At 72.1% G+C, this 115343-nt stretch carries 94 protein-coding genes (2 of these 94 cut by a window edge); 17 read left to right on the top strand and 77 right to left on the bottom strand.

The genetic code is table 11. From position 1 onward, the window contains the following. Positions 1 to 368, bottom strand: the 5' portion of a protein-coding gene (locus tag FHX71_RS26805) for a TetR/AcrR family transcriptional regulator (RefSeq protein WP_182620528.1). It extends 256 nt beyond the left edge of the window; the window shows 368 of its 624 coding nt (coding positions 1-368); the start codon lies at positions 366 to 368; its stop codon lies beyond the left edge, outside the window. A 98-nt stretch (positions 369 to 466) separates the two neighbouring features. Here FHX71_RS26805 and FHX71_RS26800 point away from each other — a divergent pair, with 98 nt between their 5' ends. Beyond that, positions 467 to 2008 (top strand): MFS transporter, encoded by a 1542-nt coding sequence (locus FHX71_RS26800; protein ID WP_246403563.1) that lies wholly within the window; start codon positions 467 to 469, stop codon positions 2006 to 2008. Between the two features lie 16 nt (positions 2009 to 2024). On the opposite strand, the gene FHX71_RS26795 is transcribed toward FHX71_RS26800, so the two are convergent. Beyond that, on the bottom strand, positions 2025 to 2870 hold the full coding sequence (locus FHX71_RS26795) for a YwqG family protein (RefSeq protein WP_182620527.1): 846 nt from the start codon (positions 2868 to 2870) through the stop codon (positions 2025 to 2027). 150 nt (positions 2871 to 3020) lie between these two features. Between FHX71_RS26795 and FHX71_RS26790 the strand changes: the two genes are divergently transcribed. Both FHX71_RS26790 and FHX71_RS26785 read left to right on the top strand, forming a co-directional pair. Beyond that, entirely contained in the window at positions 3021 to 3857 is an 837-nt protein-coding gene (locus tag FHX71_RS26790; RefSeq protein ID WP_182620526.1) for a class II glutamine amidotransferase, read from the top strand. 108 nt (positions 3858 to 3965) lie between these two features. Next, positions 3966 to 4847: a MerR family transcriptional regulator gene (locus FHX71_RS26785; RefSeq protein ID WP_182620525.1), complete on the top strand. Its 882-nt coding sequence runs from the start codon at positions 3966 to 3968 to the stop codon at positions 4845 to 4847. A gap of 119 nt (positions 4848 to 4966) precedes the next feature. Here FHX71_RS26785 and FHX71_RS26780 read toward each other — a convergent pair whose 3' ends face one another. The 35 genes from FHX71_RS26780 to FHX71_RS26610 form a co-directional block, all read right to left on the bottom strand. Next, positions 4967 to 5461: a YajQ family cyclic di-GMP-binding protein gene (locus FHX71_RS26780; protein WP_182620524.1), complete on the bottom strand. Its 495-nt coding sequence runs from the start codon at positions 5459 to 5461 to the stop codon at positions 4967 to 4969. A gap of 165 nt (positions 5462 to 5626) precedes the next feature. Further along, entirely contained in the window at positions 5627 to 6550 is a 924-nt protein-coding gene (gene htpX / locus FHX71_RS26775) for a zinc metalloprotease HtpX (RefSeq protein WP_182620523.1), read from the bottom strand. A 133-nt stretch (positions 6551 to 6683) separates the two neighbouring features. After that, positions 6684 to 8081 carry an FAD-dependent oxidoreductase gene (locus FHX71_RS26770; protein ID WP_182620522.1) on the bottom strand — a complete coding sequence of 466 codons (1398 nt, stop codon included), beginning with the start codon at positions 8079 to 8081 and terminating at the stop codon, positions 6684 to 6686. A 137-nt stretch (positions 8082 to 8218) separates the two neighbouring features. After that, positions 8219 to 8443, bottom strand: coding sequence for a hypothetical protein (locus tag FHX71_RS26765; protein WP_182620521.1), 225 nt, complete (start codon positions 8441 to 8443; stop codon positions 8219 to 8221). Further along, positions 8440 to 9252, bottom strand: a complete 813-nt coding sequence (locus FHX71_RS26760) for a hypothetical protein (protein ID WP_182620520.1) — start codon at positions 9250 to 9252, stop codon at positions 8440 to 8442. The genes FHX71_RS26765 and FHX71_RS26760 overlap by 4 nt, the downstream gene beginning before the upstream one ends. Then, positions 9249 to 10199 carry a WXG100 family type VII secretion target gene (locus FHX71_RS26755; protein ID WP_182620519.1) on the bottom strand — a complete coding sequence of 317 codons (951 nt, stop codon included), beginning with the start codon at positions 10197 to 10199 and terminating at the stop codon, positions 9249 to 9251. The genes FHX71_RS26760 and FHX71_RS26755 overlap by 4 nt, the downstream gene beginning before the upstream one ends. A 167-nt stretch (positions 10200 to 10366) precedes the next feature. Beyond that, on the bottom strand, positions 10367 to 10651 hold the full coding sequence (locus FHX71_RS26750) for a WXG100 family type VII secretion target (protein ID WP_182620518.1): 285 nt from the start codon (positions 10649 to 10651) through the stop codon (positions 10367 to 10369). Positions 10652 to 10763: 112 nt separating this feature from the next. Beyond that, on the bottom strand, positions 10764 to 15239 hold the full coding sequence (locus FHX71_RS26745) for a type VII secretion EssC family protein (protein WP_182620517.1): 4476 nt from the start codon (positions 15237 to 15239) through the stop codon (positions 10764 to 10766). Between the two features lies 1 nt (position 15240). Continuing rightward, a complete protein-coding gene (locus FHX71_RS26740) occupies positions 15241 to 15939 on the bottom strand; it encodes a hypothetical protein (RefSeq protein ID WP_182620516.1) in 699 nt (232 codons plus the stop codon). A 47-nt stretch (positions 15940 to 15986) separates the two neighbouring features. Continuing rightward, a complete protein-coding gene (locus tag FHX71_RS26735) occupies positions 15987 to 17615 on the bottom strand; it encodes a serine/threonine-protein kinase (RefSeq protein WP_182620515.1) in 1629 nt (542 codons plus the stop codon). Between the two features lie 55 nt (positions 17616 to 17670). Then, a complete protein-coding gene (locus tag FHX71_RS26730) occupies positions 17671 to 19356 on the bottom strand; it encodes an FHA domain-containing protein (RefSeq protein WP_182620514.1) in 1686 nt (561 codons plus the stop codon). A gap of 1 nt (position 19357) precedes the next feature. After that, positions 19358 to 20197 carry a PP2C family protein-serine/threonine phosphatase gene (locus FHX71_RS26725; RefSeq protein ID WP_182620513.1) on the bottom strand — a complete coding sequence of 280 codons (840 nt, stop codon included), beginning with the start codon at positions 20195 to 20197 and terminating at the stop codon, positions 19358 to 19360. Next, a complete protein-coding gene (locus tag FHX71_RS26720) occupies positions 20194 to 21993 on the bottom strand; it encodes an RDD family protein (protein WP_182620512.1) in 1800 nt (599 codons plus the stop codon). Before FHX71_RS26720 ends, FHX71_RS26725 begins: the two co-directional genes overlap by 4 nt. Further along, positions 21990 to 24452: a transglutaminase TgpA family protein gene (locus FHX71_RS26715; RefSeq protein ID WP_182620511.1), complete on the bottom strand. Its 2463-nt coding sequence runs from the start codon at positions 24450 to 24452 to the stop codon at positions 21990 to 21992. Before FHX71_RS26715 ends, FHX71_RS26720 begins: the two co-directional genes overlap by 4 nt. After that, positions 24449 to 25789: a DUF58 domain-containing protein gene (locus FHX71_RS26710; protein WP_182620510.1), complete on the bottom strand. Its 1341-nt coding sequence runs from the start codon at positions 25787 to 25789 to the stop codon at positions 24449 to 24451. The genes FHX71_RS26715 and FHX71_RS26710 overlap by 4 nt, the downstream gene beginning before the upstream one ends. Next, positions 25786 to 26760 carry an AAA family ATPase gene (locus FHX71_RS26705; RefSeq protein WP_182620509.1) on the bottom strand — a complete coding sequence of 325 codons (975 nt, stop codon included), beginning with the start codon at positions 26758 to 26760 and terminating at the stop codon, positions 25786 to 25788. Before FHX71_RS26705 ends, FHX71_RS26710 begins: the two co-directional genes overlap by 4 nt. Positions 26761 to 26864: 104 nt before the next feature. Then, positions 26865 to 32834, bottom strand: coding sequence for an Ig-like domain-containing protein (locus FHX71_RS26700; protein ID WP_312877235.1), 5970 nt, complete (start codon positions 32832 to 32834; stop codon positions 26865 to 26867). 260 nt (positions 32835 to 33094) lie between these two features. Then, positions 33095 to 39196, bottom strand: a complete 6102-nt coding sequence (locus FHX71_RS26695; RefSeq protein ID WP_312877234.1) for an Ig-like domain-containing protein — start codon at positions 39194 to 39196, stop codon at positions 33095 to 33097. A gap of 160 nt (positions 39197 to 39356) precedes the next feature. After that, positions 39357 to 40445 (bottom strand): polyprenyl synthetase family protein, encoded by a 1089-nt coding sequence (locus tag FHX71_RS26690; protein ID WP_312877233.1) that lies wholly within the window; start codon positions 40443 to 40445, stop codon positions 39357 to 39359. Beyond that, positions 40442 to 42211 (bottom strand): NADH-quinone oxidoreductase subunit NuoN, encoded by a 1770-nt coding sequence (gene nuoN, locus FHX71_RS26685; protein WP_182620507.1) that lies wholly within the window; start codon positions 42209 to 42211, stop codon positions 40442 to 40444. Before nuoN ends, FHX71_RS26690 begins: the two co-directional genes overlap by 4 nt. After that, positions 42208 to 43791, bottom strand: a complete 1584-nt coding sequence (locus FHX71_RS26680; protein WP_182620506.1) for an NADH-quinone oxidoreductase subunit M — start codon at positions 43789 to 43791, stop codon at positions 42208 to 42210. Before FHX71_RS26680 ends, nuoN begins: the two co-directional genes overlap by 4 nt. Positions 43792 to 43802: 11 nt before the next feature. After that, positions 43803 to 45728: an NADH-quinone oxidoreductase subunit L gene (nuoL, locus tag FHX71_RS26675; RefSeq protein WP_182620850.1), complete on the bottom strand. Its 1926-nt coding sequence runs from the start codon at positions 45726 to 45728 to the stop codon at positions 43803 to 43805. Between the two features lie 19 nt (positions 45729 to 45747). Beyond that, entirely contained in the window at positions 45748 to 46047 is a 300-nt protein-coding gene (gene nuoK, locus FHX71_RS26670; protein WP_129786640.1) for an NADH-quinone oxidoreductase subunit NuoK, read from the bottom strand. Continuing rightward, entirely contained in the window at positions 46047 to 46871 is an 825-nt protein-coding gene (locus FHX71_RS26665; RefSeq protein ID WP_182620505.1) for an NADH-quinone oxidoreductase subunit J, read from the bottom strand. The genes nuoK and FHX71_RS26665 overlap by 1 nt, the downstream gene beginning before the upstream one ends. Beyond that, entirely contained in the window at positions 46868 to 47707 is an 840-nt protein-coding gene (gene nuoI, locus FHX71_RS26660; protein WP_182620504.1) for an NADH-quinone oxidoreductase subunit NuoI, read from the bottom strand. The genes FHX71_RS26665 and nuoI overlap by 4 nt, the downstream gene beginning before the upstream one ends. After that, a complete protein-coding gene (nuoH, locus tag FHX71_RS26655; protein ID WP_182620503.1) occupies positions 47700 to 48998 on the bottom strand; it encodes an NADH-quinone oxidoreductase subunit NuoH in 1299 nt (432 codons plus the stop codon). Before nuoH ends, nuoI begins: the two co-directional genes overlap by 8 nt. After that, positions 48995 to 51580 carry an NADH-quinone oxidoreductase subunit G gene (locus FHX71_RS26650; RefSeq protein WP_182620502.1) on the bottom strand — a complete coding sequence of 862 codons (2586 nt, stop codon included), beginning with the start codon at positions 51578 to 51580 and terminating at the stop codon, positions 48995 to 48997. Before FHX71_RS26650 ends, nuoH begins: the two co-directional genes overlap by 4 nt. After that, complete coding sequence (nuoF, locus tag FHX71_RS26645) at positions 51577 to 52923, bottom strand: NADH-quinone oxidoreductase subunit NuoF (RefSeq protein ID WP_182620501.1); 1347 nt, start codon at positions 52921 to 52923, stop codon at positions 51577 to 51579. Before nuoF ends, FHX71_RS26650 begins: the two co-directional genes overlap by 4 nt. Then, a complete protein-coding gene (nuoE, locus tag FHX71_RS26640; protein ID WP_182620500.1) occupies positions 52920 to 53798 on the bottom strand; it encodes an NADH-quinone oxidoreductase subunit NuoE in 879 nt (292 codons plus the stop codon). The genes nuoF and nuoE overlap by 4 nt, the downstream gene beginning before the upstream one ends. Then, positions 53795 to 55150, bottom strand: coding sequence for an NADH-quinone oxidoreductase subunit D (locus FHX71_RS26635; RefSeq protein WP_182620499.1), 1356 nt, complete (start codon positions 55148 to 55150; stop codon positions 53795 to 53797). The genes nuoE and FHX71_RS26635 overlap by 4 nt, the downstream gene beginning before the upstream one ends. Continuing rightward, a complete protein-coding gene (locus FHX71_RS26630) occupies positions 55147 to 55914 on the bottom strand; it encodes an NADH-quinone oxidoreductase subunit C (protein WP_182620498.1) in 768 nt (255 codons plus the stop codon). Before FHX71_RS26630 ends, FHX71_RS26635 begins: the two co-directional genes overlap by 4 nt. Continuing rightward, on the bottom strand, positions 55911 to 56462 hold the full coding sequence (locus FHX71_RS26625; protein WP_036971201.1) for a NuoB/complex I 20 kDa subunit family protein: 552 nt from the start codon (positions 56460 to 56462) through the stop codon (positions 55911 to 55913). Before FHX71_RS26625 ends, FHX71_RS26630 begins: the two co-directional genes overlap by 4 nt. A 73-nt stretch (positions 56463 to 56535) precedes the next feature. After that, positions 56536 to 56895, bottom strand: a complete 360-nt coding sequence (locus tag FHX71_RS26620; protein WP_182620497.1) for an NADH-quinone oxidoreductase subunit A — start codon at positions 56893 to 56895, stop codon at positions 56536 to 56538. Positions 56896 to 56938: 43 nt separating this feature from the next. Continuing rightward, positions 56939 to 58243, bottom strand: coding sequence for a geranylgeranyl reductase family protein (locus FHX71_RS26615; RefSeq protein WP_182620496.1), 1305 nt, complete (start codon positions 58241 to 58243; stop codon positions 56939 to 56941). Between the two features lie 280 nt (positions 58244 to 58523). After that, positions 58524 to 59219 (bottom strand): demethylmenaquinone methyltransferase, encoded by a 696-nt coding sequence (locus tag FHX71_RS26610; protein ID WP_182620495.1) that lies wholly within the window; start codon positions 59217 to 59219, stop codon positions 58524 to 58526. A 96-nt stretch (positions 59220 to 59315) separates the two neighbouring features. On the opposite strand from FHX71_RS26610, the gene FHX71_RS26605 reads away from it, so the two are divergent. After that, positions 59316 to 60854, top strand: coding sequence for an isochorismate synthase (locus FHX71_RS26605; RefSeq protein ID WP_182620494.1), 1539 nt, complete (start codon positions 59316 to 59318; stop codon positions 60852 to 60854). A gap of 104 nt (positions 60855 to 60958) precedes the next feature. On the opposite strand, the gene FHX71_RS26600 is transcribed toward FHX71_RS26605, so the two are convergent. Together FHX71_RS26600 and FHX71_RS26595 are read right to left on the bottom strand one after the other, a co-directional pair. Further along, on the bottom strand, positions 60959 to 62710 hold the full coding sequence (locus FHX71_RS26600) for a DUF6114 domain-containing protein (RefSeq protein ID WP_182620493.1): 1752 nt from the start codon (positions 62708 to 62710) through the stop codon (positions 60959 to 60961). Further along, complete coding sequence (locus FHX71_RS26595; RefSeq protein WP_182620492.1) at positions 62701 to 63294, bottom strand: DUF6230 family protein; 594 nt, start codon at positions 63292 to 63294, stop codon at positions 62701 to 62703. The genes FHX71_RS26600 and FHX71_RS26595 overlap by 10 nt, the downstream gene beginning before the upstream one ends. A gap of 128 nt (positions 63295 to 63422) precedes the next feature. Here FHX71_RS26595 and FHX71_RS26590 point away from each other — a divergent pair, with 128 nt between their 5' ends. Continuing rightward, entirely contained in the window at positions 63423 to 64061 is a 639-nt protein-coding gene (locus tag FHX71_RS26590) for a TetR/AcrR family transcriptional regulator (RefSeq protein WP_182620491.1), read from the top strand. 7 nt (positions 64062 to 64068) lie between these two features. Here the strand turns inward: FHX71_RS26590 and FHX71_RS26585 are convergent, their stop codons facing one another. From FHX71_RS26585 to FHX71_RS26570, 4 genes are all read right to left on the bottom strand, one after another. Continuing rightward, entirely contained in the window at positions 64069 to 64563 is a 495-nt protein-coding gene (locus FHX71_RS26585) for a GNAT family N-acetyltransferase (RefSeq protein WP_182620490.1), read from the bottom strand. Positions 64564 to 64711: 148 nt separating this feature from the next. Beyond that, positions 64712 to 66481: a S1C family serine protease gene (locus tag FHX71_RS26580; RefSeq protein WP_182620489.1), complete on the bottom strand. Its 1770-nt coding sequence runs from the start codon at positions 66479 to 66481 to the stop codon at positions 64712 to 64714. A gap of 142 nt (positions 66482 to 66623) precedes the next feature. Beyond that, positions 66624 to 68390 (bottom strand): 2-succinyl-5-enolpyruvyl-6-hydroxy-3-cyclohexene-1-carboxylic-acid synthase, encoded by a 1767-nt coding sequence (gene menD, locus FHX71_RS26575; RefSeq protein ID WP_182620488.1) that lies wholly within the window; start codon positions 68388 to 68390, stop codon positions 66624 to 66626. Then, on the bottom strand, positions 68387 to 69367 hold the full coding sequence (locus tag FHX71_RS26570; RefSeq protein WP_182620487.1) for an o-succinylbenzoate synthase: 981 nt from the start codon (positions 69365 to 69367) through the stop codon (positions 68387 to 68389). The genes menD and FHX71_RS26570 overlap by 4 nt, the downstream gene beginning before the upstream one ends. Before the next feature lie 230 nt (positions 69368 to 69597). Here FHX71_RS26570 and FHX71_RS26565 point away from each other — a divergent pair, with 230 nt between their 5' ends. The 3 genes from FHX71_RS26565 to FHX71_RS26555 are packed head-to-tail and all read left to right on the top strand — an operon-like array spanning position 69598 to position 71684. Beyond that, entirely contained in the window at positions 69598 to 70230 is a 633-nt protein-coding gene (locus FHX71_RS26565; RefSeq protein WP_182620486.1) for a MarR family transcriptional regulator, read from the top strand. Beyond that, positions 70187 to 70678, top strand: a complete 492-nt coding sequence (locus FHX71_RS26560; RefSeq protein WP_182620485.1) for a HEPN domain-containing protein — start codon at positions 70187 to 70189, stop codon at positions 70676 to 70678. Before FHX71_RS26565 ends, FHX71_RS26560 begins: the two co-directional genes overlap by 44 nt. A 37-nt stretch (positions 70679 to 70715) precedes the next feature. Continuing rightward, complete coding sequence (locus tag FHX71_RS26555) at positions 70716 to 71684, top strand: 1,4-dihydroxy-2-naphthoyl-CoA synthase (protein WP_182620484.1); 969 nt, start codon at positions 70716 to 70718, stop codon at positions 71682 to 71684. A 145-nt stretch (positions 71685 to 71829) separates the two neighbouring features. Here FHX71_RS26555 and FHX71_RS26550 read toward each other — a convergent pair whose 3' ends face one another. From FHX71_RS26550 to FHX71_RS26540, 3 genes are all read right to left on the bottom strand, one after another. Continuing rightward, the gene (locus FHX71_RS26550; RefSeq protein WP_182620483.1) at positions 71830 to 73605 is read right to left on the bottom strand and encodes an ABC transporter ATP-binding protein; all 1776 of its coding nucleotides are present in this window, start codon (positions 73603 to 73605) and stop codon (positions 71830 to 71832) included. Beyond that, positions 73592 to 74803: a DUF1611 domain-containing protein gene (locus FHX71_RS26545; protein WP_220490490.1), complete on the bottom strand. Its 1212-nt coding sequence runs from the start codon at positions 74801 to 74803 to the stop codon at positions 73592 to 73594. Before FHX71_RS26545 ends, FHX71_RS26550 begins: the two co-directional genes overlap by 14 nt. A 164-nt stretch (positions 74804 to 74967) precedes the next feature. After that, the gene (locus FHX71_RS26540) at positions 74968 to 76047 is read right to left on the bottom strand and encodes a DUF3048 domain-containing protein (RefSeq protein WP_246403562.1); all 1080 of its coding nucleotides are present in this window, start codon (positions 76045 to 76047) and stop codon (positions 74968 to 74970) included. Positions 76048 to 76156: 109 nt separating this feature from the next. Between FHX71_RS26540 and FHX71_RS26535 the strand changes: the two genes are divergently transcribed. Both FHX71_RS26535 and FHX71_RS26530 read left to right on the top strand, forming a co-directional pair. Then, the gene (locus tag FHX71_RS26535) at positions 76157 to 77482 is read left to right on the top strand and encodes an AMP-binding protein (protein ID WP_182620482.1); all 1326 of its coding nucleotides are present in this window, start codon (positions 76157 to 76159) and stop codon (positions 77480 to 77482) included. An 85-nt stretch (positions 77483 to 77567) separates the two neighbouring features. Further along, on the top strand, positions 77568 to 78437 hold the full coding sequence (locus FHX71_RS26530; RefSeq protein WP_182620481.1) for a 1,4-dihydroxy-2-naphthoate polyprenyltransferase: 870 nt from the start codon (positions 77568 to 77570) through the stop codon (positions 78435 to 78437). A 78-nt stretch (positions 78438 to 78515) separates the two neighbouring features. Here FHX71_RS26530 and FHX71_RS26525 read toward each other — a convergent pair whose 3' ends face one another. After that, positions 78516 to 78797 (bottom strand): DUF4229 domain-containing protein, encoded by a 282-nt coding sequence (locus FHX71_RS26525; protein ID WP_182620480.1) that lies wholly within the window; start codon positions 78795 to 78797, stop codon positions 78516 to 78518. 121 nt (positions 78798 to 78918) lie between these two features. Here FHX71_RS26525 and FHX71_RS26520 point away from each other — a divergent pair, with 121 nt between their 5' ends. Beyond that, complete coding sequence (locus FHX71_RS26520) at positions 78919 to 79308, top strand: PLDc N-terminal domain-containing protein (protein WP_246403561.1); 390 nt, start codon at positions 78919 to 78921, stop codon at positions 79306 to 79308. A gap of 120 nt (positions 79309 to 79428) precedes the next feature. Here FHX71_RS26520 and ccsB read toward each other — a convergent pair whose 3' ends face one another. From ccsB to FHX71_RS26495, 5 genes are read right to left on the bottom strand one after another with little or no spacing between them, the layout of a single operon-like run. Continuing rightward, on the bottom strand, positions 79429 to 80415 hold the full coding sequence (gene ccsB, locus FHX71_RS26515; RefSeq protein ID WP_182620479.1) for a c-type cytochrome biogenesis protein CcsB: 987 nt from the start codon (positions 80413 to 80415) through the stop codon (positions 79429 to 79431). A gap of 2 nt (positions 80416 to 80417) precedes the next feature. Further along, on the bottom strand, positions 80418 to 82211 hold the full coding sequence (gene resB, locus FHX71_RS26510; RefSeq protein WP_182620478.1) for a cytochrome c biogenesis protein ResB: 1794 nt from the start codon (positions 82209 to 82211) through the stop codon (positions 80418 to 80420). Then, complete coding sequence (locus FHX71_RS26505; protein WP_182620477.1) at positions 82211 to 83014, bottom strand: cytochrome c biogenesis CcdA family protein; 804 nt, start codon at positions 83012 to 83014, stop codon at positions 82211 to 82213. Before FHX71_RS26505 ends, resB begins: the two co-directional genes overlap by 1 nt. Continuing rightward, a complete protein-coding gene (locus tag FHX71_RS26500; RefSeq protein ID WP_182620476.1) occupies positions 83014 to 83610 on the bottom strand; it encodes a TlpA family protein disulfide reductase in 597 nt (198 codons plus the stop codon). The genes FHX71_RS26505 and FHX71_RS26500 overlap by 1 nt, the downstream gene beginning before the upstream one ends. Further along, positions 83610 to 84257, bottom strand: a complete 648-nt coding sequence (locus FHX71_RS26495) for a histidine phosphatase family protein (RefSeq protein WP_182620475.1) — start codon at positions 84255 to 84257, stop codon at positions 83610 to 83612. The genes FHX71_RS26500 and FHX71_RS26495 overlap by 1 nt, the downstream gene beginning before the upstream one ends. A 147-nt stretch (positions 84258 to 84404) precedes the next feature. Here FHX71_RS26495 and aqpZ point away from each other — a divergent pair, with 147 nt between their 5' ends. Continuing rightward, on the top strand, positions 84405 to 85154 hold the full coding sequence (gene aqpZ, locus FHX71_RS26490) for an aquaporin Z (protein ID WP_246403560.1): 750 nt from the start codon (positions 84405 to 84407) through the stop codon (positions 85152 to 85154). 109 nt (positions 85155 to 85263) lie between these two features. On the opposite strand, the gene FHX71_RS26485 is transcribed toward aqpZ, so the two are convergent. Further along, entirely contained in the window at positions 85264 to 85785 is a 522-nt protein-coding gene (locus FHX71_RS26485; protein ID WP_312877232.1) for a MarR family winged helix-turn-helix transcriptional regulator, read from the bottom strand. 200 nt (positions 85786 to 85985) lie between these two features. Between FHX71_RS26485 and FHX71_RS26480 the strand changes: the two genes are divergently transcribed. Beyond that, positions 85986 to 86537, top strand: a complete 552-nt coding sequence (locus FHX71_RS26480; protein WP_182620474.1) for a YceI family protein — start codon at positions 85986 to 85988, stop codon at positions 86535 to 86537. Positions 86538 to 86627: 90 nt separating this feature from the next. Here the strand turns inward: FHX71_RS26480 and FHX71_RS26475 are convergent, their stop codons facing one another. Genes FHX71_RS26475 through FHX71_RS26460 form a run of 4 tightly spaced genes read right to left on the bottom strand, consistent with a single transcriptional unit; the run spans position 86628 to position 89271 of the window. Continuing rightward, positions 86628 to 87602 carry a hypothetical protein gene (locus tag FHX71_RS26475; RefSeq protein ID WP_182620473.1) on the bottom strand — a complete coding sequence of 325 codons (975 nt, stop codon included), beginning with the start codon at positions 87600 to 87602 and terminating at the stop codon, positions 86628 to 86630. A gap of 26 nt (positions 87603 to 87628) precedes the next feature. Next, entirely contained in the window at positions 87629 to 88276 is a 648-nt protein-coding gene (locus FHX71_RS26470; RefSeq protein ID WP_182620472.1) for a redox-sensing transcriptional repressor Rex, read from the bottom strand. A gap of 60 nt (positions 88277 to 88336) precedes the next feature. Then, positions 88337 to 88585: a glutaredoxin family protein gene (locus tag FHX71_RS26465; RefSeq protein ID WP_182620471.1), complete on the bottom strand. Its 249-nt coding sequence runs from the start codon at positions 88583 to 88585 to the stop codon at positions 88337 to 88339. A 14-nt stretch (positions 88586 to 88599) separates the two neighbouring features. After that, complete coding sequence (locus FHX71_RS26460; protein ID WP_182620470.1) at positions 88600 to 89271, bottom strand: Pr6Pr family membrane protein; 672 nt, start codon at positions 89269 to 89271, stop codon at positions 88600 to 88602. Positions 89272 to 89349: 78 nt separating this feature from the next. Here FHX71_RS26460 and FHX71_RS26455 point away from each other — a divergent pair, with 78 nt between their 5' ends. Continuing rightward, positions 89350 to 90144 (top strand): HAD family hydrolase, encoded by a 795-nt coding sequence (locus tag FHX71_RS26455; RefSeq protein ID WP_182620469.1) that lies wholly within the window; start codon positions 89350 to 89352, stop codon positions 90142 to 90144. Here the strand turns inward: FHX71_RS26455 and FHX71_RS26450 are convergent. The 5 genes from FHX71_RS26450 to FHX71_RS26430 form a co-directional block, all read right to left on the bottom strand. Beyond that, positions 90141 to 90659: an SRPBCC domain-containing protein gene (locus tag FHX71_RS26450; protein ID WP_182620468.1), complete on the bottom strand. Its 519-nt coding sequence runs from the start codon at positions 90657 to 90659 to the stop codon at positions 90141 to 90143. The genes FHX71_RS26455 and FHX71_RS26450 overlap by 4 nt on opposite strands. Continuing rightward, on the bottom strand, positions 90656 to 90982 hold the full coding sequence (locus tag FHX71_RS26445) for an ArsR/SmtB family transcription factor (protein WP_182620467.1): 327 nt from the start codon (positions 90980 to 90982) through the stop codon (positions 90656 to 90658). Before FHX71_RS26445 ends, FHX71_RS26450 begins: the two co-directional genes overlap by 4 nt. Positions 90983 to 91093: 111 nt before the next feature. Then, a complete protein-coding gene (locus tag FHX71_RS26440) occupies positions 91094 to 91192 on the bottom strand; it encodes a 30S ribosomal protein bS22 (protein WP_003792170.1) in 99 nt (32 codons plus the stop codon). A gap of 222 nt (positions 91193 to 91414) precedes the next feature. After that, positions 91415 to 92083: a potassium channel family protein gene (locus FHX71_RS26435; RefSeq protein WP_020016003.1), complete on the bottom strand. Its 669-nt coding sequence runs from the start codon at positions 92081 to 92083 to the stop codon at positions 91415 to 91417. 161 nt (positions 92084 to 92244) lie between these two features. Beyond that, a complete protein-coding gene (locus FHX71_RS26430) occupies positions 92245 to 93645 on the bottom strand; it encodes a TrkH family potassium uptake protein (protein ID WP_182620466.1) in 1401 nt (466 codons plus the stop codon). 175 nt (positions 93646 to 93820) lie between these two features. Between FHX71_RS26430 and FHX71_RS26425 the strand changes: the two genes are divergently transcribed. Both FHX71_RS26425 and FHX71_RS26420 read left to right on the top strand, forming a co-directional pair. Further along, positions 93821 to 94426, top strand: coding sequence for a hypothetical protein (locus FHX71_RS26425; RefSeq protein WP_182620465.1), 606 nt, complete (start codon positions 93821 to 93823; stop codon positions 94424 to 94426). A gap of 183 nt (positions 94427 to 94609) precedes the next feature. Further along, positions 94610 to 95785, top strand: a complete 1176-nt coding sequence (locus FHX71_RS26420; RefSeq protein WP_182620464.1) for an acetoin utilization protein AcuC — start codon at positions 94610 to 94612, stop codon at positions 95783 to 95785. A gap of 72 nt (positions 95786 to 95857) precedes the next feature. On the opposite strand, the gene FHX71_RS26415 is transcribed toward FHX71_RS26420, so the two are convergent. The 11 genes from FHX71_RS26415 to FHX71_RS26365 form a co-directional block, all read right to left on the bottom strand. After that, a complete protein-coding gene (locus FHX71_RS26415) occupies positions 95858 to 96583 on the bottom strand; it encodes an ABC transporter permease (RefSeq protein WP_182620463.1) in 726 nt (241 codons plus the stop codon). After that, entirely contained in the window at positions 96580 to 97371 is a 792-nt protein-coding gene (locus tag FHX71_RS26410; RefSeq protein WP_182620462.1) for an ABC transporter ATP-binding protein, read from the bottom strand. The genes FHX71_RS26415 and FHX71_RS26410 overlap by 4 nt, the downstream gene beginning before the upstream one ends. 25 nt (positions 97372 to 97396) lie before the next feature. Further along, on the bottom strand, positions 97397 to 98023 hold the full coding sequence (locus FHX71_RS26405; protein ID WP_182620461.1) for a TetR/AcrR family transcriptional regulator: 627 nt from the start codon (positions 98021 to 98023) through the stop codon (positions 97397 to 97399). Positions 98024 to 98165: 142 nt separating this feature from the next. Beyond that, positions 98166 to 99347, bottom strand: a complete 1182-nt coding sequence (gene mmsB, locus FHX71_RS26400) for a multiple monosaccharide ABC transporter permease (RefSeq protein ID WP_182620460.1) — start codon at positions 99345 to 99347, stop codon at positions 98166 to 98168. Beyond that, complete coding sequence (gene mmsA / locus FHX71_RS26395; protein ID WP_182620459.1) at positions 99344 to 100924, bottom strand: multiple monosaccharide ABC transporter ATP-binding protein; 1581 nt, start codon at positions 100922 to 100924, stop codon at positions 99344 to 99346. Before mmsA ends, mmsB begins: the two co-directional genes overlap by 4 nt. 190 nt (positions 100925 to 101114) lie before the next feature. Then, a complete protein-coding gene (gene chvE / locus FHX71_RS26390) occupies positions 101115 to 102284 on the bottom strand; it encodes a multiple monosaccharide ABC transporter substrate-binding protein (protein ID WP_246403559.1) in 1170 nt (389 codons plus the stop codon). Positions 102285 to 102564: 280 nt separating this feature from the next. Beyond that, positions 102565 to 103476, bottom strand: a complete 912-nt coding sequence (locus FHX71_RS26385) for a carbohydrate ABC transporter permease (RefSeq protein WP_182620458.1) — start codon at positions 103474 to 103476, stop codon at positions 102565 to 102567. Continuing rightward, positions 103476 to 104423: a carbohydrate ABC transporter permease gene (locus FHX71_RS26380; protein WP_182620457.1), complete on the bottom strand. Its 948-nt coding sequence runs from the start codon at positions 104421 to 104423 to the stop codon at positions 103476 to 103478. The genes FHX71_RS26385 and FHX71_RS26380 overlap by 1 nt, the downstream gene beginning before the upstream one ends. Then, positions 104420 to 105778 carry an ABC transporter substrate-binding protein gene (locus FHX71_RS26375; protein ID WP_182620456.1) on the bottom strand — a complete coding sequence of 453 codons (1359 nt, stop codon included), beginning with the start codon at positions 105776 to 105778 and terminating at the stop codon, positions 104420 to 104422. The genes FHX71_RS26380 and FHX71_RS26375 overlap by 4 nt, the downstream gene beginning before the upstream one ends. 246 nt (positions 105779 to 106024) lie before the next feature. Continuing rightward, the gene (locus tag FHX71_RS26370; protein ID WP_182620455.1) at positions 106025 to 106369 is read right to left on the bottom strand and encodes a hypothetical protein; all 345 of its coding nucleotides are present in this window, start codon (positions 106367 to 106369) and stop codon (positions 106025 to 106027) included. Between the two features lie 13 nt (positions 106370 to 106382). Beyond that, entirely contained in the window at positions 106383 to 107459 is a 1077-nt protein-coding gene (locus tag FHX71_RS26365; protein WP_312877231.1) for a LacI family DNA-binding transcriptional regulator, read from the bottom strand. Positions 107460 to 107575: 116 nt separating this feature from the next. Between FHX71_RS26365 and arfA the strand changes: the two genes are divergently transcribed. Then, a complete protein-coding gene (gene arfA / locus FHX71_RS26360; RefSeq protein WP_182620454.1) occupies positions 107576 to 109111 on the top strand; it encodes an arabinosylfuranosidase ArfA in 1536 nt (511 codons plus the stop codon). Between the two features lie 135 nt (positions 109112 to 109246). Here the strand turns inward: arfA and FHX71_RS26355 are convergent, their stop codons facing one another. From FHX71_RS26355 to FHX71_RS26340, 4 genes are all read right to left on the bottom strand, one after another. Next, positions 109247 to 110026, bottom strand: coding sequence for a GTP pyrophosphokinase (locus FHX71_RS26355; RefSeq protein WP_312877230.1), 780 nt, complete (start codon positions 110024 to 110026; stop codon positions 109247 to 109249). 46 nt (positions 110027 to 110072) lie between these two features. Further along, positions 110073 to 113630: an alpha-L-arabinofuranosidase family protein gene (locus FHX71_RS29570; protein WP_220490489.1), complete on the bottom strand. Its 3558-nt coding sequence runs from the start codon at positions 113628 to 113630 to the stop codon at positions 110073 to 110075. 132 nt (positions 113631 to 113762) lie between these two features. Beyond that, positions 113763 to 114770 (bottom strand): galactofuranose ABC transporter, permease protein YjfF, encoded by a 1008-nt coding sequence (yjfF, locus tag FHX71_RS26345; protein WP_182620453.1) that lies wholly within the window; start codon positions 114768 to 114770, stop codon positions 113763 to 113765. After that, positions 114770 to 115343: the 3' portion of an ABC transporter permease gene (locus tag FHX71_RS26340; RefSeq protein WP_246403558.1), read on the bottom strand. It continues 521 nt past the right edge of the window; 574 of the gene's 1095 nt are visible here — the last part of the coding sequence; its start codon lies beyond the right edge, outside the window; its stop codon occupies positions 114770 to 114772. The genes yjfF and FHX71_RS26340 overlap by 1 nt, the downstream gene beginning before the upstream one ends.

Below are 115343 nucleotides of genomic sequence, written 5' to 3'. Positions count from 1 at the left end.
CGGGCGATCATCGACACGATCCCGGCCATGACCTTGAGCTTGCGCTCACCGTCCCGGATGCTCGGGGTCCGGATCATCGCCACGAGGTCTCCCCGCAGCGTGCCGGTGTCGGGCAGGTCGTCGAGGTCGATCTCGCCCTGCTTCATGCAGGCGACGGCGTCGAGCACGAGCTCGGCCTTGGACGACCACCGCCGGTAGACGGTCGCCTTCCCGGCCTTGGCGCGGGTGGCCACCATGTCGATGGTCATGCCGTCGTACCCGGACTCGGACAGCACGTCGAGCGCGGCGTCCAGGATCTCGGGGTCGCGGGTGTGGTCCCTCTTGCGGCCCAGGCGGGGCTTCACCTCGGCCTGATCGACTTGCGTCATCGCCGTCGGTCTCCTCTCTGCACTGTCCGACCTTACCCGCGGGTTAATACTGAACTAACTGTATCCGGAACTGATCAGTTCCGTATATGCTGGGAGACATGTCCCAGACTTCAACCCCTGCGACGGACAGTCGTCGCTGGATCACGCTCGTCGTGGTCGGGCTCGCACAGCTGATGGTCGTGCTCGACGCGACCGTCGTGAACATCGCCCTCCCCTCCGCACAGGCCGACCTCGGCTTCTCCGACGGTCAGCGCCAGTGGGTCATCACCGCTTACTCCCTCTCCTTCGCGAGCCTCCTGCTGCTCGGCGGGCGCCTCTCCGACCTCATCGGCCGCAAGCGCACGTTCGTCGTCGGGCTCATCGGGTTCGCCCTCGCCTCCGCCCTGGGCGGCGCCGCCGGCTCGTTCGAGCTGCTCGTGGCCGCCCGCGCGCTCCAGGGCGCGTTCGGCGCCCTGCTGGCCCCCACGGCCCTCGCCGTGCTGACCACGACCTTCACCGTCCCGCGTGAGCGTGCCCGCGCGTTCGGCGTCTTCGGCGCGATCGCCGGTGCCGGCGGCGCCGTCGGGCTGCTGCTGGGCGGTGTGCTCACCGATTCGCTCGACTGGCGCTGGAACCTCTACATCAACGTGTTCATCGCCGCGGTCGCCCTGGTGGGCGCGGCCCGGTACATCCCGCGCATCGCCCGCAGCGGCCCGCGGCCGCGCCTGGACGTGCCCGGCACGCTCCTGGTCTCCGGCGCGCTGTTCGGCCTCGTCTACGGCTTCTCCAACGCCGAGACGGGCGGCTGGGGCGCACCCCTGACCTGGGGCATGCTCACCGCCTCGGGCGTCCTGCTGGTGGCGTTCGTCGTCTGGCAGACGCGCGCGGCACACCCGCTCCTGCCGCTCTCGATCGTCCTCGACCGGAACCGGGGCGCGGCGTACCTCTCGGTGCTGATCGCGGGCGCGGGGATGTTCGGCATCTTCCTGTTCGTCACCTACTATCTGCAGCTCACGCTCGGGTACACACCGATCCAGACCGGCCTGGCGTTCCTGCCCATGATCGCGATGCTGGTGCTCGCCGCGCAGCTCGGCACCAACCTGCTCGTGCCGCGGTTCGGCCCCAAGCTGCTGGTGCCGATCGGCATGACGCTGGGCGTGGTCGGCATGATCGACCTCACGTTCCTGGACGCGTCGAGCACGTACGCCGCGCACGTCCTGCCGGGCCTGATGGTGCTCGGCTTCGCGATGGGCACGATCATGCCCGCCTCGATGCAGACCGCCACGCTGGGCGTGGACCGGCAGTTCGCCGGCGTCGCCTCGGCCATGGTGAACACCAGCCAGCAGGTGGGCGGCTCGATCGGCACCGCGCTGCTCAACACCCTGGCCGCCACCGCCGCGGCGGACTACCTCGTGGCCCACGCGCCCGTGACCGAGGCCGTCGGCGCGCAGGCGGCCATCGCCAGCTACTCCACCGCGTACTGGTGGGGCGCCGGGTTCTTCGCCGTCGGCGCGGTGCTCTCCGCGCTGCTGTTCCGCCGGCGCGGTCAGGGCCTGTCGCTCTCGCACACCGAGCCGGCCGCGGGCTCGGCCTCCGGTTCGAGCGCCGGCTCCGGCTCCGGCGACGCCGACCGCGTCGCGGAGCCGGTGCACGTCGGCTGACCGGCCCGGGTCACCGTCACGGGTTGGAGTACATCGTGACGGTGACCCGGTCGAACCGGAGCGCCTCCAGGTCCTGCCGGGTCATCGTCCAGTAGACGGTGGCCATCGGGAGCCCCTCCCACTGGGCCAGCAGCACCCGGTCCTGCCCGGCGGCGGGATCGCCCCAGTCCTCGTGGTCCCAGGCGTGACCACCGATCTGGAGCGTGCGGACGTGCCACGGCCGGTCGTCCCGCGTGTCCTCCCACACCTCCCGCAGGTCCCCCGCGCGCGGGTGCCGGGCGAGCAGCCCGGCGTCGAAGGCGTGCTGGGGCAGTGTCACGTCGTGCGCCAGGCGCAGCTCGCCCCGACGGCGCAGGTCGGCGTCCAGCTCCTCGGGCGACTCGTACTCGTACGGCTCGTAGTCGGGCGCGGTCGCGCGCTCCTCGACGGCGACGCCGGCCGGTACGTACAGGGCGCCGCCGGCGAGGCCGATCTCCAGGTCCGGGTTGGCGAACAGCAGGAGCTGACCGTCCGGCGGGAGCGGCAGGTCCGTGGCCCCCTCCGGGATCGCGGCCAGGTCCAGGGTCGCGATGAGCTGGTGGTCGGCGTGCCGGACGCCGCCGTCGGGCCCGCCGAGCTCGTACGGGTCGGACGGCGTCGCGACGTCGGGCGGCAGCAGCAGCGGACCGCCGAGCCGCGCCACGACCGGCCCGTCGGCCTCCCGCGTGAGGAGGACGCACGGCCGGGCCAGGTTGAGCCACCGCTCCGTCTCCACCGCGGGGATCCCGCTCCCCGTCGCCGCGTCCTGGAATCGCTCCAGCCGGTCGAGGGCGCCGGCCGCGCCGGGCGCCTCTCGTCGTACCGCTCGCACAGCCTCGTGCATCTCGCCTGACCCCCAGTTAGACATATCGGTATATACCGGGCAAGGGTCGTGCACTCGGGCCCGCCGCGGCAAGTCCGCTCGACCTCACCCGATTCGGATGACGCGCGGGGCCCGTCCCCGACGCATCCTGGCGGCGAGAGTGAGGTCGAGATGTGTCGTTGGCTCGCGTACTCAGGTTCGCCGGTGCTCCTGGAGGACCTGCTCTTCAAGCCGGAGAACTCGCTGGTGGTGCAGAGCAGGCACTCACGGCTGGGCGCGGAGACCATCAACGGTGACGGTTTCGGCGTCGGCTGGTACGGCGCCCTGGACGAACCCGGCGTCTACCACAGCACCGAGCCGGCCTGGAACGACCGCAACCTGCGAGAGATCTCGGCCCACGCGGCCGCCGGGCGGGTCTTCGCCCACATCCGCGCGTCGACCGGGACGGACGTGCAGCAGACCAACTGTCACCCGTTCCGGCACGGCCGCCGGCTCTGGATGCACAACGGGGCCATCACGGACTTCGCGGCGGTGAAGCGCGACCTGGCCATGGCCGTCGATCCTGCCCTCTACCCCGGGATCGAGGGTTCGACGGACTCCGAGGTGTTCTTCTACCTGGCCCTGACGTTCGGGCTCGAGGAGGACCCGCCCGCGGCAGTGGCCCGGGCAGTCGGCCTCATCGAGGAGACCGGGCGACGCCACGGCGTCGAGCACCCGATCCAGATGACGGTGGCCACCACCGACGGGGACACCACGTGGGCGTTCCGCTACTCCAGCGTGGGCAGTTCGCGGTCGCTGTTCCACAGCACCGACATCTCGACGCTCCGCCTCCAGTACCCCGACAACCCCGTGCTGCACGAGATCTCCGACGACGCCCGCCTCGTGGTGTCCGAGCCGCTCGGGGACCTGCGCGGGGCGTGGCGAGAGGTGCCGGAGTCGAGCTGCCTCGTCGTCCGCGGCGGCCACGAGGAGCTGCGCGGGTTCTTGCCCACGCCGGCCCGGGGATGACGGCCGGCGGGCACCCGCGGGCGCCCGGGGCGCGCCTGGAGTTGCACCTCACGTAGCGGGATGTGGTCCGGTTGACCCACGTCCCGCCCCGTCGAGGAAGGCTCCACCATGCACCCGTCCTTCGTCCCGCCCCGCCGCGTCAAGATCGGTGACGCGGCGGCCTTCGCCGGCACGACGCCGCGGGCGATCCGGCACTACCACGAGATCGGCCTGCTCCCGGAGCCCGAGCGAGGTGGCGACGACCGCCGGCGCTACGGGTACGAGGACATGGTCCGGCTGCTGTGGGTCCGCAGGATGGCGGACACCGGGATCGCCCTGGACGACATCCGGGACGCCTTTGCCGGGTCGGCTCCGGGCAGCTCGGCGCCGGCCGGCTCGGTTCCTCGAAATTCCGACGACGACGACATCGCGGCCGTCCTGGAACGGCTGGACGAGGCCCTCGTCGCCCAGGAAGCGGAGCTGCGCCGACAGCGGGCCGCAGTCCAGCGGATGCGCACGCAGGGCAGCCGGGCGGGCCTGCTCTCCGACGTCGTCACGGAACGCCTCGCGAACGTGCCGGAGGGCTCCCTGCGCCAGGCGGACCTGGACACCCTGCTGGTCACGGAGCGGATCTTCGGCCCCCTCGGCGCGGCGATCCAGGCCACCCGGTTCATCGCCCTGGCCGGCAGCCCGGACCTGCGGGCGGAGTCCGACCGGGTCGACGCCGCCGAGGAGGCGCTGGACGACACGGTCGCCGTCGACGACCCCCGGGTGTCCCAGGTGGCCGCCGAACGCCATGCCTTCGAACAGAAGCTGGAGGCCGCCATGGAGGAGGCCGGGCTCGACGAGGGGGACGAGGCGCTCCTCGACTCCTGGGACGCCGGCGAGATCTCGGACACCGGGCAGACGTCCATGAGCGTTCTCGAAGCGGTCGGCAAGATGCCCTACGACTTCTCCCCGGCCCGTCTGCGCTGCATGGAGCTGGCCGTGGAGCTCGGGGCCCGTGGCTGAGGCCGCGTGGCAGGACTCGTGACAAGCGGGACGGGCGGCCACCGGAGTTCCGGTGACCGCCCGTCCGGGTCAGTCGTCCGCTCGTCGGTCAGGCGGTCTCGACAGGCTCGACCAGCGGGTCAGCGGTAGTTCGTGAACTGGAGCGCGAAGTCCAGGTCCGAGCCCTTGAGCAGGCCCATGACCTCCTGGAGCTGGTCGCGGGACTTGCTGGTGACCCGCACCTCGTCGCCCGTGATCTGCGTCTTGACGCCCTTGGGGCCCTCCTCGCGGATGATCTTGGTGACCTTCTTCGCGTTCTCCCCGGCCAGGCCCTCCTTGAGGGTGGCCGCGAGGCGGTACTCCTTGCCGGACGGCTTCGGCTCACGCTCGCCGACGTCGATCGACTTGAGCGAGATACCGCGCTTGACCAGCTTGGTCTCGAAGACGTCGAGGGCGGCGAGCACACGCTCCGACGAGTTGGCGACGAGGACGATGCTCTCGCCGCTCCAGGTGATCGATGCGCCGACGTTCTTGAAGTCGTACCGCTGCGAGATCTCCTTCGCGGCCTGGTTCAGCGCGTTGTCGACCTCCTGGCGGTCGACCTTGCTGACGATGTCGAACGACGAGTCGGCCATGGTGTGGTGCTCCTTCTGCGTAACAACCCGGGCGCCCCTGCAGGCCCGGTCGGAATCTGCTCACCGTATCCGCCCCCGCCGACCGCGACGAACGCTTTGCGCGGGTGAGGTCGGGGGCGGCTCCGCGGACGACGGAGGACGGGCGGGGTGGTCGTCAGGACGGTCTCAGAGCATCCCGGGCGGGGTGCCCCAGTCCGGGCCCGACGTCGGGCCACCGGGGTTGTAGCCCCCGGCTGGGCCGCCCGCCATGGCCTCGAGCCGGCGGATACGGTCCGGCATCGGCGGGTGCGTGGCGAACAGCTTGCCGATGCCCGCGCCGCGGAACGGGTTGGCGATCATCAGGTGCGAGACGTTGGTGAGGTCCCGGTCCTGCGGCAGCGGCGCGCGCTGCGTGCCCTGCTCCAGCTTCCGCAGCGCGGAGGCCAGGGCCAGCGGGTCGCCCGTGAGCCGGGCGCCGTCCTCGTCGGCGTCGTACTCGCGCGTGCGGGAGATCGCCATCTGGATCAGCATCGCCGCGATCGGGGCGAGCAGGGCCATGGCGAGCGCCGCGAGCGGGTTGCCGCCCTCCCGGCGGTCGCCGCCGCCGAAGAAGAGCAGGAACTGCGCCAGCGCGGTGATGACACCCGCCAGGGCGGATGCCACGGACGAGGTCAGGATGTCGCGGTTGTAGACGTGCATCAGCTCGTGGCCCAGCACCCCGCGCAGCTCACGCTCGTTGAGCAGCTCCAGGATGCCCTCCGTGCAGCACACGGCGGCGTTCTGCGGGTTGCGGCCGGTGGCGAACGCGTTGGGCGCCTTGGTCGGCGAGATGTAGAGCCGCGGCATCGGCTGGCGTGCCGCCGTCGACAGCTCGCGCACGATCCGGTGCATCTCCGGCGCCTGCAGCTCCGTCACCGGGTACGCGTGCATCGCGCGGATCGCGAGCTTGTCGGAGTTCCAGTACCCGTAGGCCGTGGTCCCCAGCCCGATGAGGACGAAGATCCACAGCAAGCCCGACTTGGCCCCGAAGAGCGCCCAGAGCCCGAGGATCACGGCCCACATGCCACCGAACAGCGCGGCGGTCTTCAGCCCGTTGTAGTGCCTGTGCATCGCACTCCTTTCCTCCCACCCGAACGCGCCAGCCCGGCCCCGGGTTCCCCGGCGGGTCGGCGCCCACCAGACAACAGTGCCCGGAAGACCTGAGTCTTCCGGGCACGGTCGCTGAACGGCAACGGGGAGTGCGCTACGGGCGACGGCTGATGGTGACCATCTCGTCGCGCGGGACGACCTTGATCCGCTCCCGGCCGACGGCCTCGCCGAGGGCCCGCTCGTGCGCGTCGAGGAGCTCCCAGCCGGACCACTCGATGTACGGGACACCCTTGCCGGTGAGGAACTCGGTGACGGCCTCCGGCGTGCCCTGCGGCGCGGTACGGCCGCCGTCCAGGTCGCCGGGGGCCTCGCCGTCGGCCACGCCCGTGACGTCCTCGACGAGGTGGCGGATGGTCTCCGACGCGTCGGACTTGGTGTGGCCGATGAGGCCCACCGGGCCGCGCTTGATCCAGCCGGTCGCGTACACGCCGGGGACCTGGTTGCCGTCGATGTCGACGACGCGGCCCTCGCGGTTGGTGATGACGCCCTTGACGTCGTCGTACGGGATCTCCGGCAGGGAGGAGCCGAAGTAGCCGACGGCGCGGTAGACGGCCTGGACAGGCCAGTCGGTGAACTCGCCGGTGCCCTTGACGGTGCCGTCGCCCTGCAGCGCGGTGCGCTCGGTGCGGAACCCGACGACCTTGCCGTCCTCGCCGAGCACCTCGGCCGGGGCGTGCAGGAAGTGCAGGTGCAGGCGGCGCGACGCCGTGTTCTGCGCCGGGTCCTTCAGCGTCCAGTCCACCAGGGTCTTGACGACCTGCTTGGTCTGGTTCGACGAGTTGATCGCCGCCTCGGAGCCCTCGTCGAAGTCGAAGTCCTCCGGGTACACCACGATGTCGACGTCGGGCACGTGGCCCAGCTCGCGCAGCTCCAGCGGCGAGAACTTGACCTGCGCCGGACCGCGGCGCGCGAACACGTGCACGTCGGTGACCGGGGAGGTCTTCAGGATCTCGTGCACGTTGGCCGGGATCTCGGTGGACAGCAGGTCGTCCGCGTGCTTGGCGAGGACGCGGGCCACGTCGAGCGCGACGTTGCCGGCGCCGATCACGGCCACCTGCTCCGCCTCCAGCGGCCAGGTGCGCGGCACGTCGGGGTGACCGTCGTACCAGGACACGAAGTCCGCGGCGCCGTAGGAGCCGTCGAGGTCGATGCCGGGGACGTCCAGCTCGGCGTCCTTGATGGACCCGGTGGAGAAGATCACCGCGTCGTAGAACTGGCGCAGGTCCTCGAGCTTCAGGTCCACGCCGTAGTCCACGTTGGCGAGCAGGCGGATGTCCCCGCGGCTCAGCACCTTGTGGAGCGCGACGATGATCTGCTTGATGCGCGGGTGGTCCGGCGCCACGCCGTACCGCACCAGGCCGAACGGCGCCGGGAGGCGCTCGAACAGGTCGATGCTGACGTCGAGGGCGGACTTGGACAGGATGTCGCTCGCGTAGATGCCGGCGGGGCCGGCGCCGACGACGGCGACGCGCAAGGGGCGGGTGGTGCTCACGGAGGGGCGCCTTCCGGTCGAGGACAAGACAAGGGAAGCGAAGGCCGCTACCGATTCTACCGACCGGGTAAGGCGCACCTCACCCCAGGTTCAGGGGGTGGACGTGGGGTTCCTGTGAGAATCCTCGCGTTCCGGGCTCAACGGCCCTGTTCGCGCTCCCGCTGGACCTTGGCGGCACGACGACGGAGCTCCGCGCGGCCGAGCGCATTGTAGATCGCGTCGACGGCGGCCATGACGAGCGCGATACCACCGAAGATGCCGGCGAACACGGCCACCGGGATGAGGCTCAGGACGCTGCAGAGCACCGCCACGACCACGAGGCCCAGGCCGATCCACAGGCTCCACCGACCGAGGCCGCTCATGCCGGCACCAGCTCGGACGGCAGGGCACGCAGCCCGCGCGAGCCCGTCTCCTGGAGAGTGAGGGTCACCGGCGCTCCCTGCGCGTCGTGCTCGGTGCCCCGCACCACGTGCACGCCGTGCGGTCCCGCGTACACGGACGCGTTGACCAGCTTGTCGCTGCCCCGAGCCACACCGGACACGATGCTCACGGCCACGGCCTCCCTGAGCTGGGGCAGGGTGGGGACGGCGGCCTCGAACTCGGCCGCCGAGTAGGTCCGCGGGGCGGTGCCCAGCAGCGCCGTGCCGGTCGGGTCGATGAACCTCTCGAACCGCTCGCCCAGCAGGGCCTGGGGATACACCGAGAAGGCGTGGTGCCCCTCGCCGGTGATCTCCTCCTCCAGCACGGTGGACCGGCCGTCCTCGTGGTGCACGTAGGCGAACAGCCAGTCCTTGCCGTTCGCGCTGGTGCGCTCGGCCGACAGGATCTCCTGGGCCGAGCGGCGCAGCACGAGCGGACCGGTGATCCCCGGGTGCGCCTTGATCCCGGTGACCCGGCCCTCGGCGTCGGTACCCGCCGGCAGGACCATCTCGCGGGACACGAGCGACCGGAGCGCGACCCGCCCCATGAGGGACCGGTCGGCCGTCGGCCCCTGCGCGTCGATCCACGGGGTGGGCACGAGCTGCTCGTGCTCCAGCCCGTCGAGGATCGTGACCTCCTCGTCCGTGAGGATCACCACGCTGACGACCTCGCCGTCGCGGGCCTGCGCGAGCGTCGCCCGCGCGGCCGTCACGTCGTCCGGCCCGAACTCCATCGCCCTGTTCTCGCTCATCCGAACAAGCCTCCCACAAAGTCACCGACGGCCCCGGCAGCATCGCCGACCGCGTTACCGACGTCGCTCGCGAACTCGCCGACCTCCTTGACGCCGTCCGCAAGGTACGGCAGCGGGTCGGAGGCGAACGCGGAGATCGTGTCCCAGTTGTCGTACACGAGGTTGCCCAGCGCCCAGGCGCCGGTGACCAGGCCCGCCCCGACGGCGATACCGATGCCGACGGGGTTGGCGAACGCCGCGACACCCAGGAACATGCCGACCGTGGCGACGCCGCCGGCGACGCCGATGCCACCCATCACCCGGTCGACGCCACCGCGCCAGCCGTCGTACTGGGTGTTGAACATCTGGTCGATGCCGCCGACGATGCCGAGGACACCACCGGCGGCGCCCATGAACTTGCCGGCGGTGCCGAGCCGGCCGACGATGCCCATGCCGTCGGCGAGCATGCCCTGCCGGATGAAGGTCGTCGCGGAGGCCGCGGCGTCGCCGGCGGTGTCCAGCGCACGGGACAGGTTGAGCAGGTTGCGGCCGTACTTGAAGTTGGCCCAGCCGGCCAGCCCGAAGTCGACCAGGCCCTTGCCGGTCTCGAAGACGTCCCAGACGCTGCCCGGCCGGTTGGACGCACCAGCGACGTCGGTGCCGCCGGGACCGCCGCCGCCCGGGACGCCGGTGTAGTCGTTCGACGTCTCCTCCTGCGCGTCGGCGTTGGAGCGCACCTTGCCGGCCACCTCGCTCAGCGCGACGGCCGTCTCCCGGAGCCGCACGAGGTGGCTGCCGGACCACTCCTGGCGGAAGCCCTCGGCGTCCGGGCCGCTCCAGCCGTCCGCCTGCGGCACGGCCGACTCGACGGTGGTGACGATGGTCTCCAGCTTGTCGCTGCCCTCGTCGAACTTGTCCGCAAGCAGACGCAGCGCCTCGATGTCGGCGCCGACCATTCCCCCGCTCACTTGGTTCTCCTCACGTCCCGCCGGTGACGGCGCAGTGGTTTCGCATGGGTACCGCTGGAACTGCTTACGTCGTTACGAAGTCAAGGGGTGCGGGCCGTAGTCGGTCCCGCACCCCTTGATACCGGCCCCGGTCCGGGGCCTGGCCTCCGGAAGAGGCTCGAGCTCGATCAGTACGCGCTCGAGGTCTCGTCCTGCATGTTGGCGTTGTTGTCCGCCGTGGTGCCGTAGGTCTCGAGCGCCGCGGCGATCTCGTTGAGCTTGGCGGCGTGGGTGCCGTCCCACTCCTCCTGGAACTGCACGGCGTCCTGACCGTTCCACTGGGTCTGGGACATCTGGCTCGTGATCGTCGTCACGACCTGACGGACGCCCTCGGCCTGGGTACGGAGCGTGTTGGCGAGGCTCCGGACTGCCTCGACATCAAGACCGAAAACGTTGCCACCCTCTGCGACCATGTCAAGCTCCTTTTCCTGTGGCTGCCCTCGCGGACAACCTCCGTTTCTGCGACGTCACGAACTATTCCATGGCCCGTGACGCGGTGGAATGGGGAGGACTCCCCATCCCCCGTCACCCCGGCAGGGCGACGTGGATCTTGGTGGCCCGGCCGGCCGTCACGAGGAACCCGCGGCCCGGCGGGAAGTCCTTGCGGCGGATGCGGCCGAGCGGGGTGTTCATGAGCGTGTCGCCGTCGGTGTCGCCCGGCGTCAGGAGCAGGCCGTTGCGGCCCGACTTGAACGGGCCTGCGAGCGTGAACGCCTTGCTCCAGGTGGAGGACTCCGACTCGCCGATGACGAGCTGGTCCTTGCGGGACGCGAGCTTGACGAAGGCCTCCAGCGGCTTCTCGGCGGGCGTGCCCGTCATCTCGGTGTAGTTCTCGATCATCACGGTGAGCGTGCCCGGGGTGGCCCGGTCGCTCTCGAGGACCGTGGTGAGCTCCTTGAGCAGCTCCACGACGTCCTCGGGGCTCGACGCCGTCATGTCCCAGAGGTCCAGCGCCGACAGGCTGGACCGCCGCGAGGAGAGGTACACCAGCCGGGTGCCGCCGGCCCGGCGCAGGGCGGTCGCCAGCGTCACGAACGCCGTCGTCCGACCCGAGCCGGGCGGGCCCGCGAGCATGAGCGGGCCACGCATGGGCAGGCCGATCGGCGCGATGTCCAGGTCCCGCAGACCGATCGTCGCCAGGTCCGTCGTCCGCTGGGGCAGCTGCTCCAGCGTGAACGTGTCCGGCAGGCGGTCGACGCCGGGGGCCTGGGGCACCCCGCCGACCGAGCGCATGGTCTGCTCCAGGCGGGCGAGCTCGCGCGACTGCACGGCACCGTTGGAGTCGCCGCCGAGCACGGCGATCTGCGCCTCCTGGCCGTACATGATGGCCCGGCCCGGCGCGGACGCCGGGGTCAGGACGTCCTTCGGCACGTTCAGCATCACGTAGTCGTCCTCCTTCGCCATCCGGTGCACGATGCGCTTCTGCACCGTGGAGGCCAGCGACGGGGGCACGGAGACGGCGCGGTCGCCGCTCATGACCAGGTGGATGCCGACGGGGCGGCCGTCGGTCGCGAGCTGCGTGAAGGTGCCGAAGATCGAGAACCCGCGGGCGGTGATGTTCTCGTAGGCCTCGCGGAACGCGCCGATGCCGTCGACGAGCACGATGATGCGCGGCTCGTCGGGCTTGTTCGCCAGGCGGCGGTACTCCTCGATGGTCGAGGCGCGGACGGCGGCGTAGCGGTCGGCCCGCTGGTCCAGCGTGTCGCGCAGACGGCGCAGGAGGCGGCCCACGCGCTCCTCGTCGTCGCCGGCGATGACGGCGCCCACGTGGGGCAGGTTCTCCAGCATCGACAGACCGCCGGAGCCGCAGTCGATGCCGTAGACCTGCACGGGGCCGCCGCGGTGCGTCAGGCCCGCGGACACCGCGATGGTGCGCAGCGTGGTGCTCTTGCCCGTACCACCGGTGCCGTAGATCGCGAGGTTGCCGTCGCTGTCGGGCTCGTAGTGCACGGTCGGCTGGGTCTGCTGCGGCGGGTTGTCCAGCACGCCGAGCACGAGCTGGGAGTCCGTGCGCCGGTTGGGCAGCAGGGCCAGGTCGTACGTGGGCGCGAGCTCGGGCAGCCACGGCTTGCGGGGCGTGGGCACGCCCGCCTCGCCGGCCGCGCGGCGGATCGTGCTGACCACGCGCGCGATGTCGTTGGGGCCCGGGTCGTGCTCCTCGATCACCTCGGGGGCCGGGAGCTCCCAGCGCCGTCCGGTGCCGAAGTCCATCTCCTCGATGTCGAGCGAGGAACGTTCGGGCTCGTCCGTGGTCCAGCCACCGGCGTAGCCGGTCTGGAACGTGGTGAGCCGGCCGGGGCCGGTCTTCGCGGCGCCACGGCCCGGGATCGACGGCGAGAAGTGTGCCGCCATCTCGTCGCCGAGCACGTCCTTGGAGTCGTGCTCGTCGGCCATGCGCAGGGCGATGCGCAGGTTCGTGTTGGCGCGGAGGTTGTCCTTGATGACGCCGGCGGGGCGCTGCGTCGCGAGGATGAGGTGCAGGCCGAGCGACCGGCCACGCTGGGCGACGTCGACGACGCCGTCCACGAACTCCGGGACCTCGCCGACCAGGGCCGCGAACTCGTCGACCACGATGATCAGGCTCGGCGGCGCCTCGGGGTCACCCGTGCGCTCCAGGGACGCCAGGTCCTTGGCCTTCTTCCGGTTCAGCAGGTGCTCGCGGTAGTGCAGCTCCGCGCGCAGCGAGGACAGCGCGCGCCGCACCAGGTGCGGCGACAGGTCCGTCACCAGGCCGACGGTGTGCGGCAGGTTGACGCAGTCGGCGAACGCCGCGCCACCCTTGTAGTCCACGAACAGGAAGGTCACGCGGTCGGGGCTGTGCGCGGCCGCCATGCCGAGCACCCAGGACTGCAGGAACTCCGACTTTCCGGCACCGGTGGTCCCGCCCACGAGGGCGTGCGGGCCCTGGGTGCGCAGGTCCAGGTGGAACGGCTCCACGCCGTCGTGCCCGATCAGCGCCCGCAGGTTGGTGGGCGTCTTGCGCCGCACCGGCGGCGAGCCGTCGCGCGGCGTGAGGGAGAGGTTCTCCCGCCACCGCTCGATCACGCCGCTGGAGTCCTTGCCGAGCTCGGTGCCGGCCAGGGCCAGGTAGGAGACCGCGCGCGGCAGGTCGGACTCGTCGTCGGTGGGCGCGCCGATGTCGATCACCGGCGACAGGATGCGGGCCACCTCGCGCGCGGTGTTGAGGTCCGCGACGTCGCAGCGCACCGGGTAGGCGAGCTGCCCGTAGTGCACCTCGCCCGTCATCGCGCCGTTGTCGCTGGAGTTCGGGTCCAGCAGCACGAAGGTGCGGCAGGCGGCGGGGAGCTGCTCGACGGTCGGGGCGATCCAGACCACGTGGACGCCTGCGGCGGCCCCGTGCTCGACCAGGCGGACGAGACGCGCCCGCTCGACCGGGGCGTCGTCCTCGATCAGCACGACGACGGACGGCAGCACCGGCTTGGGCGGCGCGTCCTTGCGGTCCTTCTCGGAGTCGAGCTCGCCCACCAGCGGCGCGGGGCCGTCGAGGCTGACGCCGCGGGCCTCGACGAGCTCCTCGAGCCGGGTCAGCAGGGAGGCGCCGGACGCCGGGTCGTCGGCCAGGTGGTCCGACGCGCCGAGCGGGCTGTGCGGGGAGCCGGTGTGGGGCAGCCACTCGAGCCACTCCCAGTCCGCCCGCGAGCGCGCGGACGTGAGGGCCGTGACGACGAGCTCCGCGGGCGAGTGAAGCGTGACGAGCTGCAGCAGGACGGACCGGCCGACCGGCTCGACCACGCCGCTCGGCCCGGCGATGCCGGCGTTGCCGCCGTAGCGGAACCCCGCGCCCATCGGGACGTCGTGGATGGTGAGGCACTGCTCCTGGAGGTCCAGCACGCGCTGCCAGTGCTCGGGGATGGCGTCGTTCTCGCGCGGCTCGTCGAAGATCGTGCGGGCGGGACCCGAGCCGAGCCCGAACCGCACCGTGAGGAAGCCGCGGTGCTCGGGGCGGTGGGTCCACATGAGGCCGCCCAGGCGGCGCACCGCGTCGAGCGACTCGGCGAGCGACGGCAGCTCCGCGAGCCGCACGGCCCGCTCGACGGCGTGCGTGCGGTCGATGCGCTCCGACGTGGCGACGACGGCCTGCTCGAACTGCTCGGAGGCCTCCTTGAACTGCTTCTTGCCGTAGATCTTCCGGTCCATCCACATCCCGAGCATCATCACCGGGCTCATGAACATGAACAGCAGCGAGATCGGGTTGCGCGTGAACGAGTACATCACCGCGCCCATCGCCATCGGCGCGAGCATCATGAGCCAGGGCAGGCGCTGCGGCTGCGGCGGCCGGGGCGGCTTGGGCGCCTTGATCTTGATCTCGCCGAAGCGCGTGACGACCCGCGGGGACCGGTTGAACTCGACGACCGGGCTGGTCGGCGCCAGGCTCGTGGACCGGTGCAGGGCCACCACGGACAGGGTGGTCTCACCGAGCGTCACGGTGTCCGACGACGTCAGCACGGCGCGCGTCATCCGCTTGCCGCCCATGACCAGGCCGTTCGCGGAGGCCAGGTCGTGCACCTCGATGGACTCGCCCACGACCACGCGGGCGTGCCGCTTGGACACCTGGCCGTCCTGGAGGCGGATGTCCATGCCCCGGTCACGGCCGATGTAGGACGTGCCGACCGGCAGCGGGAAGTCGCGCCCGGCGTCGGGCCCGTCCAGGACGCGGAGCTGCGCGACGGCGGTGCCGCGGTCCTGCCCCGGGTTCACGAACTGCTCGGAGACGCGCACGATGGAGACCACCGAGCCGGACCGCAGGCCCGCCTGGACCAGGTCGTTCGTCGGGGTCAGCACCCGGCCGCCGGTGAAGCTCGTCGACCCGTCGGCGAGCACCTGCAGGGTGAGGTTCTCGGGGGCGGCCGCACCGTTGCGGGTCGGGTCGCCCGAGAAGAGGGCCTCGGCCACGTCGCGCACCGTCGCGGTGGCGTCGGCGGTGACCGCGACGTTCACGCCGGACTCGTCGGGTCTGTTCAGCGTCAGCTTGATACGCACGTCAGGCGTCGTCCTTCAGGTCGAGAAGTGGGAGGTCCGCGGGGGTCACCAGCCGGGAGGCGACGGCGTACTCGACGAGCCGCGCGCGCCGGTTGGTGGCGAGCAGCCCGGGGCCGCCGCGGAGGCCCTTCACGCCGATCCGGTCGAGCTTCTCGCAGACGTTGTCGAGCTTGCGGTTGAACCGGGTGGTGGCCCAGCCCAGGCGGCGTGCCGCGTCCGCGGAGGACGGGATCTCGCTCAGGCCGGTGCCCTCGCGGCGCAGCATGGGCTCGGCGAGCACCACGATGAGCTGCTTCTGGCTGGTGGTGAAGCTGATGGCGCCGATGGTGGTGGCGCCGGTGTCGGGGTCCTCGGAGCGCACCTCGTGGTACGGGGCGTCCGTGAGCTGGGCCGTGAGCTCATAGGTGGTGGGACCGGCCGTGAAGACGATGGAGGTGGTGGGGAAGACGATGGGCAGGCGGTGGCCGGGCGGAAGCCACGACTGCACGCCGCCGCCCGCGTCGCACACCGTCGCGGAGATCAGGGAGCCCACGTTCGCGAGCCACCAGATCCCGTCCTCCTGCGTCAGCCGCAGGAAGCGTCGGTGCAGGTAGGGGTTGTCGTCGATCGCGAGGTCACCCTCGCGGCCCACGTCGAACCCGTCCTCCGCCTGCGCAGGATCGAACCACTCGCCACAGAACTCCAGCGCGAGATCGCCCACGTCGTCCCCTCTTCCCCCCAGTCGGCCGGCCGGTCGGCCGGAGTCGGTCAGCCCAGCTCGACGCACGCCTGCTGCGGCTGCTGCGAAGCCTTCCCGGAGCGCACCACGACGACCTCGAGGCACGTCCGCTCGCCCTCGAGCCGGTCCACCGTCACGGAGGTTCCCACAGCGGCCTCGTAACGGCTCTCCTCGGTGGCCGACAGGACACGGTACCCGTACTCGTCGCCCTCCACCTGGGTTTTTGGGGGCTTCCAGGAGAAGACCGCCTCGTCGCCCTGCGCCTTGCCCGCCAGGTCCTGGACCGGGGGCACGTAGCCCGCGCCCGGCGCGGGCGGCGGGTCGCCCGCGACCGTCTGCGTCTGGCCCGGCTCCTCGGGGTCCTCCGCGCCGGGCCGCAGCGCGAACCAGCCCACGACGATCACGGCCACCAGGACCACCGCGCCGGCGATCAGCGCGACCGTGGCCCAAGGCGACGACTTCTCCGGCTCGGCCTCGACCGGCGACTCCTCGGGCGCCTCGGGGGCACGCGTCCGGTGGACCGTCTCCTCGACGGCCGGCGCGTTCCACCCGAGCGAGGCCACCGGCAGGTCGACGGCGGGCACGGTGGTTCGCGCCCCGGTCGCGGTGCCGCCCTGGGGCGCCCAGCCGGACGTGCCCTGCGGGGGCGGCCCGAAGCCGCCCGACGAGGTGCCCGCGCCGCCGCCCGGCGCCGTCCCGGGGGCAGGGAGCTGCCCCGGGTCGATCGCCGTGACGTTCTTCAGCCGCGTGCCGTCGTCGTCCTCTTCCTCCTCCGCGACCGCACCGGTCTCGTCGAGGAGGTCGATGGGGGTCATGTCGCGCGCCAGGCCCACCTGGACCTGCTGCAGCGCGCGGGCGAACGCCAGCACCGACGGGTACCGCGACGACGGGTGCTTGGCCATCGCGATGCGGAGCACCTGCTCCAGCGACGGCGGCACGTCGTTGCGCCCGATGGGGGGCAGCGGTGCCTGCTCGATCCGCGCCACCAGGTCGGCCGACGTGTTGGAGCCGCCCGGCACCTCGAACGGCGTGCGCCCGGCGAGCAGCGTGTAGCAGGTGGCGGCCAGCGCCCAGACGTCCGTCGTCTTGCCCGCGACCGGCGGGTCGCCGAACGACTCGGGCGGCGACCACGGGATCGACATGCCCTCGGCGGCCGAGGCCTGGTCGACCGTCGACGAGATGCCGAAGTCGGTCAGCGCCGGGTGCCCGAACTGCGTCACCAGGATGTTGGCGGGCTTCAGGTCGCGGTGCAGGATGCCGAGCCGATGGGCGGTCTCGACCGCGCCGGCGATCTGGATCGTCGTGCGCAGGGCCTCGGCCAGCGAGAAGCGCTCCGACCGGTACCGCGCGCCCAGGTTGGGGCGCGAGCAGTACTCCATGGCCAGGAAGGGGCGGCCGTCGGCGGCGACGCTCGCCTCGTACATCGTCACGATCGAGGGGTGGTTGCCCAGGATCGCCATCAGGTCGGCCTCGGAGTCGAACGCCACGCGCTGCGCGTCGCTCGCGTGCTCCTTGAGGAGCACCTTGACGGCGACCAGACGCTTGGGGCGCTGCTGCTCGTACAGGAAGACGTCGGAGAAGCCGCCCGAACCGATCAGCTTCTTGTACTCGAACCCTGCGATCTGGGGCGGCGCGGACGGCGCACGCTTGCTGCTCACAACTCTCCTTCGTCGATGCTGGAGCCGTAGCCGGCGGTCGGGCGGGTCGCGGCCCTCACCAGATGCCCTCGAACGTGAGGGTCGCGCCGTCGCCCAGGTCCACGACGTCGCCGTCGACCACGATCACCTTCTCGTTCGGGTGCAGGCGCCGGGGCTGCTGCCCCGGCCGCAGGAGCGTGGTCCCGTTGGTGGTCGCGAGGTCGGCGACCAGGACGTGCCACTCCTCGAGCGTGATCTCCACGTGGGAGCGCGAGATGTCCTGGTCGGGGCTCGCCACCGTGACCAGGCGCGGCGTGCGGTCCGCCGAGGCGTTGTTGGTGCGCGGACGCCGGCCGACGATCACCGGGCGGTCCAGCTCGACCACCTGCGGCCCGCCGATCCCCGGCTGCACGCCGCCCGTGACGAGCATCTGCCCGAGCGACGGGCGCGACACCAGCTCGGCGTCGCCGCTGAGCTCCGCGCCGCAGGTGCGGCAGCGGTCGTTGGTCGGCGGGTTGGGGTGCCCGTCCGGGCACGGCAGGCCGAGGATCTGCAGGGCGCCCGGCAGGATGCCCACCGAGAACTTGGGCACGACGGCGCCGGCGGCCTTGCGGAGCGCGGCGATGTCCGACGACATCATGGTCTGCCCGTCGTGGTCCTCCGGCTCCACCGGAGCGGCCTCGGACGACGGGGCGTCGCCCACCGAGGCGGCGCGCTGCGCGGCGCCCGGGGTCACGCCCGGCGCGGGCGCGGGCGCCCCGGACAGGCCGGACCAGCCGCCCGGCACGCCGGAGATCAGGGCGTCCGGGGCCGGCTCCGGCTCACGCGGCGGGTCCGGCACCGGCGGGGGCGACGGCACGGGCGGCGGGGCCGGCGCGGCCTCGACCTGCTCCTCCTCGGCCTCGTCGTCGTCCTCGCCCTGCCGCACCGCGGCGTCCTCGACCCGGCGCATCACCGTGTCGCCGAAGAGGTGGCCGTAGTCGTCGTCGGAGCCGAACTGGGTGGCCTCGTCGACCTCGGTGCCCTTCCCGGCGGCGGGCACCGTGCCCAGGCCGAGCAGCGGCGCGGGCTCGGGGGCGGCGTCCGGGACGGGCTCGGCGTCCGGGGCGGGCTTCGCGGCGGGCTCCGGCTTCGCGCCGGCTCCCGCACCCGGCGTGGGCGCGTCGAGCGCGCCGGGCACGATCGTCTCGCCGGACGGCTGCCCGCCGAACCCGAAGACCGGCACGCCCCGCACGGGCGCGGGGCCGGCGGCGGTGGCCGCCGCCGGGGCCTCGACCGGGGCCACCGGGACGTCCGGCACCTCCGGCACGTCGACCAGGGTGCGGCGCAGCGCGCTCGCCCGGACGACGGCGGACTGCACCGGGAACTCCTCGTCGGCGGGCGCCTCGTCGGTGGTGACCGCGAACGACGTCGGGCCGTCCACGACCCGCTCCGACCACGTGACGACGCCGGCCCCGGTCACCTCGACCGGGCCGCCCGCGCCCTCCGCGCTCACCACGACCTTGACGCCGGTCCCGCGCACGGCGACGTGCGCGGCCGTGGCCGGCTCACCGCCGGACAGGGACACGACGGCGAACGGCGGCGTCTCCGCCAGGCCGCCCGCGGCCAGGACCGCGAGCGTCGCGGCGACCCCGCCGTCCGGCCCGTCGAGCGCGGTCCAGAGCGCGTCGACGACGCCCGCGGGGGCGTGGCCCGGCAGCACGACGACCGTGCCGTTCCGGACCACCGCCCGCGCGGAACCCTCGCTGTAGTGCACCGTCATGTCAGACCCCCTGGCTTCTTGCTGCGTGCTCTTCTCGCGGCAGGGTGTCCTCGTCAGGCTCCGCCCCCGCCCGTGGTGCTGTCGACGACCCTATGGTCTCGTCCTCGACGCCGGTCACGTCGACCACGACGACGGTGATGTTGTCCCGGCCCCCGGCCTGAATCGCCGCGTTGACCAGGTGGCCGGCGGCGCGCTCCGGGTCGGGCTGCTCCAGCAGGATCGACTTGATCTGGTCGTCGGTCAGCTCCCCCGTGAGGCCGTCCGAGCAGATCAGCACGCGGTCGTGCAGCGTGACCGGGATGTACCGGAAGTCGGCCCGGACGTCGTCCTGGGCGCCCAGCGCCCGGGTGATGACGTTCCGCCGCGGGTGGCTGCGGGCCTGGTCCATCGTGATCGCGCCCGCGTCCACGAGCTCCTGCACCTCGGAGTGGTCCACGCTCACCTGCGCGAGCACCCCGCCCGAGAGCAGGTAGGTACGCGAGTCCCCGACGTTCACGAAGAGCCAGTACGGCACGTCCTCGCGCTCGTCCACCAGCACGCCCGTGAGCGTGGTGCCGGGCGCGTTGCCCGAGTCCGTCTCGATGGCGCGGACCCGCTGCTGGGCGATCTCGAGGAACGCCTCGACCAGGGCCGGCTCCACCTGCTCGACGTCGGCGAGCCCGCTGAGCGCGGCCAGCGCCTCCGCGCTGGCCACCTCGCCCGCCTCGTGCCCGCCCATGCCGTCGGCCACGAAGAACACCCGGCCGGTCGCCAGGTATCCGTCCTCGTTGAGCGACCGACGACGACCCTGGTGCGATGCCGCACCCCAGATCGTCGTCAGCCCCTGCTCCTGGTGGGTCATGCCCGGGGCTCGGCGGCGTGCACGACCAGACGGCGGTCCCCGACGTGGATGGTCGCGCCCACCGGCACCCGGACCCGGGCGCCCGGCTCCGCGACCTGCGGCGAGCGGCCCGGCGCCGAGACGACGGTGCCGTTCGTGGACCCGCGGTCGGTCAGCCACAGCCCGGCGGAGTCGACGCCCAGCTCGGCGTGGTTCTTGGACACCGACCGGGTCGGGTCCTCCACCCGCACGAGGATGTACGACGAACCGTCGGCGGCCTGCGGGTTGCGGCCCACCAGGGCGGGCCCGTCGATGACCCGGCGCTCCCCCGACTCCAGCTCGACGGTCACGGTGACGACGGCGGCGGGCTCCAGGACCGGGGCCTGCATCCGTGTGGCGTCCGAGACCTCGTCCCGCTGCGGCGGCAGGGCCGCCTGCGCGGGCGGCGCGGCCGGGGCGGGCTGCGCCGGGGCACCGTTCTGCGGGTGGCCGACGCCGCGCGTCGGGCGGGACTCCGGGTGCTGCTGCGGCGGCAGGGCGGCCGGAGCCTGCTGCTGCGCGGGCTGCTCCTGCTGCGGGGCCTGCTCCTGCTGCACCGGCCAGGTCCGGGCCGGCCAGGCCGACTCGGGCTGCTGCGGCGCGGGCTGCTGGACCGACGGCTGCTGGGGCGCGGGCTGCTGCTGGTAGGGCTGCTGCTGGACCGGCTGCTGCGGCTGCTGCGCCGCCGGCTGCTGGTACGGCTGCTGCTGCACCGGCTGCGAAGGCGGCTGCTGCTGGACCGGTGCCTGCTGCGCGGGCGGCGCGCTCGGCGCGCTGCCCGGGATACCGGTGATGAGGCCGTCGCCGCCCGCCGCGGGAGCCCCCTGGGCGGGTGCCTGCGGGAACGCCCACGGGTCCGGCGCCGCCACGGCGGGCTGCGCCGGGGCCTGCGGGGCCGCGGGCGACAGCGGCGGCACCTGGCCGTACGGGCTCGATGCGGGGGCCGCGGGCGTCGTCGGCCGCACCGCGGGCTTGCCCGGGGCGCGCGGACCGGCCGCCACCGGGGTCAGCCCGGTGCCCGCGACCTGCGGGGCGCGGACGTCGACCACGACGGACCGGGCCGCCTTGTCGTGCCAGCCCTGGACCTTGCCGCCCTTGTCCCACAGGGGGCTGAGCAGCACCACGATCTGGCCGACGCCGAGCACGAGGGAGCCGGCCGCGAGCACGAGCACGCGGAGGATCTCGCGGACGAACCCGATCGGGGCCCGGTCCTCGGCCGACAGCGTGCGCAGGCCCATCGCGGAGTTGCCGATGGTGCGGCCGGTCCGGGACTCCCAGATCCACATGGAGAGCTGGAAGGCGAACCCGACCAGGCCCCCGAGCAGGTAGACCCGCATCATCTGGGCGGCGATCTCTGCCGCCTGCTCCTGGGACACGACCACGAGGCCCGAGGGGACGTCGATGAACGAGATGCCGATGCCCGCCACGATGCCGATCAGCACGCCGGCGATGGCGCCGTCGATCAGCCACGCCACGAACCGCTTGCCGACACCCGCGTAGGGCGCGACCAGCGGCGGCGGCACTGACCCCGCCGCGGGAATCTGCGTCGCCGTGTAGACCTCCACCTCGGTGGTGATCGGCGGCCGGCTCTCCACCATCGGCACCGAGCCCGAGCCGCCCCGCGCGGCGGCGGCCGCCTGCTGCACCTGTCCCTGCGGCACCTGGGCCGGCTCCGCGACGGGCCGTCCCGTACGCGGGAACTCCCGTCCGCAGGCCGCGCAGAAGGGCGCACCCGCTCGCTGGGTCGACCCGCAACCCGCGCAGACCACGTCCGTCATCGACTCTCCTTCTTCCGCCGGGACCCGAGTCCCCCGAGTGCCGCGAGGATTCCGCGACGACCGCCCACACGCGCCCAGACGGACCGCAGCGACAACGCCGCGCGCACCCTCCGTCGCTTGCTGAGGTTGGAGCGTAGCCCGCCCACCAGCGCGTCCACCTCGGCCCAGAACGAGTCGACCTCGGCCTGGGTGGGCTCACCCCGGCCGAAGACCGAGGCGTCCGCGCGGTGCGCGAGCGTGAGGGTGGCGGGGACCTGGTGCGCTCCGACGATCACGCCGGCGCTCTCGCGCCGGGTCGCGCCGGGCGGCACGGTCGTCCCGATGTCGGTCACGACGTCGACCACCTCGTGCCAGCCACCGCTGATCTGGTCGGCGGGCTGGTCGGCGGTGCGCCGGGCCGTCCGTCGCCGGGCCTTGTACGCGAGGATCGCGACGATCGGGCCGACGATCAGCAGCAGCGGGATGCCGACGGCGAGCAGGATGAGCCCGAGCAGACCCCAGTCGAACAGGTCGTTGTCGGCGTCGTCCTTCTCGTCGTCCTCCACGCTGCCGGCCTTCGCCTTGTCCGGCTCCTCCGGGGGCTCCGGGTCCTGCAGCACGGGCGGCTTGGGTACCTGCTCGCTCTTGGGCTCGGGCTGGATCTGCGGCTTCTCGTCCGGGACGGCGTCGACCGGGACCCAGCCGTACCCCTTGTAGGGCACCTCGATCCAGGCGTGCACGTCGCTGCCGAGCACCGTCCAGGGCTCGCCCTCCTCGTACTCGCTGTCCTTGTCCGGGTAGAAGCCCATGACCACGCGGGCCGGGATGCCGGCCTGGCGTGCCATGAGGGCGAGCGCGACGGCGAACTGCTCGTCGTCACCCACCATCTTCTCCTCCTCGACGAGCGTGTCGACACGCTCGGCCGAGTGGCCCGGGCGCGACGGCACCTCGCCGTCGAGCCCGCTCGAGAGCACGCCCGACGCCTGGAGGCCATCGCGGATCAGGAAGAGCTTGGTCGCGGGGTCGGTCTCCTCGCCCGTGAACTGCAGCGCCTTGGCGGGCAGGCCCGCCGGCATCGCGGTCGTCTCGGTCTCCGGCAGGTCGGCGTCGAGGATCGTGCCCTTCTTCAGGGTGTCCTCGTCCGGCGTCTCCGGCATCAGCACGTTCAGGCGGTACGTGTCGCCCGGCTTGATGCCCGCGGTGGTGATCGCGGTGCTGGTGGTCGAGTTGTAGTAGGTGCCGTCCGTCTGGGCCTCGGCGTTGCCGCCGAGCCACTCCACGCCGGTCAGGTTGCCGATCTCGGGCACCCAGACGCCGCTGTAGCCCGTGACCTCGACGTCGATCGGCGTCGGCGTGCCCTCGGAGGCCGTGGCGATCTCCTCGCCGACCCGCGTGTAGACGCCGGTGTCGCCGCCGTCGCCGGACGCGTCGTAGACCACGCCGTCGTACCGGTCGAGGGTGGCGAGCCGGATGCGGCCGTCCTCCGGCAGGTCGCTGACGGTGAACAGCTCGTCCTCGCGGGCGTCCTTGGCGTAGTGCCGGAACGCCACGAGCGGGCTGGTGAACTGGTGGACGTCCAGCGGCGGGACGATCGTCTCGCGGAGCACCGTACGGGGCTGCTCGGGCATGATGACCGGCGCGACGAAGCCGGCGACCAGCGCCGCGGCGCCCAGGATGACGGCGCCCGTGCGGACGCGGTGCCAGCGCAGCCGGCGCGTGGCCTCGCGGCTGGCCTCCGTGGTGATCGAGTGCGTGCCGACGCGCGCCTCCATCACCCGCACCGCACCCCACAGGAGCGCGGCGATGGCGATCACGAGGCCCTGCACGACGGGCATCGCGGCGTCGAGCGTGCCCAGCAGGATCACACCGACCAGGCCGACGACGACCGGCACCACGGCCCAGACCGCGTGCTTCGCGCGCCAGGCGATGGTGCCCGCCACGAGCGCGACGACGAGCATCAGCAGGAACGGGACCACCCCGAGGTCGGGGAACGACCGCATGGGGGGCACGGTGGTGATGAACTGCTTCCAGCCCTGCACCGAGCCGAGCAGCAGCTCGCGCAGCGTGTCCAGGGTCGGCACGACGCCCGCGATCGACGTGTGCGGCAGGGCCAGCGCGCCGCCGAACAGCACGTAGGCCAGCACGGCCAGCGCCGTCACGACGACGGCGGGGAAGCGCCGCCAGGCGCCCACCCAGGCCACGGCCAGGCCGACGACGATGCCGCCGACGGTGGGCAGCAGGTAGCCGAGGGAGCCCCAGACGGGGCCGAAGCCGACGGCCACCGCGCCGAGCATCACGACCAGCGCGGCGGCGTCGACCAGGGCGAACCTGGTCAGCGCGCGCGGCTGCTCGCGCTCCTTGCGGCGGGTGGTGCCCCGGCCCGTGCCGGTCCGGTACCCGGTACCGGTGCCGTAGGGCGGCTGGTTGCCCTGCGCCGGCGCGCCCGCCGGGAGGTTGCCGCGGGTGTTCTCGTCACTCATGCGTCGCTCATCTTCTTCAGCGCAAGGGGCAGGTCGCCGAGGCGGCCCAGGGTGAGCACGCCCAGCTCCGCGATGGAGTGCCGGCCGAGGGAGGCCCCCGGCACGCACTGGATGGCCATGACCTGGACGCCCACGGGCACGCGGGCGGACGCCGCGCGCAGCTCGGTGGGCGTGACCCGGCTGCCGACGATGAAGGCGATCACCGAGAAGTCGGCGGCGGCCATGCTCGCGGCGCGGGCGAGGTCGACCAGCTTGGACTTGCGGGACTCCATCTCGATCCGGGAGAGGTCGTCCATCAGGCGGGTGCGGTGGTCACCGTGCAGCGTGGCCTCGTTGACCAGCACCGTCACGCCGCGGTCCTCCTTGATGGCCTGCAGGCCCAGGGAGCCGCAGACGCTCACGGCGAGCTCGAACTCCTCCTCGTTCGCGTAGTCCTCGGCGCGCGTGGACAGCAGCACCGCGAGGTGCGAGCGCCGGGTCTCCTCGAACTGGCGCACCATGATCTGGCCGGTGCGGGCCGTCGTCTTCCAGTGGATGTGCCGGCGGTCGTCGCCCGGCACGTAGTCCCGCAGGGCGTGGAAGTTGACGTCGGCGTTCGTGATGTCGTTGGTGACGCGGCCCTCGAGGTCCTTGAGGAAGCCGGTCGACGAGCCCGTGAGGTTCTTGACGCGCGGGTGCACGAAGACCTCCTGCTCACCGGTCCAGGTCATCTCGCGGCGCAGCAGGCCCAGGGGGTCGGCGCGGACGGACTTGACCGGGCCCACCGTGATCACGCTGCGGCGCCGGGTCGGGATCGTGAAGATCTCCTCGTGCGTGCCGCCGCCCTTCAGGCGGGGCACGGGGAACGCCGCCGTGCCGCTGCCGACCGGGAGCTCCATCACCGACGGCAGCAGCGGGCGGCTCGACGCGTTGCGCACGTCGAGACGGCCGACGGCGCGGTCACCGACGGTCACGCGGGCCTGCGCCAGGTCGAGCACGACGTCGTACTTGAACCGCCCGAGCACGAACACGATGGCGCACAGCAGCGTGACCGTCAGCACGATCGCGGCCACGAGCAGCTCGAGCCAGCCGAGCACCAGCCCGGCGACCCAGGCCCCGGCGGCCATCAGCGTCACCGCGATGCCGAACGTGCTGAACGTCCGGCGGACCGGGGCGAGCGCACGGCCGGCCGCCCCCGCCCGCGTGCGGGCGGCGGCAGAGAGGGTCACCCAGCCGCGGCGGCCCTCCTGCGCCCGCTCGCGGCCTGCCGCGACGACGCCGGCGAGGCCGGTCGGCTTGTCCTGGCGCTTGCCGTACGCCGGCCCGGGCGCTCCGCCCGCCGAGATGCCCGTCGTCATGCCGAGGCCCGCTCCTGCGGCGCGGCGACGTCGGCCATGATCCGGGCCAGCACGACGTCGGGGCGGGCGCCCGCGAACTCGGCCTCCGGGTCCAGCACGAAGCGGTGGCCCCAGACGGGCTGGGCCAGCTCCTTGATGTCGTCGGGCAGCACGTAGTTGCGGCCGTGGGCGGCGGCCCACACCTTGGCGCAGCGCACCAGGGCCAGCGCGCCACGGACGGAGACGCCGACGCGCACCTCGTGCGCGTTGCGGGTCTCCTCGGCGAGGCGGGACACGTACTCCAGCACGGCGGTGTCGGTGTGCACGGTGGCGCCGAGGTCGGCCATCTCGGTCACGGCCTTGGTCGTGATGATGGGCTGCAGCGCGGAGCTGCGGTCCTTGACCGCGGCGCCCGACAGGATCTCCACCGTCGAGGCGTGGTCGGGGTAGCCGACCGACGTCTTCATGAGGAAGCGGTCGAGCTGGGCCTCGGGCAGGCGGTAGGTACCGGCCTGCTCGATCGGGTTCTGGGTCGCGAGCACCATGAAGGGGCGGCCGGTCTCGTGCGCGACGCCGTCGACGGTGACCCGGCCCTCCTCCATGACCTCCAGCAGCGCCGACTGCGTCTTCGGCGAGGCACGGTTGATCTCGTCCGCCAGCACGATCGAGGCGAAGATCGGGCCCGGGTGGAAGTCGAACTTGCCGGACTTCTGGTCGTAGATCGTCACACCGGTGACGTCCGACGGGAGCAGGTCCGGCGTGAACTGGATGCGGTTGTGCGAACCCTGCACCGACGCCGCGATGGAGCGGGCGAGCATGGTCTTGCCCGTGCCGGGGGCGTCCTCCAGCAACAGGTGGCCCTCGGCGAGCATGCACGTGAGCGCCAGCCGTACCACCGGCGCCTTGCCCAGGACCGCCTGGCCGACGTTGCCGACGAGCCGGTCGAAGGTCTGGGCGAACCAGGCCGCCTGCTCGGGGGTCATCGTGGTCATCTCGTGTTTCCCTACTGCTCGTTACTGCTCGTCCGTCGGGTGAAAGTTGTGTCGATCATGGCGTGCCCGGCCGCCGCGTGCGCGGCGGCCGGGCACGGTCGGTCCTACCAGGTCCTCGCCTCGTACAGGGTGCCGTCGATCCGGACGGCCACCTGCGTGTTCGGGTACCCGTAGAAGCAGCTGAGCTGGCGGCTGCCGTTGCCCGAGAAGCTCATGCTGTAGGCACGGTCGGGCGTCAGGATGTTGTGCCAGCCGGACTCGTCCGGGTTGGTGCCCGAGTAGCACTCGACGCTGTGGTTGCCGCCGGGGAAGTCCTGCCAGTTGATGACGAAGTAGGCGCACGAGGAGTGCGTGCAGTCGCCGTTGTTGACGCTGGAGCCCTTGGTCACCCAGGCCTTCGGGTCCGGCGCCTTGTCCGAGGTGCCGGTGTCGCAGGTCTGCTGCGACTGCCCCTCGGTGTCGGTCACCGTGACGCAGGCGGTCCGGTTCTGGCTGTACCCCGCGGAGGCCGACTGGCTGCCCGACCGGGCGTTGCTGGTGATGTCGCCGGTGACCCGGACGGTCGTGCTGCGGCCGTTGGTGGCGTCGCCGTTCCAGGTGAACGTGACCTTCTGGTCGCCGCCGACCGCGCTGATGGTCGGCTTGGGCGGCATGCCGTACGGCACCACGGCGTTCGACGCCGCGGACCAGCCCGAGCAGGTGTAGCCGTTGCAGGCCCGCACCTGGAAGGTGTACGACGTGCCGTTGTTCAGGTTCGGGTACGTGTACGACGTCACGTTCCCGACCGACCGGCCGCCCGCGCCGTTGGCCTGGACCTCGTACCGCGGGCTGGTGCCCCGGAAGTCGCCGATGGCGCCCCAGCTCACGTTCGCCTGGCCGCTCGTGTTGGACCCGAGCGCGGCGTTCGGCTTGCCCGGGGTGTCCGGCGTGCCGTACGGCTCCACCGCGTTGGACTGGCCGCTGACCGGCGACTTGCCGGCCTTGTTCTCGGCCTGGACCGTGAACGTGTAGCTCGAGCTGGTGCTGAGGTCCTGCACGGTCTGCGAGGTGCCCGAGGTGGTGATGGTGTTCACCTTCGAGCCGTCGCGGTACACGTCCAGGAAGTACGTCTTGACCGGGTCACCGTTGTTGGCGGGAGCCGTCCACGAGACGTTGATCTGGCCGCCGACGGCGGTGTCCACCCGGCTGGCGTTCGGCGCGGCCGGCTGGGCCGGGGGCGCGGCCGGGGTCTCCGGCGCGGACGGCTCGGACCAGTCGGACGGGTCCGGGGCCGCGTTCTTGGCCTGCACCCGCACCGTGTACGCCGTGCCGTTGCTCAGCCCGTTCCACGTGGTGTTGCTGCCCTGGACGCAGGTCTTCTGCGTCACGCCGTCGTTCGGGGCCGGGCTGATCTCCAGGTTGACGCACTCGATCGGGGACCGGTCCGAGTACGCCTGGTTCTTCCAGGACACCTCGACGCTCTGGTCGCCGAACTCGAGCGTCGGCGGGGCGGGCTGGTCCGGCTTCTCGTCGGGGCGCGCCTCCTGCGAGGCCGGCGACGGGTCGGACTCGCCCACGTCGTTGGTCGCGGTGACCGTGAACGTGTACTTCACGTTGTTCTTGAGCCCGTCGAACGTGCAGGTGGTCGTGGCACAGGCGTGCTCCTGACCGTTCTGCGTCCGCACGGTGTAGCCCGTGATGTCCGCGCCGTTGTTGTTCGGCTGGTCCCAGCTCAGCACGACCGTCTCCGAGCGCACCTCCTCGACCCGCGGGGCGCGCGGCGCCTCGGGCTTGCCCAGCACGGTCAGCTTCGCGATGCCGTCGACCTCGCGGTCGGGGTCACCCGTGGCGTCCTGCACGCGGTAGCGCACCATCATGGCGCCCGTGAAGTCCGCGTTCGGGGTCACGACGAGCTGGTCGCCGCGGTACTCGGCGGTACCCGAGCCGGTCTCGACCACCGGCACGCCCGTCAGCTTCAGCGCCTCGTTCGGGAACGGGTTGCTGTCGTTCGCCAGGACCGGGATGGTGGTCGGCTCGCCCTGGTGGGCGTCCAGCACCACGTCCTGCGCCGTCTTCACGAGCTGCCGGGTCGAGGCCACGACCTCGACGGTCAGCACGGCGTCGACCGCCGGGTTGGTGCCGTCGGAGACCGTCATCGCCAGCTCCTGCGCGGTCCCCTTCGAGACCGAGGGCTCGACCTGGGCCGAGACCGAGCTGTCGGCGACGGTCGGCGAGATGCCCTCCGCGCCCTTGACCGTGAAGGTCAGCGGGTCCTTGTCCGGGTCCTTCACGTACCGCGACAGGTCGACCGAGCTCTCCTCGCCGGCCGCGACCTGCAGCACGGGACGGCCGGTGACCTTGGGCGGCATGTTCTTGGACGGCGTCACGTCGATCGGCAGCGTCAGCACCGCCGTCAGGCCCTCGGCGTCGTCCGGCCCGTCGCCGTCGGTCACCTCGAAGCTGACCGACGCCGCACCGGCGTAGTCCTTCTCCGACGTGTACACGATCGTGTCGGGGTCGGTGACCTCGGCCGTGCCCTCCAGGGCCTTGACCGTCTTCTCCTCGGTGATCCGCGGCTCGGTGCCCTCGCGGACCACCACGTAGTCCGCCAGGTCGATCGTCAGCGGCTCGCCGCTGGTCGCCTTCAGCGGCTCGAGGCCGGGCTTGACGTGCGGCCGCGCCTGGTCGCCCGGCACGCGGACGAACGCCTTGGCCTCCAGGCCGTCCATGTCGGTGACCGTGTAGGTGATGACCTGGGCGCTCTGGGTGAGCTGCACCTCGAGCATGCCGTCCTCGGTGATCCGGACGCCCTCGAGGTCCGGGTCGATCGTCAGCTCGAGGTCAGCGGCCACGCCGTCCGGGTCCACGTCGTTGGCCTTGACGTCCACGGTCACGGTCGAGGAGCCCTCGACGTCGTCCGAGGTGACCACGTCGTCGTGGGCGATCGGCCGCAGCAGCGGCGCGTTCTGGTCCACGTTCACGGTGATGGCACCGCTGGCCTTGGCCTTGTAGGTGTCCTGGATGCCGTAGTAGAAGGAGTAGGAGCCCTCGTCGTCCGGCGCGGTGACCACCACGTCGTCCTTGACGACCTTGGGGTCCATCTCCTCGGTGCCCTCGAACCCGCTCTCCACGAGGCCGATCTCGTCGCCGTCGGGGTCGGTGTCGTTCTCCAGGGCGCGGACGGCAACCGTCCGGCCGGGCCGCACCGTCGTCTCGTCGTCGGTGGCCTGCGGCGGCTGGTTGGTGGCGGGCTTGGGCGTGACGCCCACCCGCACCAGGCCCTCGCCCACGGCGCCACGGGTGTCCGTGACCTGGTAGGTGAAGGTGTCCAGGCCGCTGCTCTCGTCGGCAGCCTTGTAGTCGATGAACCCGTCCACGATCGTGGCGGTGCCCTGCGACGGGGCGCCGGAGATGGCGCTCAGCGTCACGTAGTCGCCGTCGGGGTCCGTCCCGTCGAGGTTCAGCGGGATGCGGGTGGTCCCGCCGGCCAGCACGCGGGCCGTGATGTCGGGGAGCTGCGGCGCCGCGTTCTCCGGGTCGTCCTTGACGACGATGGTGACCTGGGCGGAGTCCTTCTGCCCGTTCGAGTCCTTGACCTCGTAGACCGCGTGGTACGTCCCGGCCTCCTGGCCGGCGCGGAACCGCACGGTGTCCTGCGAGACGAAGGCCTCGCCCGCCTCGGCCGGCGGCGCCTCCTGCAGCTCGTCGGTGAGGGTCAGCTCCAGGCCGTCGGGGTGGTTGTCGTTCTTCAGCACCGGGATGGTCACGACGTCGCCCACGTGCACGGTCGCCTCGTCCGGGCCCGCCTCCGGCGGCCGCAGCTGGGCCGGCGCCGGGATCGGCACCACGCGCACCTGGCCCGTGGTGGTCCCCGCACCGTTCGCCACGGTGTAGGTGAGGGTCACGGGCTCGTCGAGCCGCTTGACCTCGGAGACCTTCAGGATCTGGTGGTTCAGCACGGCGACCTTGACGGGCGCGTCGTCCGGGACGTCCACGCCCTGCACCACGAGCACGCCGCCCGCGGGGTCGGTGTCGTTGGCGAGCACGTCCACCAGCGCGGACCCGCCGGTCGGCAGCAGCACCTGGTCGGACACCGCGACGGGCGGCCCGGACTCCTCCGGCGGCTCGACGACGTCGACGCGCACCAGGCCCATGGTCGGCTCGGGGCCGTCGGTGATCTGGTAGGTCACGTCGAACGAGCCCGGCGAGTCGCCCACGACGCGGAAGGTGCCCGCGCCGTAGTTGGGCGTGATCTCCAGCCCGGCCTTGTCGTCGACGTTCGTCAGGCGCAGCTTGTCGCCGTTCGGGTCGAAGTCGTTCTGCATGGGCCGCACCGTCGCGGGCTCGCCGGCCAGCACGGTCACGTGGTCCTGCACCGCGACCGGCGGCACGTTGGTCGCGACGACGTCGACGAGCAGCTTGCCCTGGAACGGCAGACCCAGCGCGTCCGAGACCGTGACGTCCACGATCTTGCGGCCGGTGGTCGTGCCGCCGTCGCGGAACTCGACCGTGCCGTCGGGCCGGAAGCGCACCTCGTCGAGCGGGTCGGCGGTGCTGGCGTTCGACAGGAACATGTCGTCGCCGTCGGGGTCCTTGAAGTACGGCAGCACCTTGATGGTGCCCAGGCCGTCCTGGCCCACGCGCAGCACCGGCTCACCGGACTGCGCGGGCGGGTTGTTCTCCTCCAGCGGGACCACCCGGACGTCGACGGACGCCTGGTCGGTACCGCCGCGGCCGTCGTTCACCTCGTAGGTGAAGGTGGTGGTGCCGGTCGCGTCCGGCGGCACGTCGGCCTGGAGGGCCGCGCCGTCGAGCACCCGGTCGACGCCGATCGGGCCGTCGACCTCGCCCTTGACCTCCGCGACCATGACGTCGCCGTCCTTGTCCACGTCGTTGCCCAGCACGTTGAGCACGGTGGTGCGGCCCGGCCGCACGCCGTACGCGTCGTCCTTGGCGACCGGCGGACGGTTGGCCTTGTTGCGCTGCGCCACGAACTGGTCGACCTGCTCGGGCGTGGTCTGCTCCGACTCGGTCTTCTCGCCCTCGGCGTCCTCGGGCATCTTCAGGTCCCAGTCGTCGACCTTCTCGAACTGGTCGGCGGCCATCCACAGCGAGCCGTTCGCGACGTCGTTCAGGACGATGATGTTGCGGTTCACGCGGTAGGCGAGGCTGATGCTCGCGTCGACGCCCTCGAGCTTCTCGTCGACGTCGTTGTCCGTGCCCTCGCAGTCGCGGATGACCTGGCCCGAGTTCCAGGCGCCGTAGACGCAGCCGCTGAGCTGCACCGGGGCCGACGGCGTGCCCTCCGCCGTGCGGGTGGTCGCGTCGCCCCCGCCCAGCGGCTGGGACACGAGGCCCTGGGTGGTGGCCAGCACCACGTCGTCCTCGGCGTCGGACGGCTGCTGCAGCATGCCCTGCGCGCCGTCCTCGATCTCCACGGAGTCGCCGCCCGGCAGGATCAGGTTGCCGGTCGACTGGTTCAGGATCACGGGCTTGTCGCCCACGGCCGTGACCTGGATCTTGGCGTCCCCGCTCAGGGCGACCGACGACTCCTCGACGTCCTCGGCGACGCCGTTCTTGCTGGTGGGGACGGTGTAGAGCTTGCCGTCGCCCGGGACCGCCAGGTGCACGGTGCCGTCCTTGCCCACCGCGAGCGTGCCGCCGGGGCCGGCCTTGACCGTGGGCTTGAGCTTCTTCTCGTCGAACGCGACCGCGCCGTCGAAGGGGAGCACCCAGGCCTTGCCGGACTCCTCGTCGTACACCGCGGTGGTGGCGCCGCCCGCGGCGACCTGCGCGCCCGCGGGGAACTTCATGGTGCCGCGCAGCGTGAGCTGGGCCGGCTCGACGGGGCTGGCGGACGAGTCGCTCGCGCTGTCGAGGAGCACCCGCTGGGCGTCCTGCTCGACGTCGAAGTTCGCCGAGCTGGCGAGCAGGGTGCCGTCCAGCGCCTTGGCCTCGTAGTTGAAGCGGCCGAGCTTGCCGGACGCCGTCTGCGTCACCCACACGCCCGAGTCGTTCAGCTGGACGTCGGCCGTCGCCTCGCCGTCGTAGAGGAGCGCGAAGCCCAGGAGGCCCGCACCGAAGAGGGTCACCACACCGACCGATGCTGCCGATCTGCGGTTCTCGTATACGCGCGAGACAAAGCTCATGCGTCCTCCTCATTCATCACGCCACCGAAAATTGTTCGCCCGGACGGCACACACGGGCGCAACGGCAGCACACTACCGGGGGGAAGGGTGAATCGTCGTGGAATTTCGGTGGGCAGGACTACCCATGCGGCCTGTCCATCTTGTAGGAGTGTGTCTGGTAAGTGACGGGCCTGTCGAGGACGAAACAAGAGGTATTCCGGGGCCTTTCACCAGCGCAGCCGGTTCGACGAACCGAGCTGCTGGGTCTCCACCCAGGTGTCCGCGCCCGTGTACCCGTGCATGCAGTCCGACTGCCCGGACCAGTTGCCGTTGCCGTCGGTGCGCAGCGGGACACCCCACGCCTGGCCCCACCAGTTGCCCTGCTCGGCCCGGGGGAAGTACACCTGGCCGGCCGGCTGGCGGATCGTGGTCAGGCACCGCATCGTGAACGCCGTGTTGGGCTCCCAGCCGGTGATGCTCATGTTGATCCAGCGGCACGCGGCGCCCTGCCGGCAGCCGGACGACGTCGAGCCGTCGGCGCCCTTCGAGATGGTGAAGGAGCGGTTGGCCGGGTTCGAGTTGGTCTGCCCGCTGCCCGACGCCGTCGTGCCGCACCCGGCGGCGTTGCAGGCCTGCGCCTCGAGGCTGTAGCTCGTGCTGTACGCGGGCCCGACGTCGACGTTGCCGCCCGACGCGCCCATGCTCTGCCAGCCGCCGCCGTTGACGCGGTAGCGGATCGACTCCACGGCCCGGCCGCCGTTGCTGCCCGGGCCCGACACGGTGAAGCGGCCCTCCGAGGAGGAGCGCAGCGTCCAGCTCACGCCCGGGGCTCCCGGCGTCGTGTACGGGGTGACGGCGTTGGAGCTCGCGGTCCACGCCGAGCAGGTGTACTGGTTGCAGGCGCGCACCTGGAACTGGTAAGCCGTGCCGTTGCTCAGGCCCCCGAACGTGTAGGACGTCGACGTCCCGGCGTTCCCGGGGGTGCCCCCGCCGTTGGCCAGCACCTCGTACCGGTGCCCCGGCCCGCGGAAGTCGCCCGACGAGATGCCGCTCCAGCGCACGTCGGCCTGGCCGCTCGTGGTGGAGCCGAGCGCCGCCGTCGGCGTGCCCGGGACCCGCGGCTGCCCGTACGGAACCTGCGCGGCCGACCGGTCGCTGGCCGGCGAGTTCCCGGCCTTGTTCTCGGCGGTGACCGCGAACGTGTACGAGGCCTCCGCCGACAGCCCGGAGACGACGCGCGACGTGCCCGTCACGACCTGGGTCTCCACCTGGGACCCGTCCCGGAAGACGTCCAGGTGGTACCGCTCGACCGCGGCGCCGTTGTTCGCCGGCTCGGTCCACGCGACGGTGATCTGCCCGCCGAGCGCGTTGTCCACCCGCTGCGCGGTCGGCGCCGCGGGCTTGGCCGGCGGCGCGGCCGGGGTCTCGGGGGCGGAGGCGTCGCTCCAGTCCGAGGGGTCCGGCGCGGCGTTCACGGCCTGCACCGTCACCGTGTACGCGGTGCCGTTGGCCAGGCCGTCCCAGACGATCCGGGTGCCGGTGACGCAGGACTTCTGGATCACGCCGTCGGCCGGGGCCGGGCTGATCTCCAGGTTCACGCACTCGATGGGCGACCGGTCGGTGTACGTCCGGTTCTTCCACGAGACCGCGAGGGACGAGTCGCCGAACGTCAGCGACGGCGGCTCCGGCTTGTCGGGCTTCTCGTCCGGCCGGGCGTCCTCGGACGGCCCGGACGGCTCGGACTCCCCCACCTCGTTGGTCGCCGTGACCGTGAAGTTGTAGACCACGTCGTTCTTGAGGCCGGTGACCGTGCAGGTCGTGGACCGGCACTCGGTGCTGTCGCCCTTGCCGGACCGGGCGGTGTACCCGGTGATCTCCGCGCCGTTGTCCGACGGCGGGTCCCACGTCAGCACCACCGTCTCGGAGCGCACCTCCTCGACCTGCGGGGCGCGGGGCGCCTCCGGCCGGCCCAGCACCGTGACCTGGACGGTGCCCTCGACCTCGCGGCTGACGTCGGCCGTCGCGTCGGCCACCCGGTAGCGCACCACCATCGCGCCCACGAAGTCGTCCGCCGGCGTCACGACCACCTGGGAGCCGTTCGACTCCGCGTCGCCCCGTCCCGTCTCGACGACGGCGCCGACCACCTGGAGCGGCTCCTCCGGGAACGGGTTGGCGTCGTTCGCCAGCACGTCCACCGTGGCGGGCTCGCCCTGGTGGGCGTCGCGCACCTCGTCCGGGTTGGCCCGCGCCAGCGGGCGCGTCGAGGCCACGACCGTGACCGCGAGCTCTCCGGCGACGGGCGGGTGCCCGCCGTCCGACACCGTGAACGGGACGGTGACCCGCGTGCCCTTCGGGACGGAGGCCTGCGCCTGCGCGAGCACCGTGGAGCCCTCGGTGCCGAAGGTGATGCCCTCGGCCCCGCCGGTGACCTCGACGGTCAGCGGGTCGCCCTCGGGGTCCACCGCGACGCGCGACAGGTCCAGCGCCGCCTCCTCGCCGGCGGCGACCTCGAGCAGCGCCGTCCCACGGATCTCGGGCGGCTGGTTGCGGCTGGCCCGCACGTCGACCGGGAGGGTGAGCACCGCGGTCCGGCCCTCGGGGTCGTCGGGGCCGTCGCCGTCCGTCACCTCGAAGGTGACCGACGCCGGGCCCACGTAGTCCTCGTCCGACGTGAACGTCAGCGTCGTCGGGCCCGTGACCTCGCGGGTGCCCTCGATCGCGGTGACCTTCTCCTCGACGGTGAACCGCGGCTCGTGGCCGTCGGCCACCTCCACGTGGTCCGCGACGTCGATCTCCAGCGTCTCGCCGGAGAACGTCTTGAGCGCCTTGACCGGCTGCTTCAGGTGCGGCAGCGAGCCGTCGCGCGGCAGCCGCAGGAACGCCTTGGCCTCCAGGCCGTCCATGTCGGTCACGGTGTAGGTGAGCACCTGCGGGTCCTCGGTGAGCGCCACCGTGACCTCGCCGCTCTCGCCGAGCGTGACGCCGGCGGGCTGCTCGCCGTCGTCGCCGAGCACGGCGACCGTCAGGTCCGTCGCGACGCCGTCGGGGTCGCTGTCATTGCGCAGCACGTCCACGGTGACGGAGTCGGAGGTGACGTCCGACGGCGGCACCACGTCGTCGCGGGCGATCGGGCGCAGCAGGGGCGCGTCCCGGGCGACCTGGACGGTGATCGCGCCGGTGGCGCGGGCCGCGTACGTGTCCTCGATGCCGTAGTAGAAGGTCTGGGTGCCCTCGTCGCGGGGCGTCGTCACCACGACCATGTCCTCCACGACCCGGGGGTCCAGGCCCTCGGCACCCTCGAACGACCTCGGCACCAGGCCCACCTGGTCGCCGTCCGGGTCGGAGTCGTTGGCCAGGGCGTCCACGGCCACGTCGCGGCCGGGGCGCACCAGGGTCTCGTCGTCGCCCGCGGTGGGCGGCTGGTTGACGCCCGGCGGCTGCGCGACGCCGACGGCGACCGTGCCCTCGGCGGTCGCGCCGCGCGTGTCGGTGACGGAGTAGCGGAACTCGTCCGCGCCCGCGGCGTCGCGCGACGCCTCGTACTCGAGGAACCCCTCGACCACGCGGGCCGTGCCCTGGGACGGCGGCGCGGAGAGGCCGTCGAGCGTGACGTGGTCGCCGTCCGGGTCGCTGCCGTCGAGCGGCAGCGGGATGCGCGTGACGGCGCCCGCGAGCACGCGCGCCGTGGTGTCCGGCGGCTGCGGCGCCGCGTTCTCCAGGGTGTCCGTGACGTTGATGGTGACCTGCGCGGAGTCCTTCTGGCCGTTGCTGTCGCGCACCTCGTAGACCAGGTGCGCGGTGCCGGCCTCGGACCCGGCCCGGAACCGCACCGTGTCCTCGGAGACGAAGGCCTCGCCGAGCTCCGGCGTCTCCACCAGGTCGGGCGTGAGCTCCAGCTCCAGGCCGTCCGGGTGGGAGTCGTTCTTCAGCACGGGGACGGTGACGATGTCGCCCGTGTGCACGGTCGCCTCGTCCGGCGCGGCCTCGGGCGGGCGCAGCTTGGTGGGCGCGGCGATCGGCACCACCCGCACCTGCCCGACGGCGGTCTCCGTCCCGTTGGAGACCGTGTACCGCAGGGTCACGGGGCGGTCCAGGCGCTCGGTCTCCGCGACCCGCAGCACGTGGTGGTCCAGCACGACAGCGGTGACGCCCGGCGACGCGTCCACCGAGGAGACCACGAGCACCCCGCCCGCGGGGTCGGAGTCGTTCGCCAGCACGTCGACGAGCGCGGAGCCGCCCGCCGGGAGCAGCACCGTGTCGGCCACGACCACGGGCGGGCCGGCGGCGTCGGGCGGCGGGAGCACGTCGACCCGCACCAGGCCCATCGTCGAGCCGGGCCCGTCGCTGACCTGGTAGGTGATGTCGTAGCTGCCCGGCTTCTTGCTCACGAACCGGAAGGTGCCCGCGGCGTAGTTCTCCGTGATGGTGGCCGGGGCCTGCTCGGAGACGCTGACCAGCCGGAGCCGGTCGCCGTTGGGGTCGGAGTCGTTGCGCAGCGGCGCGACGGTGACGGGGTCGCCCGCCAGCACGGTCATGTGGTCGGCCACGGCGACCGGCGGCTCCTGCGTGGCGATCACGTCGACGAGCAGCCGGCCCTCGCCCACCTGGTCCAGCCCGTCCGAGACGGTGAGGTCCACGATCTTGCGGCCGGTCGCGGTGCCACCGTCGCGGAACTCGACGGTGCCGTCGGGGCGGAACCGCACCTCGTCCATCGGGTCGGCGGTGTCGGCGCTGGACAGCACCAGGTCGTCGCCGTCGGGGTCGCGCCAGAACGGCAGCACCTTGATCTTCGCGTCCCCGCCCTGCGCCACGCGCAGCACCGGCTCGCCCTTCGGGGCGGGCGGCTCGTTCTCGCTCAGCGGCACCACGCGGACCTGCACCTTCGCGTCGGCGCTGCCGCCGCGCCCGTCGTCCACGGTGTAGGTGAAGGTGGTGCTGCCCGACGCCGTCTCCGGCACGTTCGCCTGGAGCGCCGCGCCGTCGAGCACACGGTCCACGGAGATGTCCGAGGCCTTGGCGCCGGACACCTTGCCCGCCGGCTCCTTGATCGCGGCGGTCAGCACGTCGCCGTCGGGGTCGAGGTCGTTGCCCAGCACGTCCAGCACGGTGGTGCGGCCCGGCCGCACGCCGATGGAGTCGTCCTCGGGCTCCGGCGGGCGGTTGGGCTTGTCGCGCTGCGCGACGAACTGGTCCACCATCTCGGGCGTGGTGGTCTCGGACTCCGTCTTCTCGCCCTCGGCGTCCTCGGGCATCTTCAGGTCCCAGTCGTCGACCTTCTCGAAGTCGTCCGCCGCCATCCAGAGGGTGCCCGCCGAGACGTCGTTCAGTACGATGACCTGGCGGTTGACCCGGTAGGCGAGCTCGCCCTCGGCGCCCTCCAGCAGCTCGTCGACGTCACGGTCGGTGCCGGGGCAGTCCCGGACCACGCGGCCGGTCCCCGACCACGCGGCGAACGTGCAGCCGCCGAGCTGGACGGGTGCGGCCGGGGTGCCCTCGCCCACGCGCGTCGTGGGGTCCCCGCCGCGCAGCGGCTGCGTGACCAGGCCCTTGGGCGTGGCGACGACCACGGCGTCCGCCTCGGCCGACGGCTGCTGCACCCGCGCCTCCGCGCCGCCCGGCAGGTTCACGACGTCGCCCCCGGGCAGCACCAGCGTGGCCGCCGTGCGGTCCAGCACCACGGGCCGGTCGCCGACGGCGGTCACCTCGACCTCGGCGCCCTTCGCGACGGGCAGCTCCACGTCCGTGACGTCCTCGACCGCGCCGGAGCCGGAGGTCGTCACGGTGGCGAGCCGGCCCTTGGCGGGGGCGGCGCCGAAGACCGTGCCGTCCGTGGCGACGGCGACCCGGGCGCCGGGGCCGAGCTCCGCCGTCGGCTCCAGGTCCTCCGCGCTGAACTGGACCGCGGCCTCGAACGGGAGCACCCACAGGCGGCCGTCCTCCGGGTCCAGCACCGCGGTGGTGTGCCCGCCGGAGGTGATGACCGCCCCGGCGGGCGCCGTCATGGTGCCGCCCAGCGCGAGCTGCGCCGGGTCGACGGGGCTCGCGGTGGCGGTGCCCGGGTCCGTCATCAGCACCCGGTACTCGGCCTGCTGCACGTCGAACGTCGAGGAGCCGGACAGCAGCGTGCCGTCCATGGCCTGCGCCTCGTTGTTGAACCGGCCCAGCAGCCCCGCCGACGTCTTGGTGACCCACACCCCGGAGTCGTCGAGGTCGACCTCGGCCGTGGACTCCCCGCGATGCAGCAGGGACATGAGGATCAGGGTCCCGGCAAAGACGGCGACCACGCCGCCGGAGACCGCCGACCGGGTCGACACCTTCAATCCGGGCACAGGTTTTCCTCAAGTCTCGATCAGCGGCGGTGGCGGCAGCCTAGCCGTTGCCTCCGACAATCGGAACGAATGCAAAACAATGCACCGGGGTGAATTGCCGCGCAATTTGCGTTTTACCAGGTCAGGCGCAATAAAACCCGTAGGACGCCGGAATGGTTGCTCAGACCGCCCGGTCCGCCAGGGCCTGGGCGAACTGCTCCAGCGAGTCCTTGACCGGGCCGTCCGGCAGCGGAGCCAGCTCGGCGGCCGCCTCGCGCGCCCAGCGCACCGCGAGCTCGCGGGTGTCCGCGAGCACGGGGTGTGCCCGCAGGCGCTCCAGGGCGGCCGTCAGCACCTCGTCGGACGACAGGTCGCCGTCGAGGGTCTCCAGCAGGTCCCGGTCGTCGTCCGTGGCGGAGCCCGACGCGACGTGCCGGCGCAGCAGCAGCACCGGCATCGTCGGGACGTGCTCGCGCAGGTCGGTGCCCGGCGTCTTGCCCGAGGTCTCGCCCTCCGAGGCGACGTCGAGCACGTCGTCGGCGAGCTGGAAGGCGACGCCGACCTTCTCGCCGAACGCGCCCACGGCCTCGACCTGCTCCTTCGGCGCACCCGAGAGCATCGCCCCCAGGCGGGCCGACGCCGACAGCAGCGACGCCGTCTTGTCCGACAGGACCTGCAGGTAGTGGGCCACGGCGTCCTCGCCGTCGTCCGGGCCCATGGTCTCGTGGAGCTGCCCCAGGCACATCCGCTCGAACGTCCGGGACTGCAGGATCACGGCCTCGGGACCGAGCTCCGCCACCCGGGCCGAGGCCCGGGCGAAGAGCATGTCGCCCACCAGGATCGCCACCGAGTTGCCCCACACCATGTGCACGGCGGGCGCGCCCCGGCGCATGGGCGCGGAGTCCATGACGTCGTCGTGGTACAGCGAGGCGACCTGCGTCAGCTCGACCACCACCGCCGCGTCGACGACGCCGGGGGCGGCGCCGTCCCCGAGCTCGCCCGTCAGCAGGGTCAGCAGCGGCCGGAACCGCTTGCCGCCCGCGTCGACGAGGTGCCGGGAGGCGCCGTCCGCCAGCTTGTCGGCGCTGGTGACGGCCTCCGACAGCGCGTCGTCGACCACCGTCAGCCGGTCCGCGAGCCGGGATGCCAGCTCCGGGTCCGTGATCGGCAGGCCGAGCGCGGTCGGGTCGGGCAGGTCAGTCGGAGCGGCCGGCGGTGCGGACGCCGACGTACCCGTCGTCGTCTGGGGCGGCAGCGGTACGGAGGTCACGGCACGAACTTACTTGCCTCTGCCGCCAGATTAAGAACCAGGGACGGGAAAACGCCCAGAATCACTGTGGCGATCGCGCAGACCGCGATGGCCACGGCCGCCGGACCGCGCGACCGCACCACCGTCACGACCACGCGCTGCGGGGCCGTGACCTGCACCTTGGTCGCTGTGGCGACGCCGCCGGCGCCCTCGGTTTCGTCGCTGGTCGAGCTCGTCGAGACCCCGGTTTCGGCAGGCTCAACCTGCGACGGCTCGACCTGCGACGGCTCGATCGTCCCGGGCTGGAACACCATGACCACCAGCAGCCGCAGGTAGAACGCGACGGCGACCACCGACGCGATCACGCCGAGCACCGCGAGCCACCACAGCCCGCCCGACGTCGCGCCCGTGAACGCGCCGAACTTGGCGATGAACCCCGCGGTGAGCGGGATGCCCGCCATGGAGAGCAGGAACAGGGCGAACGCCGCGGTGAGCCACGGGGCCTTGCGCCCCAGGCCGGCCCACTGCGCGATCTCCGTGGCCTCGCCGAGCACCACCCCGTCGTCCTCGACCGGGCCGTTGTCCTCCGCTCCGCCGGGCGTGACCCGGCGCTCCCGGACCAGCGTGACCACCGCGAACGCGCCGATCGTGGCCAGGCCGTAGGCCAGCAGGTAGAAGAGCGTGGAGGACTGGACCTGGGCGTTGAAGCCCGCGATGCCCACCAGCAGGAAGCCGGCGTGCGCGATCGACGAGTAGGCGAGCAGGCGCTTGACGTCGGTCTGCACCGACCCGATGACCGTGCCGACGGCCATCGTCAGGACGGCGACCACCACGATGACCACCTGGAGCTGCTCCATGGTCTCCGGGCTGAGGCCGCCCACCCCGATGGTGATGCGGTACAGCACCTCGACGAGCGCCGCGACGGCCGCCGCCTTGGTGCACGCGGCCATGAACCCGGTGATGGGCGTGGGCGCCCCGGTGTAGACGTCGGGCGTCCAGGCGTGGAACGGCACCGCGCCGACCTTGAACAGCAGGCCGACCGTCACCAGCAGCACGCCCGCGACGAGCAGCCCGGTCATGCCCTCCAGGGGCAGACCGCCCTGCTGCACCCGCTGGGCGATCTCCAGGAGCCGCACCGTGCCGGCGAACCCGTAGATCAGCGCGACGCCGAAGATGAACAGCGCCGAGGCGAACGCCCCGAGCAGAAAGTACTTGGCCGCTGCCTCCTGCGACAGGAGCCGGCGCCGGCGCGCCGTGGCGCACAGCACGTACAGCGGGAGCGACAGCACCTCCAGCGCGATGAACATGACGATCAGGTCGTCGGTGGAGGCGAAGAGCATCATGCCGCCCGCGGCGAACAGCAGCAGCGGGTAGATCTCGGTCTGCTCCAGGCCGGACCGCCGGGCCAGGTCCTCGTAGGAGGTTCCGGGCACCGCCGACGCCGTGGGCGCGAACGCGTCCTGGCCGGTGCTGGTGCGGTCTGCCACCACGAGCACGCCCAGGAACGCGAGCACCGCGATGATGCCCTGCGTGCCGAGCGCGAACGGCGTGAGCGTCACGCTGCCGCCGACCACCTGGACGGGCTGCGCCACGATCTGCGGCCAGAGCACCACGACGAAGGCGAGGGCCCCGGCCAGGGCCGCCAGGGTGAGCACGACCTGCGTCACGCGGCGCGCCCGTGCCGGGACGAACGCCTCGAGGAGCACGCCGACCACGCCCGCGCCCAGCACCACGATCAGCGGTGCGAGGGCGAGCCAGTCGATCTCGGGTGCCACGAACTCGTTCACTTGTCGCTCCCCATCTGCGCGGCGTCGGCCGCCGGGTCGTCGACCGCGATGGTCGTCGCCGACTGCTGCGCCGGCGCGTCCACGTAGGTCAGGGCCAGGCCCGGCACGAGGCCGAGCACCAGGAGTCCGGCCACCAGCGGCGCCGCGACGATGCGCTCGCGCGCCCGGAGGTCGGGCAGGGCCTCCAGGCCCTTGGCCGGCGCCCCGGTGAAGATCTTCTGGTAGGTCAGCAGCACGTACACCGCGGCGAGCACGACGCCCGGGATCGCGGCCACGGTCCAGGCGGCGGAGCCGGCGGGCGAGCCGCCGAACGCGCCGACCAGCACCATGATCTCGCTGACGAACGTGGCCAGGCCGGGCAGCGACAGCGTCGCCAGGCCCGCCACGAGGAACGTGCCGGCGAGCACCGGCGTGACCGACCGCAGGCCGCGGTAGTCCGTGATCCGCTGCGACCGCTCCGGGTGCCGGGCCACGAGGAAGCCGGCCACCAGGAACAGCGCGCCGGTGGCGAGACCGTGGTTGAGCATCATGAAGCTCGACCCGGCGGTGCCCAGCGGCGTGAAGGTGAAGATGCCCAGGATGATGAAGCCGAAGTGGCTCACCGACGTCCAGCCGACCAGCCGCAGCAGGTCGGTCTGCATGATCGCCATGACCGCCCCGTACAGCACCGAGATCACGGCGAGCGCGATCACGAACGGCGCCGCCCAGCGGGACGCCTCCGGGAACAGCGGCAGGCAGAGGGTCAGCATCCCGAAGGTGCCGACCTTGTCCAGCACGCAGATCAGGAGGGTGGACGTGCCGGGGGTGGCGTTCCCCGCGACGTCGGGCAGCCAGCTGTGCACCGGGACCATCGGGGCCTTGATCGCGAAGGCGATGAAGAACCCGGCGAACATGAGGCGCTCGGCGACGGTGCCGAGGTTCACGCCGACCAGCTCGTCCACGAGGAACGCCTGGCGGGGGTCCACGCCCGCGCCCACCGCGAGGAAGTACAGCGCGATCACCGCGGCGAGCATGATGAGCCCGCCGCCCAGGCTGAACATCAGGAACTTCACGGCCGCCTGCCGCCGTCCGGCGCCGTGCCCGAACCCGCCGATCAGGAAGTACGCGGGGATCAGCATGGCCTCGAACAGCACGTAGAACAGGAAGACGTCACGGGCCGAGAACACGGCCACCATGAACGCCTGGAGCAGCAGCACGAGGCCCACGAACCGGCGCAGGCGCACCTCGTCGCGCCCCTGCTCGTTCCAGGCGGCGAGCAGCACCAGAGGCACCAGCACCACGGACAGCGCCACCAGCAGCAGGCCGACGCCGTCGACGGCCACCGCGTACGAGGTGCCGATCTGCGGGATCCACGCGTGGGTCTCGGCGAGCTGGTGCTCGGCGGCGGCGCTCGTGTCGAAGGCGAGGAACGCCCCGACGAGCAGGGCCACCTCGACCAGCGAGAACCCGAGCGCCACCGGGCGGGCCAGGCCCGTCCCCGCGTTCGCGGAGCCGGTGCGGGAGCGACCGAGCGCGCCCAGCCCCACCACGGCCGCGCCGACCAGCGGCCAGGCGATGAGGGCGGTCAGCCAGGGAAACATCTCTCCTCCGATCACTGGGCACCACCGAGTCCCACGACGAGCCAGGCGACGACGGCGATCACGAGGACGCCACCCGCCATGCCCGCGGCGTACGAGCGCACGTACCCGGTCTGCGCCTTGCGGAACACCCCGCCGAACCACGACACCGCCTGCGGCAGCACACCCCACCCGCGGTCGACGACGTCACGGTCGCCGACCTGGACCACGCGGGCCAGCCCGACGGCGGGCGCCAGCACGAGCGTCTCGTTGGCGGCGTCCTGGTACAGGTCCTTGCGGGCCGCCCGGGTCAGGACGGAGCCGCGCGGCGCCTCCTCGGGGACGACCTGGACCGCGTACATCCGGAACGCGAGCAGCGCCCCGAGGACGACGACCACGAGGGTCGCCGTGATGATCAGCCAGACCGGCAGCACGGGCTCGTGGTGCTCGGCGTGGCCGACCACGGGCTCCAGCCAGGTGGTAAAGGTGCCGCCGATACCCAGCACGAGGCCGAGCGCGGCCGAGCCGACGCCGAGGAACACGAGCGGCCACCACATCAGCGGGGAGCCCTCGTGCGGGTGCTGGCCCTCGGTCCAGCGCGGACGACGTCCGCCGAACGTCATGAAGAACAGGCGCGTCATGTAGAAGGCGGTGATCGCGGCGCCGAGCACGGCGACCGTGCCGAACACCCAGGCGCGCCACGGCTGCCCCTCGACGGGGAGGAACGCGGCCTCGATGATCCCGTCCTTGCTCCAGAAGCCGGAGAACGGCGGGATGCCGAGGATGGCCAGCCAGCCCAGGCCCATGGTGATCCAGGTGATGGGCAGGAACCGCGACAGCCCGCCGAAGCGCCGCATGTCGGTCTGGTCGTCCATCGCGTGCATCACGGAGCCCGCGCCGAGGAACAGGCCCGCCTTGAAGAACCCGTGCGTGAGCAGGTGGAAGATCGCGTACGCGTACCCGGCCGGGCCGAGGCCCGCGGCGAGCATCATGTACCCGATCTGCGACATGGTGGAGGCGGCCAGCGCCTTCTTGATGTCGTCCTTGGCGCAGCCGACGATCGCCCCGAAGATCAGGGTCACCGCGCCGACCAGCACCACGACGAGCTGCGCCGTCGGGGCCGCCTCGAGGATCGCGCCGGAGCGCACCATGAGGTAGACGCCCGCGGTGACCATCGTGGCCGCGTGGATGAGCGCCGAGACCGGCGTCGGGCCGGCCATCGCGTCGCCCAGCCAGGCCTGGAGCGGGAACTGCGCCGACTTGCCGCAGGCGGCCAGCAGCAGGCAGAGCCCGATCGCGGTGGCCGTGGCCTGCGACATCGTGCCGACGGACTCGTCCGACAGGGTGGTGCCGAAGTCCAGGGCGCCCGCGTGGGCGAACAGCAGCGCCATCGCCGCGATCAGCCCCATGTCCCCGATGCGGTTCATGACGAACGCCTTCTTGGCCGCCACCGCGTTCTCGCGGGCCGACGGCCGCCCCGTGTCCCAGAACCCGATGAGCAGGTAGGACGCGAGACCCACGCCCTCCCAGCCCACGAAGAGCAGCAGGTAGGAGTCGGCCAGGACGAGCGTCAGCATCGCCGCGACGAACAGGTTCAGGTACGCGAAGAAGCGGCGACGGTCCGGGTCGTGGTCCATGTAGGCCACGGAGTACACGTGGATGAGCGTGCCCACGAAGGTCACGAGCATCACGAAGGTCATGGACAGGGGGTCCAGGCGCAGGCCGAGGTCCACGTCCAGGCCGCCCGCGGACAACCATGTCCACAGGTGGTGGTCCACGGACCGGCCCTCGGCCGGGGTACCGATCATGCGGAACAGCAAGATGATGGCGAGGACCCCGGAGGCGGCCGAGGCCGTCACCCCGATCCAGTGTCCCCAGCGGTCGGTGGCCTTGCCACCCAGCAGCAGGATCGCCGCTCCGATCAGCGGGAAGCCGATCAGCCAGGGGGCAAGCCCGATCACGTCGTTCACTGTGTCCCCCTCAGCCCTTCAGCAGGTTGACGTCGTCGACCGAGGCCGAGCGGCGGGTTCGGAAGATCGTCACGATGATGGCGAGCCCGACGACGACCTCGGCGGCGGCGACGACCATGACGAAGAAGGCGAGCACCTGGCCCGTCACGTCGCCGTGCATCCTGGCGAAGGTGACGAAGGCGAGGTTGGTCGCGTTGAGCATGAGCTCGACGCCCATGAAGACGACGATCGCGTTGCGGCGCAGCAGTACGGTCGTGGCTCCGATCGCGAAGAGCACCGCGGCCAGGACCACGTAGTTGGTGATGTCCATCAGGCGTCTCCCTCGGGCGTCCGGGCCTCGCGCGAACGAGTCTCGGGCGTACGGACGTCGACCAGCTCGGTGCCCGGCGCGTGCGGCGCGGCCTTCTCCTGGCCACGGATGCGCAGCACGCGCGAGACCGACTGCGGCACCTGCTCGCCGTCGGGCCCGAGCGCGGGCGTGTCCATGGCGTTGGAGGTGGCGTAGACGCCGGGCGACGGCAGCGGCGTGAGCACGACGCCGTCGGGCAGCGCCTTGATCCGCGCGTCCGCGACGGCCCGCTGGTCCTGCTTGGGCGTGAGCCGGCGGCGGTGCGTGAGCACGAGCGCGCCCACCGCGGCCGTCACGAGCAGCACGCCCACGGCCTCCATGGCCAGCACGTAGTCGCCGAACAGCACGCGGGCCAGGGCCTGCGGGTTGGCGACGCCGCCCGGGTCTCCCCCGGACAGCCCGACGGCGGGCGGGAACGCCGCGCGCGCCACGACGCCGCCCAGGACGATCGCGAGGCCGAGCCCGATGAGCAGGCCGATCCAGCGCTGGCCCCGGATGGTCTCCGTGAGCGAGTCGGACGCGTCGACACCGACGAGCATCAGCACGAACAGGAACAGCATCATCACGGCGCCCGTGTACACGACCACCTGCACGACGCCGAGGAACGGCGCCTCCTGGGCGATGTAGAGGATGGCCATGCTGACCATGACGAACACGAGGCACATCGCGGCGTGCACGGCCCGCTTGACGAACAGCAGGCCCAGCGCGGCGAGCACCATCAGCGGCGCGACCACCCAGAACAGGACCGTCTCCCCGGTCGAGATCACGAGCCCGTCGGGGGTCATGCCGTCACCCCCGGACGGTTCGAGCCCGCCGCGTCGCTCGCCAGCACGCGCACCGAGCCCACCGAGGCGGCTCCGGCGGACCGCTCGGCGGCCCCCGGCCCCTCGTCGGGCCGCAGCTCGTGCTGCCGCTGCTCCGGCGCGGGTGCCCGGCCGGACGCGACGGCGTCCGCGGCGTCCAGCGTCTCGTCGTCGGGCCGGTGCTCCCGGACCCAGTCGACCTGCGCCGCCGTCGGGCCGAGCACGTCACCGCTGTAGTAGTTGGTGTCCGTGCTGCCCTCCACCATGGGGTGGGGCGCCGCGAGCATGCCCTCGGACAGCGGGGCCAGCAGGTCCTGCTTCTCGTAGATCATGCCGGCGCGCGTCTTGCCGGCCAGCTCGAAGTCGTTGGTCATCGTCAGCGCCCGCGTGGGGCACGCCTCGATGCACAGCCCGCAGAAGATGCAGCGCAGGTAGTTGATCTGGTAGACGCCGCCGTACCGCTCGCCGGGGCTCATGTGCGCGCCCTGCGAGTCGTCCGCGTTGACCTGGAGGCCGGCGTTCTCCGGCAGGGCCGCGTTGGACGCGCCCTCCACGTAGATCGCGTCCGCCGGGCACGCCCAGGCGCACAGCTCGCAGCCGATGCACTTCTCCAGCCCGTCGGCGTACCGGTTGAGCTGGTGGCGGCCGTGGAACCGGCGCTGGGTCGGCACCTTCTCGCGGGGGTACTGCTCCGTGACCGTGGGCCTGAACATCGACGACAGCGTCACGCCGAAGCCCGCGACGGGAGCGAACAGCTCACCGATGGGTCCCGGCTGGGGCCGCAGGGACTGGTACTCGCCCGACTCTGACTTACTCACCGGAGACCTCCTTTCCGAACCGCTTGGACGGGGGCAGCTTCTCGCCGGGCAGCGGCGGCACCGGGAACCCGCCGGCGAACGCGTCGACGGGCTCCTTGTCCTCGCCGGCGCCCGGTGGCGCCTCCTTCTTGTCGGGCCAGAACCACATGACCGCGATGAAGACGACGGCGACCCCGATGATCACCGGGACGAACTGCTGGAAGGACATACCCTGCACGCGCTGCAGCCACTGCACGACCGAGAGGACGACGACCCAGCCCAGCGCGACCGGGATGAGCACCTTCCAGCCGAAGACCATGAACTGGTCGTAGCGCAGGCGCAGCAGCGTGCCGCGCACCCACACGAAGAAGAACATGACGGCCCAGAGCTTCACGAGGAACCAGATGATGGGCAGCCAGCCCTGGTTCAGCGCGTCGCCGAGGAACCCGTCGGGCACCGGGGCCCGCCAGCCGCCGAGGAAGAGGGTCACGCAGACGGCCGAGACGTTGAGCATGTTGATGTACTCCGCCAGGAAGAACCAGGCGAACTTCATCGACGAGTACTCGGTCATGTAGCCGGAGACCAGCTCGCCCTCGGCCTCGGGGAGGTCGAACGGCAGGCGGTTGGTCTCGCCGACCATCGAGATCACGTAGATCACGAAGGCCGGCGCCAGCGGGATGAACCACCAGATCTGCGACTGGCTGGACACGATCTGCGAGGTCGACATCGACCCCGCCATGATGAACACGCTGACCAGCGACAGGCCCATCGCGAGCTCGTAGCTGATCACCTGGGCCGTGGACCGCACCGACCCGAGCAGCGGGTAGGTGGAGCCGGAGGCCCAGCCGCCGAGCACGATGCCGTAGACGCCGAGCGACGCCGCGGCCAGCACGTACAGCACCGCGACCGGGAAGTCGGTGAGCTGCGCCGGGGTGGTCCAGTCGGTCCAGGGGAACGGCAGGCTCGGCCCGAACGGGATGACGGCGAACACCAGCAGCGAGCAGAACACCGAGATCATCGGCGCCAGCAGGTACACGAACCGGTCGGCCCGCGTGACCGTCATGTCCTCCTTGAGCAGGAGCTTCATGGCGTCCGCGAGCGACTGGAGCAGGCCGAACGGCCCGTGCCAGTTGGGGCCGGGGCGCACCTGCATGCGCGCCACGACCTTGCGCTCGAACCAGATCGCGAAGAGCACGCTGGTCAGCAGGAAGACCACGATCAGCACGGCCTTCACGATCGAGGCCCAGATGGTCTCCTGCGAGAAGTCGGCGGCGACGCCGGGCGCGGCCTCGGCCAGCAGCACCGGGTTCATCGGGCATCTCCTTCCGGGGTGACGGTGACGAGGTCGCCCGCGGACGCGCCGAGCGCGTCGTGCACGCGGCAGCCGGCGGAGGCCAGGGGCAGCCAGACGACGCCGTCGACCATGCTCTCGGTGACCGCCGCGGGGACCGTGACGGAGCCGTGCGGCGTGCTGACGGTGACCACGGCGCCGTCGGACACCCCGAAGCCGGCCGCCGTGGCGGTGGACATCCGGGCCAGCGGCCGCTTGGCCGTGCCGGCGAGGAACTGCTCGCCGTCCTGGCCGCTGCCCGCGTCGAGCTGGAGCCGCCAGGTGGCGAGCACCGCCTGGCCCGGGCCCACGGTGGGCGGGGCGGCGAGGACGTCGCTCTGCACCGTCACCTGCTCGCCCTCCCACGCGCCCCGGACCAGGGCGATCGCGAGGTGGGCCTCGGCGGGCGACGCCGCCTGCAGGTCCACGCCGAGCTGCTGCGCGAGCACGTGCAGCACGCGGTGGTCGGGCAGGGCGCTCGACTCCAGAGCGGCGCCGAAGGACCGCACGCGGCCCTCCCAGTTCCAGTACGAGCCGGCGCGCTCCACGGGCGGCGCGACCGGGAGCACGACGTCGGCCCGCTCGGTCACCTCCGTGGCCCGCACCTCCAGACTCACCACGAACCCGCCCCGCTCCTTCGTCGCGTCGAGCGCGGAGCGCGCGGCGGCCGGGTCGGGCAGGTCGGCGAGCTCGACGCCGCCGAGCACCGCGCCGCCCAGGGCGCCCGAGGCGAGCGCCGCGAGGATGCCCGCGGTGTCGCGGCCGGGTGTCGCCGGGAGCTCGGCGCCCCAGGCCTGGCCCACCTGGGACCGGGCCGCGGCGTCGGCGACCGGGCGGCCGCCCGGCAGCAGGTCCGGCAGCAGGCCGGCCTCGACGCCGCCGCGCTCGCCCGCACGGCGCGGGACCCACGCGAGCCGCGCGCCCGTGGCGTCGGCGAGCCCGAGGGCCGCCGTGTACGCGCCGGGCGAGCCCGCGAGGCGCTCGCCCACGAGGATGACGGCGCCCGGCTGGGCCAGGGCGCTGGTGTCGATGTCCGACGACGGGGCGTCGGCCGGGAGCAGGCCGCCGGCCAGGCTGGTGCTCAGGCTGGTCAGCCACTCCGCCTCGGTGCCGGGTGCCGCGGGAAGCAGCGTGCCGTCGAGACGGGTCAGGCCGCGGGTGGCATAGGGGGCGATCGAGAAGACCTTGGTGCGGGCCTTGCCGCGGGCACCCTTGCGCAGCCGCAGGTACGTGATGCCCGCCTCCTCCTCGGCCTCCAGGCCGACGAGCAGCACCGCGGGCGCCTTCTCCAGGTCGCCGAACGTGACGCCGACGCCGGAGCCGGCCACGGCGCGGGCCAGGAACGCGGCCTCCTCGGCGGAGTGCACGCGCACGCGCTGGTCCACGTCGTTGGTGCCGAGCGCCGTGCGGGCGAACCGCGACCACGCGTACGCGTCCTCGACGGTGAGCCGGCCGCCCGGCAGCACGCCGACGCCGCCGTGCTCGCGCGCCGCGGCCAGGCCGGCCGCCGCGATCTCCAGGGCCTCGACCCAGGAGGCGGGGCGCAGCTCGCCGTCCTCGCGCACCAGCGGCGTGGTGACGCGGTCCGGCGCGGTCTGCCAGGTGAACGCGAAGCGGTCCTTGTCGGTGATCCACTCCTCGTTGACCACCGGGTCCTCGCCCGACAGCCGGCGCAGCACCTGGCCGCGGCGGTGGTCGATGCGGATCGCGGAGCCGCAGGAGTCGTGCTCGGCGATGCTCTCGCTGCTGACCAGGTCGAACGGGCGGGACCGGAACCGGTAGCCCGCGCCGGTCAGCGCGCCCACCGGGCAGATCTGCACGGTGTTGCCCGAGTAGTAGGACGAGAACGGCCGACCGGACGTGTCCGTAGTGGCCTCCCCGACGGGGCGGTCCACGGGTCCGGTGCTCGACTCGGCCCCGGCGAACCCGAGCACGTCCTCGTCGTAGCGGCCGATCTGCTGGTGCGCGCCACGGTCCTGCAGCGCGATGAACGCGTCGCCCGCGATCTCCTCGCTGAACCGGGTGCAGCGCTGGCACAGCACGCAGCGCTCGCGGTCCAGCAGGATCTGCGTGGACAGCGCGATCGGCTTGGGGAAGGTGCGCTTGACGTCGACGAACCGCGTCTCGGGCCGGCCGTTGGACATCGCCTGGTTCTGCAGGGGGCACTCGCCGCCCTTGTCGCAGACCGGGCAGTCCAGCGGGTGGTTCATCAGCAGCAGCTCCATGACCCCCTGCTGCGCCTTGTCGGCGGCGGCGGAGGTGTGCTGCGTCTTGACGACCATCCCGGGCGCGACCGTCATGGTGCACGACGCCTGCGGCTTCGGCATGGGCCGCACGTTGCCCTCGCGGTCCGGCATCGCGACCTCGACGAGGCACTGCCGGCACGCGCCGGCGGGTGCCAGGAGCGGGTGGTCGCAGAACCGCGGGATCTGGATGCCGGCCTGCTCGGCGGCCCGGATGATGAGCGTGCCCTTGGGGACGCTCACCTCGGTGCCGTCGATGGTGAAGGTGACCAGCTCGACCGGGGCGGCCTCGGTCGAGGAGGTGTTCGTGGTGACGGTCATCGGTGACCTCCCGCGCCGGCGCCCGTGAGGGCCCCCGGGGTCCGTGTCTTGGGGGTGTACGGGAACAGTGCCGAGGCGCTCGGGTCGAACGGGCAGCCGTGCCCGTCGATGTGCGCCTGGTACTCGTCCCGGAAGAGCTGGATGCTGGACGTGATCGGCGAGACGGCGCCGTCGCCCAGGGCGCAGAACGCCTTGCCGAGGATGTTGTCGCACAGGTCGAGCAGGAGCTCGAGGTCGCCGTCCTGGCCCTCGCCCGACTCGATGCGGTGCAGCACCTGCTTGAGCCAGTAGGTGCCCTCGCGGCAGGGCGTGCACTTGCCGCACGACTCGTGCGCGTAGAAGTCGGTCCACCGGCTGGTCGCGCGGACCACGCACACCGTCTCGTCGAAGATCTGCAGCGCGCGCGTGCCGAGCATCGAGCCGGCGGCGCCGACGGACTCGTAGTCGAGCGGGGTGTCCAGGTGGTCCTGCGTGAAGATCGGCGTGGACGACCCGCCCGGGGTCCAGAACTTCAGCTCGTGCCCCGCCCGGACGCCGCCCGCCATGTCCAGCAGCTCGCGCAGCGTGATGCCCAGCGGCGCCTCGTACTGGCCGGGCCGCGTGACGTGCCCCGACAGGGAGAACAGGCCGTGGCCCTTGGACTTCTCGGTGCCCATCGAGGAGAACCAGTCGGCACCCTGGGCGACGATCCCGGGGACCGAGGCGATCGACTCCACGTTGTTGACCACGGTCGGCCGGGCGTACAGGCCGGCGACGGCGGGGAACGGCGGCTTGAGCCGCGGCTGGCCGCGCAGGCCCTCCAGCGAGTCGAGCAGCGCCGTCTCCTCGCCGCAGATGTAGGCGCCCGCGCCGGCGTGCACCGTGACGTCAAGGTTGAAGCCCGAGCCCTGGATGTTCTTGCCCAGGTAGCCGGCCTTGTACGCCTCCTCGACGGCGTTCAGCAGCCGCCGGTAGACGTGCAGCACCTCGCCGCGCACATAGATGAACGCGTGGTCGCAGCCGATCGCGAAGCTCGTGATCGCCACGCCCTCGATGAGGTGCTGCGGGCTGGCGAGCATCAGCGGGATGTCCTTGCAGGTACCCGGTTCCGACTCGTCGGCGTTGACGACCAGGTACCGCGGGCCGCCGTCGGGCGGGGGCAGGAAGCCCCACTTCATGCCCGTGGGGAAGCCCGCGCCGCCGCGGCCGCGCAGGCCGGAGTCCTTGACAGCCTGGACCAGGGCGGCGGGCTCCATGGTGAGGGCCTTCTTCAGGCCCGCGTAGCCGCCGTTGCGCTCGTACGTGGCGAGCCGCCAGGAACGGTCCTTGTCCCACGTGTCCGTGAGTACCGGTGTGAGGTTCACTTCGCGTCCTCCCCGGGCTTCTTGTCCTTGCCGGTCTGGGTGTCCGACGACGTCGCCGGCTTGCGCTCGGCCGACGAGCCGGGCGTGCCGACGGGCGGGCTGGTCTGGCCGGCGGCGGTCCCAGTGCTCTTGCTGGTCGAGCCCTCGCTGGTCGAGCCTGTCGAGACCCCGGTTTCGGCAGGCTCAACCTGCGCTTCCGGCGCCGTCCAGCCGCGCTCGCGGGCGATCTTCAGCCCCGCCAGCGTCGGCTCGCCCGCGCCCGTGCCCTCGTCGGCACGGCCGTCGGGGAACCCGGCCAGGACCCGGCTCATCTGCTTGAACGAGCACACGGACGCGGCACCACGGGTCGGGACGACGTCGTCCCCGAGCCGGAGCTGGTCCGCGAGCGCCGTCGCCGTCTCGGGCGTCTGGTTGTCGAAGAACTCCCAGTTGACCATCACGACGGGGGCGTAGTCGCAGGCGGCGTTGCACTCGATGCGTTCGAGGGTGATGGCGCCGTCGTCGGTGGTCTCGTCGTGGCCGACGCCGAGGTGGTCGCTGAGCTCGTCGAAGATGGCGTCGCCACCCATGACGGCGCAGAGCGTGTTGGTGCACACGCCCACGGTGTAGGTGCCGTTGGGGTGGCGCTTGTACTGGGTGTAGAAGGTGGCGACGGCGGAGACCTCGGCGGCGGTGATGCCGAGCATCTCGGCGCAGAAGAGGATGCCGTCGCGGCTCACGTACCCGTCGACGGACTGCACGAGGTGCAGCATGGGCAGCAGCCCGGACCGGGGGTCCGGGTAGCGGGCCATGATCGCCGTGGCGTCGGCGGTCAGGGACGCGAGCGTCTCGCCGTCGTAGCCGGTCTTGGTGGCCGCCTGCGGATCTGCGGTCATCGGTCCACACCTCCCAGCACGGGGTCCAGGGACGCGACGGCGACGACGACGTCGGCCACCTGGCCGCCCTCGCACATCACCGACGTGGCCTGGAGGTTGTTGAACGAGGGGTCGCGGAAGTGCGCGCGGTAGGGGCGGGTGCCGCCGTCGGACACGACGTGCACGCCGAGCTCGCCGCGCGGGTGCTCCACGGTCTGCCATGCCTGGCCGACGGGGACGCGGAAGCCCTCGGTGACCAGCTTGAAGTGGTGGATCAGGGCCTCCATGGAGGTGCCCATGATCTTCTTGATGTGCTCCAGCGAGTTGCCCTGCCCGTCGCCGCCGACGGCGAGCTGGGCGGGCCAGGCGATCTTCTTGTCGGCGACCATGACGGGCTCGCCCTCGGTGCGGTCGAGCCGCTCCAGGGCCTGCTCGACGATCTTCAGCGACTGGTAGCACTCCTCGACGCGGAGCACGACGCGGTCGTAGCAGTCGGCGCCCTTCGAGGTGGGGACGTCGAAGTCGTACGTCTCGTAGCCGCAGTACGGGTTGTCCTTGCGGACGTCGTACGGCAGGCCCGTGGAGCGCAGCACCGGTCCGGTGACGGCGAGCGCCATGCAGCCGGACAGGTTCAGCACGCCGACGTTCGTCAGCCGGGCCTTGAAGATGGGGTTGGCGAGCATGAGGTCGCCGAGCTGCTTGAGGTAGCCGCGCACGTTCTTCAGGGCGGCGCGGGCCTGGGCGGTGAAGCCCTCGGGCACGTCGACGGCGACGCCGCCGGGCCGGATGTACGCGTGGTTCATGCGCAGGCCGGTCACGGCCTCGAAGAGGCGCAGGATCTCCTCGCGGGCGGTGAACCCGATGGTCATGACGGTGGTGGCGCCCATCTCGTTGCCGCCGGTGCCGAGGCAGACCAGGTGCGAGGCGATGCGGTTGAGCTCCATCATCAGCACGCGGATCACGTTGGCGCGCTCGGGCACGTCGTCGGTGATGCCGAGCAGCTTCTCGACGGCGAGGCAGTACGCGGCCTCCTGGAACAGGGGCGCGACGTAGTCCATGCGGGTGCAGAACGTGGTGCCCTGCGTCCACGTCCGGAACTCCATGTTCTTCTCGATGCCCGTGTGCAGGTAGCCGATGCCGGCGCGGGCCTCGGTGACGGTCTCGCCGTCGATCTCGAGCATGAGCCGCAGCACGCCGTGCGTGGACGGGTGCTGGGGGCCCATGTTGACGACGATCCGCTCCTCGCCGATCGCCTCGCGCGCGATGTCGTCCCAGTCGCCGTCGCCGTACGCCTCGAAGGCGCGCACGGTGGAGGACATGTCCTCGTCGCCCGCGGGCCGGGTGGCGTGGGGGGCCGCAGTGGGAGCGCTCATGAGTAGCTCCTCCTCGTGTCCGGCGGGGGCACGGTGGCCCCCTTGTACTCGACGGGGATGCCGCCGAGCGGGTAGTCCTTGCGCTGCGGGTGGCCCACCCAGTCGTCCGGCATCTCGATGCGGGTCAGGGCGGGGTGGCCGTCGAAGACGATCCCGAAGAAGTCGTAGGTCTCGCGCTCGTGCCAGTCGTTGGACGGGTACACCGACGTGGTCGACCGGATGTGCGGGTCGTCGTCGGGCGCGGCGACCTCCAGGCGCAGCCGGCGCGAGTGCGTCACGGAGGCCAGGTGGTAGACGGCGTGCAGCTCGCGGCCCGTGTCGTGCGGGTAGTGCACGCCGCTGACGCCGAGCGACAGCTCGAACCGGAGGTCCTGGTCGTCGCGCAGCGCCTGGCAGACGGCCGCGACGTGCTCGCGGGCGACGTGGATCGTCAGCTCCGCCCGCTGGGAGTCGGCGCTCGCGGCGCCGTGCAGGTCCACGACCACCTTCTCGACCGCCTGGTCGAAGGTGGGCCCGCCGGTCCGTGCGGCGTCCTCCAGCACCTCGGCCAGGACGTCGACCACCTGGTCGAACCAGCTCCCGTACGGGCGGGGCGACGCCGCGGGCATCGCGATCGGCGTGACCAGCCCGCCGTAGCCCGACGTGTCGCCCGAGCCCTGGGCGCCGAACATGCCCTTCTTGACCTCGACCACCTCGAAGGTGGCCGCACCCTCGGGCGGCGTCAGGGCCGAGCCCTGGTCGCCGCCCGGCGTGACGTCGCTCATCGCAGCAGGCCCTTCATCTCGAAGGTCGGCGTGGCCTCCATCGCGGCCGCCTCGGCGGCGCGCGCGGCCTCGATCCGGTTCACGCCGAGCGGCGCGTTCTGGATGTGGTCGTGCAGCCCGAGGATCGCGTTGATCAGCATCTCCGGGCGCGGCGGGCAGCCGGGCAGGTAGATGTCGACCGGGACCACGTGGTCCACGCCCTGCACGATCGCGTAGTTGTTGAACATCCCGCCCGACGACGCGCACACACCCATGGAGAGCACCCACTTGGGCTCGCTCATCTGGTCGTACACCTGGCGCACCACCGGGGCCATCTTCTGGCTCACCCGGCCCGCGACGATCATCAGGTCGGCCTGGCGCGGCGACGCACGGAACACCTCCATGCCGAACCGCGACAGGTCGAACCGCGACGCGCCCGCGGCCATCATCTCGATGGCGCAACAGGCCAGGCCGAACGTCACCGGCCACACCGAGGCCTTGCGCAGGTACCCCGCGAGGTCCTCGATCGTCGTCAGCAGGAACCCTGACGGCGCTTCCTCGACACCCATGTCCCCTCCTTGCTGCCGGGCCCCGCCCGGCGTCGCTGCCCGGCGCCGTCGGGCGCCGTGCGTGAAGTCGCTGTCAGACCCAGTCGAAGCCGCCGCGGCGCCACTCGTAGACGAACGGGACGGTGATCAGCGCCAGGAACGCCAGCATCGACACCAGCCCGAACGTCGCGAGCGTCGTGAAGTCCACGGCCCACGGGTAGAGAAAGACGACCTCGATGTCGAAGACGATGAATGTCATCGCCACCAGGTAGTACTTGATCGGCAGCCGCCCACCGCCCACCGCGTGCGGCGTCGGCTCGATGCCGCACTCGTACGAGTCGAGCTTGGCGCGGTTGTAGCGCTTCGGGCCGATGATCGCGCTCGCGGCCACACCGCCGAGCGCCAGGACCGCCCCGATCCCCATGAGGATCAGGATGGGTACGTAGGGATTCATGCTGTGCCCTTCGTGGACGGCTTGCCCTTCATGGACGTGCTGCTCATGAGCTCGGGACCACCCTGGTCAGGCCCGCGATGACGCGGTCGACCCAGTCGCCGCCGTGGGGCTCGTAGCAGTCGGACAGGAGCTTGAGCGTGAACTGCATGACGACCTTGCGCGGCAGGCCGTACCGCACGCAGACGCGCATGATCTCGGGGTGCTCGATGAGCCGCACGAACCAGCGGCCCAGGGTGTAGTAGCCGCCCAGGTCGTCCCGCATGCGCTCCGCGTAGGTGGCGAGCGTGGCCTCGCGGGCCGGGTCGGTGGCGCGGTGGCGGGCCTGGCTGATCGCCTCGGCGGCGACCCGGCCGGCCTGCAGGCCGTAGGCGATGCCCTCGCCGTTGAACGGGCTCACCATGCCGGCGGAGTCGCCGGCCAGGAGCACGCCGTCCGCGTACAGCGGGCCGCGGTTGAAGCCCATCGGCAGGGCCGCGCCGCGGATCGGCCCGCGCTCCGGCTCGTGCACCAGGTCCCAGCCCTCGGGCGCGCTCTTCTCGAGCCACGTCTCCATGAGCCGCCGGTAGTCGATGCCCGCCGCCGACTGCTTCGCCGGCGTCGAGGACACGCTGCCCAGGCCCACGTTCACCGTGCCGTCGCCGAGCGGGAAGATCCAGCCGTAGCCCGGCAGCAGGTCGCTCTTGCCCGGCTCGCCGTCCCACAGCTCGAGGTGCGACTCCATGAACGGGTCGTCGTGGCGCGGGGTGCGGTAGTAGGCGCGCACCGCGGTGCCCATGGGGCGGTCGTCGCGGCGCTCCCGGCCGATGCCGAGCGAGAACCGCGAGCTGACGCCGTCGGCCGCGACCACCACGGGGGCGCGGAACTCCTTGACGGGGCCCTCGGCGCGGCCGCGGGCGTCGAGCGGCTGCGCGGTGACGCCGACCACGCGGCCGTCGTCGTCGCGGACCGCGCCGGTGACCTTGGTGCGCTCCAGCAGCTTGGCGCCGCTCGCCTGGGCGTGCTGCGCGAGGGTGTGGTCCAGGCCCATCCGGGTCCGGGCCATGCCGTAGCCCGGGTAGGTCGTGAGGTCGGGCCAGTCCAGCTCGTAGGAGCGGCCGCCGCCGTGCACGCGCAGGCCGCGGTTGCGGATCCAGCCGTCCTCCACGCGGGTCGGCACGCCCATCCGGACGAGCTCGGCCACGGCGCGCGGCGTCAGGCCGTCGCCGCAGATCTTGTCGCGGGGAAACTCGCCCTTTTCCAGCAGCAGCACGTCGAGCCCCGCGGCCGCGCACCAGTGCGCGGTGGACGAGCCGGCCGGACCGGCGCCCACCACGATGACATCCGCGTCGTCACGTATCGCTCTTCGCACGTTCACCCCCGTTGGGAACCCGCTGCCTGGTCGTTGCTGACCTGCTGTGCGGGGTTCGTCAAGGGCTTCATGACAAGCCCTTGTGAACCCTGTCACAACACCGACACCCTAGCCACACTTAGGGGGGATTGTGTAGGAAGGTTCCCCTTACTTGAGGGTAGGCCGGAAGCCCCCATGGGGCGCACGAACGACGAGGTCGTGACTTTGCTTCGAGATCGGTCCGGCGCTGGACCGATCTCGACGCGAAGTCACGACCTCGCGGGCTAACTGCCGATGTAGGTCAGGCCGGACGGACCGCCCGGTGCAGGGCCACGATGCCGCCGGTCACGTTGCGGTAGGCGGCGTGCTCCCAGCCCGCCTCCAGCATGAGCTTGGCAAGGTCCACCTGGGTGTGCCAGCCGCGGATCGACTCGGCCAGGTAGTCGTAGGAGCCCTTGTCCCGGGTCACGGCGCCGGCCACGACGGGCAGCGCGCGCATCAGGTACTCCTGGTAGACGGTCCGGAACGGGCCCCACGTCGGCGTCGAGAACTCGCAGATCACGATGCGCCCGCCGGGTCGCACGACGCGGTGCATCTCGCGCAGCGCCGTGAGCGTGTCCACCACGTTGCGCAGGCCGAAGCTGATCGTCACGGCGTCGAACGACTCGTCGGCGAAGGGCAGCCGCGTGGCGTCGCCCGCGACGAACGGCAGGTCCGGACGGCGCTCCTTGCCGACCTGGAGCATGCCGATCGAGAAGTCGGACGGCACCACGAACGCGCCGTCGGCGGCGAAGGGCTCGCTGCTGGTCCCGGTGCCCGCGGCGAGGTCGAGCACGCGCTCACCCGGCATGGCGGCGACCGCCTCCACGGTCAGACGGCGCCAGCGCCGGTCCTGGCCCAGGGAGATGAGGTCGTTCGTCAGGTCGTACCGGGCGGCGATCCCGTCGAACATCGACGCGACCTCGGCCGGCTTCTTCTCGAGACTCGCACGTGACATGCCGCCATGGTTTCACGCCGGGCGGGCCGCGGGCGCGTCTGTGACCTCCCTTACCGCGGGCGGGCGGGCGCCGCGGACGCGCTTATCCTGAAAGCGATGATCGCTTCACCTTCCGGCGGCACTCCCGGCACACCCACCGGCTCCCCCTCCGGCATCAGCGTGTACGACTCCTGGGCGGCCGAGGCGCCGACCGCGTCCGACGACGCACCGCCCGGCGCTCCCCACGGCCCGCAGCTCGTGGTGCGGACCGTCGCGACCGACGACCTGCCGGACACCGCGACCGCGCTCGTCGACCAGCTCCCCGACACCCACGCGCTCGCCTGGGTGCGGCACGGCGACGGGCTCGTGGGCTGGGGCGAGGCGCTCCGGTTCGAGACGTTCGGCCCGGGCCGGTTCGCCGACGCCGACGAGGCCTGGCGCCAGGTGCTCGGGAACGCGGTGGTGCACGACGACGTGAACCTGCCCGGCAGCGGGCTGGTCGCGTTCGGCAGCTTCGCGTTCGACGACGTCTCCCCCGGCGACGAGTCCGAGGACCCCGCGCGGGCGAGCGGCGTGCTGATCGTGCCGCGCGTCGTCGTCGGACGGCGGGGCGAGACGGCCTGGATGACCACGATCTCCCTGGTGGGCGACCGGTCCGCCCCCGTGGGCGAGGACCTGCTGTCCGCCTACCCGCACCAGCCCGTGACGGAGCCGGGCCGGGTGGTCCTGGCCGACGGCGCCGTGGCCGCGGCCGACTGGCCCGCCGTGGTGGCCGAGGGCATCGCGCGCATCCAGACCGGCGAGCTGGAGAAGGTGGTGCTCGCGCGCGACGTCGTCGCGACCGCGGAGCACCCGCTGGACACGCGGCACCTGCTGGGCCGCCTGGCGTCCGCGTACGACGCCTGCTGGGCGTTCAGCGTGGACGGCATGGTCGGAGCCACGCCGGAGCTGCTGGTGCGCAGCGAGAAGGGCCTGGTGGCCTCGCGCGTGCTGGCGGGCACCATCCGCCGCGAGCACAGCGCCACGGACCCCGCACCGGGCGCCCACGACGGCGGTCCGGGCGAGGAGGCCGCACGGTCCGGCGACGACGCCGACCTGCTGCGCGCCGCCCAGCTCGCCCGCTCCTCGAAGGACCTGGAGGAGCACGAGTTCGCGGTGCGCTCCGTGGCCGCCGCCCTCGAGCCGTTCTGCTCGTCGATGAACGTGCCCGAGGCGCCCTTCGTGCTGCACCTGCCGAACGTCATGCACCTCGCGACGGACGTGACCGGCGTGCTGACCGACCAGCACCCGGGTTCGGGCGCCGGGTCGGGCGCCGGGTCGGGCCGGCCGGCGCCGTCGTCCCTCTCGCTGGCCGCCGCGCTGCACCCGAGCGCCGCCGTGTGCGGTACGCCGACGACCGCGGCGCGCAGCCTGATCCGCGAGATCGAGGGCCTGGACCGTGCGCGGTACGCGGGCCCGGTGGGCTGGGTCGGGGCCGGGGGCGACGGTGAGTGGGGCATCGCCCTGCGGTCGGCCGAGATCTCCCCGGCCGACCCGCACCACATCCGGCTGTTCGCGGGCTGCGGCATCGTCGCGGCGTCGGACCCGCAGGCGGAGCTGGCGGAGTCCGAGGCCAAGCTGGAGCCGATGCGCTACGCCCTGGGCGCCACCCCCTGACCCACCCCCACATGCGTTGAGTGCTGCACGCTGGTCGAGCTTGTCGAGACCTGGGTCTCGACAAGCTCGACCAGCGAGTCACGCACTCAACGAGGACGGAGGGTTTAGGCGTCGCCTGCTCGCGGGCCCGTGCCGATCGGGTGCTCCGGGTCGCCCCAGACCTGCTCGCGGAACGTGTCCCAGACCTGCAGGTCCGACGTCGCGCCGAGGAAGCCCATCCGCGCGTCCGTGGCGGTCAGCAGGATCTCGATCAGCGAGGCGCCCTCCAGCACCTTGGTGGCCACCTCCAGGAGGTCCTGGCCGTCCGGCAGGTTCGCGTGGATCGACGACACGTACATGTGCACGTCGCCCTCCAGCGACACGAAGTTCGCCCGCGTGTCCGTGCCCGCGACGGTGCCCTTGTCGTACGCGTACGACTTGAGCCAGAACCCGTCGACGACGACCTTGTCGGCCGAGATCTTGATGGCGTCCCGGCGCGAGCCGTCGTTCTTGACCGGCACGTTCGCCAGGCCGATCCCGTTGATGCCGTCGAGCGGGATCGTCAGGTCGTGGCTCTCCAGGTCGGCGGGGAGCGAGAAGACGGAGCCGTCCTCCGTGCTGCCGCACTGGCCGGGCAGGTCGACGTTGAGGTCGAACTTGCCGCCGAACGTCACCTTCACGCAGGTGCCGAGCTCGGTGTGCAGCGCCTCCTCGATCGTCGCCTGCGGGTCGATCTCGCCGCACGGGTCGGTCTTCGCGTCGGGCCCGGCGTCCGGGGGCGTCTCGCCGTCCTGGGTGGGCTCCTGGCACTCGGACTTGTCGTCCTTGTCCTTGCCGCCCGCGGCGTCGTCGCCGGAGCCCGCGTCGCCGCCGGAGCCGCCGCTGGACGGGTCGGTCGCGCCGCCCGTGAGGTCGTCGACGGCGTCCCCGACCGGGTCCTCGGCCTCGTCGCCCTGGTCTTCCGTGGAGCCCAGCGACGGTGTCGGCGAGGCGGACGGCTCCGCGTCGCCGTCGTCGCACGCGCCGAACACCACGCACCATAACGAGTCGTCCTGCGCGGTCTGCACGGTCTGCATGCTCGACGCCGGCAGGCTCATGCCGCCGACCGCCATCGCGCCGGCCACCACGACCGCCGCGGACTTCTGCGAGAGGGCGCGGAGCGCGCTGCTGAGCGTCTCGGCCTGGGGGACGGCCTGGGTGTCCGCGGCGGGCTCGGCGTCGGGAGCGGGTCCGGCGTCGGGCGCGGGTTCGCGCGGGGCGTCGTCCGCCTCCGGGCCGACGGCGGCCTGCGGGGCACCGGTCTTCCCGGCGTCGGTCTTCCCGCCGTCGGTCTTCCCTGCGTCACCCTCCGGGCCGTCGGGCCCGGGCGCAACGGCGGCCTCGGACGCCGAGACCCCAGCCTCGTCGCCCGGCTCCTCCGTGCCGCTCTCCTCGGCCGTACCGGCGTCGGCCTCCTCGGGACCCCAGGACACGACGATGACGCCGCCGACCACGCCGAGCAGGAACCCGACGACCCAGCCGCCCAGGTTCACGCCCGCGATCGAGTAGACCGAGATGGCGAGCGCGAGCACGCCGTAGAAGATGCGGTGCACGGGCTGGGCGATCACCAGGACCCCGAGCAGGATCAGGGTGAGCGGCAGGATCGTCGCCTGCGCGCCCTCCACCCCGAACTTGAGCACCACGTTGACGCCGAGCTGGTCGAGCCCGATCGGGCCGCGCAGGAAGAGCATCTCCAGGCCCGCGAGAACGACCAGCACACCCCCGACGAACGGCCGCTGCCGGCGCCAGGGGCGGAAGTCCCTGCGCCAGTCGGCGAACCTCGCGCGAAGTCCGGGGCGGCCGGCGTCCGCCGGGCCGTCACCCGGACTCAGAAGCACTCGGTGCCGTCCGTGATCTTGAGGCTGAGGTCCGTCAGCTGGAAGACGGCGGCCTGCGTGCTCCACGACACCTGCTGGAGGCCGTCGATGTCGATGGAGTCGGAGTCCATGGCGAAGTCGCCGGCGTCGCCCTTGTCGGTCGTGTTGACGGTCGAGGCGTCGACGCCGATCCGGATGTTCTTGAAGATCGCGGTGCCCGACAGGTCGCTCATGCCGATCTGCAGGTCGGTGGCCTTGGCCGGCTCCTCGCCGGTGCCGGCGGTGATCAGCAGGCCCACCTTGCCCAGCGGCGTGTCCTGCACGACCGACTGGCAGAGGTTGTAGAGCTGCGCGTCCTTGATGTTCGCGATGGCGGCGGGGTGCTCCGTGCCGTCGGTGGCGGTCGCGACGCCCGCGTACTGCGAGAAGCCGGTGCCCGCGAGCTTGTCGGCGCCGATCTTGAACTGGCTGCCGGAGATGGCGAACGAGACGGGTACCGCACCCTGCGCAACCCCACCGAGCAGGACGCTGGCGGCGATCGTGACCGGGATGACGGCGAGAGCCACGCGGCCCCTCCGCGTCCCCGTGAGCTTGCTGAGCTTCATTGGATTTCCCCTCATGCCAATGTGGGGACGACGACGTCGTCGTCCCGCCGCGACGTTAGCGCTATTACTGACTCACCGTCAATTGACCCCCTGACGGCGGCGCAAAGCATGCCGGATATGCTCGACACATGGCAACAGCCCGACGCACACGGCTCCGCCCGGAGGAACGCCGCAACCAGCTCGTGGCCCTCGGAGTCGCGACCCTCGCGGACCGCCCGCTGGCCGAGGTGACCGTCGAGGAGATCGCCGCCGAAGCCGGTGTCTCGACGGGTCTCGTCTACTACTACTTCGGCTCGAAGAACGGCCTGCACCACGAGATCGTGCGGCGTGCGCGCGACTCCATGCTGCACGCCTCGGAACCGCAACCCGAGCTGCCGCCCGCCGAGCGACTGTCCAACACGCTGTCGCAGCTCGTCACGTACGTGCGCGAGCACGGGCCCACCTTCTACTCGCTCGTACGCGGCGCGGCCAGCGGCGACGAGGAGGTGCGCGCCGTCATCGAGGACGCGCGGCGCCAGCAGACCGAGCGCGCCCTCGCCGTGCTCCTGGAGCTGGGCGTGCCCGACACCGAGCTGCTGCGCATCGCGGTGCGCTCGTGGGTGGCGCTCGCCGAGCAGGCCCTGGTCGACGGCGGCATCAACTCCGACCTCGCCGCCGACGAGCTGGTCGGCTACCTCGAGCGCAGCCTGGGCGGCGTCGTCGCCGCGGTCGTGCCGGGAGCCGCCGAGGCGCTGCTCGGGGCCTCGGCCCACTCGGCCAAGGCCTGAGCGGACCTCAGATCGCCTTGACCATCAGCAGGCACGGGTCGTCGGCCCAGAGGTCGGGGAACTCCTCCACGGGGTGGAAGCCGCAGGCGCTGTAGAAGGCACGGGTCTGGTCGTACCCCGGTTCGGACACCGACGAGCCGAACGTCTTGACGCTCAGCAGCCGCACGCCCTGGGCCCGCAGGTCGTCCTCGACGCGTGCCATCAGGGTGCGCCCCACGCCGGCACGGTGGTGCTTGCGCCGCACCGCGAGCAGGTGCACCTCGGCCGACGTCGGGTAGCGCTGGTCCAGGAGCAGCACCCCGAGCACGTCGTCGGCCGGGATGGTGCTGCCGTCAGGCCCGGCGTCGTCCGCGAGCGCGACGTAGTTGGGGAACTTCGCCGCCGCCTCGACGTACTCGTGCGTGAACCTGTCGATGCCGAACCATTCCGGCAGCTCCTCCAGGATCTCGTGCGCGGCATCCGCCCGCCCCAAGGTCCTGACCACGGTGTACGTCCCAGACACGCGGCTTAACCTAGACCGGCCGGGCCAAGTTCACCCGCTGAAGGTGAATATGCGAAAGATCCCCAGGTCAGCGATGTGACCTGGGGATCTTTCGGGTAGGGCCGAGGGGACGAGTCGGCCCTGTCGGAGGGTCAGCCCCGGTTGCGGGTCAGCCCTGGTTGAGCAGGTCCTGCAGCCAGCCCGGCAGGTTGTTCGGGTTGGTCTGGTCCGAGCCCGAGCCGTCCTGCTGGCTCTGGCCCGGCTGCTGGTCCTGCTGGTTCTGGGAACCGGAGTCCTGGGTGGCGGTCTCGGCCTTGGCCGCGAGCGTCACGGTGATCTCCTGCGTGCTGCCGTCACGGACCACGGTGAGCACCGCCTTGTCGCCGGCCTCCTTCTCCCGCACGAACGCGGTGAGGGACTCCGGGCTGTTGACCGCCGACCCGTCGAAGGCCACGATCACGTCTCCCTTCTGGATCCCGGCCTTGCCGGCCGGGGAGTCGGCGACGACGTCCTCGACGCCTGCGCCGCGGCGGGTGACGCCGTCCGCCGTGGCGGTGGCGTCCGACATCGAGACACCCAGGAAGGCGTGCTTGGCGGTGCCGGTCTCCTTGAGCTGGTCACCGATCTGCGACGCCAGGTTGCCCGGGATGGCGAAGCCCAGGCCGATCGAGCCGGAGCTGCTGGACGTGCCGCCCCCACCGCTCGACAGCGTGGCGATCGAGGACGTGATGCCGATGACCTCGCCCGACGCGTTGAACAGCGGTCCACCCGAGTTGCCCGGGTTCACGGCGGCGTCGATCTGGATGGCGTTGGTGACCACCTGGTCCGACCCGTTCTCGGCGCTGGCCACGACGGGGCGGTTCAGGGCGGACACGATGCCGGTCGTGGCGGTGTTCGCCAGGCCCAGCGGGTTGCCGAGCGCCATCACGGGCTCGCCCACCACCACGTTGTCCGAGTCGGCGAACGTGGCCGGCTTCAGGTCCGACGGCGGGTCGTTCAGCTGCACGACGGCGAGGTCGGTGGTCGGGTCGGTGCCGACGATCTTGGCCTCGTACACGCTGCCGTCGCTCAGCGTCACCTGGACGGTCTGCGCGCCGGCGACCACGTGGTTGTTGGTCAGCACGCGGCCCTGGGTGTCCAGCACGACGCCGGAACCCTCCGCGCCGCCCGCCTGGGTCTGCACCTGGATGGACACCACGGACTGCTCGACGGCAGAGGTGACCGCCGTCCAGTCCGGGTTCTCCACGGTGGAGCTCTTCACGGGGACGGTCTGGCTGTTGGACTGGCCGACGTCGGCCAGGGACGTGGCGGTGCCCGGTCCGCCGGTGAGCGTGAGGAGGCCGGCCGTGCCCGCGCTGGCCAGCACCGCGGCGGCCGCGGCGGCGGCGACCACGGGGACCCAGGTGCGGTTGCGCGCCTTCGGCTCGGCGGTAGCCGTCGCCGGGACCGCGTACGGGTTGACGTAGGTCGGCGACGGGCCGGTGCCGTGGGCCGCCGGGCCGGTGCCGTGGGCCGCGCCCGCGGCGGGGGCCACGGTCTGCACGGGCATGGTGTGCTGCTGGGCGGGCGTCGGCTGGTGAGCCGGGGGCTGGTGGGCCGGGGGCTGGTGCTGGGCCGGGCCCTGGTGCTCGGCGGCGGCCTGCTGCGGGGCGGGCACCGCCTGGTGCTGGGCGCGCTCGTGCTGGGCGGGCGTCATGCCTTCCGGCGTCGCGCCCTGGGGTGCCGCGCCGTGCGGCGTCGGGACCTGGGGCGCCGGGGCCTGAGGCGTCGCGCCCGTGGGCGGCGCGGGGACCGGCGCCGGGGACTGCGCAGGGGTCGGGGACTGCTCGGCGCCCGTGCTCGGGACGGGTGCCGGGCCGGCGACCGGAAGCTGCTGGGTCGGCTGCGCTCCGGACGGCTGCTCTTCCGGCTGCGGAGTGTTGCTGTTCTGGTCGGTCATCGTGACCCTCCTTGAAGTCAGAACCAGTTGACACCCCGTTCCTTGTCCCACCCTTAAACGAGTCTGTGAGTTCCCTGCGAACCCGATCGCACGTGTCAGACGTACAGGTCCCCCGGGGGACCTGTACGTCTGACACGTGGGGTCAGGGGGCAGGGGTCGCGGCGGCCACCACGTCGGCCGCCAGCGCGCGGCTCTCCGTCAGGCGGTCGGCGCGCGGCACGCGCACCTCGATCACCTGGACGCCGTGGCTCGGCGCCTGCAGCGCGTGCCGCAGGGTCGGCACGTCCTTGACGAGCTGGTGGTCGACGCCGTAGCCCGCGCACAGCTGCGCCAGGTTCGCCCCGTGCGGCGTGCCGAACACCCGCTCGAAGGTCGCGCTCGCGCCGTCCCCGGTCGCGGCGAGCGCGCCGTGCTCCAGCGTCGCGAAGATCGACCCGCCGTCGTCGTTGACCACGACGATCTCCAGGTCGACCGGGGGCTCGTCGGGGCCCCGGAGCAGGCCGCCGATGTCGTGCAGGAAGGTGAGGTCGCCCAGGAGGGCACGCGTGCGCAGGCCGCGGCGGGCGGCGGCCAGCGCCACCCCGACCGACGTCGAGACGGTGCCGTCGATGCCGGCGAGGCCCCGGTTCGCGAGGACCTCCGGGCCGGACCCATCGAGGCCGAGCACCAGCTCGAGGTCGCGCACCGGGTTGGACGAGCCGACGACGAGCAGGTCGGCGGGGCCGAGCACGCGGGCCACGGCACGCGCCACGGAGAGCGCCGTCGGGCCGCCCAGCACGGCGTCGTCGCAGGTCGCCTGGTCCAGCACGCCTGCGGCCGCGGCGCCGGCGGCCCGCCAGCGCTCCAGGAACGACGTCGGCGGCTCCCCGCTCGGCTCGAACCACGGGGCAGCCAGGCCGGGCAGGACGACGGCGGCGTTGCGCGCGGCGTCGGGCCAGGGAGCGGCGCCGGGCGCGACGACGGTGACCGTCACGGCGGGGCGGCCCAGCAGCCGCTGCACGGGCCGCGACAGGGTGGGCCGGCCGAGCACGACGACCTGCTCGATGCCGTCGGCGAGCTCCTCGGAGCCGAGCAGCAGGCGGTACCCCGCCACCGCGTTGGGCCCGCCCGTCGAGCCCGACGACGGCTCCGCGAACAGCGGCCAGCCCTGCGCCTCGGCGAGGCGACGCGCGTCGGGCCCGGCGCCGTCGCCCGCGACGACGACGGTACGCGCCGAGTCGCCGGGCAGCGCCGGGGAGGTGAGGTGCTGCGGCACGACCGGCACGACGAGCGGCGGGTCGGGCTTCGGGTACCCCTCCTGGGCGGGCGCCGCGGGCCCGGGCAGCGGGGCCGACGGCGTCAGCGGGTCGCGGAACGCGAGGTTGAGGTGCACCGGGCCCGGGTGCCCCGAGCGGAACCCGAGGGCGGCGTCGGCCGCGCGGGCGGTGACGCTCCGCAGGTCGCGGAGGCCCTGCGCGCCCTCGTCGTAGTCGGCGGCGGCGGACGGCGCGGGGACGTCCACCGCGAACCGCACCGCCGAGCCGAAGATGCCAACCTGGTCGGTGGTCTGCGACGCGCCCGTGCCGCGCAGCTCGTGCGGCCGGTCGGCGGTGAGCAGGATCAGCGGCAGGCCCGTGTGGCTCGCCTCCAGCACGGCGGGGTGCAGGTTCGCGACGGCGGTGCCCGACGTCGTGACGACGGCGACCGGCGCCCCGTCGCCGCCCTTGGCCAGGCCCAGGGCGAGAAATCCCGCGTCCCGCTCGTCGACCCGGACGTGCAGCGTGAGGCGGCCGGCGTCGGCGGACTCGGCGAGCGCGTACGCGAGGGGGGCGCTGCGCGAGCCGGGCGCGAGCACGACGTCGCGCACGCCCCGCGTGATCAGGTCGGCGATCAGGGCACGGGCGGCGGCCACGGCGGGCGGGATGGTCATGCGTCCTCCAGGATCCGGGTCAGGCGGTGGTACCGGGCGAGCCAGCGCTCCGTCGTCGCGTCGTCGGCCCGCGCTGCCGCGAGCGCCTCGGGCGACGGTTCCGGGCGGCGGACGGGGAGCGCGCCGTCGACGGGCAGCAGGGGCTGCGCGACGACGTCGTGCGTCAGGAGCTGGGACGTCGCGAGGCCGCACGCATAGGGCAGCTCGGGAAGGGCGGCGGCGAGCGCGACGCCGGCGGCGAGCCCCACGGAGCTCTCCAGCGCGGAGGAGACGACGACGGGCAGGCCGACCTGCTCGGCGAGGTCGAGGCAGGCGCGGACGCCGCCCAGCGGCTGGACCTTGAGGACCACGATGTCGGCGGCCTCCTGGCGCACGACCCGCATGGGGTCGGAGGCGCGGCGGATCGACTCGTCGGCGGCGACGGGCACGTCCTGCTTGCGGCGCACCAGGGCGAGCTCGTCGACGTCGGCGCAGGGCTGCTCGACGTACTCCAGCCCGCCGGCGGCGCGGTCGATCTCGGCGAGGTGGGCGAGGGCCTCGTCGGGGGTCCAGGCGGCGTTGGCGTCGACCCGGATGGCGCCGTCGGGCCCGAGGGCCTCGCGGACGGCGGCGACCCGCTCGACCTCGGCGGACACGGGTTCGAGCGTCCCGTCGGGGCCGCGCTGGGCGACCTTGACCTTGGCGGTGCGGCACCCGCCGGACGCCAGCACGATCGCGCGGGCGCGCTCCGGCCCGACGGCGGGGACGGTCACGTTGACCGGCACGCTCTGCCGCACGGGTTCGGGCCAGCCGGTGGTCGCGGCCTCGTGCGCGGCGCGCAGCCAGGTGGCGGACTCGGCGTCGTCATAGTCCCAGAACGGGGACAGCTCGCCCCAGCCGGCCTCCCCGCGCAGGAGCACGCCGTCGCGCACGTCGATCCCACGGAAGCGGGTTCGCAGGGGCGTGGACCAGACAAGAGGTTCACCGATCAGCAGCACGCCCCCAGGCTATCGACCCGGCCTGCCCGTAGGGGTGCCCCAGGTTGCTGAGCTGGCGTCAGCAGGCTGCGGAGTGCCGTCAAGGCAGTCCCGATGGTCGGATCTGGCCTGCTGAACGAGAGTCAGTCCGACGCCTCCATAGGGCTGTCGTCGCGGTGGGTGGCGTAGGAAGCCGATAGAGGGCGGGCCCACGAAGCTCTTTTCATAAAACGAACGGTATGCTCTGTTTTATGAAAAGAGCCGCACCGCTGCTCCTGCCGCTGCTGCGCACGCGCGCGCAGGGCGACATCCTGGCCGCGGTACTCCTGAACCCCCAAGAGGAACAGAGCCTCTCCGACCTCGGCAGGCTCGTGGGCGTATCCCCCGCGACCGTCCTGCGTGAGGTCGACCGGCTCGAGGAGGCCGGTCTCGTCAGCACCCGCCGCCTCGGCAACACCCGGCTTGCCCGCGCGCGGACGGACAACCCGGTCTACGCTCCTCTAGCAGAACTTCTGGCGGTGACCCTTGGTCCCCTCGCGGTGCTTCGCGACCTCCTCGCTGATGTCGACGGCATCACGCGTGCCTTCATCTATGGATCCTGGGCGGCGCGCTACCACGAGCAGCCAGGTTCCGTCCCCGGTGATATCGACGTACTCGTGATCGGCGATCCCGACCGTGATCGGCTCGACGACGTCATCGACGAGGCCGAGAAAGGGCTGCGCAGGGAGGTCAATATCCGTCGCGTCCCGGCCTCGTCCTGGGAGAGCGACGACGGCCCGTTCAAACGAACCATCATGAGCTCGCCGGTCGTCGAGCTCGTCACGAACGAAGGAGACGCGGGTGGCGGGAACGACACCGGAGAAGGGACGCTGGCCGGTCGGTGAGCCCGAGGTCCAGAACCTCATCGACGAGGGCGAGCTGCAGCAGGTCGCGCCCTCCGAAGAACACGCGGAGTTCCTGCTGGGCCAGGCGGACGTACACCTCGCCTCGGCGGCAAAGGTGATCGACGACGATCCATCGGGTGCTCTGGCGATGCTCTACGACGCCGCCCGGAAGGCCATGACGGCGCCCCTTGCCAGACAAGGTCTGCGACCGACCAACAAGAACGGCCATCGGGCGGTCCAGGAGGGTGTCGAAGCCCAGCTCGGCCCCAATGCCCGCAAGGTCGTGAGGACTTTTCGCTCTCTCCGCCTTCGCCGCCACGACTCCGAATATCCCGGTGTGGAGACGCCGACGATCACCACGGAAGAAGTGACTCTCGCGCTGGCCGACTCACACGAGATCGTCTCCGCCATGAAGAAGTTCGTCCCGAACGTAGGGCCCTGGCACTGAGCATCGGCCGCCGTTCGGCCGAACTAGGCTGGTCCGTGTGAGCACGAGCACCGAACTGCCCAAGCAGGTCTCCGAGACGTTCGACCCGCGGCGCTGGCGCACGGTCGCCGGTTTCGAGGACCTGACCGACCTCACCTACCACCGCGGCGTCGACCGCAGCGGCACCGGCCCCGATGGCACGGCGCCGCGCGACCTGCCGGTGGTGCGCATCGCCTTCGACCGGCCCGAGGTGCGCAACGCGTTCCGCCCGCACACCGTGGACGAGCTGTACCGGGTGATGGACCACGCCCGCATGACGTCCGACGTCGGCACCGTGCTGCTGACCGGCAACGGCCCCTCCCCCAAGGACGGCGGCTGGGCGTTCTGCAGCGGCGGCGACCAGCGCATCCGCGGGCGCGACGGCTACCGCTACGCCGAGGGCGAGCACGCCGACTCGATCGACCCGGCGAAGGCCGGCCGCCTGCACATCCTGGAGGTGCAGCGCCTCATGCGGACCATGCCCAAGGTAGTGGTCGCGGTCGTGGACGGCTGGGCCGCGGGCGGCGGGCACTCGCTGCACGTCGTCGCCGACCTCACGGTCGCCTGCCGCGAGCACGGCAAGTTCAAGCAGACCGACGCCGACGTCGGCTCGTTCGACGCCGGCTACGGCTCCGCCTACTTCGCCCGCCAGCTCGGGCAGAAGCGGGCGCGGGAGGTCTTTTTCCTCGCCCGCGAGTACTCCGCCGACGACGCCGAGCGCTGGGGCTCCGTCAACGAGGTCGCCGCCCACGAGGACCTGGAGGGGTTGGCGCTGGAGTACGCGCGGATCATCGCGGGCAAGTCGCCGCAGGCCATCCGGATGCTGAAGTTCGCGTTCAACGCCGCCGACGACGGCATCGCCGGCCAGCAGGTGTTCGCCGGCGAGGCCACGCGGCTGGCGTACATGACGGACGAGGCGGTCGAGGGCAAGGAGGCGTTCCTGGAGCGCCGCGACCCGGACTGGTCGTCGTACCCCTACTACTACTGACGCCGGTCGTGCCGCCTTCCGCCGGTCGAGCCAGCCTCCGCCGGTCGAGCTTGTCGAGACCTCACCAGGTCTCGACAAGCTCGACCGGCGGGGGTGGGTCGACCGGCGAGGGCACGACCAGCGGGAGTCGGTCAGCCAGCGGAAGTCAATCGTCGGCGTCCGGGGTGCGGCCGTCTGGGGTGACCGGGACCGGGGCGGACGCCAGGCGGAGCTCCTCCGCGTCCAGCACCCGTGCCAGCTCGTCGGACCCGGTGAACGCGACCGCCCCCGGGTACGCCGCCAGCAGGGCCGCGAGCCGGTCGCGCCCCTCCTCGTCCAGGTCGCGGTCCAGGTCGGCGACCAGCAGCAGCGGCGGCTCCCCGTAGACCGCGCGGGCGAGCGCGAGCCGGGCCCGCTCGTCGACGGTCAGGGGCTCCCCGCCGGCGCGCAGCACGGTGCGGGGCCCGTCCGGGAACCGGCCGACGTCGAGACCCACGGCCTCGAACACCGCGTCGGCCGTGGCGTCGTCCAGGTCGGGGCGGCGGTACCGGAGCGCGCGCCGCAGGGTCCCGCGCTCGAACACGGTGCCCCGGGTCGCGAGCCCCACGAGGGCACGGCCGTCCGACGGCGCGACCGCGCGCAGGTTCTGCCCGGCCACCCAGATCTCGTCGGTCGTGCCGGCCGGCGCGAGGTCGAGGCCCACGACGCGGCGCATCAGGCGCAGCGGCGCCCCCGCGCCGTCGCCGGTGTCGTCGCCGACGAGGCGGATGCGCGCGCCAGGGCCCGCGCTCAGCGGCGCGCCGTCCGGGACCAGCCCGGGAAGCACGAGGTGCACGCGGCCGGGAACGTCGGCGCCGTCGGGCAGGTCGGCCGACGCCGCCGCGCTGCTCGCGCGGTCGTGCTCGGCCCGCCGCCGGGCGGCGTCGGCGAGCGCGGGGACGAGCACCGCGCGGGCCGCCAGGAAGGTCTGCCGGTAATCGACGATGCGCCCCAGGTCGACGATGGGCGTCGAGGCCAGCCCGGCCATGGCCATCGCGGCCACGGTGACGGTCGGGTCGAGGCCCCGCACCACGCCGACGGCGGCGACGGCGAGCGTCGCCAGCAGCGCCGCGACCGTGCCTCCGGCGCGCAGCGCGCCGACCGTCACCGAGCGGTCGACGGCACGGTCCACGACGTCGGCGGACGCGGAGTCGATGTGGTCGAGCTCGCGGCCGGCGCCGCGCGCCGCGATGATCCCCTCCGAGGCCCCGACGGTGTCAGCGATCCGCGTGGCCATGCGCCCGCGGGCGCGGCGCAGCCGCCGCGACTTCAGGTACGCGGTGCGCGCCCACGGCACCATGACGGCGGCGAGCACGGCGAGCGGCAGCAGGAACCCGATGCCGAGGAACGGGTCGAGCACCGTGAGCCCGACGGCGGACCCGGCGATCAGCGGGATGCCCGCCGCCAGCGGGCCGATCCCCTGCGACACCCAGTTGCGGACGCTCGCGAGGTCGTTGGTGGTCCGGGCCACCGTGATGCCGAGATGGGTGCTGCCGCCCGGCGTCAGCTCGGACTCGACCAGCTCCCGGCGCAGGTCGCGCACGTAGTCCTGGCCGAGCCGCTCCGCGACGATCCGCTCCTCGACGCGCAGCCCGCCGACGGCCACCGCCGTCGCCACGATGCTCAGCACCGCTACGACGAGCGGCCACAGCTCCGGACGGAGCTGCGTCAGTGCCCAGGCGCCCACCGCGCCGAGCGCACCCTGGCCGAGGCCGAGCGCGGCGAGCCCGACGACCCAGCGACGCCGCGTGCCGACGACGATCCGCGGCAGCCCGCCCGCTGCGTCCGGTTCGGACGACGCCTCGGACGACGCCTCGGCCGGCTCGGGAGCAACGGCCGGCCCGCCCGGCTCAGCGGGCCCGACCAGCCCGGCCGAGGCCCCGCCCGACTCAGGCAACCGCATGGCCCGTGGCCTGGAGTCCCGCGGCGGCCCACGCGACGTCCGGCTGGCACAGGTCGTAGGTGGGCACGACGTCGACGTCGAGCGCCCGGCGGGCCTCGGCCGTCGCGAGCGGCGAGGCCGTGAGCACGCCCGACACGAGCGATGGGTCGCAGCCGAGGGCGCGCAGGGCCGCGACGCCGCCGCTCGCCCCGAGGGCGTCGCCGGCGGCGAACACGACGCGGTCGACCACGGAACGGAACGCGTCGTCGACCAGGAGGCGGCCGGTCTCGCCCTGGTAGACGCCGTCGGCGATCTCGATCAGCACGACGTCGGGCACCGGGCCGCCCGGCCGGGCCGGGGAGGCGAGCACGTCGGCCATCGTGGCGAACACGTCGCGGACGTCCTCGAACGGCAGGCCGAAGGTGCTCGGCAGGCCGAAGTCGGTGAAGTCGACGACGTGCTCGGCGCCCGCGTCGACGAAGTGGAGCGCGTCGTTGCCCGCGCCCGTGCCGGTCGCCTTGCCCGCGTGGACCGTGAGCCCCGCGGCGGTGAGGCCGTGGGCGAGGCACGCGAGGGTGGTCGACTTGCCGGAGTTCATCGAGGTGCCGATCACCGCGACCACCGGGACGCGCGTGGCGTTCCCGGCCAGGTTCTCCGCCGCGCGCAGCGGGTAGGGCGCGTGGTCGGCGAGGTTCACGACCGAGCCGCCCGACGAGAGCAGCCCGAGCGGCTCGATGACCGTGGCGTCCTTGATCGCGGCGTGCTGATCGACGACCCGCGACGCGAGCCCGCCGGCGGCGGCGAGGTGGCACGGGCCGAGGTCCTCGGGGAGCAGGGCGAGGAACTGGTCGGCGGCGTACCGCGACCCGTAGGCGACGACGATCTCGTCGCCCTCGAACAGGGTCTGCCGGCGGGAGGCCGGCGACTCGAGCCGGCGGTGCTGGCCGATCGTGACGACCCGCGCCAGCACGACGTCACCGGGGCGCGGCGCCCCGGCCAGGTCGGTGACCAGGCCGAAGGCGGCGGGGTCCCGCTCGATCGCCGCGGCGACGAACCGGGTGGAGTAGGCCTTCTTGGCGCGCAGCACGCGACGGGCCGCCGCGTCCGGCAGCCGCACCGTCGCGGGCCCGGCGTCGAGCCGCAGCGGGGTCGCGACGGGACGCGCGACGGGACGCGCGTCGAGCCCGTGCAGCTCCGGGGACGTGTCAAGGATGCTCATGGCGGCCACGCTTTCTTGTCGAGGGACGCGATGGTGCGACGTCGTTATTCGACAAGCCCGCCATGAACTCGTGATGAGACCCGGATGAAGGCTTTCTCATCAGCCACGACGGCCGTACGCCGTCGCCGTGCGGGAAGAATACCCGGGCCGGGGACGGCTCCGGATCAGCCCACCTGCCAGCTCCCCTTGCCCCTCGGCACGAGCTCGATCCAGGTGTTGCCGGGCTCGAGCTCCACGCTCTTGCCGCCGGGGGTCGTGAGCACGATCGGCGCCTTGAGGCTCTTCTTCGACCAGCGCACCGACACGCTGTGCCCCATCGAGAGCAGGGTGCCCTTGCCGCCGCTGCGGGCGAGCCGGTGCTCCGGCACGGGGGCACCCGTCGGGTCCACCCACTTGGTGTTGAACACCTCGGTGGACAGCACGAGGACGTTCCGCGCGGCGTGCCGCATGCCGTTGGCGGCCATCGACGGCGACGCGCCCTCGCTCCGCAGGTACCGCTTGCTGTCCCGGTCCCACGTCCAGCCGGTGCGCTGCACCGCCGACAGCTTCACGTCGGCCGAGCGCGCGGGCTTGCCGGACTGCCGCGCCGTGCCCTGGCCGAGCTTGCTCGCGTAGTCGAACTGGGCGGGCGGCGGGCTCGTCCGCTCCGCGTCGGCCTGCTTGACGAACGTCGACATGGTGCCGATCACGTTGTGCGGCGCGGTCCGGCCGGGATCACGCCGGAAGCCGGGGTCGCCGTCGTCCATGATGATCGTCTGGGTGCCCAGCCGCTGGACCGCCGAGATGAACGGCCCCTGCCCTCCGGAGAACACCAGGATGCCGTCGAGCGGGGCGACGATCGCGGCGTCCATCGGCCGCACGGAGCGCACCGGCTCGACGACGTCCGGGATGTTCGAGTGGTACGTCGCGACGAACCGGGTGATCCCGCCCTCGACGACCTCCTCCCACACGATGTCCGCCTGGTTCAGCCCGCGCTGCGGCCGGGCCGCCGTCGCGTTCTCGATCTTCACCGACACCGCGGGACGCGCCTTGACCACCTTGGCCGGCACGCCGGTCAGCGGCCACACCAGGGGCACGTCGGGGTCCGGGGGCCCGGTCCGGTCGCCCTCGACCTGCGCCGCGACCGTCGCGGTGGGCGTCACGAGGGCTTCCGCGGGGCTGCCGGCGCTGCAGCCGGTCAGCGCGAGTGCTGTCACCAGGGCCGTACCTGTGGCACGAACCGCCGTCGTCCAACGCGTGGTCATCGGTACTCCTCCGCGAGCGTTCGGTGCCGAGCCCCAAGGGGTCCGTGTGGCGCACACCTTACAGATCCGCCGGAGGCCCGGCCCCCCCGGGCGCGCTTACGCTCAGGAGGTGACCTCGACCGACCCCGCGGGCGCCGTGGTGCGCTCCGTCCGGAATGCCCTGTCCGGCGGCCCGGCCTACGCCCCGCAGCCCCGCCTGTCCGACGCCGCCGTCCCGCCCGGGACCGCGCTCGTGCTGCGGACCTCCGGTTCCACAGGAGACCCCCGCGAGGTCGCCCTCGGCGCGGCGGCCCTGCGGGCCTCCGCCGAGGCCACCCACGAGCGACTCGGCGGGCCCGGCCGCTGGCTGCTGGTGCTGCCGCCCACGCACGTCGCGGGGGTCCAGGTCATCAACCGGACGGTCGTCGCGGGCACCGAGGTCCGCGTGGGCGACCTGGCCCCGTTCACGCCGGAGGCGTTCGCCGCCCTGGCCCGGGACTTCCTCGACGCCCCGGGCGGCGGAGGCCCGGGCGGCCGCGCCTATGTGTCGATCGTGCCCACCCAGCTGCACCGGCTGGTCGCCGCGGCCGACGGCGGGGCAGCCGACGGCGGAGCGGGCAGCGACCCGTCCGACGACGGCCTCGCGCAGCTCGCGCGGTTCGACGCCGTGCTGGTCGGCGGCGCCGCGACGCCCGCACCCCTGCTGGCCCGCGCGCGGGCCGCGGGGGTCCGCGTCGTCACCACGTACGGCATGTCCGAGACCAGCGGCGGCTGCGTGTACGACGGCGTCCCGCTGGCCGGTGTCCGGGTCCGGCTGGCCGACGCCGGGGGCAGCACCCCGGCCGACGCCGAGAACGGCGCCCCGGACGGCCCCGCCCGCACCGGCGTCGTCGAGCTCTCCGGGCCCGTGCTCGCCGAGGGCTACGTGGGCGACCCCGACGCGACGGCCGCCGCGTTCCGCACCGACCCCGACGGCACCCGCTGGTTCCGCACCTCCGACCTGGGCCGTCTCGACGACGGCAGGCTCACGATCCTGGGCCGCGCCGACGACGTCGTCCTCACCGGGGGCGTCAACGTCGCCCCGGCCGCCGTCGAGGACGCGATCGCCGAGCACCTGGCGGGGCTGGGCACGCCGGGCGAGGCGTGCGTCGTCGGGGTGCCGGACGACGAGTGGGGCCAGGCCGTGGTCGCCGTCGTCGTCCTGCCGGACCAAGCAGACGTGAAGGAGCAGGGAGAGCCGCACGACCCCCTCCCCCTGGCCGACGCCGAGGGCGAGCTACTCGCCGGCCTGCGCGCCGCCGTCGGGCAGCGGCTGGGGGCGCCCGCGGCGCCGCGCCGGGTGTACGTCACAGCGTCTCTGCCGACCCGCGGACCGGGCAAGACGGACCGCCGGGCGGTGCGGGACGCCGTCGTCCAGGCCGAACGAAAACTTGACCGGGAACCCGTGCGACCATGACTTCGTTCCTCCGCCAGGACCGGGCTCCGGCCCGGTGCCCGGCTTGCGAGAACCCAGGCACACCCCACGAACGAAGGACGCACTGATGGCCACTGCCGCCGAGTGGATCTCCGGGGCGCGGCCCCGCACGCTGCCGGCGGCGGCGGCCCCCGTCATGGTGGGCACCGGCGCGGCCGCGCAGGTGGACTCCTCCGCGTGGCTGCCGGCGCTGCTCGCGCTGGGCGTCGCGCTCGCGCTGCAGGTGGGCGTCAACTTCGCCAACGACTACTCCGACGGCGTGCGCGGTACCGACCTCGACCGCGTCGGCCCGATGCGGCTGACCGCGTCGGGGGCCGCGCCGCCCGCCGCGGTCAAGCGCGCGGCCTTCGCCGCGTTCGGCGTCGCGGCGGTCCTGGGCCTGGTGCTGTGCGCGGTCTCGGGGCACTGGTGGCTGCTCGCGGTCGGCGCGGTGAGCGTCGCCGCGGCCTGGTACTACACGGGCGGCAAGACGCCGTACGGGTACCGGGGCCTGGGCGAGATCGCCGTGTTCGTGTTCTTCGGCCTGGTCGCGGTGCTCGGCACCACGTACACGCAGGCCGACCGCATCACCTGGCCCTCGGTGCTGGGCGCCGTCGGCGTGGGCCTGATCGCGTGCGCGCTGCTCATGGTGAACAACCTGCGCGACATCCCCACGGACGTCCTGGCCGGCAAGCGCACCCTCGCCGTGCGGCTGGGCGACTACCGCGCGCGCCGCGCGTACATCGCGATGATCTGGACGCCGGTGATGCTGGGCGCGCTGTGCGTGTTCTGGGCGCCGTGGTCGCTCATCGTGCTGCTGCTGCTCGGCCCGGCGGCGCTGCTGTCGATCCCCATTCTCGCCGGGGCACGCGGCAAGCTGCTGATCCCGGTCCTGGCCGGCACGGGCCTGTACGAGCTGGGCTACGGCCTGCTGCTCTGGTTCGGCCTGTCCCTCTAGCTCCCCACCCACCCCGACGTGTCAGACGCTCAGGTCCCCCGGGGGACCTGAGCGTCTGACACGTACGGGAGGTGGGGGTCAGTCCGCGCGCAGCTTCTCGTCGACCTGCGCGTCCTCGTGGGCGGCGTCGGCGTCGATCTTCGGCGTGGCCGCCCGCCGGGCGGCGCGCTGCTCGGCGCGGCCCGCCATCCACTGCGTCGCGGCGTCGCGCGGCCTGCCCAGGGTCAGGTACGACACGGCCAGGGCGACCACCACGGCGACGACCGGCAGCAGCCAGCCGCGCAGGCCGACCAGGTACAGCACGCCGAGTGCCGCGCCGACGAGCGCGATACGGAGCAGGGTGTAGATCACGAGGGGCACCCACCCATGGTAGGCCGGGGCCCGGTCGCCGCCGGCACCACGGCGGCCGGTGGGGCGAGAACGGGGCGAACGTCACGTCAGGGGCTGCCCCGCCCACGCCAACCGCCCGTAGGCTGGGGGTATGTCGCGCGTACTCCTGATCTTGGTGATCGTCGGACTGATGGCCTACGCCCTGGCCGATGTCTGGGGCGCGGACGAGGACGAACGCGCAGGTCTGCCCCGGTGGCTCTGGGTGCTTCTGATCGTCCTCCTGCCCCTGCTCGGTCCGATCTCGTGGATCGTGGTGCGGGTCAGCCGCCGCTCCGGCGCCGGCCCCGCCTCGGGCCCCGGCTCCGGCGGCAGCCGCCCGAAGCCGCCCACGCGGCCCGGCCCGCGCCGCCCCTCCGGCCCGGTGGCCCCGGACGACGACCCGGAGTTCCTCTGGCTGCTGGAGCAGGAGAAGCGCAAGCGGGAGCGCGAGGCCCGCGGCCGCCAAGAGGCCAAGGACGACGACAGCACCGAGAGCAGCTGACGCCGACCGCACCGGTCAGAGCAACGACGTCGGGCACCGAATCCAGTGGATTCGGTGCCCGACGTCGTTGTGTGCGGCGGACCCGGTCAGGTAGCCGCGCCCCCGGTCACAGGCCCCAGGTCACAGCCCCGAGTAGGAGTGCTTCCCGTTGAAGATCAGGTTCACGCCGGTGAAGTTGAACAGCACACAGGCGTAGCCCGCCACGACGAACCAGGCCGCGCGGGACCCGGACCAGCCGCGCGTGGTGCGCGCGTGCAGGTAGGCCGCGTAGACCACCCAGACGATGAAGCTCCAGACCTCCTTGGGGTCCCAGCCCCAGTAGCGGCCCCAGGCGTCCTCGGCCCAGATGGCGCCGCCGATGAGCGTGAAGGTCCACAGCACGAACGCCACGGAGTTGAGGCGGAACGACAGCGACTCCAGGGACGACGGCGTCGGGGTGTGGTCCAGCCAGCCCCAGTGCCTGCTGCCGAGCACGGCCGAGCCGTTGTCCCGGGAGTCCCGCAGGAGCTGCAGCACCGACGTCACGAACGCGACGGTGAAGATGCCGGTCGCCACGATCGCGACGCCGACGTGGAGCACGAGCCAGTACTTCTGCAGCGCGGGCTGCACGCCCATGGCCTCGACGAAGAACTTCTCCTGCGCCAGCACCAGGAACAGCACGCTCAGCCCGGACACGAACGCGCCGAGGAACCGGACGTCGCGGCGCGTGTTGACGCCCACGAACACCGCGACGGCCACGAACGTGCCCACCAGGGCGAACTCGTACATGTTGGCCCACGGCGTGCGGCCTGCGGCGATACCGCGCAGCACGATCGCGACCAGCAGCAGCGCGGCCGCCAGCCAGCTCAGCGACATGCCGATCCCGGCGAGCTTGCGGCTCACGGGCCCGGGGACGGCGGCGGGCGCGTCGGCACCGTCGACCAGGCCGGGCACGTCGCCCGGCCCGCCCGCGGCGACGCCCACGCGTTCCTTGGTCCGGGCGGCGTCCCGCGCGTCGACCTTCGCGCCGGACAGGCGCGACAGGTCCACGGCGAACGCGATGAGCGCGATGGCGAGGGCCGTCGCCGCGCCCCAGACGAGCAGCACGCTCAGGTTTGCCAGCTCCATGTTCAGTCCTTTTCCGATCCGGTCTCGATGCGCGGTTCCTGAGCTTCTCGGCGGGCGGCCCCCGGTGCGGGCCCCGCCTCGGGCACGTCGGCCGCCCCCGGCACGGCGGCCAGCGCGCGGTCGACCTCGGCCTGGAGGCCGGCGTCGTCACCCCGGGCGAGTCCCGCCACCTCGACCACCGTAGCGTCGTCCGGCCCGGTGTACGCCCGGGCCCAGACGCGGCGCCGGGGCGTGAAGAGCGAGACGGTGAGCCCGGCGAGCGCGAGCAGCGAGAAGACGAGCACGAACGCCAGCGACGGGTCGTGCCGCAGGTCGAGCGCGACGTAGCGCGGAAGGTCCTCGCCGAGGGTCAGCGTGCCGAGCCCGTCCGGCAGGTCCACGGTCTCGCCGGGACGGGCCAGCACCTTGACGCGCTCGCCCGTGTCCTGCAGGGCCGGGGTGAGCGACGCGGTGTCCAGCTCGTACACGTTCTGCGGCGAGCCGTCGTCGAGGCCCAGGTCGCCCGTGTAGACCTCCAGCACGAGCAGGGGGTCGACGGGCTGCGGGAACGCGGAGCGGGCCGACCCGTCCTCGTTCACCTCCGCGGTGGGCAGGAAGTAGCCGACGAGCCCGATCTGGTCCAGCCCGGGCGACACGTCCGGCACCTTCACCACGCCGCGGGACGTGTACATCGTGTCCTCGGGGATGAACGTGACGCGTCCGGAGAAGGCGACCTCGCCCTCGGCGTCGTGCACGGTGATCTCGGGGGCGAAGCCGTTGCCCTGCAGGTAGATCTTGGCGCCGTCGACGACGATCGGGTGGTTCACCTTGATCTGCTCGGGCCGCTCGTCGCCGGACGGCTCGGCCACCGTCACGTGCGCCGTGAAGTCGCGGGCCTGGGCGAAGGCCACGGTGTCGCTCGCGAACTCCGACTCGAACCGGTCGAGCGTCATCGAGAACGGGACCAGGGACTCGGGGCGGAACCACGAGCCCTTCTCGAAGGTGTCGTAGTCGACGACGGCGTTGGCGAAGCCGCGGCCCTCGGTGACGATCGCCTGGCCGCGGTAGTGCAGCATCTGGCCCGTCGCCACGGAGACGAGCAGGCCCACGAGGGCCAGGTGGAACACGAGGTTGCCGCTCTCGCGCAGGTAGCCGCGCTCTGCGCTCACGGTGGCCGACGCCGGGCGGACGCCGCGGGCGGCCTCCGCACCCCGGTCCACCCGGAACGTGGGCAGCCAGGAGAACCGGCCGCGCAGGCGGGCGGCGACGGCGTCGGCCGCCTCCTCGGGCGAGGCGGTGCTGGTCGCGGTGGCCTTGGCCGGGAACCTGTTGAACCGGGACGGCACGCGCGGCGGGCGGCCGCGCAGCGCGCGGTAGTGCGCCGCAGACCGCGGCAGGATGCAGCCCACGAGCGAGACGAACAGCAGGATGTAGATCGCGGAGAACCAGACCGACGAGTAGACGTCGAAGAAGCCGGCCTTGTCGAGCCAGTCCCCCGCCGTCGGGTGGTCGGCGAGGTACTCGATGACGCCCGCCGCGTCCTGGTTGCGCTGCGGGAGCACCGACCCGGGCACGGCGGCGACGGCGAGCAGCATCAGCAGCATGAGCGCGACGCGCATGGAGGTGAGCTGGCGCCACATCCAGCGCAGCGTCCCGACCAGGCCGAGCGCGGGCGCGTTGGGGCGCTGCCCCTTGTTGTCCGACGACGGCGCGCCGGACGCCTGCTCGTTCGGCTCACCCTGGGTGAACTCGTCCGCGATGCCCTCGGGGACGTAGGTGCCTTCCCTGCTGTCGCTGCTGCGCGTGCGGCCGGCCATCAGATCACCGTCTCGAATCCACCGATCCAGAGCTGCATGGCCCCGGTGATCTTGGTCCACAGCCCGGTGACCAGCAGGAGCCCGACCAGCACGAGCATGCCGCCGCCGATGCGCAGCGCCGCGAGGCGGTGCTTGCGCAGGAAGTCCAGCATGCGCTCCGAGCTCTGCAGCCCGAGGGCGACGAGCAGGAAGGGCACGCCCAGGCCGATGCAGTAGGCGACGCCGAGCAGCGCGCCACGGCCCGCAGAGGCCTCGTCGATCGCGAGCGCCTGCACGGCGGCGAGGGTCGGGCCGATGCAGGGCGTCCAGCCCAGCCCGAAGACGATGCCGAGCAGCGGCGCGCCCCACAGTCCGGCGCGCGGCGTCAGGTGGAACCGGGCCTCGCGCTGCAGGAACGGGACGGCCCCGAGGAACCCGAGGCCGAGCAGGATCACCACGGCGCCGAGCACGCGGATGATCACGTCCTCCCAGCGCACCAGGTAGGCGCCCAGGCCGCCGAACGCGGCGCCGAACGAGACGAACACGGCGGTGAAGCCGAGCACGAACAGGGCGACCCCGCCGACCACGCGGCCGCGGGCGGGCTTGGTGCGGGTGCTCACGATCCCGGGGGTGGTGCCGGCCGAGGCGGCGGCCATGCTGCTCACGTACCCGACGTACCCGGGCACGAGCGGCAGCACGCAGGGCGAGGCGAAGGAGACGAAGCCGGCGAGCAGCGCGACGGGCACCGCCAGCAGCAGGGACCCGCTGAACGCGGTGCTCGCGAAGCCGCCGCCGACGGCGGTCGCGATCGAGCCGGCGAGCATCAGGCGGCCTCCGCCAGGACCTCGTCGATGAGGGCCTCCAGGGTGGACCCCTCGACCTGGCCGATGACGCGCGCGGCCACGTTGCCCTCCTGGTCCAGCACCACGGTGGACGGCACGGCCTGCAGCGGCACGACGCCGGACAGGCCCGCGATCACCTTGCCGGTGCGGTCCTCGATGCTGGGGTACGGCACCTCGAAGGTGCGCTCGAACGCCTGGGCGGCGCCGGCGTCGTCCTCGGTGTTGATGCCGAGGAACTGCACGCCGTCCTTCGACTCGGCGAGGCCCACCAGGTCGGGCGCCTCGGCGCGGCAGGGCGCGCAGGAGGCGTACCAGGTGTTCACGACCACGACGTCGCCGGCCCAGCCGGCGGTGTCGACGTCGTTGCCCTCGAAGTCGGTGCCCGTGATCGCGACGGGGCCCTTGCGCTCCCCGACGTCGTACGTCTGGACGGAACCGTCACCGGAGACGTACCCCTGCCCGACGACGTCGCCCGCGCCCGAGTCCTCGGGACTGCACGCGGCGAGCGAGGCGACCAGGCCGAGCACGATGCCGACGACCACTACCCACTGGACCGCCTTGACGGTCTTGCCCCGCATCACGCGCCGGCGACCTTGCTCGCGCCGTCGTAGAGCTCCGCGGCGGGCTCCGTGTAGTGCAGACCGACGAAGCGGTCGTCCTCGAAGTGCAGGGACGTCAGGGACGCGAGGTTGCACTGCCGGTTGCGCGGGTCGTGCCAGAGCGTCCCGCCCTCCAGGGCGCGGCGCGTGAGCCAGATCGGGAGCTGGTGGCTGACCAGCACGATCTCGTGGCCCTCGGCGGCGCGGCGCGCATCCTCGACGGCCAGGCGCATGCGCTCGACCTGCTCCGTGTAGGGCTCGCCCCACGACGGGCGAAACGGGTTCCACATGTGGGGCCAGTTGCGCGGGCTCTTCAGCGAACCGCTGCCCGAACCCGCGACCACGAGGCCCTCGAACCGGTTGGCGGCCTCGATGATGCGGTCGTCGGTGGTGAGCTCCAGGCCGAAGCCCTGGGCCACGGGGGCCGCCGTCTCCTGTGCGCGCTGCAGCGGGGAGGCGACCACGCGGGTCACGTCCCGGCCGGTGCTCGTGAGGTGGTCGGCGACGATCTTGGCCATCGCCTGGCCACGGTCGGACAGCCCGTATCCGGGCAGGCGCCCGTACAACAGGCCGTCGGGGTTGTACACCTCGCCGTGACGCAGCAGGTGAACCGTCGTGGAAACCATGACCCACAGTCTCCCATCCGACCCTGGGTGCCCGTGACCTCCAGCCAGTGTGCATTACGTCATCTCGCGCCGATCCGGTTTCGCGGATCTACATTCAGCGGAAAGGTTTCTTCACGAGACCTTCTCGCATCAGTAAGGGGGCTTCAGATGAGTGAGACTGCATCGCCGGCCATGTATGCCCGTCTGGCCGCGGAGGCGCTCGGCACGTTCGTGCTCGTGCTGGGCGGCTGCGGCACCGCGGTGTTCGCGGCCAACTTCCCCGACGCCGAGACCAACACCGTGGGTGTGGGGTTCCTCGGGGTCGCACTGGCCTTCGGCCTCACGGTCGTGGTCGGCGCGTTCGCGCTGGGCCCGATCTCCGGCGGGCACTTCAACCCCGCCGTGACCCTCGGCCTCGCGGCGGCGGGCCGGTTCTCGTGGAGCGACGTCGGCGGCTACGTCGTGGCGCAGGTCGTCGGCGGTGTGCTCGGGTCCAGCGTGCTGGCGCTGATCGCGCTCGGCGGGCCGAGCGGCTACTTCGCGGCGGCCCAGGAGTCCGGCTTCGCGGCCAACGGATTCGGCGAACACTCACCGGACGGGTTCGGCCTGGGCTCGGCGATGCTCACCGAGACCGTGCTGACCGGAGTCTTCCTGTTCGTCATCCTCGGCACGACGGCGCGGATCGCCGCCCCCGGGTTCGCGCCGCTGGCGATCGGCCTGACCCTCACGCTGATCCATCTGGTCTCGATCCCGGTCACCAACACGTCCGTGAACCCCGCCCGCTCGATCGCGACGGCGATCTACGCCGGCGGCTGGGCGTGGGGGCAGCTCTGGGTCTTCCTCGTGTTCCCGGTCCTGGGCGCGGTGCTCGCCGGGCTCGCGTACCGCCCGATGTTCAGCCGCGTGCTGACCGAGTAGGGCGACAGCTATCCCCACCACCCACGTGTCAGACGCACAGGTCACCCGAGGGACCTGTGCGTCTGACACGCGCCGCGCGCGCCGCGGGCGCTCCGCGCGCGGCGCGCGCTCAGTCGCAGAGGGCCGTGAGGCCTTCCTCGGTGCCGCCCGACACCTTCGAGGACGCCGCGACCTTGGCCATGATGCGGCCGAGGACCTCGAACTCCTCGGGTTCGAGCGCGTCCACCAGGATGCGGCGCACGGCTGCGACGTGCCCCGGCGCCGAGACCTCGAGCGCCGCGTAGCCCGCGTCGGTCATGGTGCAGTTCACCCCGCGACGGTCGCCCTCGGCCGCGCGCCGCTCCACGAGCCCGCGCGCCTCCATCCGCGCGACGGTGTGCGTCAGCCGGCTGCGCGACAGCACCAGGCCGTCCGCCAGCGTCGACATCCGCATCGTGCGCTCGGGCGCCTCCGAGAGCTGCACCAGCAGGCTGTACTCACCGAGCGACAGGTCGAGGGTCCGGTCGTGCACGGCGCCCAGCGCCTCCACGAACCGAGCGGTCCCCTCGAGATAGTGCCGCCAGGAGCCCTGTTGCTCCTCGGTCAGCCAGACGTCGGTTCCCTGGATCGTCTCCGCTGCCACTTCGCCCACCGCCTTCGTCCTCGCCGAGCTGCCGTGAGGGCGGTCCGGCACCCCGGTGCCGTTGTCGCTCCCCGACCCCGATGTGATCTGCGACGCTCCGGGCGCCCTCTAGGAATACGTTACGGGACCCGTTATGTTGGAACGCATCAGATCTAGTTGATCCCTCAACTATCTACCTCAACCGCCGCACCCACAAGGAGTCCACCCTCATGGCCACCCCGCTTCCCGCAGGTCTCACCGCCGGCGCCTACGACATCGACCCCTCGCACACCGCTGCCTCCTTCTCCGTCCGCCACGCCGGGATCGCGAAGGTGCGCGGCAGCATCACCGTCACCTCGGGCACCATCACGGTGGGCGAGGACCTGGAGTCGTCGAGCGTCACCGCCGAGCTGGACGCGGCCTCCGTGAGCACCGGCGACGCCGGTCGTGACGGCCACCTGAAGAGCGCCGACTTCTGGCACGCCGACGAGAAGCCGACCTGGACCTTCTCCTCGACGAGCATCAAGGCCGACGGTGACGACTACGTCATCCTGGGCGACCTGACCATCAACGGGATCACCAAGGGCGTCGAGCTCGAGACCGAGTTCACCGGCACCGCCAAGGACCCGTTCGGCAACAACCGCGCCGGCTTCGAGGCCAACCTCGAGGTCAACCGCAAGGACTTCGGCCTCACGTGGAACGCCACGCTGGAGACCGGTGGCTTCCTGGTGGGCGACAAGGTCAAGATCACGCTGGACGTCAGCGCGATCGCCAAGGGCTGAGCTCCGCCCCACCCTCGTCGCCGCACAGGCGGCGCTCCTGAAGACAGTTCAGCAGGCCCCTACCGACCACATCCACCCGGATGACGGCCGTCAGGGGCCTGCTGAACTGTCTTCAGGAGCAGGAGGCACACGGAGCACCAGCACGATCCAGGCCACGAACCACGGAACGGCCCAGACGGCGGACAACATCGCCGCGAGGTCCAGGCCGGCCGCCGAGACGAACCTCGCGACGCCCCCGACGTCGACGGTCGCGAGGACGAGCAGGACGGCGACGATCACCGCGACGGCCAAGGCCCCGCACCACAGGCCGAGCACCACCCCCCGGCTCCAGGAGCTCCCGCCGGGCCCGGGGTCCGGCGCGAACCGGTCCGCTCGCCGCAGGGCGATGACGAGCCCGACGCCGGCGACCACGCCCGACGCCACCACGACGGTCAGGATCACCCGGGCAGCGGATCGCGTCGCCGGGTCGCCATGGAGCATGCCGAAGACGATGAACCCGAGGGGTGCCAGGCCGACGACGGCCGCGCCCCACGTGACGCCGTTGCGGAGCCCCCACGGCAGCGTGACGAAGGTACGGGACCTCCCCGCGAAGAGCTCCTCGTCCGTGTGGTCCGGCGAGCCGCCGCCGCTCGCGGCCAGGACAGGGTCCGGCTGACCCGCTCCGAGGCGGGCGTCGGCACGGATCGCAGCGACGCGTGCCCGCCGGTCCGCGCGGGTCAGGTCCTCGCCCGCGAAGCTGACCAGCCGGCCCGTCCGATGGTCCACGTGCTCGACGTCGGCCGGGCCCGTTCCCGGGAGGAGCGTGGCGTACCCGGCCGCGTGCTCCCTGGCCGCCCGTGTCCCGGACATCGTGTCCAGAACGCGTCCTGCCAGCACCCCGAGCGCTCCGGGCAGGGCGACGACGGCGGCAAGGACCGGCTCGTCGGCAACCCACAACAGCACCAGACCCACCACGAGGCACCCCATGCCGATGCCCAGGAACCAGCCCCCCACGGCGGAGAGGCTGGACGCGGAGGCGCCGGACAGCGTTCTTCGCACGATCGTCGGGTGCCATTCGGTGGCCAAGCCGACCTCCCCCAGCCGGGTCCGGGTCAGAGGGCCGCAGCGCGTGTCGCCGCGTGGAAGGCCAGGATCTGCAGCTCGCCGCCGACGTCGACCGAGCGCACCACCACGTCGTCCGGCACCTGGAGCGCGATCGGCGCGAAGTTCAGGATCTCGCGGACGCCCGAGCCCACCACGGCGTCGGCCACGTCCTGGGCGCCGTGGCCCGGCAGGGCGAGCACGACCATGGAGACCCGCTCGCGCTCGATGACCTCGGCCACCTCGCGCACGTGCTCCACCATCACGCCGGCCACCCGCGTGCCGACGACGTCGGGCGAGGCGTCCAGCAGCGCGACGACCTGGAAGCCGCGCGTCGCGTACCCCGAGTAGTTCGCGAGCGCGTGCCCGAGGTTGCCGATGCCGACGATCGCCAGCCGGTGCTCCGTCTCGAGGCCCAGGGCGACCGTGATGTACGAGGCGAGCGACTCGACGTCGTACCCGACGCCGCGCGTGCCGAACGAACCCAGGTACGAGAGATCCTTGCGCAGCTGCGCCGAGCTCACGCCCGACCGCTCGGCGAGCTCCGTCGATGACGTGAGGTCCACGCCCTCGGCCGCCAGGTCGCGCAGGGCGCGCAGGTAGTACGGCAGCCTCCCTACGGTTGCTGCCGGGACTGTCCCGTCACTGAGCTCGACCACGTGCTGCTCCCCTCCCCGCGACCACTGTGTCGCGGGCGTACGCACACACTGCCTGGACGATCATGCCAGCAGGCGGGCCAGGCGCGCACCGTCCACGCGCCAGAAACCCTGCTGGACCCCGTCCACCTCCAGCACGGGGACGTACTCCCCGTACTTCTCGCGCAGCGCGGGCGCACTGTCGATGTCCACCTCTTGCCACCGAGCCCCCGAACTCTCGCACACCTGCACGACCACGGCACGTGCGTCCTCGCACAGGTGGCACGCGTCGCGCGTGTAGAGAACGACCCGGGTGTCGGCGGCAGTGGTCACGCCCCGAGGTTACGTCACGCGCGGGGCACCGGACGCTTGGTGTCCGGCAGCCGCCCGTCCGCCCACCGCACGCCCCAGGCCAGGAGCAGGAAGACGACCGCGACGACCGCGGAGTTGGTCACCGCGCCGGCGTAGCCGAGCTCGGTCACGTCCAGGAACGGGTACGGGTACCAGCCCGTCACGGCGCCCCGGACGAACGTGTAGACCAGCCACGCTATCGGGTAGACGACCGACCACCACACCGTCGACCCCGTCACCCGGGGCCGCGGGCCGACGAGCAGCCAGGCGACGACGGCGAACACCGGCGCCAGGACGTGCAGCATCACGTTCGACACCATCCCCGCACCCGTCAGCTCCACCAGCCCGCGCAGCACCGTGTTGTAGACGATTCCGGTCACCGCGATGCAGAGCAGCGCGTCCAGGCGCAGCACCCGGAACACCGGCCCGTCCCGGCGCGGGTCCAGCGCCAGCGCCAGCGACACCCCACCGATCAGCAGGTTCGACTGGATCGTGAAGTAGCTGAAGAGCCGGACGATCCGCTCGGCGTGGGTGGGCGCGGTACCGGCGCCTCCCGTGATGGCCACCACCAGCTCGATACCGAAGCCGCCGAGGGCCAGCACGGCGACCAGCAGGTGCAGGAACCGGGCGAGCGTGGCGCCCTCGGAGAGCCGGATGTTCTGCGTCACTCCCCGGTTCTACCAGCGGTTCCGCCCCGGTGCCCGACGAGGACTTGCGTCCCCTGGCACGCGGATAGAGTGACCTCCATGCCGTCGACGCACCCCTCGTCCGCCACCGCGGCGTTCTTCGACGTCGACAACACGATCATCCGCGGTGCGAGCGCCTTTCACCTGGCCAAGTCGGCGTACCAGCGCAAGTTCTTCGGTACGCGGGACATCCTCCGGTTCGCCCTGATCCAGGCGCGCTACCTGCTCTGGGGCGAGAACCGGGAGGAGATCGACCAGGTGCGCGACCGAGCCCTCTCGCTCATCGCCGGCCGCAGCGTCGCGGAGATCGCCACCCTCGGCGAGGAGGTGTGGGACGCCGTCCTGTCCCTGCGGATCTACCCCGGTACCCGCCGCCTGCTCGACGAGCACATCGCCGCCGGCCACCAGGTGTGGCTGGTGACCGCCACGCCCGTCGAGATCGCACAGCTCATCGCCCGCCGCCTCGGCGCCACGGGCGGGCTCGGCACCGTCGCCGAGCACAAGGACGGCTTCTACACCGGCCGGCTCAAGGGCGACCTGATGCACGGCCAGGCCAAGGCCGACGCCATCGTGGCGCTCGCGGAGGTCCAGGACATCGACCTGGACGAGAGCTACGCCTACGGCGACTCGCTCAACGACCTGCCGATGATGCGGTCCGTGGGGCACCCCTGCCCCATCAACCCGGACCTGCGGCTGCGCCGGCACGCGCAGGAGGTCGGCTGGCCCATCCGCGAGTTCCGCGGGCGGTCGCAGCGCGCGGCCGGTCGCGGGGTGCGGACGGCGTCGTGGGCGGGGGCGGCCTGGGTGCTCGGCCTGGTCCTCCGCGCGGCCCGACGGCGCCTGCGGGGCCACTAGCCGAGCAGGGCCTCGTACTGCTCGCGGTACCCGGCCCAGCCGTGCCGCTCGGCGTCGCCGCCGTGCAGGCGCGGGGGTGTGTCGCCGTCCAGGAGCATCATCAGCGCCGACCAGCACAGGTGCCAGCCCGCGCCGTAGGAGGGGGCCGGGTTGCGGTCGTCGAAGCGGTGCGTGAAGTGCAGCAGGGTCCCGGCCTCGGTGGCCGCGAGGCGGTAGGTGAGCTCCTGGCCGCCCCAGTCGAGCACGAGCAGGTGGGGCGGCTCGACCCGGACCACCCGCGCGGGCTCGGGCTCCTCCGTGTCGTCGCCGTTGTCCGCGAGCACCACCGGGCCTACGGCGGTCAGCTCGCGGTCGGGCCGGTACGGCGCCCAGTGCACGACGTCGGCGGGCCGGGTCAGGGCCGCCCACACCCCCTCGACGGGATGGGCCAGCTCCCGCTCCATCGTGAGCACGTACGCGTCCCCGTCCGGGGCGAGGGAAGCGTCGACGGGGTGCTCGGGCAGGTTGTCGCTCATGAGTCGTCCTCCGTGGTGGGTGCCGTGGCGTCGAGGTGCCGTTCGAGGGCGTCGAGCGCGCTGCCCCACCGCGCGCGGTGGGGTGCCAGCCAGGCCTCGACGTCGGCGAGGGGTGCGTTGGTGAGGCGGTAGACACGTCGTGCGCCCTCGATCCGGACGTCGACCAGGCCCGCCTCCCGCAGCACCCGCAGGTGCTTGGACACGTTGGGCTGCGCCATCCCGAGGTCACCGACCAGCTCGTTCACGCCCTGCTCGCCCTCCAGCAGGAGGTCGAGGATCTGGCGCCGCGACGAGTCGGCGAGCACGGTGAAGCCATCAGCCATGACCCCATATTCCCTCGGAGGAATATGCCTGTCAAGGCATATCCCTCCGACGAAGAAGGCCCGGCCCCCGAGGGGCCGGGCCTGCTCGTCACGCGCCCGACGGCGCGCGCGTCACTTCTTGTTGCGGCGCTGGTGGCGCGTCTTGCGAAGCAGCTTGCGGTGCTTCTTCTTGGCCATGCGCTTGCGGCGCTTCTTGATGACGGAGCCCATAGGTCCTCACAATGTTCGGTCGGTCGGTCGGCGGCGGCCCGACGACGGGCCGCGCGGCGAAATGGTCCACGGTTGGTCCGGGACAGTGACGCCATAGTGACGATGGCCGACCAACACGAAAAGGAGTCCGCTACCTAGGCTACCTGTTCTCCCGCGCCGCCCGTAATCGACGGGGGTGTGAGGTGCGCCGGAACGGCCGCCGGGCCGGCCCGGCGCACCCGGTCACGGCCTGGCCGCGAAGCGCTCCAGCAGGTCGGCGTGGCCCGAGCAGACGAGCAGGTCGTTGGCGGAGACGCGGGTCTCCGGCGTCGCGTAGACGAAGTCCACGCCGGGCGACTTCACGCCGATCACGGTGATGCCGTACCGCTTGCGGATGTTCGACTGCGCGAGCGTGAAGCCCTGCGCCTCCCGGGGCGGGCGCATCTTCACGATGGTGAAGCCGTCCTCGACCTCGATGTAGTCGAGCAGCTTGCCGCTCACGAGGTGGGCGACGCGCGAACCGGCGTCGGCCTCGGGGAAGACGACGTGGTGGGCGCCGATGCGGGTCAGTATGCGGCCGTGCTCGGCGGAGATCGCCTTGGCCCAGATCTGGGGCGTGCCGAGGTCCACCAGGTTGCCGGTGATCAGCACGGACGCCTCCAGCGAGGAGCCGACGCCCACGACCGCGACGCCGAAGTCCTTGGCGCCGAGCTGCTCCAGCGCGTCCGGGTTGGACGCGTCGGCCTCGACCAGCGGCAGGCGCCCCGACCACTGGGCCACCAGCGTGGGGTCCTGCTCGACGGCGAGCACGTCCTGGCCCAGCCGGTCCAGGGTCGCGCCGATCGCCGACCCGAACCTGCCCAGGCCGATCACGAGCACACCCGCGTCCCGCTCGGGTTTCTTCTCCGGCACGGTAGTCCTCTCTTCCACGTGTCAGACGCACAGATCACCATAGTGACCTGTGCGTCTGACACGTCGGGCTGTCAGCCGATGTTGTCTGTCGCGTGAGACCTGCGTTCCGTTCCGGGCGCGTGCCTCGTTCCTCGGCCCCCACCCTGCACTGCACTCCGGCCTCACCCGATGATGGGGCGTTCCTCCGGGAACCTTATGATGCGCCGCCGGTCGCGCAGGGCCAGCACCGCGACGACGGTCACGGCGCCGGTGCGCCCCACGAACATCAGGGCGGCCAGCACGTACTTCCCGGCGTCGGGCAGGTCGTACGTGATGCCGGTCGTGAGGCCGACCGTCGCGAACGCCGACAGCACCTCGAACAGCACCTTGGACAGGGGGAGGTCGGTGAGCTGCAGCAGCGCGACGCACGAGACCAGCACGATGCTCGCGCCCGTGAACACGACCGCGATCGAGAGCCGCAGCACGTCGCGCGGGATCCGGCGGCCGAACGCCTCGATGTCCCGGTCGCCCCGCGCCTCGGCGATGATCGCCAGCAGCATGACGGCGAGGGTCGTCACCTTGATACCGCCGGCCGTCGACGCCGAGCCGCCGCCCACGAACATCAGCGCGTCCGTGATGAGCCAGCTCGACTCGTGCATCGCGCCGATGTCCACGGTGCTGAACCCGCCCGAGCGCGGCATGATCCCGGCGAACAGGCCGGCCAGCAGCTTGTCCCCCAGGCTCAGCGGGCCGAAGGTCCTGGGGTTGGTCCACTCTAGGACCAGCAGCAGCAGCGCGCCCGCGACGAGTAGTGCGGCGCTGGTCACGAGCGTCAGCTTGCTGTGCAGCGAGAGCCGCTTGGTCCAGCCGCGCCAGCGGTGGCCCGGCCGGGGCAGCGCCCGCTGCAGGTTGAGGATCACGGGGAACCCGAGCGCGCCGATGAAGACGCCGAGCGCGATGGGCAGCAGGAGCGACCAGTCGCCGACGTGCGGCATCAGGCCGTCCTCCGTCGGCACGAACCCCGCGTTGTTGAAGGCGGAGATCCCGTAGAACAGGGAGTGCCAGGCCGCCGTGCCCACGTTGTCCTCGAGGATCAGGAAGCGCGGGAAGAGCAGCAGCGCGATCGACAGCTCGAGCGTGGTCGCGGTGATGATGATGACGCGGACCAGGGAGCCGACGTCGCCCAGCCGGCTCGTCTTGGTCTCCGACGCGGTGAGCAGCTTCTGCGTGAGCCCGATCTTGCGCGACACCATCATGCCGAGCAGCGAGGCGACGGTCATGATGCCGAAGCCGCCCACCTTGATGCCCGCGAGGATGACGACCTGGCCGTAGAACGACCAGTACGTCGCCGTGTCCTGGACCACGAGCCCCGTCACGCAGACGGCGGAGACCGCGGTGAACAGCGCGTCGACGAAGCTCGCGCCCTCGCCGTCGGCGGTCGCGAACGGCACCAGCAGCAGGATCGCGAACAGCCCGATGACACCCGCGAAGACGGTGACGGCCAGGCGCGCCGGGGCACGGAACGCCAGCTCGTCCACCAGCTCCCGGAGGCCGAACAGCCTGTGCCGGAAGATCGGCGGCATCCGACCTGCTCCCTCCGCTGCGTCCCGATGATCGACGCCTTACTCTGCCACGCCTGGGGACCCACGCCGGTCAGAAACCCTCTCGTGACGCGGTACTCACCCTCAGGATGTCCGTTGCGTATAAGCAACGCGATCTGAGCGCGCATGATCGTGTTCGCTGCGGCATGATCCACCGGTGAAAGAGGAGCACCGCCAGGCCGACGAGTTCGTGCTGCACGCCTGGGTGGACGAGTCGATGCAGATGCCGAGCCAGCAACGAGCCGGCCTCTACCTGCTGGCGGCGGCGGTCGCCAGCCCCGCGGCCTGCGACCCCATGCGCGCAGACCTGTGCGACCTGCTGCTCAAGGGAACGCGACGGCTCCACTGGCGGGACGAGTCCGGGCCGCGCCGCGCCAAGATCGCGGCCACCATCGCGACCCATGACCTGGTGCACGTCGTGGTGGTCGGGACGCCGATCGACCCGAAGCGGCAGGAACGCGCTCGCCGCCAGTGCCTGGAGCGGCTCGTCTTCGAGCTGGATGCCCTGGCCGTCTCGCAGGTCTGGCTCGAGTCCCGCACCCAGTCCCTGAACGAGCGCGACAGGCGGATGTTCGCGGCGCTGCACGCCAAGCACGTGATGCCCACCGATCTCCACATCGACTTCGCGCTGCCGACCGACGAACCGATGCTCTGGGTAGCCGATGCCGTCGCCGGGGCGGTCGGGCAGGCGCGCCGAGGGGCCGCCCTCGACGTCCGCGAGACGCTCGGTCACGGGATCGACGAGATCGACATCCCGCTCTGAGCACGCGGGAACCTCCGAGCGCTCAAGAGCGCCCGGGTACGCGAAAGCCGGGATCCCGTCGTCCGGCGGGAGTTCCCGGCTTCACTTCCTGTCCCCCCGCAGGGGGTGGCGCCTCCAGGGTACCGCCCGCACCCGTTCTGGGCCACGGCGACCCGGCCCGGCCAGGTCCGTTACCGTGGGCGGGTGCACCTCGCCCGGCTGGTCTGGAGTCCGCGACTCCTCGAGTACGACTTCGGCCCCGGGCACCCCATGTCGCCCGCCCGCCTCGACCTGACGATGCGGCTCATCGAGACGCTCGGCCTGCTCGACCGGCCCGAGCTGGAGGTGGTCGACGCCGAGCCGGCGACCGACGACGTCATCGAGACGGTGCACGACCCCGAGTACGTGGCCGCCGTCCGGCACGCGGGGACCACGCTGGAACCCGACCTGATGCGCGGCCTGGGCACCGACGACGACCCGCTGTTCCTCGGCATGCACGAGGCCGCGGCGCGGCAGCTCGGCGGGTCCGTCGCGCTGGCCGACGCCCTGTGGCGCGGCGAGATCACGCACGGCGTGAACGTCGCGGGCGGCATGCACCACGCGATGCCGGGCGCGGCGTCGGGCTTCTGCGTCTACAACGACGCGGCCGCGGCGATCCGGCGCCTCCTCGACCTCGGCGCGGAGCGGGTCGCCTACCTGGACTTCGACGCGCACCACGGCGACGGCGTCGAGGCGATTTTCTGGGACGACCCGCGCGTCCTGACCGTCTCGATCCACGAGGACGGTCGCACCCTCTTCCCCGGCACGGGCGCCTCGTCCGACGTCGGCATGCCCGGCCCGGCCGAGGGCACCGCCGTCAACATCCCGGTCCCGGCGCGCACCAGGGGCGCGGCGTGGCTGCGGGCCATCGACGCCGTCGTGCCCGCGCTGGTGCGGGAGCACCGCCCGCAGGCGATCGTCTCCCAGCACGGCTGCGACGCCCACGGGCGCGACCCGCTCTCCAACCTGAACGTCTCCGTGGACGCGCAGACCACCGCGCAGCAGTGGGCGCACGCACTCGCGCACGAGCACGCCGACGGCCGCTGGCTCGCCCTGGGCGGCGGCGGCTACGCCGTGTCCGACGTCGTCCCGCTGGCCTGGACGGCGCTCGTGGCCGAGGCCGCGCACGCACCCCTGGAGCGCGGGGCCGAGCTGCCCGCCTCGTGGCGCGACGCCGTCGAGGCCCTGGACCTGGAGGCCGCGCACACGCTCGGCACGGCCGAGGTCCCGTTCCGGAGCTGGCGCGAGGGCTACGACCCCGCGGACGCCGTCGACCGCGCGGTCCAGGCGACCCGGCGCGCGGTCTTCCCCCTCTGGGGCCTGGACCCGCTGCTCGACTGACCGGCGCCAAGCCGATCACGTGTCAGACGCACAGGTCCCCCCGGTGACCTGTGCGTCTGACACGTAGTGGGCTCACGCCGTCCGACGGCGGAGCGTGGCTACTCCCAGCACGACCGCACCCACGATGAACAGGGCGATCACCCCGACGGCGCCGCGCACGCCCGACCAGTCCTCGCCCGCGGCGAGCGACGTCATCGCCTCGATGGCATAGGTGAGCGGGAAGGCCCGGGACAGCCACTCCAGGACCTCGGGCATCTGGTCGCGCGGCATGAGCAGGCCGCAGGTGATGAGCTGCGGGAACAGGATGGCGGGCATCATCTGCACCGCCTGGAACTCGCTGCGGGCCAGCGCGGAGGCGGCCAGGCCGAGGGTGCAGCCGAGGATCGCGTCGAGCAGCGCCACCACGACGACGAGCCACAGCGGACCGGCCACGTCCATGCCGACCAGCACGGCGAAGCCGACGACGACGCCCGCCTGCACGAGCGCGAGCGTGGCGAACGCGAGCCCGTAGCCGGCCACGAAGTCGCCCTTGCGGATCGGCGTCGTCATGAGCCGCTCCAGCGTGCCGGACTGCCGCTCGCGCAGCGTCGCGACGCTCGTGACCAGGAACATCACGATCAGCGGGAACAGGCCAACGAGCATGGGGCCGAACTGGTCGAGCACCTGGGGCTGGTCGTGGAACATCCAGGCGATGAGCCCGATGAGCAGGCAGGGCAGCAACAGGATCAGCGCCACCGTGCGGTGGTCGCCGCGGAGCTGGGACAGCACGCGGCCGGTGGTGGCGAGGGTCAGGGTCATCGCGCGGTCTCCTCGTGCGTCGGGGTGGCGGGGGCACCGGGCCGGCCGCCGGAGTCAGCGGCGGCGGCGACGTCGGCCGCGTCGATCAGGGCGAGGAACGCCCGCTCGGCGTCGGGCGCCCCGGTGCTGGTGAGCAGCTCGTCGGGGGTGGTGTCCGCGACGAGGCTCCCGGCCCGCATGAGGAGCAGGCGGTCGCACTGCGTGGCCTCGTCCATCACGTGGCTGGAGACGAGGAGCGTGCGGCCGTCGGCCGCGAGCCGCCGGAAGACGGTCCACAGGTCGCGGCGCAGGACGGGGTCGAGGCCGACGGTCGGCTCGTCGAGGACGAGCAGCTCGGGGTCGCTGACCAGCGCAGCGGCCAGCGAGACGCGCGACCGCTCGCCGCCGGACAGCGTGCCGACGCGCTGCTTCTCGTGCCCGCCGAGGTCGACGGTCGCCACGGCCGAGGCGACGGCCTTCGCCGGGGCAGGGACGCCCGCGAGCGCCGCGAAGTACCGCAGGTTCTGGGCGACGGTGAGGTCGGTGTAGACGCTGGCGTCCTGGGTCATGTAGCCGACCTTGCGGCGCAGGGCGGGGCTGCCGGCGGCGGCGTCGAGCACATGGACGGTGCCGGTGACCTTGTCCTGGACGCCGACGACGGTCCGCATGAGCGTCGTCTTGCCGGAGCCGGAGGGGCCGAGGAGCCCGACGACCGAACCCGCGGGCACGTCGAGGTCGAGCCCGTCGATGATCGGCCTGCCGCCGCGGACGACCCGCAGGTCCCGGATGACGACCGCGTTTTTCCTCATGTGAGGAATTGTGCTCCTGCGGCGTCTACCGCGCAAGACCCCCGGCGTCGGGCAGGGGGCCGGTGAGGTAGCGCTGCAGGGTGGGGCCCACGAGGCGGGCGACGTCGGCCGGGGCGAGCGAGGCGAGCGGGTCCACGGGGATCAGGTACCGGGTGAGCAGCACCCCCGACATCTGGGAGGCGACGAGCGCGGTGCGCAGCGGGGCGTCGGGTACGTCGAGGGCGCGCATCACGGGCGCCAGGATCGCCGCGCCGATGAACTGCGGCAGCAGGCCGCGCAGCTCGGCGTCGGACATGACGGCCGGGATGACCACGCGGACGGTGTCCCCGCCGTCGAAGTCCCAGATGCCGATCACCGCCTCCGCGAGGCGCTCCCCCAGCGACTCCACGGGGCCGGCCGACACGCGCTCGACCACCCGGTCGGGCTCGATCCCCGCGACCCCGAGGGTCGCCGTCAGGAGGCGCGCCTTGTCGGGGAACCAGTGCCGCACCGTGCCGGGGTCCACGCCGGCCCGCCGCGCGACGGCGCGGAGGGAGGCCGCCTGGTACCCGTTCTCCACGAACTCGTCGCGGGCGGCGGCCAGGATCTCGGCGCGGGCGTCCTGCCCGGCGGGACGGCGGCCGCGGCGGGACACGGGTGCGGGTTCGGCCATCCCGCCATTCTCGCCCACCCCCGCCGTCGAGCCCGGAGCACGCCGAAGTAGAACCACAGCGAGGTAGAACTGTGGCGAGGTAGGACCGCAGCCCTGTGCTGCGGTCCTACCTCGCCACAGTTCTACCTCGGCGGGACGAGTGTCAGCGGGTGGCGGACGCCCGCTTCTTGTTCCACACGTCGAACGCGACAGCCAGGAGCAGCACGATGCCCTTGACGATCTGCTGCGTCGACTGGTCGACGCCCATGAGCGACATGCCGTTCGACATGACGGCCATGATCAGACCGCCGACCATCGCGCCGGTCACGGTGCCGATGCCGCCGGTCACGGCGGCGCCACCGATGAAGCACGCCGCGATGGCGTCGAGCTCGAACATGTTGCCGGCACCCGGCTGGGCGGCGCTGGAGCGGGCCGAGAACACGATGCCCGCGATCGAGGCCAGGAAGCCCATGTTCACGAACATCCAGAAGTTCACGCGCTTGACCCGGACGCCGGAGAGCTGCGCCGCGGCGAGGTTGCCGCCGATGGCGTAGACGTGGCGGCCGAACACGCTGTGCTTGGTGACCAGCGTGTAGGCCAGGACCAGCACGGCCAGGATGATCAGCACCGCGGGCAGGCCGCGGTACGTGGCGAGGTTGTACGCGAACCACATGACGACGGCGGCGACCACGACCAGCTTCAGCACGAACAGCACCGGAGCCTCGACCGCCTGGTTGTAGGCGATCCGGGCGCGGCGGGTGCGCCACGAGTTGTACGCGAAGCCGAGCACGCCGATCGCGAAGATGACGAGCGTGAAGGTGTCGTAGCCGTAGCCGCCGAGCAGGCCGTTGAAGAAGCCCGTGGCGATGCTCGTGTACTCGCTCGGGAACGGCGAGAGCGAGACGTTGTTCAGCACCTGGAGCGTGAGGCCGCGGAACAGGAGCATGCCTGCCAACGTCACGATGAACGCTGGGATCCCTACGTACGCGACCCAGAACCCTTGCCAGGCCCCGACCAGCAGTCCCGTGCCGAGCGCCGCGAGCACGCCGACCCACCAGGGCATGCCGTTCCGGACGATGACGACGGCGGCGATGGCGCCGGTGAGCGCGACCACCGAACCCACCGACAGGTCGATGTGCCCGCCGATGATGATGATCACCATGCCGATGGCGAGGATCAGGATGTACGAGAACTGCAGCACGAGGCTGGTGAGGTTGCGCGAGCTGAGCAGCAGTCCGTCGGTCAGCACCGAGAACAGCACGATGATCAGCACGAACGCGATGTAGATACCGCTGGTGCGGATGTTCCGGGTGAGCAGGTCCCGGATGTTGGCGATGCCGGTCATGCCGTCGCCTCCTGCGTCTCCTGCGTGGTCTCCTGCGTCATGAGAGCCATGAGTCCTTCCTGGGTGGCGGAGGGCACGTCGACCTCGCCAGTGATGCGGCCGAAGGCCAGGGTGTAGATGCGGTCGCAGATCCCGAGGAGCTCGGGAAGCTCCGACGAGATGACCAGCACGGCCTTCCCTGCCGCGACCAGCTCGTTGATGATGGTGTAGATCTCGTACTTGGCGCCGACGTCGATGCCGCGGGTGGGCTCGTCGAGGATCAGCACCTCAGGGGCGGTGTACAGCCACTTGGACAGCACGACCTTCTGCTGGTTGCCGCCCGAGAGCTTGCCCACCTCCGTCAGCACGTTGGGGGTGCGGATGTTCATGGACGCGCGGTACTCCTCCGCGACCTTGAGCTCCTCGTTCTCGTCCACGAAGCCGTTCTTCGCCAGCTTGCCGAGGCCCGCCGCCGAGATGTTCCGGCGGATGTCCTCGATGAGGTTGAGCCCGTACTGCTTACGGTCCTCCGACACGTAGGCGATGCCCGCCTTGATGGCGTCCGGCACGTTGTGCACGTCGACCTGCTGACCGTGGATGTACGCCGTGCCGCTGATGTCACGGCCGTAGGAGCGGCCGAACAGCGACATCGCGAGCTCGGTGCGTCCGGCGCCCATGAGGCCGGCGATGCCGACCACCTCGCCGGCGCGGACGTTCAGGTTCGCCTTCTCGACGATGACGCGCCCGGGCTGGGTCGGGTGGTAGACCGTCCAGTCCTCGACGCGGAGCACCTCCTCGCCGGGGTTCGAGACCCGGTCGGGGTAGCGGTTGTCGAGGTCACGCCCCACCATGCCGCGGATGATGCGGTTCTGGACCGCCTCGGACGACGCACCCGCGGTGGCCATGTCGAAGGTCTCGATGGACCGGCCGTCACGGATGATCGTGGTGCGGTCCGCGATCTCGGCGATCTCGGCCAGCTTGTGGGAGATCATGATCGAGGTGATCCCCTGCTCCTTGAACTGCCGGAGCAGGCCGAGCAGGTGCTCGGAGTCGTTGTCGTTCAGCGCCGCCGTCGGCTCGTCGAGGATGAGCAGGCGCACGTCCTTGGAGATCGCCTTCGCGATCTCCACGAGCTGCTGCTTGCCCACGCCCAGCGCGGAGATCGGCGTCGTCGGCGACTCGCTCAGGCCGACCCGCGCGAGCAGCTCGGCCGCCTCGGCGTTGGTCCTGTTCCAGTCGATGGCGCCGCCGGCCCGGAGGCGCTCGTTCCCGAGGAAGATGTTCTCGGCGATCGACAGGTACGGGACGAGGGCGAGCTCCTGGTGGATGATCACCACGCCCAGCGCCTCGGAGTCGTTGATGGTGCCGAACTGGGCGGTCTCGCCGTCGAGCACGATGTCGCCCTCGTAGGTGCCGTGCGGGTAGACGCCCGACAGCACCTTCATGAGGGTGGACTTGCCCGCCCCGTTCTCGCCGCAGATCGCGTGGATCTCGCCCCGGCGGACGGTGAGGTTGACGTCCTGGAGTGCCTTGACCCCAGGAAATGTCTTGGTGATGCCGCGCATCTCGAGGATGTCGGTCGGCGCCGAATCGGCCATGCCAGTCCTTGTCGCGTACTTGTCGCCAATAGAGAGGGTGCGAGACCCGGCCCGTCCGCCCGACGATTCGGTCACGGTGGCCGATCGGCGGTCGGGCTTGTCGAGACCTGGGTCTCGACAAGCCCGACCACCGATCGGCCACCACGTCTCAGCGGTGTCGAGCCGGTGTTCGCGAGGAGGTCGGTCGGACCTACTCGTCGACCTGACCCGAGGCGACCTCTTCCTCGGTGAGGTAGCCGGAGTCGACCAGCTCGGCCTGCAGGTTGTCCGCGGTCACGATCACCGTGGGCAGGAGGTACGACGGCACGACGATGGGGCCGTTGTCGTACGTCTCGGTGTCGTTCGCCTCGGGCTCGTTGCCCTCGAGGTAGGCCGTGGCGGCCGTGACGGCCTGCTCGGCCAGCAGACGCGTGTCCTTGAAGATCGTCGAGTACTGGTCACCGTCGACGATCAGCTTGGCCGACGCCGCCTCGGCGTCCTGGCCGGTGATGACGGGCATCGCCAGGTCACCCTTGCCGTAGCCGGAGTTCTGCAGGGCTGTAATGATGCCGCGCGAGATCACGTCGGCCGGGGCCAGCACGCCGTCGACGTTCACGTCACCCTTGGTGTACGTGGAGGTCAGCAGATCCTCCATGCGGCTCTGCGCACGCTCCTGCTCCCAGCGCTGGATGGCGACGGTGCCGAAGTCGGTCTGCCCCGACGGGACGACGAGCGTCTCGTCGTCGATGTACGGCTGGAGCACGGACATGGCGCCGTCGAAGAAGAATCCGGCGTTGTTGTCGTCGGGCGAGCCGGCGAACAGCTCGACATTGAACGGGCCCTCGGACGCGTCAGCGGCCTCCTCGCCGTTCTCGTCGAGGATGCCCAGGCCGGTCAGCAGCGAGGTACCCTGCTGCACGCCGACCTCGTAGTTGTCGAAGGTGACGTAGAAGTCGACGTTCTCCGAGTCGCGGATCAGGCGGTCGTACGAGATGACCGGGATGTCAGCGGCAGCGGCGGCCTCGAGCTGGCTGCCCAGCGCGGTGCCGTCGATCGAGGCGATGATGAGCGCCTCGGCACCCTTGTTGATCATCGCGTCGATCTGCTGCTGCTGGGTCGGGATGTTGTCACCCGCGAACTGCAGGTCGACCTCGTAGCCGGCTTCCTCGAGCCCGGTCTTCACGGCGTCGCCGTCCGCGATCCACCGCTCGTACGTCTCGGTGGGCATGGCCACACCCACAAGGCCGCCCTCTTCACCATCGCCGGCGCCGCCACCAGCGCCACCACCGGCACCGCCGCCACCGCACGCGGTCAGCGAGACGGCCATCGCGCCCGTCGCCAGCGCGGCCAGACCACGCGTAGCCCACAGCTTCCTTGCCATGACTTCTCCTCTTCGAGTGTTCCCCGGGCAACGTCTCTGCAACCCGGCCGACTTCACTTTGTGAACGCAACAGATTGTGAACGCTCACAAGCCCATTGGTCAAAGTCGCGCCGGCTGAACCCCGCCACGACCGTTCGGTGACGGGGTTCACGGTAGCCGTGGTCCGGGAAAAGTTAGGAACACTTCTTGAATGGTTACGGCATCGAGACCGTCAACCGTTCAAGACATGTGTCAAGGAAGTCCGGGGCTCGGCCGGCCCGACGCGCGGGCCGGCCGGGCCTCACCGGACGCTGCCGAGCGACAGCCCGCCCTGCCAGTACCTCTGCAACGAGAGAAACGCCGCGACCAGCGGAACCACGGACAGGAAGGAGCCCGTGACGATCAGGTTCCACACCTGCTCGCCGCCCGCTCCGGCGTTCGAGAGGGCCTGCCAGTTGTAGATGCCGACCGTCACGGGCAGCAGGTTGGGGTCCCTCAGGACCGCCAGCGGGAGGAAGAAGTTGTTCCATGTCGCGACCGTTGTGAGGAGCAGGACGGTCACGATCGCCGGCCGCAGCAGGGGCAGCACCACCTGGAAGAAGAGACGAAGTTCACCCGCTCCGTCGACCCGGCCGGCGTCGAGCACCTCCTCCGGCACCGCGTCCTGGGCGTAGACCCGCACGAGGTAGACGCCGACCGGGCTCAGCAGCGACGGCAGGATCACCGCCCACATGGTGTTGAGCAGACCCATCCCGCTCAGCAGCACGAAGGTGGGGATCACAAGCGCCGTCATGGGCACCATGACCGAGCCGAGCAGCAGCGCGAAGAACGCGGACCGCCCCCGGAACCGGTACTTGGCGAGGCCGTAGCCCGCGAGCACCGAGAGCGCCGTCGCGCCCACCCCGCCCGCGATCGCGTACACGAACGAGTTGCGGAACCAGGTCCAGTAGATGCCGCCCTGGTGGGTGAACAGCCCCGTGACGTTGTCCCAGAGCGCGAAGTCCGAGCCGAACCAGAGCGCGTCCCCGGCGAACAGGCCGGCGTTGGTCTTGGTGGACGCCACGGCGAGCCACCAGAGCGGCACCACGAAGTAGATCGCGAGCAGCACGAGCACCACGTGCGAGCCGAGGCGCCGCCCCTGGCCCACGGGGGCCGAGGTCTCGCGTGCCGCACGGTCAGTACGGGACCTGGAGAGAAGGGTGGAGGTCGCCATCACTTGAGCCCGCTCTGCTTGCGCGTCAGGAACAGGAACACGTACGAGCCCACGAACACGAGGAACCCGAGGGAGAACGCCAGCGTCGAGGCGTAGTTGAACTGGCTGTAGTTGAACGCCGTGGCGAACGCGTACATGTTCGGGGTGTAGTCGGACGGGATGGCGCCCTGCGCGGAGGACCGCAGGACCTGCGGCTCCGTGAAGAATTGCAGGGTGCCGATCAGGGCGAAGACCACGATCATCACCATCGACGACGAGATCATCGGCACCTTGATGCGCAGCGCGATCTGCCGGCCGTCCGCGCCGTCGAGCACCGCGGCCTCGTAGACCGACGGGTCGATCGACCGCAGCGCGGCGTAGATGATGATCATGTAGTAGCCCACCCACTGCCAGGTCACGATGTTGACCAGCGACCCGAAGATGTTGGCGGAGCTGAGGAAGTCCGGCGCCGCCAGGCCCACCAGCCCGAACACGTCCTGCGCCGGGCCGAACCGCGGGCTGTACAGGAAGCCCCACATGAGCGCCCCGATGACCGCCGGGATCGCGTACGGCACGAAGATCAGCAGCCGCGTGGCCCGGCTCAGGCGGGTGGCGAGGGTGTCGAGCAGGAGCGCCGCGACGAGCGCGACCACGATCTGCACCGGCACCATGACCAGCACGAACCGGAGCACCCGCCACAGGCCCTCCAGGAACACCGGGTCCGTGAACGCCTTGACGTAGTTGTCGGCGCCCACGAACACGCTGCGCCCGGCCGTGGCGATGCCCTTGTTGTGCAGGCTCATCCACAGCGCGTAGCCCAGCGGCAGCACCAGGAACACGGCGAACACCGCGGCGAACGGCGCCACGTAGACGTATCCCCAGCGCTGCCGCCGGCTGGCGATCTTGCTGGTGGGGCGGGTCGCGGACGGCGCGGCGGCGCTCTTGCCCACGCTCGTTCGTGAGCTCATTCGGAGACCGTGAAGCCCTGCTCGGTGGCGTACCGCACCAGCCCGTCCTGGACGGTGCCGAGCGCCGTGGCCGCGTCGGTGCCGTTCTGGACCATGTCGTACAGGGCCTGGGTCTGCTGGTCGTAGGCGTAGACCTGGAACGGGCTGAACGAGAAGCCCTCGTACCCGTTGGCCGCGTCGAGGAACACCTCCTCGTTGATCTTCTGCCCGCCGAAGAACGGCGCCTCGAGACCCGTGAACCAGTCCGACTCGAGCATCGGCTTCCACTGCGGCCACAGGGCCGCCTCCTCGACGCCGAGCCGCCACGCCTCGTCGGTGTCGAACAGCTCCTTGGCCACGGTCGCGGCGGCCTCCGGCTGCTCGGACTGCGCGGTCACCGCGAAGGTCGAGCCGCCCCAGTTCACCTGCACCGGGTTCTCCGGGTCCCACTGCGGCAGCGGGGCCGCGCGCCACTCGGCGTCGGCGTCCGCCTCCGACAGGCCCTGCAGGTAGCCGGGGCCCCAGGCGGCCGCGAGGTAGACGGCGTAGGTGCCGTCGACGAGCGCCGCGTTGTAGTCGGTGGTGAAGGCGTCCTCGGTGGCCACCAGGTCGTCGTCGACCAGGCCCTTCCAGTAGCTCAGGACCTCCTCGGCCTCCGGGCTGTCGACCGTGATGCCCACCTCGGTGGGCTTGGCGGCGTCGTACTGGAACGGCTCCCAGCCGTTCTGCGCGAACAGCGCGTAGTTGAGCGCGTTGCCGTTGGTCGGGAAGTCGGTGATGTGCCCCTCGAAGCCGGCGTCGCGCAGGTCCTGGGCGGCGGTCGCGAACTCGTCCCAGGTGGTCGGCACCTCGACGCCGTACTCCTCGAAGATGTCGGCGCGGTAGAGCATGCCCATGGGGCCGCCGTCCACGGGGATCGCGTACACCGCGTCACCGTTGGAGACGTCGGACCAGGAACCCGGCGTGTAGTCGCCCTCCAGCTCGCCGGCGCCGTACTCGGACAGGTCCACGAGGGACTCGAGGATCGTGAAGGTGGGCAGCACCTCGGCCTCGAGCATGATGACGTCGGGCGCGCCGGTGCCGGCCTCGATCGCGGTCTGGAACTTGTTGTACTCGTCCGCGCCCTGGCCCGCGTTGGTCCAGCAGACCTGCAGGTCCGTGTGGGTCTCGTTGAAGTTGTCCACGACGGACTCGAACGCCGGGTACCACGCCCACACGGTCACCTGGGCGGCGTCCGGCTGCTTGATCTCGTTGGTGCAGGTCGCCTCCGCGGCGCTCCCGCCTCCGCCCCCGCCGGAGCAGGCCGTGAGGCCGATGGCGGAGACGGCTACGGCGGCTGCGGCAGCCACGCCTCGGCGTCGGGCAGAAGTACGCATCCGAGTCCTCCTTGATTCGGTGCTCCGCGGTCGGGGACCACGGCGCTCCCGGCGTCGTCACCGGGTCACTTTTCAACGTTGTAGGAAACGCCGGGCACCGTTCTACCGGCAACCATGCCGCCGTGGCAAGAGTTTGTTTGCGGTGATCGGCAGTTCGTCAGGTGATCGGCAGTCCGAGGTACCGATCACCTGACGAACTACCGATCACCCGGGCGGGAGCCAGCGCAGGGCCGGGCGAGGTGCCGGTCAGGCCCCGGCACTCCGGATCCGGCGGCCGACGACGTCCGACGTCCAGCTCACGGCGGCGAAGACCGCCATGCCGCCGCCGGACACGGCCAGGACGGCGATCGTCGGGTTGATCCAGCCCGGAATCAGGTCATAGTGCTCGTTGCACATGTTGTGAAGCGGGTACAACGGCGGCGGCCCGCTCCACTCGCGGTGCCGGTAGTCCCCGTCGTACGGCTGCCCGTGGACCTGCTGGCACGTCTCGTCAAGCTCGTTGATCCCGAAGCTCCCGGCGATCCCGTATCCCCAGACGGCGACGGCCGCGAGCAGCGCGACCAGCCCCCGTCGAAACCAGGTGCGAGGCATACTCCTACCCACGTCAGGCCCAGGTCATGTCGACGGCCACCTGTTCCGTGCCGCCCTGCTGGACGCCGACGACCTCGCCGTCCTCGCCCGTGGACTCCCGGCCCACGATCCGCGAGTCCGGCACCACCCGGCGGAACGGCGCGGGGTCACCGGTCGCGCCGATGCGCTCCAGCAGCAGCTCGACGGCCGTGTGCGCGATCTGGTCGCGCCCCGGGTCCACGGACGAGAGCGCGGGCACGGAGTAGCGCGCGTCGTCGACGTCGTCGAAACCGATGAGCGCCACCTGGCCCGGCACGTCGATGCGGTGGGCGTGCAGGGCGTGCAGCGCACCGAGGGCCAGCGCGTCGTTGAGCGCGAAGACGGCGTCGATCTCCACGCCGTCGTCGAGCATGCGGCTCATCGTCTCGGCGCCGGTCGAGCGGTGCCACAGGCCGGCCTCGCCGACGAGCGCGGGGTCGAACGGCAGCCCGGCCTCGGCCAACCCCTCGCGGTACCCCTCGGTCCGCAGCGCCGCGGAACCGACCTGCTCCCCCTCGTGCGCCCCGATGACCGCGATCCGGCGTCGGCCCAGCGACGCCAGGTGGAGGGTCGCCGCCTTGGCGGCGGCCACGTTGTTCATGGTCACGTGGTCGGCGGGCGCCCCGAACACGCGCTCGCCGAGGATCACCAGCGGGAAGTCCACGGTGAACAGGCCGATGTCGTCGGGGCCGAGCGCCAGTGGCGAGAAGATCAGCCCGTCGGTGAGGTGCCGGCGGCGGCCCGAGAGGACCTCCGTCTCCCGCTCGCGGCTCGCGCTGGTCTGCTCGATGAGCACGGTCCAGCCGGCGGCGTCGGCGGCGGAGATGACGGCGTCGGCGAGCTCCGCGAAGTACGGGAGCGACAGCTCGGGGACCGCGAGAGTGATCAGCCCGGTGCGCCGCGTGCGCAGGTTCCGCGCGGACATGTTGACGCGGTAGCCGAGCTCCTCGATCGCCGCCTCGACGCGCTCCTTGGTGGCGGCGCGGATGTACGGATAGCCGTTCACCACGTTCGACACGGTCTTGATCGAGACGCCGGCGCGTTGCGCCACGTCGTGCATCGTCACGGCCACGCTGCCAGCCTCCGGTCGGCGAGTTTTTCCACAGGGTAGAGGACGGGCATCGCTGCCGCGCCGTCCATCGGCTAGTGTGCAACGTTGTAGAACCGCCGACCGATCAGCGAGGAACAATGACGACCTCCCGCACCCGCGTCCTGCTGCACCCCGACTTCACCGTCGGCACCGTCGACCGCCGCCTCTTCGGCTCCTTCGTGGAGCACCTGGGCCGCGCGGTCTACACGGGCATCCACGAACCCGGCCACCCGACGTCGGACGAGCACGGGTTCCGCCGTGACGTCGCCGACCTGACCCGCGAGCTGGGCGTCACGACCGTGCGCTACCCCGGCGGCAACTTCGTGTCGAACTACCGCTGGGAGGACGCCGTCGGGCCGGTGGACCAGCGCAAGCCGTTCCTCGACCTGGCCTGGCGCACCGTCGAGCCCAACCTGGTGGGCACCGACGAGTTCCTGCAGTGGGCCGAGCGCGAGGGCATCCAGCCGATGATGGCGGTCAACCTCGGCACCCGTGGCGTCGAGGAGGCCGTGGCACTCCTGGAGTACTGCAACGGCGAGGCCGGCACCCGGTGGGCCGACCTGCGCATCGCGAACGGCCGCGAGAAGCCCTACGGGGTCAAGCTCTGGTGCCTGGGCAACGAGATGGACGGCCCGTGGCAGATCGGCCACAAGGACGCGCACGAGTACGGCAAGCTCGCCCGCAACGCCGGCGCCGCGATGAAGCTCGTGGACCCGTCGATCGAGCTCGTGGCCTGCGGCTCCTCGTCGATGCAGATGACGACGTTCGGCGAGTGGGAGCGCACCGTCCTGGAGTACACCTACGACCTGGTGGACCACATCTCGATGCACGCCTACTACGAGGAGGTCGACGGCGATCGCGCCTCGTTCCTCGGCTCGGGCACCGCGATGGACCGGTTCATCGAGCGGGTGGTGTCGTCCGCCGACGCCGTGGGGGCGCAGCGCCGCTCGGACAAGAAGATCACCGTCAGCTTCGACGAGTGGAACGTCTGGTACCTGACGACCCGGTTCCCGGGCGAGGAGAACCTGCCGATCCAGCGGGACGCGCCGCACATCATCGAGGACGTCTACTCGGGGCTCGACGCCGTGGTGGTGGGCGACCTGCTGGTCACGCTGCTGAACCACGCCGACCGCGTGCCGGTGGCGTGCCTCGCGCAGCTCGTCAACGTGATCGCGCCCATCATGACCGAGCCGGGCGGCGAGGCCTGGCGGCAGCCCACGTTCCACCCGTTCGCGACGACGGCGCGGCTCGCCCAGGGCGAGGCCCTCGACCTGCGCGTGACGACGCCGACCATCACGACCAAGGCGCACGGCGAGGTGCCGTCCGTGACGGCGGCGGCCACCCTGGCGGACGGCGCCGTGGCCCTGTTCCTGACCAACCGCTCCCCGGAGCCGGTCGAGATCGAGGTGGCGCACCTGGGTGCGGCCCTGGAGGTCACCGACGGCTGGTCGATGACGGCGGACCACGAACCCGCCGTCGCCGGCCCCGCGCACGCCGAGAAGGTGGCGCAGGACCACTGGGGCGCCTTCGACGTCGCGGGCCGGGTCGCCGCGGGCGACGGGACGACCACGACGGTGACGCTGCCGCCGGAGTCCTGGACGGCCCTGGCGGGCACCCTCACGTCGGCGAAGTAGAACCCTGGCGAGATAGAACCGCAGCGAAGTAGAACCGCAGCGAGATAGAACTCCAGCTGTCGCCGAGTTCTATCTCGCTGCGGTTCTATCTCGCCCTGGTTCTACTTCGCTGCGGTTCTACCTCGGCGGAGAGAGTCAGGACTCGCTGTCGAAGCCGAAGCCGCCGTCGGCCTCCGCCGCGCGCCAGAAGTCGCGCAGCATCTCCTCCGGGGTGTGCAGGTTGTGCCGGCTCGCGACCGGTTCCTCGTCGCCCGAGATCGCCTTGACCTCGTCGTGGATGCGTTCCATCGAGGTGTCGAGCGACCACGCGACGTCGGCGGCCAGCTTGAGCGAGTCCGTCAGGTGCCGGGGTACGTCGCCGTCGTACTTGTAGTAGATCTTGTGCTCCAGGCTCGCCCAGAAGTCCATCGCGATGGTCCGCAGCTGGATCTCGACGATGACCTTCTCCACCCGGTCGGACAGGTAGACGGGGATCTGCACGATGAGGTGCAGCGACTTGTACCCGGTCGCCTTCGGGTGCTTGATGTAGTCGCGCTCCTCGAGCAGCGTCAGGTCCGCCTGCTGGAGCAGCATGTCGCGCACCAGGTAGATGTCGTTGACGAAGCTGCAGGTGATCCGCACCCCGGCGATGTCGAACATCTGGCCCCGCACGCCGTCGGGCGTCAGCGGGATGCCCTTGCGCCGGCACTTCGCGACGATCGACTCGAACGACTTGAGCCGCGACCCCACGTGCTCCACGGGGTTGTAGTTCTGCATGTGCCGGAACTCGTCCCGGAGGATCGAGATCTTGGTCATGACCTCGTCGATGCCGAACTTGTAGGTCAGCACCAGGCGGCGGAGGTCGGCGACCAGCTGACGCAGCTCGGCAGGATCAGGCATGGGGCGTTCCCGGACGTCCTCGGGCAGCTTGCTCACGGGACCACCGTACGGGTTGACGGTGGTCCCGTGGGCGTGAAATCCGCTATCTCTCCTGAAGACGAAGGAACGTGACCGAGTGCGCCGGGAAGTCGTACGTGAACGCCGAGCCGCCGCCGGAGCGGGACACGTCGAGCCTCGTCCGTCCCTCCACGGGGACCACCCGTTCGGGCTGCGTCTTCGTGTTCCGGGCCGACGGCGCCCCGGCCATCTCGGTCACCTCGACCCGGGACCGCACCTCGGCACCGGCGACCGAGACCGACGTCCGCGCGACCGACTCGTACGGGTTGACCACCTTGAGCACCAGGTCACCCGTCCGCTCGTCCCGCGTGACCACCTGGTACAGCGACTCGGTGGCCGGCTCGGTATAGGTCATCTGCAGCGCGCCGTCGAGGTAGAGCCTGATGGTGCGGCCCGAGACCACGATCTTGACGTGGTAGTCCCGGCCCGTCTGCATCGCGTGCCCCTCCACGGCCGCCACCTCGTTCGCGGAGCTGTTGTCGGCCCGCTGCAGCGCCTGCCGGGTGTTGTTCCAGCCGCCGAGGTTCCACCAGTAGAAGTCGTCCCGGCCGCCGGCGGCGAAGCCGATCAGGAACGCCTCGCTGCCGCCCAGCTTCCGGGCGTCGAGCTCCAGGGTGTAGTTGTCCCAGTCCTTGGCGTAGGCGTCGGTGATGATCGAGCGGGCGTCGGTGACGTTCCCCGCCGACTGCACGTACTCGCCGTCGGCCACGGCCCACGAGCCGGACTGCGGGTCCCAGCCCGACGCGTCGTCGAACGAGTCCGAGAACAGCACGTCGCCGGACGCGTTGTCGGTGACCACGACGTCGTCGTACGCCGCCCGGGTGTTCCACGTGGACAGGAAGACGCCGCCCGAGAGGTCGGCCGGGGTCTCCTCCGGGCCGTCGTGCGTGGACGGGACAACCTCGTCGCCCGTGTTCGTCATGAACATCTTCTGCGTCCAGTACGACGTCGAGCCCCACGACTCGTCGTTGTCGAACCACATCATGTCCGGGGACCACTGCACGTGGTCCTCGTTGGCGAACATCGGCGCGTACGAGGCGAGCTCGACCAGGTCGGCGTTGCGCTCGATCCCGGTCATGTACGCGGCCTCGGACAGCGCGTTGGACCACGCGTTGCCCCGCGAGGCGTACTCGCCGAGGAACACGTGCGGGCCCTCGCGGTCGTAGGAGTCGTACCGCTCGGTGTTCGACAGGAACCACGACGGGTCGTTGTAGTAGTGCTCGTCGACCATCGCGACGCCCTGCTCGCGGTTGAACTCCCACAGCTCGTCGAACCGGGCGCCGGCGTCGTCCGGGCCGGAGTTCGAGATCACGGTGACCTCCGGGTGCGCCGCCTCGACGGCGTCCCGGAACCGCGGGAAGTTGGCCTGGAAGGTGTCGGTGTTCTCCTCGTTGCCCAGCCCGATGTACCGGAGGCCGAACGGCTCGGGGTGCCCGAGCGACGCCCGCACCTTGCCCCACTTCGTGCGCACGGAGCCGTTGGCGAACTCGATGAGGTCCACGGTGTCCTGCACCCAGCGGTCGATGCGGACGTCGTCGGTCATCTCGGGGATGGTGCTGCCGCAGCCGTTGGCGCCCACCGACAGGACGGGGAGCGGCGTCGCGCCCAGGTCCTCCGCGAACTCGAAGTACTCCAGGTAGCCCAGGCCGTAGGTCTGGTTGTAGCCCCAGAAGTTCCAGTTCGTGGGCCGCTCCTCGACCGGCCCGATGGTCTCCTTCCACTGGTAGGTCCGACGACGGTCGGCGCCGTCGGACTCCAGGTACGTGTCGAAGGTGCCCACGTTGGTGACGCACCCGCCGGGGAAGCGCAGGAACGACGGCTCCAGCTCGGCGACCTTCTGGGCGAGGTCCGCGCGCAGCGCCGAGCGGCCGTTGACCGGACCCACCCAGGTGTCGCGCGGGAACAGGGAGACCATGTCGAGGCGCAGCGTGCCGCGAGCGCCGCCCGTCACGACGAGCCGCGCATCGGTCACGGTGCGGTTCGCGGTGAGGGTGGCCGTGTGCTTCCTCCAGCGGTCGGAGCCGTTGACCTGCACCGTCGTCGAGGCGTAGGTGGTGCCGCCGTCGGGCGACTCCAGGCTGACGGCGAGGCGCTGCCCGCGCTCGGCGCGGGCGAAGACCGAGAAGTCGTACTTCTTCCGCTTCTCGATCGCGAGCCCATCGTTGAAGCCCGCGTTCCGCACGCCGACGCCGGGGCCGTCTGCCTGGATCGTCAGAGAGGCCCGGTTCGACGCGTTGAGCCACTCGCCGCGCTCGGACCCGACGACGGCGGTGCCGGTGGACCCGCGGCGTTGCACCACGTCCCAGCCGGTCATCCCGGTGAAGCTCGCGTTGTCGGTGGCGGCGAACTCGAAGGACCTGTTGCGCACCAGCTCGGCGTACAGGCCGCCGTCGGCCGCGTAGTTGATGTCCTCGTAGAAGACGCCGTACAGGTCGTCGCTCATCTGCGTGCCGGCGGCCGCGGCGTCGACCTCCAGGGTGTGCTCCTGGACCGGGGTCTCGGCCGGCGGGTACGCGGCGAGCAGGCGCTCCCGCTCCTCGGCGGTGATCGGCAGCACGGTGCCGTGCCGGGGGCTGGCGGGCAGGATCGCGTCGAGGTTGGCGGTCCACTCGCCGCTGCTCAGGTCGTCGGTCTCGAAGAGCATGTAGCCCTGGCCGCCGTGGTAGCTCGGCTGGTCCTGGAGCAGGAACCAGCGGTCGTCGGTGAGCGACGGGAACAGCGTGGGCCCCTCGCCGCCGGTGAACGTGCCGCCCCACGGGTTGGGCTGCCCGAACCCGACGCGCTCCTTGATGAGGTCCCAGCCGTCGCCGTCGGACACACCCTGGGTGCGGCGCAGGTCGGTGGACGACTCCTGCCGCATCCCCATGTACGACTCGTCCTTGGTGAGGCGGTAGTAGACGCCGCCCTCCTCCTGGACGGTGGAGTCGATCATGCCCAGGCCGTCGCCCTGCGGCTCGTCGATCCACGGCCGCGGCTCCGAGAAGGTCTCGAAGTCGGTGGTGGTCGCGTACAGCATGCGCTGGTAGGAGTCGCGGATGTCGCGCTCGGCGGGCGGGACGTCGTCGGGGTAGAGCGCCGAGGCCCAGTAGACGACGAACTCCCCCGCAGCCTCGTCCCAGTACGCCTCGGGGGCCCACAGGTTGCCGGCGTTCTCGGGGGCCAGCTCGATCTCGCGCTGCTCGCCCCAGTCCACCAGGTCGGTCGACTCCCAGACCATGATCGAGCGGCTGCCGGTCTCCTGGGCGTCGCCGAAGTTGCCGCCGCCGTAGATCTGCAGGTCGGTGGCGAGCAGGTAGTACGTGCCGTCGCCGCCGCGGATCAGGAACGGGTCGCGCAGGCCCCTCGTCCCGAGGTCGGAGGTGAGCACGGGCTCGCCGCCGTTCAGCGTGGTCCACTCCAGCGGGTCGGGGCCGTCCGAGACGGCGAACGAGATGGTCTCGCCGTCGGCGGTGGACTCGCCGGTGAAGTAGGGGAAGAAATAGGCACCCGTGGCGGTGCCCGACGGCGGGGCGGCCGGTCCCGCCGGGGTCGTGGCTGCCGCCACCCCGGGGACGACCAGCCCCAGGCTCAGTGCTGCCGCCACGAGGGAGGTCCTGCGTCTGGTGGATCTCTTCATCGTTGTACTCCGTTTCGTCACGTCGTCGTGGCTTTCGGATGGGACTACGCCCCTGACTCGCCGCGGACGGTGCGGCGAGTCAGGGGTGGGGTACGAGGGTTACGTACGGCGGAGGCTCAGGACGCGCTGGAGCAGCACGAAGATCAGCAGCAGCACGCCGATCACGATCTTGGTCCACCAGGAGCTGAGGGTGCCCTCGAACGTGATGATGGTCTGGATCAGACCGAGCACGAGCACGCCCAGCACGGAGCCGAGCACGAACCCGGTGCCGCCCGTGAGCAGCGTGCCGCCGATGACGACGGCGGCGATGGCGTCGAGCTCCATGCCGACGCCGGTCAGCGAGTACCCGGACCGGGAGAACATCGCGAACAGCAGGCCGCCGAGCCCGGCGAACGTGCCGCTGACGACGTAGGCAAGCACCTTGGTGCGCGCCACGGGCAGACCCATGAGCAGCGCGGACTGCTCGCCGCCGCCGATCGCGTAGACGGTGCGGCCGAACCGCGTGAAGTGCAGCACCAGGAAGCCGAGGCCCACCACGATCAGCGCGATCAGCACGCTGGACGTCATGCGCCACTGCCCGAAGATCTGCACCCAGGTGGCCAGCTCGATGAACGCCGGGTCGGCGATCCCGATGGACTCCGGCGCGATGAGGAAGCACAGCCCCCGCGCGAGGAACATGCCCGCGAGGGTCGCGACGAACGGCTGCACCTGGAAGTAGTGGATCATCACGCCGTGCGCCAGGCCGATCACCGTCCCGGCGAGCACGGCGAGCGGGATCACCACGGCCACGGGGAGCCCCGCCTGGAGCAGCGCCGCGGTGATCACCGTGGACAGCGCCAGGACCGACCCGACCGACAGGTCGATGCCGCCCGTGAGGATCACGAACGTCATGCCCACCGCGAGCACGATGAGGTGCGCGTTGTTGATGAACAGGTTCGAGATCACGGCGGGCGTCAGGAAGTTCTCGTACCGGGTGCCGCCCACGACGAGCATGAGGGCGAGCACCACGAACGTGCCCAGCACCGGCAGGTAGCGCCGGTCCAGCCGGGTCGGGAGCCGCAGCCCGCGCCGGGCGCGCGGGGTACGGGCGGGGGCCGACGTCGCCATCAGGCCTTCACCTCCGTCGGGTCGGTGGTCGGGTCGGTGGTCGAGCCCGGGGTCGGACCCGGACCCGCGGCGGGCCGCGACCCGGGCGGCGTCGCGACCTGGCGGCGCCGGGCCGTGAGCCGCTCCCGCATCCGGGGCGACTGGAGCAGCGTCACCGCGATGACGACGAGCGCCATGAACAGCGGCGTGACCAGGGGCGAGATGCCGAGCACGGTGACGGTCCGCTCAAGGGTGGCGATGACCAGCGCGCCGACGAGGGTGCCCGACAGGCTGAACTTGCCGCCCGAGAGCGCCGTCCCGCCGATCACCACCGCGAGGATCGCGTCGAGCTCGATGAACAGGCCGGCGTTGTTGGCGTCTGCCGCCATCGTGTCGGCGCTGATCAGCAGGCCCGCCAGGCCCGCGAACAGGCCCGACGCCGTGTAGACGGTCCAGGTCAGCGTCCGGGACCGGACACCGGACAGCCGGCTCGCGGCGGGGTTGATGCCCGTGGCCTCCAGCAGCATGCCGAGCGCGGTGCGCCGCACCACGAAGGCGACGACGGCGAACACGCCGAACGCGAGCACGGCCGCC

It is taken from the genome of Promicromonospora sukumoe (assembly GCF_014137995.1).
In the GTDB taxonomy this organism is placed as follows: Bacteria; Actinomycetota; Actinomycetes; order Actinomycetales; family Cellulomonadaceae; genus Promicromonospora; species Promicromonospora sukumoe.
Note: the sequence above shows the minus strand (reverse complement) of the source record. Positions and strands in the feature narration are given on the sequence as shown.

What these genes read in the sequence shown, in the direction of transcription:
- FHX71_RS26800 (WP_246403563.1), top strand. Translation starts at nt 467, where the DNA reads ATGTCCCAGACTTCAACCCCTGCGACGGACAGTCGTCGCTGGATCACG.
- FHX71_RS26795 (WP_182620527.1), bottom strand. Translation starts at nt 2,870, where the DNA reads ATGCACGAGGCTGTGCGAGCGGTACGACGAGAGGCGCCCGGCGCGGCC.
- FHX71_RS26790 (WP_182620526.1), top strand. Translation starts at nt 3,021, where the DNA reads ATGTGTCGTTGGCTCGCGTACTCAGGTTCGCCGGTGCTCCTGGAGGAC.
- FHX71_RS26785 (WP_182620525.1), top strand. Translation starts at nt 3,966, where the DNA reads ATGCACCCGTCCTTCGTCCCGCCCCGCCGCGTCAAGATCGGTGACGCG.
- FHX71_RS26780 (WP_182620524.1), bottom strand. Translation starts at nt 5,461, where the DNA reads ATGGCCGACTCGTCGTTCGACATCGTCAGCAAGGTCGACCGCCAGGAG.
- htpX (WP_182620523.1), bottom strand. Translation starts at nt 6,550, where the DNA reads ATGCACAGGCACTACAACGGGCTGAAGACCGCCGCGCTGTTCGGTGGC.
- FHX71_RS26765 (WP_182620521.1), bottom strand. Translation starts at nt 8,443, where the DNA reads ATGAGCGGCCTCGGTCGGTGGAGCCTGTGGATCGGCCTGGGCCTCGTG.
- FHX71_RS26760 (WP_182620520.1), bottom strand. Translation starts at nt 9,252, where the DNA reads ATGAGCGAGAACAGGGCGATGGAGTTCGGGCCGGACGACGTGACGGCC.
- FHX71_RS26750 (WP_182620518.1), bottom strand. Translation starts at nt 10,651, where the DNA reads ATGGTCGCAGAGGGTGGCAACGTTTTCGGTCTTGATGTCGAGGCAGTC.
- FHX71_RS26730 (WP_182620514.1), bottom strand. Translation starts at nt 19,356, where the DNA reads ATGACGGTGCACTACAGCGAGGGTTCCGCGCGGGCGGTGGTCCGGAAC.
- FHX71_RS26725 (WP_182620513.1), bottom strand. Translation starts at nt 20,197, where the DNA reads ATGACCCACCAGGAGCAGGGGCTGACGACGATCTGGGGTGCGGCATCG.
- FHX71_RS26720 (WP_182620512.1), bottom strand. Translation starts at nt 21,993, where the DNA reads ATGACGGACGTGGTCTGCGCGGGTTGCGGGTCGACCCAGCGAGCGGGT.
- FHX71_RS26715 (WP_182620511.1), bottom strand. Translation starts at nt 24,452, where the DNA reads ATGAGTGACGAGAACACCCGCGGCAACCTCCCGGCGGGCGCGCCGGCG.
- FHX71_RS26710 (WP_182620510.1), bottom strand. Translation starts at nt 25,789, where the DNA reads ATGACGACGGGCATCTCGGCGGGCGGAGCGCCCGGGCCGGCGTACGGC.
- FHX71_RS26705 (WP_182620509.1), bottom strand. Translation starts at nt 26,760, where the DNA reads ATGACCACGATGACCCCCGAGCAGGCGGCCTGGTTCGCCCAGACCTTC.
- FHX71_RS26680 (WP_182620506.1), bottom strand. Translation starts at nt 43,791, where the DNA reads ATGTTTCCCTGGCTGACCGCCCTCATCGCCTGGCCGCTGGTCGGCGCG.
- nuoK (WP_129786640.1), bottom strand. Translation starts at nt 46,047, where the DNA reads ATGGACATCACCAACTACGTGGTCCTGGCCGCGGTGCTCTTCGCGATC.
- FHX71_RS26665 (WP_182620505.1), bottom strand. Translation starts at nt 46,871, where the DNA reads ATGACCCCCGACGGGCTCGTGATCTCGACCGGGGAGACGGTCCTGTTC.
- nuoH (WP_182620503.1), bottom strand. Translation starts at nt 48,998, where the DNA reads ATGAACCCGGTGCTGCTGGCCGAGGCCGCGCCCGGCGTCGCCGCCGAC.
- FHX71_RS26650 (WP_182620502.1), bottom strand. Translation starts at nt 51,580, where the DNA reads ATGACCGTCACCACGAACACCTCCTCGACCGAGGCCGCCCCGGTCGAG.
- nuoE (WP_182620500.1), bottom strand. Translation starts at nt 53,798, where the DNA reads ATGACCGCAGATCCGCAGGCGGCCACCAAGACCGGCTACGACGGCGAG.
- FHX71_RS26635 (WP_182620499.1), bottom strand. Translation starts at nt 55,150, where the DNA reads ATGAGCGCTCCCACTGCGGCCCCCCACGCCACCCGGCCCGCGGGCGAC.
- FHX71_RS26630 (WP_182620498.1), bottom strand. Translation starts at nt 55,914, where the DNA reads ATGAGCGACGTCACGCCGGGCGGCGACCAGGGCTCGGCCCTGACGCCG.
- FHX71_RS26625 (WP_036971201.1), bottom strand. Translation starts at nt 56,462, where the DNA reads ATGGGTGTCGAGGAAGCGCCGTCAGGGTTCCTGCTGACGACGATCGAG.
- FHX71_RS26620 (WP_182620497.1), bottom strand. Translation starts at nt 56,895, where the DNA reads ATGAATCCCTACGTACCCATCCTGATCCTCATGGGGATCGGGGCGGTC.
- FHX71_RS26610 (WP_182620495.1), bottom strand. Translation starts at nt 59,219, where the DNA reads ATGTCACGTGCGAGTCTCGAGAAGAAGCCGGCCGAGGTCGCGTCGATG.
- FHX71_RS26605 (WP_182620494.1), top strand. Translation starts at nt 59,316, where the DNA reads ATGATCGCTTCACCTTCCGGCGGCACTCCCGGCACACCCACCGGCTCC.
- FHX71_RS26595 (WP_182620492.1), bottom strand. Translation starts at nt 63,294, where the DNA reads ATGAAGCTCAGCAAGCTCACGGGGACGCGGAGGGGCCGCGTGGCTCTC.
- FHX71_RS26590 (WP_182620491.1), top strand. Translation starts at nt 63,423, where the DNA reads ATGGCAACAGCCCGACGCACACGGCTCCGCCCGGAGGAACGCCGCAAC.
- FHX71_RS26580 (WP_182620489.1), bottom strand. Translation starts at nt 66,481, where the DNA reads ATGACCGACCAGAACAGCAACACTCCGCAGCCGGAAGAGCAGCCGTCC.
- menD (WP_182620488.1), bottom strand. Translation starts at nt 68,390, where the DNA reads ATGACCATCCCGCCCGCCGTGGCCGCCGCCCGTGCCCTGATCGCCGAC.
- FHX71_RS26565 (WP_182620486.1), top strand. Translation starts at nt 69,598, where the DNA reads ATGAAAAGAGCCGCACCGCTGCTCCTGCCGCTGCTGCGCACGCGCGCG.
- FHX71_RS26550 (WP_182620483.1), bottom strand. Translation starts at nt 73,605, where the DNA reads ATGCGGTTGCCTGAGTCGGGCGGGGCCTCGGCCGGGCTGGTCGGGCCC.
- FHX71_RS26545 (WP_220490490.1), bottom strand. Translation starts at nt 74,803, where the DNA reads ATGAGCATCCTTGACACGTCCCCGGAGCTGCACGGGCTCGACGCGCGT.
- FHX71_RS26540 (WP_246403562.1), bottom strand. Translation starts at nt 76,047, where the DNA reads ATGACCACGCGTTGGACGACGGCGGTTCGTGCCACAGGTACGGCCCTG.
- FHX71_RS26530 (WP_182620481.1), top strand. Translation starts at nt 77,568, where the DNA reads ATGGCCACTGCCGCCGAGTGGATCTCCGGGGCGCGGCCCCGCACGCTG.
- FHX71_RS26520 (WP_246403561.1), top strand. Translation starts at nt 78,919, where the DNA reads ATGTCGCGCGTACTCCTGATCTTGGTGATCGTCGGACTGATGGCCTAC.
- ccsB (WP_182620479.1), bottom strand. Translation starts at nt 80,415, where the DNA reads ATGGAGCTGGCAAACCTGAGCGTGCTGCTCGTCTGGGGCGCGGCGACG.
- resB (WP_182620478.1), bottom strand. Translation starts at nt 82,211, where the DNA reads ATGGCCGGCCGCACGCGCAGCAGCGACAGCAGGGAAGGCACCTACGTC.
- FHX71_RS26505 (WP_182620477.1), bottom strand. Translation starts at nt 83,014, where the DNA reads ATGCTCGCCGGCTCGATCGCGACCGCCGTCGGCGGCGGCTTCGCGAGC.
- FHX71_RS26500 (WP_182620476.1), bottom strand. Translation starts at nt 83,610, where the DNA reads ATGCGGGGCAAGACCGTCAAGGCGGTCCAGTGGGTAGTGGTCGTCGGC.
- FHX71_RS26495 (WP_182620475.1), bottom strand. Translation starts at nt 84,257, where the DNA reads ATGGTTTCCACGACGGTTCACCTGCTGCGTCACGGCGAGGTGTACAAC.
- aqpZ (WP_246403560.1), top strand. Translation starts at nt 84,405, where the DNA reads ATGAGTGAGACTGCATCGCCGGCCATGTATGCCCGTCTGGCCGCGGAG.
- FHX71_RS26480 (WP_182620474.1), top strand. Translation starts at nt 85,986, where the DNA reads ATGGCCACCCCGCTTCCCGCAGGTCTCACCGCCGGCGCCTACGACATC.
- FHX71_RS26455 (WP_182620469.1), top strand. Translation starts at nt 89,350, where the DNA reads ATGCCGTCGACGCACCCCTCGTCCGCCACCGCGGCGTTCTTCGACGTC.
- FHX71_RS26450 (WP_182620468.1), bottom strand. Translation starts at nt 90,659, where the DNA reads ATGAGCGACAACCTGCCCGAGCACCCCGTCGACGCTTCCCTCGCCCCG.
- FHX71_RS26445 (WP_182620467.1), bottom strand. Translation starts at nt 90,982, where the DNA reads ATGGCTGATGGCTTCACCGTGCTCGCCGACTCGTCGCGGCGCCAGATC.
- FHX71_RS26440 (WP_003792170.1), bottom strand. Translation starts at nt 91,192, where the DNA reads ATGGGCTCCGTCATCAAGAAGCGCCGCAAGCGCATGGCCAAGAAGAAG.
- FHX71_RS26430 (WP_182620466.1), bottom strand. Translation starts at nt 93,645, where the DNA reads ATGCCGCCGATCTTCCGGCACAGGCTGTTCGGCCTCCGGGAGCTGGTG.
- FHX71_RS26415 (WP_182620463.1), bottom strand. Translation starts at nt 96,583, where the DNA reads ATGACCCTGACCCTCGCCACCACCGGCCGCGTGCTGTCCCAGCTCCGC.
- FHX71_RS26410 (WP_182620462.1), bottom strand. Translation starts at nt 97,371, where the DNA reads ATGAGGAAAAACGCGGTCGTCATCCGGGACCTGCGGGTCGTCCGCGGC.
- FHX71_RS26405 (WP_182620461.1), bottom strand. Translation starts at nt 98,023, where the DNA reads ATGGCCGAACCCGCACCCGTGTCCCGCCGCGGCCGCCGTCCCGCCGGG.
- mmsB (WP_182620460.1), bottom strand. Translation starts at nt 99,347, where the DNA reads ATGACCGGCATCGCCAACATCCGGGACCTGCTCACCCGGAACATCCGC.
- mmsA (WP_182620459.1), bottom strand. Translation starts at nt 100,924, where the DNA reads ATGGCCGATTCGGCGCCGACCGACATCCTCGAGATGCGCGGCATCACC.
- chvE (WP_246403559.1), bottom strand. Translation starts at nt 102,284, where the DNA reads ATGGCAAGGAAGCTGTGGGCTACGCGTGGTCTGGCCGCGCTGGCGACG.
- FHX71_RS26385 (WP_182620458.1), bottom strand. Translation starts at nt 103,476, where the DNA reads ATGGCGACCTCCACCCTTCTCTCCAGGTCCCGTACTGACCGTGCGGCA.
- FHX71_RS26380 (WP_182620457.1), bottom strand. Translation starts at nt 104,423, where the DNA reads ATGAGCTCACGAACGAGCGTGGGCAAGAGCGCCGCCGCGCCGTCCGCG.
- FHX71_RS26375 (WP_182620456.1), bottom strand. Translation starts at nt 105,778, where the DNA reads ATGCGTACTTCTGCCCGACGCCGAGGCGTGGCTGCCGCAGCCGCCGTA.
- FHX71_RS26370 (WP_182620455.1), bottom strand. Translation starts at nt 106,369, where the DNA reads ATGCCTCGCACCTGGTTTCGACGGGGGCTGGTCGCGCTGCTCGCGGCC.
- arfA (WP_182620454.1), top strand. Translation starts at nt 107,576, where the DNA reads ATGACGACCTCCCGCACCCGCGTCCTGCTGCACCCCGACTTCACCGTC.
- yjfF (WP_182620453.1), bottom strand. Translation starts at nt 114,770, where the DNA reads ATGGCGACGTCGGCCCCCGCCCGTACCCCGCGCGCCCGGCGCGGGCTG.